Annotated in this window: 105 protein-coding genes and 10 pseudogenes (2 of these 115 only partly in view); 55 read left to right on the top strand and 60 right to left on the bottom strand. The window is 69.1% G+C overall.

Going from position 1 to position 112,639, the window contains the following annotated elements; all coding sequences use genetic code 11:
* The 5 genes from bpln_RS31090 to bpln_RS31110 form a co-directional block, all read left to right on the top strand.
* Positions 1-555, top strand: partial view of a glycoside hydrolase family 3 C-terminal domain-containing protein gene (locus bpln_RS31090; protein ID WP_055140953.1) — the final stretch only. Its footprint begins 1,650 nt before the window's first position; the window shows 555 of its 2,205 coding nt (coding positions 1,651-2,205); its start codon lies beyond the left edge, outside the window; the stop codon is at positions 553-555.
* A gap of 229 nt (positions 556-784) precedes the next feature.
* Positions 785-1,114, top strand: a complete 330-nt coding sequence (locus bpln_RS31095) for an H-NS histone family protein (protein ID WP_042628923.1) — start codon at positions 785-787, stop codon at positions 1,112-1,114.
* A gap of 172 nt (positions 1,115-1,286) precedes the next feature.
* The gene (locus tag bpln_RS31100; RefSeq protein ID WP_055140954.1) at positions 1,287-2,783 is read left to right on the top strand and encodes a DUF1800 domain-containing protein; all 1,497 of its coding nucleotides are present in this window, start codon (positions 1,287-1,289) and stop codon (positions 2,781-2,783) included.
* A 4-nt stretch (positions 2,784-2,787) separates the two neighbouring features.
* A complete protein-coding gene (locus bpln_RS31105; RefSeq protein ID WP_055140955.1) occupies positions 2,788-3,936 on the top strand; it encodes a DUF1501 domain-containing protein in 1,149 nt (382 codons plus the stop codon).
* Positions 3,937-4,023: 87 nt separating this feature from the next.
* Positions 4,024-4,245: a YXWGXW repeat-containing protein gene (locus bpln_RS31110; protein WP_042628926.1), complete on the top strand. Its 222-nt coding sequence runs from the start codon at positions 4,024-4,026 to the stop codon at positions 4,243-4,245.
* Positions 4,246-4,557: 312 nt separating this feature from the next.
* Here bpln_RS31110 and bpln_RS31115 read toward each other — a convergent pair whose 3' ends face one another.
* Positions 4,558-5,259, bottom strand: coding sequence for an SDR family NAD(P)-dependent oxidoreductase (locus bpln_RS31115; protein ID WP_042628927.1), 702 nt, complete (start codon positions 5,257-5,259; stop codon positions 4,558-4,560).
* Between the two features lie 338 nt (positions 5,260-5,597).
* Here bpln_RS31115 and bpln_RS31120 point away from each other — a divergent pair, with 338 nt between their 5' ends.
* Positions 5,598-6,254, top strand: coding sequence for a glutathione S-transferase family protein (locus bpln_RS31120; RefSeq protein ID WP_055140956.1), 657 nt, complete (start codon positions 5,598-5,600; stop codon positions 6,252-6,254).
* 27 nt (positions 6,255-6,281) lie between these two features.
* Positions 6,282-6,956 carry a cupin domain-containing protein gene (locus bpln_RS31125; RefSeq protein WP_055140957.1) on the top strand — a complete coding sequence of 225 codons (675 nt, stop codon included), beginning with the start codon at positions 6,282-6,284 and terminating at the stop codon, positions 6,954-6,956.
* A gap of 91 nt (positions 6,957-7,047) precedes the next feature.
* Here the strand turns inward: bpln_RS31125 and bpln_RS31130 are convergent, their stop codons facing one another.
* The 5 genes and pseudogenes from bpln_RS31130 to bpln_RS31145 all read right to left on the bottom strand — a co-directional run bounded on the left by bpln_RS31130 (position 7,048) and on the right by bpln_RS31145 (position 12,098).
* Entirely contained in the window at positions 7,048-8,103 is a 1,056-nt protein-coding gene (locus bpln_RS31130; RefSeq protein ID WP_042628929.1) for an Ldh family oxidoreductase, read from the bottom strand.
* Positions 8,104-8,133: 30 nt separating this feature from the next.
* The gene (locus bpln_RS31135; protein WP_042628930.1) at positions 8,134-9,624 is read right to left on the bottom strand and encodes a DASS family sodium-coupled anion symporter; all 1,491 of its coding nucleotides are present in this window, start codon (positions 9,622-9,624) and stop codon (positions 8,134-8,136) included.
* Between the two features lie 402 nt (positions 9,625-10,026).
* Positions 10,027-10,932, bottom strand: coding sequence for a LysR family transcriptional regulator (locus bpln_RS31140; RefSeq protein ID WP_042628931.1), 906 nt, complete (start codon positions 10,930-10,932; stop codon positions 10,027-10,029).
* A 79-nt stretch (positions 10,933-11,011) separates the two neighbouring features.
* Positions 11,012-11,194 (bottom strand): annotated as a pseudogene (locus bpln_RS37250) (IS3 family transposase); the annotation flags it as partial.
* 178 nt (positions 11,195-11,372) lie between these two features.
* Positions 11,373-12,098, bottom strand: coding sequence for an SDR family NAD(P)-dependent oxidoreductase (locus tag bpln_RS31145; RefSeq protein WP_055140958.1), 726 nt, complete (start codon positions 12,096-12,098; stop codon positions 11,373-11,375).
* 99 nt (positions 12,099-12,197) lie between these two features.
* Here bpln_RS31145 and bpln_RS31150 point away from each other — a divergent pair, with 99 nt between their 5' ends.
* Positions 12,198-12,569, top strand: coding sequence for a winged helix-turn-helix transcriptional regulator (locus tag bpln_RS31150; RefSeq protein WP_055140959.1), 372 nt, complete (start codon positions 12,198-12,200; stop codon positions 12,567-12,569).
* A gap of 396 nt (positions 12,570-12,965) precedes the next feature.
* Here the strand turns inward: bpln_RS31150 and bpln_RS34740 are convergent.
* Positions 12,966-13,223, bottom strand: a pseudogene (locus bpln_RS34740) (formaldehyde-activating enzyme); the annotation flags it as partial.
* A gap of 97 nt (positions 13,224-13,320) precedes the next feature.
* On the opposite strand from bpln_RS34740, the gene lepB reads away from it, so the two are divergent.
* The 5 genes from lepB to bpln_RS31175 all read left to right on the top strand — a co-directional run bounded on the left by lepB (position 13,321) and on the right by bpln_RS31175 (position 17,480).
* Entirely contained in the window at positions 13,321-14,007 is a 687-nt protein-coding gene (gene lepB, locus bpln_RS31155; protein WP_042629639.1) for a signal peptidase I, read from the top strand.
* Positions 14,008-14,050: 43 nt separating this feature from the next.
* A complete protein-coding gene (locus bpln_RS31160; protein ID WP_055140960.1) occupies positions 14,051-14,686 on the top strand; it encodes a hypothetical protein in 636 nt (211 codons plus the stop codon).
* Between the two features lie 85 nt (positions 14,687-14,771).
* Positions 14,772-15,464: a hypothetical protein gene (locus bpln_RS31165; RefSeq protein WP_148654243.1), complete on the top strand. Its 693-nt coding sequence runs from the start codon at positions 14,772-14,774 to the stop codon at positions 15,462-15,464.
* A 71-nt stretch (positions 15,465-15,535) separates the two neighbouring features.
* On the top strand, positions 15,536-16,003 hold the full coding sequence (locus bpln_RS31170) for a YaiI/YqxD family protein (RefSeq protein WP_055140962.1): 468 nt from the start codon (positions 15,536-15,538) through the stop codon (positions 16,001-16,003).
* A 211-nt stretch (positions 16,004-16,214) separates the two neighbouring features.
* The gene (locus bpln_RS31175) at positions 16,215-17,480 is read left to right on the top strand and encodes an MFS transporter (protein WP_042628937.1); all 1,266 of its coding nucleotides are present in this window, start codon (positions 16,215-16,217) and stop codon (positions 17,478-17,480) included.
* 177 nt (positions 17,481-17,657) lie between these two features.
* Here bpln_RS31175 and bpln_RS31180 read toward each other — a convergent pair whose 3' ends face one another.
* The 4 genes from bpln_RS31180 to bpln_RS31195 all read right to left on the bottom strand — a co-directional run bounded on the left by bpln_RS31180 (position 17,658) and on the right by bpln_RS31195 (position 21,047).
* Complete coding sequence (locus bpln_RS31180) at positions 17,658-19,016, bottom strand: MFS transporter (RefSeq protein WP_042628938.1); 1,359 nt, start codon at positions 19,014-19,016, stop codon at positions 17,658-17,660.
* 252 nt (positions 19,017-19,268) lie between these two features.
* Positions 19,269-19,898: a VC0807 family protein gene (locus tag bpln_RS31185; protein WP_042628939.1), complete on the bottom strand. Its 630-nt coding sequence runs from the start codon at positions 19,896-19,898 to the stop codon at positions 19,269-19,271.
* A 182-nt stretch (positions 19,899-20,080) separates the two neighbouring features.
* The gene (locus bpln_RS31190; protein ID WP_055140963.1) at positions 20,081-20,824 is read right to left on the bottom strand and encodes a CbtA family protein; all 744 of its coding nucleotides are present in this window, start codon (positions 20,822-20,824) and stop codon (positions 20,081-20,083) included.
* 13 nt (positions 20,825-20,837) lie between these two features.
* A complete protein-coding gene (locus bpln_RS31195) occupies positions 20,838-21,047 on the bottom strand; it encodes a CbtB domain-containing protein (protein WP_042628941.1) in 210 nt (69 codons plus the stop codon).
* Positions 21,048-21,439: 392 nt separating this feature from the next.
* On the opposite strand from bpln_RS31195, the gene bpln_RS38520 reads away from it, so the two are divergent.
* On the top strand, positions 21,440-21,643 hold the full coding sequence (locus tag bpln_RS38520; RefSeq protein ID WP_420807373.1) for a methyl-accepting chemotaxis domain-containing protein: 204 nt from the start codon (positions 21,440-21,442) through the stop codon (positions 21,641-21,643).
* Between the two features lie 71 nt (positions 21,644-21,714).
* Here bpln_RS38520 and bpln_RS31205 read toward each other — a convergent pair whose 3' ends face one another.
* On the bottom strand, positions 21,715-22,134 hold the full coding sequence (locus bpln_RS31205) for a hypothetical protein (protein ID WP_055140965.1): 420 nt from the start codon (positions 22,132-22,134) through the stop codon (positions 21,715-21,717).
* A 227-nt stretch (positions 22,135-22,361) separates the two neighbouring features.
* Here bpln_RS31205 and bpln_RS31210 point away from each other — a divergent pair, with 227 nt between their 5' ends.
* On the top strand, positions 22,362-23,213 hold the full coding sequence (locus bpln_RS31210) for an AraC family transcriptional regulator (RefSeq protein ID WP_055140966.1): 852 nt from the start codon (positions 22,362-22,364) through the stop codon (positions 23,211-23,213).
* Positions 23,214-23,327: 114 nt separating this feature from the next.
* On the opposite strand, the gene bpln_RS34745 is transcribed toward bpln_RS31210, so the two are convergent.
* The 4 genes from bpln_RS34745 to bpln_RS31230 form a co-directional block, all read right to left on the bottom strand.
* The gene (locus bpln_RS34745; protein ID WP_082465549.1) at positions 23,328-23,900 is read right to left on the bottom strand and encodes a Fur family transcriptional regulator; all 573 of its coding nucleotides are present in this window, start codon (positions 23,898-23,900) and stop codon (positions 23,328-23,330) included.
* Between the two features lie 124 nt (positions 23,901-24,024).
* Positions 24,025-25,494, bottom strand: a complete 1,470-nt coding sequence (locus bpln_RS31220; protein ID WP_244131979.1) for an efflux transporter outer membrane subunit — start codon at positions 25,492-25,494, stop codon at positions 24,025-24,027.
* Complete coding sequence (locus bpln_RS31225; protein WP_420807389.1) at positions 25,481-28,615, bottom strand: efflux RND transporter permease subunit; 3,135 nt, start codon at positions 28,613-28,615, stop codon at positions 25,481-25,483. Before bpln_RS31225 ends, bpln_RS31220 begins: the two co-directional genes overlap by 14 nt.
* Positions 28,587-29,735, bottom strand: a complete 1,149-nt coding sequence (locus bpln_RS31230) for an efflux RND transporter periplasmic adaptor subunit (RefSeq protein ID WP_055140969.1) — start codon at positions 29,733-29,735, stop codon at positions 28,587-28,589. The genes bpln_RS31225 and bpln_RS31230 overlap by 29 nt, the downstream gene beginning before the upstream one ends.
* A 589-nt stretch (positions 29,736-30,324) precedes the next feature.
* On the opposite strand from bpln_RS31230, the pseudogene bpln_RS36425 reads away from it, so the two are divergent.
* Positions 30,325-30,435: pseudogene (locus bpln_RS36425) on the top strand (transposase); the annotation flags it as partial.
* A 34-nt stretch (positions 30,436-30,469) separates the two neighbouring features.
* Here the strand turns inward: bpln_RS36425 and bpln_RS31235 are convergent.
* The 3 genes and pseudogenes from bpln_RS31235 to bpln_RS36430 all read right to left on the bottom strand — a co-directional run bounded on the left by bpln_RS31235 (position 30,470) and on the right by bpln_RS36430 (position 32,659).
* Complete coding sequence (locus tag bpln_RS31235; protein WP_055140970.1) at positions 30,470-31,042, bottom strand: cupin domain-containing protein; 573 nt, start codon at positions 31,040-31,042, stop codon at positions 30,470-30,472.
* Between the two features lie 318 nt (positions 31,043-31,360).
* Positions 31,361-32,097: pseudogene (locus tag bpln_RS31240) on the bottom strand (DDE-type integrase/transposase/recombinase); the annotation flags it as partial.
* 124 nt (positions 32,098-32,221) lie between these two features.
* Positions 32,222-32,659 carry a hypothetical protein gene (locus tag bpln_RS36430; protein WP_148654245.1) on the bottom strand — a complete coding sequence of 146 codons (438 nt, stop codon included), beginning with the start codon at positions 32,657-32,659 and terminating at the stop codon, positions 32,222-32,224.
* Between the two features lie 247 nt (positions 32,660-32,906).
* On the opposite strand from bpln_RS36430, the gene bpln_RS31245 reads away from it, so the two are divergent.
* From bpln_RS31245 to bpln_RS31265, 6 genes are all read left to right on the top strand, one after another.
* The gene (locus bpln_RS31245) at positions 32,907-34,205 is read left to right on the top strand and encodes a tetratricopeptide repeat protein (RefSeq protein WP_208459463.1); all 1,299 of its coding nucleotides are present in this window, start codon (positions 32,907-32,909) and stop codon (positions 34,203-34,205) included.
* A gap of 14 nt (positions 34,206-34,219) precedes the next feature.
* Positions 34,220-36,490 (top strand): TonB-dependent receptor, encoded by a 2,271-nt coding sequence (locus tag bpln_RS31250; RefSeq protein ID WP_055140972.1) that lies wholly within the window; start codon positions 34,220-34,222, stop codon positions 36,488-36,490.
* Positions 36,491-36,496: 6 nt separating this feature from the next.
* Complete coding sequence (locus bpln_RS31255; protein WP_055140973.1) at positions 36,497-37,180, top strand: Fe2+-dependent dioxygenase; 684 nt, start codon at positions 36,497-36,499, stop codon at positions 37,178-37,180.
* 281 nt (positions 37,181-37,461) lie between these two features.
* On the top strand, positions 37,462-37,626 hold the full coding sequence (locus bpln_RS36925) for a hypothetical protein (RefSeq protein ID WP_158512097.1): 165 nt from the start codon (positions 37,462-37,464) through the stop codon (positions 37,624-37,626).
* Positions 37,627-37,872: 246 nt separating this feature from the next.
* Positions 37,873-38,313 (top strand): hypothetical protein, encoded by a 441-nt coding sequence (locus tag bpln_RS31260; protein ID WP_055140974.1) that lies wholly within the window; start codon positions 37,873-37,875, stop codon positions 38,311-38,313.
* A 63-nt stretch (positions 38,314-38,376) separates the two neighbouring features.
* Entirely contained in the window at positions 38,377-38,973 is a 597-nt protein-coding gene (locus tag bpln_RS31265; protein WP_055140975.1) for a histidine phosphatase family protein, read from the top strand.
* 92 nt (positions 38,974-39,065) lie between these two features.
* Here bpln_RS31265 and bpln_RS31270 read toward each other — a convergent pair whose 3' ends face one another.
* Complete coding sequence (locus bpln_RS31270; RefSeq protein ID WP_042628945.1) at positions 39,066-39,548, bottom strand: Lrp/AsnC family transcriptional regulator; 483 nt, start codon at positions 39,546-39,548, stop codon at positions 39,066-39,068.
* A 176-nt stretch (positions 39,549-39,724) separates the two neighbouring features.
* Between bpln_RS31270 and bpln_RS31275 the strand changes: the two genes are divergently transcribed.
* A complete protein-coding gene (locus bpln_RS31275; protein ID WP_055140976.1) occupies positions 39,725-41,017 on the top strand; it encodes a cystathionine gamma-synthase family protein in 1,293 nt (430 codons plus the stop codon).
* 136 nt (positions 41,018-41,153) lie between these two features.
* Here bpln_RS31275 and bpln_RS31280 read toward each other — a convergent pair whose 3' ends face one another.
* The 3 genes from bpln_RS31280 to phnX are packed head-to-tail and all read right to left on the bottom strand — an operon-like array spanning position 41,154 to position 44,624.
* The gene (locus bpln_RS31280; protein ID WP_055140977.1) at positions 41,154-42,608 is read right to left on the bottom strand and encodes an MFS transporter; all 1,455 of its coding nucleotides are present in this window, start codon (positions 42,606-42,608) and stop codon (positions 41,154-41,156) included.
* A 16-nt stretch (positions 42,609-42,624) separates the two neighbouring features.
* Positions 42,625-43,764: an iron-containing alcohol dehydrogenase PsrA gene (gene psrA, locus bpln_RS31285; protein ID WP_055140978.1), complete on the bottom strand. Its 1,140-nt coding sequence runs from the start codon at positions 43,762-43,764 to the stop codon at positions 42,625-42,627.
* The gene (phnX, locus tag bpln_RS31290) at positions 43,761-44,624 is read right to left on the bottom strand and encodes a phosphonoacetaldehyde hydrolase (protein WP_055140979.1); all 864 of its coding nucleotides are present in this window, start codon (positions 44,622-44,624) and stop codon (positions 43,761-43,763) included. Before phnX ends, psrA begins: the two co-directional genes overlap by 4 nt.
* A 121-nt stretch (positions 44,625-44,745) precedes the next feature.
* Between phnX and bpln_RS31295 the strand changes: the two genes are divergently transcribed.
* A complete protein-coding gene (locus bpln_RS31295; protein WP_042628950.1) occupies positions 44,746-45,642 on the top strand; it encodes a LysR substrate-binding domain-containing protein in 897 nt (298 codons plus the stop codon).
* A gap of 23 nt (positions 45,643-45,665) precedes the next feature.
* Here the strand turns inward: bpln_RS31295 and bpln_RS38060 are convergent, their stop codons facing one another.
* Together bpln_RS38060 and bpln_RS31300 are read right to left on the bottom strand one after the other, a co-directional pair.
* Positions 45,666-45,908: a hypothetical protein gene (locus bpln_RS38060; protein WP_052498516.1), complete on the bottom strand. Its 243-nt coding sequence runs from the start codon at positions 45,906-45,908 to the stop codon at positions 45,666-45,668.
* Between the two features lie 251 nt (positions 45,909-46,159).
* The gene (locus tag bpln_RS31300; RefSeq protein ID WP_055140980.1) at positions 46,160-47,059 is read right to left on the bottom strand and encodes a DMT family transporter; all 900 of its coding nucleotides are present in this window, start codon (positions 47,057-47,059) and stop codon (positions 46,160-46,162) included.
* Between the two features lie 156 nt (positions 47,060-47,215).
* Here bpln_RS31300 and bpln_RS31305 point away from each other — a divergent pair, with 156 nt between their 5' ends.
* Together bpln_RS31305 and bpln_RS31310 are read left to right on the top strand one after the other, a co-directional pair.
* A complete protein-coding gene (locus bpln_RS31305; RefSeq protein WP_042629641.1) occupies positions 47,216-48,172 on the top strand; it encodes a helix-turn-helix domain-containing protein in 957 nt (318 codons plus the stop codon).
* Positions 48,173-48,463: 291 nt separating this feature from the next.
* On the top strand, positions 48,464-49,096 hold the full coding sequence (locus tag bpln_RS31310) for a trimeric intracellular cation channel family protein (protein WP_042628952.1): 633 nt from the start codon (positions 48,464-48,466) through the stop codon (positions 49,094-49,096).
* A gap of 52 nt (positions 49,097-49,148) precedes the next feature.
* On the opposite strand, the gene bpln_RS31315 is transcribed toward bpln_RS31310, so the two are convergent.
* Both bpln_RS31315 and pdxR read right to left on the bottom strand, forming a co-directional pair.
* A complete protein-coding gene (locus bpln_RS31315) occupies positions 49,149-50,255 on the bottom strand; it encodes a DNA alkylation repair protein (RefSeq protein ID WP_042628953.1) in 1,107 nt (368 codons plus the stop codon).
* Positions 50,256-50,461: 206 nt separating this feature from the next.
* Complete coding sequence (gene pdxR, locus bpln_RS31320; protein WP_055140981.1) at positions 50,462-52,273, bottom strand: MocR-like pyridoxine biosynthesis transcription factor PdxR; 1,812 nt, start codon at positions 52,271-52,273, stop codon at positions 50,462-50,464.
* Between the two features lie 113 nt (positions 52,274-52,386).
* On the opposite strand from pdxR, the gene bpln_RS31325 reads away from it, so the two are divergent.
* Positions 52,387-53,115, top strand: a complete 729-nt coding sequence (locus bpln_RS31325; RefSeq protein ID WP_055140982.1) for an FMN-binding negative transcriptional regulator — start codon at positions 52,387-52,389, stop codon at positions 53,113-53,115.
* Positions 53,116-53,324: 209 nt separating this feature from the next.
* The gene (gene fabV, locus bpln_RS31330; RefSeq protein WP_055140983.1) at positions 53,325-54,527 is read left to right on the top strand and encodes an enoyl-ACP reductase FabV; all 1,203 of its coding nucleotides are present in this window, start codon (positions 53,325-53,327) and stop codon (positions 54,525-54,527) included.
* Positions 54,528-54,633: 106 nt separating this feature from the next.
* On the opposite strand, the gene bpln_RS31335 is transcribed toward fabV, so the two are convergent.
* Together bpln_RS31335 and bpln_RS31340 are read right to left on the bottom strand one after the other, a co-directional pair.
* Positions 54,634-56,730, bottom strand: a complete 2,097-nt coding sequence (locus bpln_RS31335; RefSeq protein WP_042628957.1) for a catalase — start codon at positions 56,728-56,730, stop codon at positions 54,634-54,636.
* A gap of 634 nt (positions 56,731-57,364) precedes the next feature.
* Complete coding sequence (locus tag bpln_RS31340; RefSeq protein ID WP_055140984.1) at positions 57,365-57,973, bottom strand: alpha/beta fold hydrolase; 609 nt, start codon at positions 57,971-57,973, stop codon at positions 57,365-57,367.
* Positions 57,974-58,213: 240 nt separating this feature from the next.
* Between bpln_RS31340 and bpln_RS31345 the strand changes: the two genes are divergently transcribed.
* From bpln_RS31345 to map, 8 genes are all read left to right on the top strand, one after another.
* Entirely contained in the window at positions 58,214-59,008 is a 795-nt protein-coding gene (locus bpln_RS31345) for a hypothetical protein (protein ID WP_055140985.1), read from the top strand.
* Between the two features lie 317 nt (positions 59,009-59,325).
* The gene (locus bpln_RS31350) at positions 59,326-60,378 is read left to right on the top strand and encodes a sugar ABC transporter substrate-binding protein (protein WP_042629642.1); all 1,053 of its coding nucleotides are present in this window, start codon (positions 59,326-59,328) and stop codon (positions 60,376-60,378) included.
* The gene (locus bpln_RS31355; RefSeq protein WP_055140986.1) at positions 60,375-62,006 is read left to right on the top strand and encodes a sugar ABC transporter ATP-binding protein; all 1,632 of its coding nucleotides are present in this window, start codon (positions 60,375-60,377) and stop codon (positions 62,004-62,006) included. Before bpln_RS31350 ends, bpln_RS31355 begins: the two co-directional genes overlap by 4 nt.
* Positions 62,003-63,037, top strand: coding sequence for an ABC transporter permease (locus tag bpln_RS31360; RefSeq protein ID WP_055140987.1), 1,035 nt, complete (start codon positions 62,003-62,005; stop codon positions 63,035-63,037). Before bpln_RS31355 ends, bpln_RS31360 begins: the two co-directional genes overlap by 4 nt.
* Positions 63,030-64,037: an ABC transporter permease gene (locus bpln_RS31365; RefSeq protein ID WP_082465502.1), complete on the top strand. Its 1,008-nt coding sequence runs from the start codon at positions 63,030-63,032 to the stop codon at positions 64,035-64,037. The genes bpln_RS31360 and bpln_RS31365 overlap by 8 nt, the downstream gene beginning before the upstream one ends.
* Positions 64,038-64,132: 95 nt before the next feature.
* Positions 64,133-65,371 (top strand): acyl-CoA dehydrogenase family protein, encoded by a 1,239-nt coding sequence (locus bpln_RS31370; protein WP_055140988.1) that lies wholly within the window; start codon positions 64,133-64,135, stop codon positions 65,369-65,371.
* Between the two features lie 87 nt (positions 65,372-65,458).
* The gene (locus bpln_RS31375; RefSeq protein WP_042628977.1) at positions 65,459-65,683 is read left to right on the top strand and encodes a ParD-like family protein; all 225 of its coding nucleotides are present in this window, start codon (positions 65,459-65,461) and stop codon (positions 65,681-65,683) included.
* On the top strand, positions 65,683-66,492 hold the full coding sequence (gene map, locus bpln_RS31380; protein WP_042628978.1) for a type I methionyl aminopeptidase: 810 nt from the start codon (positions 65,683-65,685) through the stop codon (positions 66,490-66,492). The genes bpln_RS31375 and map overlap by 1 nt, the downstream gene beginning before the upstream one ends.
* Before the next feature lie 154 nt (positions 66,493-66,646).
* Here map and bpln_RS31385 read toward each other — a convergent pair whose 3' ends face one another.
* From bpln_RS31385 to bpln_RS36435, 12 genes are all read right to left on the bottom strand, one after another.
* Positions 66,647-67,132 carry a GNAT family N-acetyltransferase gene (locus bpln_RS31385; protein WP_055140989.1) on the bottom strand — a complete coding sequence of 162 codons (486 nt, stop codon included), beginning with the start codon at positions 67,130-67,132 and terminating at the stop codon, positions 66,647-66,649.
* Between the two features lie 153 nt (positions 67,133-67,285).
* Complete coding sequence (locus tag bpln_RS31390; RefSeq protein ID WP_244131978.1) at positions 67,286-69,757, bottom strand: penicillin acylase family protein; 2,472 nt, start codon at positions 69,755-69,757, stop codon at positions 67,286-67,288.
* A gap of 64 nt (positions 69,758-69,821) precedes the next feature.
* Positions 69,822-71,210, bottom strand: a complete 1,389-nt coding sequence (locus tag bpln_RS31395) for a diaminobutyrate--2-oxoglutarate transaminase family protein (RefSeq protein WP_162492389.1) — start codon at positions 71,208-71,210, stop codon at positions 69,822-69,824.
* Between the two features lie 64 nt (positions 71,211-71,274).
* Positions 71,275-73,656, bottom strand: a complete 2,382-nt coding sequence (gene hypF / locus bpln_RS31400; RefSeq protein ID WP_055140992.1) for a carbamoyltransferase HypF — start codon at positions 73,654-73,656, stop codon at positions 71,275-71,277.
* Positions 73,650-74,675, bottom strand: coding sequence for a hydrogenase expression/formation protein HypE (gene hypE / locus bpln_RS31405; protein ID WP_042628985.1), 1,026 nt, complete (start codon positions 74,673-74,675; stop codon positions 73,650-73,652). Before hypE ends, hypF begins: the two co-directional genes overlap by 7 nt.
* Before the next feature lie 81 nt (positions 74,676-74,756).
* Positions 74,757-75,344 (bottom strand): cysteine hydrolase family protein, encoded by a 588-nt coding sequence (locus bpln_RS31410; RefSeq protein ID WP_042628986.1) that lies wholly within the window; start codon positions 75,342-75,344, stop codon positions 74,757-74,759.
* Between the two features lie 2 nt (positions 75,345-75,346).
* Positions 75,347-75,820 carry a hypothetical protein gene (locus bpln_RS31415; protein WP_042628987.1) on the bottom strand — a complete coding sequence of 158 codons (474 nt, stop codon included), beginning with the start codon at positions 75,818-75,820 and terminating at the stop codon, positions 75,347-75,349.
* Positions 75,817-76,437 carry a GNAT family N-acetyltransferase gene (locus bpln_RS31420; RefSeq protein WP_042628988.1) on the bottom strand — a complete coding sequence of 207 codons (621 nt, stop codon included), beginning with the start codon at positions 76,435-76,437 and terminating at the stop codon, positions 75,817-75,819. The genes bpln_RS31415 and bpln_RS31420 overlap by 4 nt, the downstream gene beginning before the upstream one ends.
* A 79-nt stretch (positions 76,438-76,516) precedes the next feature.
* Complete coding sequence (locus bpln_RS31425; RefSeq protein ID WP_042628989.1) at positions 76,517-77,314, bottom strand: heme oxygenase-like domain-containing protein; 798 nt, start codon at positions 77,312-77,314, stop codon at positions 76,517-76,519.
* 43 nt (positions 77,315-77,357) lie between these two features.
* Positions 77,358-77,744 carry a GFA family protein gene (locus tag bpln_RS31430; RefSeq protein ID WP_042628990.1) on the bottom strand — a complete coding sequence of 129 codons (387 nt, stop codon included), beginning with the start codon at positions 77,742-77,744 and terminating at the stop codon, positions 77,358-77,360.
* 7 nt (positions 77,745-77,751) lie between these two features.
* The gene (locus bpln_RS31435; RefSeq protein ID WP_055140993.1) at positions 77,752-78,651 is read right to left on the bottom strand and encodes an EamA family transporter; all 900 of its coding nucleotides are present in this window, start codon (positions 78,649-78,651) and stop codon (positions 77,752-77,754) included.
* 363 nt (positions 78,652-79,014) lie between these two features.
* Positions 79,015-79,257 (bottom strand): hypothetical protein, encoded by a 243-nt coding sequence (locus bpln_RS36435; RefSeq protein WP_148654246.1) that lies wholly within the window; start codon positions 79,255-79,257, stop codon positions 79,015-79,017.
* 99 nt (positions 79,258-79,356) lie between these two features.
* Here bpln_RS36435 and bpln_RS31440 point away from each other — a divergent pair, with 99 nt between their 5' ends.
* The 4 genes and pseudogenes from bpln_RS31440 (at position 79,357) to bpln_RS38075 (ending at position 81,330) form a co-directional block, all read left to right on the top strand.
* Positions 79,357-80,298, top strand: a complete 942-nt coding sequence (locus bpln_RS31440) for a LysR family transcriptional regulator (protein ID WP_055140994.1) — start codon at positions 79,357-79,359, stop codon at positions 80,296-80,298.
* 249 nt (positions 80,299-80,547) lie between these two features.
* Complete coding sequence (locus bpln_RS38065; protein WP_244486992.1) at positions 80,548-80,832, top strand: LysR family transcriptional regulator; 285 nt, start codon at positions 80,548-80,550, stop codon at positions 80,830-80,832.
* Positions 80,833-80,969: 137 nt separating this feature from the next.
* Positions 80,970-81,134 (top strand): annotated as a pseudogene (locus tag bpln_RS38070) (LysR family transcriptional regulator); the annotation flags it as partial.
* Between the two features lie 37 nt (positions 81,135-81,171).
* A complete protein-coding gene (locus bpln_RS38075) occupies positions 81,172-81,330 on the top strand; it encodes a hypothetical protein (protein ID WP_244131992.1) in 159 nt (52 codons plus the stop codon).
* 46 nt (positions 81,331-81,376) lie between these two features.
* Here the strand turns inward: bpln_RS38075 and bpln_RS31450 are convergent, their stop codons facing one another.
* The 4 genes from bpln_RS31450 to bpln_RS31465 form a co-directional block, all read right to left on the bottom strand.
* Positions 81,377-82,564: a M20 aminoacylase family protein gene (locus bpln_RS31450; RefSeq protein WP_055140996.1), complete on the bottom strand. Its 1,188-nt coding sequence runs from the start codon at positions 82,562-82,564 to the stop codon at positions 81,377-81,379.
* Between the two features lie 80 nt (positions 82,565-82,644).
* Complete coding sequence (locus tag bpln_RS31455) at positions 82,645-84,045, bottom strand: hypothetical protein (protein ID WP_055140997.1); 1,401 nt, start codon at positions 84,043-84,045, stop codon at positions 82,645-82,647.
* Between the two features lie 35 nt (positions 84,046-84,080).
* Positions 84,081-84,539, bottom strand: coding sequence for a hypothetical protein (locus bpln_RS31460; RefSeq protein ID WP_042628995.1), 459 nt, complete (start codon positions 84,537-84,539; stop codon positions 84,081-84,083).
* A gap of 70 nt (positions 84,540-84,609) precedes the next feature.
* On the bottom strand, positions 84,610-85,527 hold the full coding sequence (locus tag bpln_RS31465; RefSeq protein WP_042628996.1) for a LysR family transcriptional regulator: 918 nt from the start codon (positions 85,525-85,527) through the stop codon (positions 84,610-84,612).
* A 166-nt stretch (positions 85,528-85,693) separates the two neighbouring features.
* Between bpln_RS31465 and bpln_RS31470 the strand changes: the two genes are divergently transcribed.
* The 5 genes from bpln_RS31470 to bpln_RS31490 all read left to right on the top strand — a co-directional run bounded on the left by bpln_RS31470 (position 85,694) and on the right by bpln_RS31490 (position 89,714).
* Positions 85,694-86,458, top strand: a complete 765-nt coding sequence (locus bpln_RS31470) for an SDR family NAD(P)-dependent oxidoreductase (protein ID WP_042628997.1) — start codon at positions 85,694-85,696, stop codon at positions 86,456-86,458.
* Between the two features lie 69 nt (positions 86,459-86,527).
* A complete protein-coding gene (locus tag bpln_RS31475; protein WP_055140998.1) occupies positions 86,528-87,247 on the top strand; it encodes a pirin family protein in 720 nt (239 codons plus the stop codon).
* 203 nt (positions 87,248-87,450) lie between these two features.
* Positions 87,451-88,197, top strand: a complete 747-nt coding sequence (locus bpln_RS31480; protein WP_055141290.1) for an SDR family oxidoreductase — start codon at positions 87,451-87,453, stop codon at positions 88,195-88,197.
* 145 nt (positions 88,198-88,342) lie between these two features.
* A complete protein-coding gene (locus bpln_RS31485; RefSeq protein WP_055140999.1) occupies positions 88,343-89,197 on the top strand; it encodes a DJ-1/PfpI family protein in 855 nt (284 codons plus the stop codon).
* A 46-nt stretch (positions 89,198-89,243) separates the two neighbouring features.
* The gene (locus bpln_RS31490) at positions 89,244-89,714 is read left to right on the top strand and encodes a YybH family protein (protein ID WP_055141000.1); all 471 of its coding nucleotides are present in this window, start codon (positions 89,244-89,246) and stop codon (positions 89,712-89,714) included.
* A gap of 83 nt (positions 89,715-89,797) precedes the next feature.
* Here bpln_RS31490 and bpln_RS31495 read toward each other — a convergent pair whose 3' ends face one another.
* A complete protein-coding gene (locus bpln_RS31495; protein ID WP_042629001.1) occupies positions 89,798-90,745 on the bottom strand; it encodes a GlxA family transcriptional regulator in 948 nt (315 codons plus the stop codon).
* 440 nt (positions 90,746-91,185) lie between these two features.
* Positions 91,186-92,070: a LysR family transcriptional regulator gene (locus bpln_RS31500; protein ID WP_055141001.1), complete on the bottom strand. Its 885-nt coding sequence runs from the start codon at positions 92,068-92,070 to the stop codon at positions 91,186-91,188.
* A 78-nt stretch (positions 92,071-92,148) separates the two neighbouring features.
* Between bpln_RS31500 and bpln_RS31505 the strand changes: the two genes are divergently transcribed.
* Positions 92,149-92,859, top strand: a complete 711-nt coding sequence (locus bpln_RS31505; protein ID WP_055141002.1) for an SDR family NAD(P)-dependent oxidoreductase — start codon at positions 92,149-92,151, stop codon at positions 92,857-92,859.
* Between the two features lie 49 nt (positions 92,860-92,908).
* Positions 92,909-93,163: a tautomerase family protein gene (locus tag bpln_RS31510; protein WP_055141003.1), complete on the top strand. Its 255-nt coding sequence runs from the start codon at positions 92,909-92,911 to the stop codon at positions 93,161-93,163.
* Between the two features lie 405 nt (positions 93,164-93,568).
* On the opposite strand, the gene bpln_RS31515 is transcribed toward bpln_RS31510, so the two are convergent.
* Positions 93,569-94,705, bottom strand: a complete 1,137-nt coding sequence (locus bpln_RS31515; RefSeq protein WP_042629005.1) for a porin — start codon at positions 94,703-94,705, stop codon at positions 93,569-93,571.
* Positions 94,706-95,238: 533 nt separating this feature from the next.
* Here bpln_RS31515 and bpln_RS31520 point away from each other — a divergent pair.
* From bpln_RS31520 to bpln_RS31540, 6 genes and pseudogenes are all read left to right on the top strand, one after another.
* Entirely contained in the window at positions 95,239-96,786 is a 1,548-nt protein-coding gene (locus bpln_RS31520; protein ID WP_042629006.1) for a Rieske 2Fe-2S domain-containing protein, read from the top strand.
* 108 nt (positions 96,787-96,894) lie between these two features.
* Positions 96,895-97,911, top strand: coding sequence for a PDR/VanB family oxidoreductase (locus tag bpln_RS31525; RefSeq protein ID WP_055141004.1), 1,017 nt, complete (start codon positions 96,895-96,897; stop codon positions 97,909-97,911).
* Positions 97,912-97,984: 73 nt separating this feature from the next.
* Positions 97,985-98,170 (top strand): annotated as a pseudogene (locus bpln_RS38525) (ketol-acid reductoisomerase); the annotation flags it as partial.
* Between the two features lie 12 nt (positions 98,171-98,182).
* Positions 98,183-98,341, top strand: a pseudogene (locus bpln_RS38530) (ketol-acid reductoisomerase); the annotation flags it as partial.
* A gap of 139 nt (positions 98,342-98,480) precedes the next feature.
* A complete protein-coding gene (locus tag bpln_RS31535; protein WP_055141006.1) occupies positions 98,481-99,326 on the top strand; it encodes a class II aldolase/adducin family protein in 846 nt (281 codons plus the stop codon).
* 174 nt (positions 99,327-99,500) lie between these two features.
* Positions 99,501-100,814 carry an MFS transporter gene (locus bpln_RS31540; protein WP_055141007.1) on the top strand — a complete coding sequence of 438 codons (1,314 nt, stop codon included), beginning with the start codon at positions 99,501-99,503 and terminating at the stop codon, positions 100,812-100,814.
* 88 nt (positions 100,815-100,902) lie between these two features.
* Here bpln_RS31540 and bpln_RS31545 read toward each other — a convergent pair whose 3' ends face one another.
* The 9 genes and pseudogenes from bpln_RS31545 to bpln_RS34760 form a co-directional block, all read right to left on the bottom strand.
* Entirely contained in the window at positions 100,903-101,595 is a 693-nt protein-coding gene (locus bpln_RS31545; protein WP_055141008.1) for a GntR family transcriptional regulator, read from the bottom strand.
* A 109-nt stretch (positions 101,596-101,704) separates the two neighbouring features.
* Entirely contained in the window at positions 101,705-102,292 is a 588-nt protein-coding gene (locus tag bpln_RS31550; protein ID WP_055141009.1) for a hypothetical protein, read from the bottom strand.
* A 336-nt stretch (positions 102,293-102,628) separates the two neighbouring features.
* On the bottom strand, positions 102,629-103,870 hold the full coding sequence (locus tag bpln_RS31555; protein ID WP_042629013.1) for an MFS transporter: 1,242 nt from the start codon (positions 103,868-103,870) through the stop codon (positions 102,629-102,631).
* A 1-nt stretch (position 103,871) separates the two neighbouring features.
* On the bottom strand, positions 103,872-104,426 hold the full coding sequence (locus bpln_RS31560) for a hypothetical protein (RefSeq protein WP_042629648.1): 555 nt from the start codon (positions 104,424-104,426) through the stop codon (positions 103,872-103,874).
* 60 nt (positions 104,427-104,486) lie between these two features.
* Entirely contained in the window at positions 104,487-105,338 is an 852-nt protein-coding gene (locus bpln_RS31565; protein WP_420807390.1) for a hypothetical protein, read from the bottom strand.
* A 55-nt stretch (positions 105,339-105,393) separates the two neighbouring features.
* The gene (locus tag bpln_RS31570; RefSeq protein ID WP_055141011.1) at positions 105,394-106,797 is read right to left on the bottom strand and encodes a sigma-54-dependent transcriptional regulator; all 1,404 of its coding nucleotides are present in this window, start codon (positions 106,795-106,797) and stop codon (positions 105,394-105,396) included.
* Positions 106,782-108,266, bottom strand: coding sequence for a sensor histidine kinase (locus bpln_RS31575; RefSeq protein ID WP_055141012.1), 1,485 nt, complete (start codon positions 108,264-108,266; stop codon positions 106,782-106,784). The genes bpln_RS31570 and bpln_RS31575 overlap by 16 nt, the downstream gene beginning before the upstream one ends.
* A gap of 115 nt (positions 108,267-108,381) precedes the next feature.
* Positions 108,382-108,592: pseudogene (locus tag bpln_RS38535) on the bottom strand (IS6 family transposase); the annotation flags it as partial.
* 23 nt (positions 108,593-108,615) lie between these two features.
* Positions 108,616-109,225, bottom strand: a pseudogene (locus bpln_RS34760) (DDE-type integrase/transposase/recombinase); the annotation flags it as partial.
* 198 nt (positions 109,226-109,423) lie between these two features.
* On the opposite strand from bpln_RS34760, the gene bpln_RS31580 reads away from it, so the two are divergent.
* The gene (locus tag bpln_RS31580) at positions 109,424-110,941 is read left to right on the top strand and encodes a sensor domain-containing diguanylate cyclase (protein WP_055141013.1); all 1,518 of its coding nucleotides are present in this window, start codon (positions 109,424-109,426) and stop codon (positions 110,939-110,941) included.
* A gap of 35 nt (positions 110,942-110,976) precedes the next feature.
* Here bpln_RS31580 and bpln_RS31585 read toward each other — a convergent pair whose 3' ends face one another.
* From bpln_RS31585 to bpln_RS36930, 3 genes and pseudogenes are all read right to left on the bottom strand, one after another.
* Positions 110,977-111,378 carry a hypothetical protein gene (locus bpln_RS31585; RefSeq protein ID WP_055141014.1) on the bottom strand — a complete coding sequence of 134 codons (402 nt, stop codon included), beginning with the start codon at positions 111,376-111,378 and terminating at the stop codon, positions 110,977-110,979.
* Positions 111,379-111,703: 325 nt separating this feature from the next.
* Positions 111,704-111,966, bottom strand: a pseudogene (locus bpln_RS31590) (DUF1427 family protein).
* Positions 111,963-112,115, bottom strand: a complete 153-nt coding sequence (locus bpln_RS36930; RefSeq protein WP_158512098.1) for a hypothetical protein — start codon at positions 112,113-112,115, stop codon at positions 111,963-111,965. The pseudogene bpln_RS31590 and the gene bpln_RS36930 overlap by 4 nt, the downstream one beginning before the upstream one ends.
* A 103-nt stretch (positions 112,116-112,218) precedes the next feature.
* Between bpln_RS36930 and bpln_RS31595 the strand changes: the two genes are divergently transcribed.
* Positions 112,219-112,639, top strand: the 5' portion of a protein-coding gene (locus tag bpln_RS31595) for a hydrolase (protein WP_055141015.1). Its footprint extends 266 nt past the window's final position; only the first 421 of its 687 coding nucleotides appear in the window; it begins with the start codon at positions 112,219-112,221; its stop codon lies beyond the right edge, outside the window.

Genomic DNA, 112,639 nt, shown 5'->3' on the forward strand with positions numbered 1-112,639 from the left:
GAAGGCGGCGGCAAGGCGATCGCGAACCTGCTGTTCGGCAAGGTCACCCCGTCCGGCAAGCTGCCCGTCACGTTCCCGGCGCGCGATCAGGACACGCCGACCTGGGGCACCGACGGCACGTTCGCGAACGATCCGGTCTACGCCGAGAAGCTCGACATGGGCTACCGCTGGTACGACGCGAAGAACATCAAGCCGCTGTTCGAATTCGGCTACGGGCTGTCGTACACGCACTTCGCGTACTCGGGGCTGACCGTGCTGCGCCTGCCCGGCAACCTGCTCGACGTGAGCTTCACGGTGCGCAACGACGGCCGCGTGGCCGGCGCCGAGATCCCGCAGGTCTACCTCGGCGTGCCGTACAAGGACGAGCCGCCGCGCCGGCTGGTGGGCTGGGACAAGATCGGCCTGAACCCGGGCGAGTCGCGGCGCGTGCGCGTGCTGGTCTCGCCGCGCGAGCAGAGCGTGTGGGACGACACCCAGGGCAAGTGGCGCTATGTGCCGGGCAGCAGCGTTTACGTGGGCGCCTCGTCGCGCGATATTCGGCTGCAGCAGCACTGAGCGCGGCGCCGGCGAGACGGCGGCAGACCGAAAGCCGGCCCGGGCGAGGCGGCGCGAATCGTGACGACCCCGCGCCGGGCCGGCCGGATCGGCCCGGTTCAGCGCCGCCGACGAACGCCCGCGAGCGCCCCCGCGGGCGTGTCTAAATCTCGCCAATCATGGCCGGTATTCGTGAAATTGTGTACGGAGCCTAGTAAGATGGCGCCCTATCGACACTCGCCGACCCACAATGAGCAATAACCTCAACGTTCTCGAAGAGCAACTGCGCGAACTCGACCAGCAAATCGCGCACGCCAAGTCCGAAGGCAAGCAGGCACTGCTCGCGAACCTGCAGGAGCAGGTGCAGCAGTACGGCATCACCGAGGACGAATTGCTGCGTGCCGCCGGGTTCCGTCAGGCACAAAAGGTGCGCAAGGCCGCGCCGGCTAAATATTATGATCCGTCGTCGGGCCATTCGTGGTCCGGCCGCGGCCCGCGCCCGAAGTGGCTGCAGGGCAAGGAACTGGACGACTACCTGATCGACCGCGCGCCGAAGCCCTGGTGGCCCGGCGAGGACTGACCCGGCGGCGCCGCGCGCGGCGCCCGTGTTACGCGATACCCCGGCCGCCCATGACGCGCGCCGGCCGCGCGACGGCCTACCCGGCCCGCGCCTGATTCTTTTTTCGCCCGACGCGACGGATTTCCCGGCGTGCTCCGTTTAACGGAGAACTTCCACGCCGGCAGGACTCCGTATGAACGCTCCGCCCAACCCGCATGCCGCGGCGATCGCCGTGAACCGCTTCGGCCTCGGCGCCCGCCCCGACGAGCCGGCCCCGGCCGATCCGGCCGGCTGGCTGCTCGACCAGTTCTCCCGCTACGAACCGCGCCCCGCCGCCTGGGCCGACGCCCCCGGCGCGGTCGCGCTCGCCACGCGCTTCGGCGACGAGCGCGGCCGGCTGCGCGCCGGGGCCGCCGCCTCGACTCCCGCCTCGACTCCCGCCTCGACTCCTGCCTCGACTCCGCCGACGGCGACGCTGGCAGCCGCCGCGTCGGGCCCGGCCGCCGCCTCGGCGCAAGCGATTCGTCAGACCGTCAACCAGACGATCCGCCGCGAAAGCGTGGAGGTCTACCGCGACGCGGTGGACGCGCGCGTCGAGAGCGCGCTCGTCACGCCCGCGCCGTTCGTCGAGCGGCTCGTGCATTTCTGGGCCAACCATTTCGCGGTGTCGGTCGACAAAGGCCAGGTGGCCGGGCTGGCCGGCGCGTTCGAAATGGAAGCGATCCGCCCGCACGTGCTCGGCCGCTTCGAGGATCTGCTGGTGGCGGCCGAGCGCCATCCGGCGATGCAGCTGTTCCTCGACCAGACCCGCTCGGTCGGCCCCGACAGCCGCGCCGCGCTGCGCGCCGACGCGCGCGACCCGGCCCGCAGGCGCGGCCTCAACGAAAACCTCGCGCGCGAGATCATGGAGCTGCACACGCTCGGCGCGCGCAGCGGCTACACCCAGGCCGACGTCACCGAGTTCGCGCGCGCGCTCACCGGCTGGAGCGTGGCGGGACCGCGCGGCCCGCAGCCCGGCAATGCGCCGCCCGGCGCGTTCGTGTTCCGCCCGGCGCTGCACGAGCCCGGCACGCGCACCGTGCTGGGCCGCCGCTACGATCAGGCAGGCGAAGCACAGGCGCTGGCGATCCTGCAGGATCTCGTGCGCGCGCCCGCCACCGCCCGCCACCTGGCGTTCCAGCTCGGCCGTCATTTCGTTGCCGACGATCCCCCCGCCGCGCTGACCGAGCGCCTCGCGCGCGCCTTCGAGCAGAGCGGCGGCGACCTGCCCGCCGTCTATCGCGCGCTGGTCGGGTCGCCCGAGGCGTGGGCGCCGTCCGCGACCAAGTTCAAGACGCCGTGGGACTGGGCCGTGTCGTCGCTGCGCGGGCTCGGCTGGACCACGCTCGGCAACCTGCGCGCCGCGCCGCTGCTGACCCAGCTCGGCCAGCCGGTCTGGCGGCCGGGCTCGCCCGCCGGCTACGACGACGTGGCCGCCAGCTGGGCCGCGCCCGACGCGCTGGTGAGGCGCGTCGAGATCGCCCAGCGGCTCGCCGCACGCACCGGCGAGCGCGCCGATCCGCGCACGCTCGGCACCGCGCTGTTCGCGGGCACGCTGAGCGAGTCCACCGCCACCGCCGTGTCGCGCGCCGAAAGCACCACCACCGCGCTCGCGCTGCTGCTCGTCTCGCCCGACTTCCAACGGAGATAACGCCATGGAGCCCACCCGCCGCCGATTCCTCGGCACCGCCGCCGCGGCCGGCGCGCTGCTCGTCGCGCCGCGCCTCGTGTTCGCCAACGTCGCGAGCGATCGCCGCTTCGTGTTCGTGATCCAGCGCGGCGCCGCCGACGGCCTGAACATCGTCGTGCCGTATGCCGACCCCGCCTACGCGAGCCTGCGCGGCGAACTCGCGATCGACGCCGCGAAGGCGACGCGGCTCGACGGCACGTTCGCGCTGCACCCCTCGCTCACGCAGACGGCCGCGATGTACGCCGGCGGCCAGGCGCTGTTCGTCCACGCGATCGCCTCGCCGTATCGCGACCGCTCGCATTTCGACGGCCAGAACGTGCTCGAGACCGGCGGCCTCGCGCCGTACCAGGTGAAGGACGGCTGGCTGAACCGGCTCGCGGCGATGCTGCCGGCCACGCGCGAGAACGCGATCGCGCTCGCGCCCACGGTCCCGGCCGCGCTGCGCGGCGCCGCGCGCGTCACCTCGTATGCGCCGTCGGGGCTGCCCGACGCGCCCGACGATCTGCTCACGCGCGTCGGCGCGCTCTACGAACGCGACGCGCAGCTCGCGCCGCTATGGGCCTCGGCGATGGCCGCGCGCGGGCTGGCCGGCGACGCGCACGCGCGCCAGGACCCGGCCGGCGTCGGCAAGCTGGCGGCCGGCTTCCTCGCGCGCGACGACGGCCCGCGCATCGCGATGATCGAGACCGGCGGCTGGGACACGCACAGCGCGCAGAACCCGCGCCTCGCGAACGTGCTGAAGGGGCTCGACGCGATGCTCGCCGCGCTGCGCGACGGGCTCGGCCCGGTCTGGCGCGACACCACCGTGGTGGTGGCCACCGAGTTCGGGCGCACCGCCGCCGCGAACGGCACCGGCGGCACCGATCACGGCCAGGGGTCGGTAGCGATGCTGCTCGGCGGCGCGGTGGCGGGCGGGCGCGTGATCGCCGACTGGCCGGGCCTGGGCGGCGCCGATCTCTACGAAGGGCGCGACCTCAAGCCGACCGCCTCGCTCGACGCGCTGATCGCCGGGGCGGCGGCCGAGACGCTGCGGCTCGATCCGCAGCGCACGGCCGCGACGCTGTTCGGGCAGGCCGGCGCGCGGCGCGCGACGACGGGCCTCGTGCATGCCTGAGCCTCGGGGCGCGGGTTCGCGGGTTCGCAAATCCACGAAGCACTTCATTCATTTCCGACGACGACAGTCCCGGGAGGACGACCCATCATGACGATTCGATCGCGATCCGCCGCCGCGTTCGCCGCCTGCGCCTGCGCGGCCCTGCTTTGCGCCTGCGTCGTGGAGCCGGCGCGCCCGCCGCAGCCCGCGCCGCGCGTCGAGGTGATGCCCGCGCCGCCCGCGCCAGGCTATCGCTGGGTGAAGGGCCACTATCGATGGGAAGGCAATCACTGGGCCTGGGTGCCGGGCCATTGGGTGGCAGCGTATTGAGGATTTCCCGAGGTTCGCGGCGGGATCCGGATCGTTCGGGATACTGAACATGATCGAGGAGGAGATCGCCGGGTGCCGCGTCGTGCCGCTGTCGGCGGTGGGGCGGCCGGGCCGTTCGGCTGCCGGCCCGCCGTCGCGCCCGAACGGCGCGGCAGCGACCACGTGGCCGCCCTCATCGCCTGGCCGCGCGAACAGGCGGCCCGGCGCGGCTGAGCCGGGCGGTTCAATCACGGCCCGAGCCGCGTCCTCATCGGCAACCCATGCCGCGGCGGCCGGCGCGACGGCCCGCCGCCGCTTGCCGCGCCCGCCGCGTCAGAACTTCTCGACCCAGGGGCGCACCTCCAGCTCCCACGACCAGGCGCTGCGATGCTGGCGCAGCAGATCGAGGCAGGCCTGCGCGATCGCGTCGGGATCGAGCGTGCTATCGGGCGCGTCGGCCGGATCGATGCGGCTCGCCGAGCGCACCGCGCCGTCCACCACGAGATGGGCGACATGGATGCCCTGCGGCGCGAGTTCGCGCGCGGCGCTCTGCGCGAGCCCGCGCAACGCGAACTTGCCCATCGCGAACGGCGCCGACAGCGCGAAGCCCTTCACGCCGGCCGTCGCGCCGGTCAGCAGAATCGCGCCGCGGCCGGCCGGCAGCATGCGCCGCGCGGCCTGCTGCACCGCATGGAACGCGCCGAACGCCGTCACCGCCACCGCCTGCTCGACCGCCGCCGCGTCGAGTTCGGCGATCGGCCCGCGCAGCCGCCCGCTCGCGTTGTAGACCACGATTTCCGGCGCGCCGATGCGCGCCTCGGTCTCGGCAAACAGCCGCTCGACCTGGGCCGCGTCGGCGGCGTCGACGGGCAGCGCGATCGCGCCGGTCTGCTCGACGAGCGGCGCGAGCTTGGCCGTGTCGCGCGCGGCGATCACGACCGGCAGCCCGGCCGCGCGCAGCTGCCGCGTGAGCGATGCGCTGATGCCGGGGCCGCCCCCGATGATGAGGGCGTTGCGGTACGGAATGTCGTTCATGGTGTCTCCGGAAGAAGAAAGCGGCGGGATCGCGCGCCGGCACGGGCGCTCGCGATCGGGCCATGGCGCGGGGCGGCATGCGCGCCGCGCGCCGGCCCGCTCCGCAGAGCATAGGCCAACGCCGCGGTGCCTGCAGGCGGGCGCCGCCGGGGCCGGCGAGCGGCCGACGCACGGCGCATTGCATGCGCCGCGCCGGCTTGTCCGGCCCCCGGGCGCGCATTGTTCGCGATTCGCGGATTGTGAGTCACCGCGGCCGGACTTCCGCGCGGCGGCGCGCTTGCGCAGAATCGCGGCAGCCCTGTCCGGCGCCGCTCGCGCCCGTTCCCGCAAGGACGTCCATGCAACTCCACTGCTTCCGGCTTTCCGGCCATTCGCACCGGGTCCGCCTGTTCCTGTCGATCCTCGGCCTCGCGCACCAGACGATCGAGGTGGACCTCCCGTCCCGTGCGCACAAAACGCCGGCCCATCTGCGCCTCAATCCGTTCGGTCAGGTGCCGGTGCTGGTCGACGGCGAGACCGTGATCGCCGATTCCACGGCGATCCTCGTCTATCTCGCCAAGCGCTACGCGCCGCCGGGCTGGCTGCCCGACGATCCGGCCGGCGCGGCGCGCGTGCAGCGCTGGCTGTCGGTGGCGTCGGGCGAGGTCGCGCACGGGCTCGCGGCGGCGCGCCAGATCGTGCTGTTCGGGCTGCCGCGCGAGCCCGACGAGGCGATCGCCCGCGCGCACGCGACGCTCGCCGTGCTCGACGCGGAGCTGGCGCGGCAAGACTGGCTCGCCGGCGAGGCGCCGAGCATCGCCGACCTCGCGCTGTACGCCTACGTGGAGCGGGCGCCGGAGGGCAACGTCGAGCGCTCGGCCCACGCCAACGTGAGCCGCTGGCTGCGCCGCGTGGAGGCGCTGCCCGGCTTCGTGCCATTCCCGCGCTCGCCGGTCGGGCTCGACGCGCCGGAACGCGCCGCGCGCGAGGCGCACGGGCTCGCGGCCGGACGCTGACGCCAGCCTGCTTCCTGGAGAGATTCCATGGAACACGCATCGATTGAACACGGCTGGGCCGATCTCGTCGCGCCGTCGCGGCGCGCGGATGATGTCATCGATTTGAGCGGCCCGCGCGACGCGCGCCGGACCGGCATCGTTGGGATCGCGCCTCGGCATGCCTGGCCGCTCGGCGCGGGCGGGCGACACGACCCGCACCTGCTGGCCGGCGACTTCGCGATCCGGTTCGCGCCGGCCGTGTTTCGGGCCGGCGCGCGGGGCGCGCGGCCGCGGGTCCAGCGTGAACCGGCCGATGCGGGCGACGCGGCGGACCACGCGAGTCCGCGCCACGGCCTGCCCTGCATGCCGCGCGCCGCGTCGCGCGTCTGGCGCCCCGGTCGCAATCCGCTGTCGCGGGTGGCCACGCTCGCGAGCGGCAGCCACCACGCGAGCCGGGTCGCGTGGCAGCCCGGCGCGCGAACGTTCGACCACGCGCATGCGGCCGGCGAGGAGTTGCGCGTGCCGAGCGGCGAGTTGCGCGACGGCGACGCGCGACACCGGGCCGGCAGCTGGCTGCGCCTGCACCAGGGCGCGAGGCACGCGCCGTTCGCCCACGCGCCTGCCGTCATCCTGCCGCGTCACGGGCATCCGCGGGCCACGGCCGAACCGCGCGCCAACCCGCGCGCGACGGCCGATTCCGGGCCGCCGATCGCGCGGCATTGAGCGCGCCCGACCGGCCGCGAGCCGCCGCCGGTCCCATGCAAAAAAGCCGGCCTTCGCAGGCCGGCATCGACGCACGCCACGCTCGTCGCGACTACCCGCGCGCCGTCGGCGGCACCACCCCGAGTTCGTCGGCCATCTGCGTCAGCGACGCCCAGATCGGCGGGCTCAGCGCGATGTGATCGTGATACTTCAGGCGGTTGCGCGCCTCGTACTCGCCCGGATACTGCACGGGATCGGCGCCGGGCTGCGACGGGCAGGACAGCAGGTATTCGATGAACGCCTCCACCTCCTGCGAGCGCCAGGTGGCCGAGAAATCCACCTGCGGGTTCAGCACGATCGCGAACATGTTGTTGGTCACGGCGCCCTGCCGCGGGTTGCCGGGCTGGATCGTGCCGCCGCCCGACAGCACACCGGCCAGCAGCTCGGCCACCACGCCGAGCGCGTAGCCCTTGTGGGCGCCGAACGGCAGCAGCGAGCCGGGCGGATCGGCCTGCAGCACGTTCGGATCGTCGCTCGGGTAGCCCTGGCCGTCGATCAGCGAGCCCGGCGGCGCCGTCATGCCGTTGGCCGCCAGCACGCGCGCCTTGTTCACGGCGATCGCGCTGGTGGCCATGTCCACCACCAGCGGCGGCCGGTTGTTCGGCAGCGGCCCGGCGAAGCAGAGCGGATTGGTGGTCAGGCGCGCCTGCGCGCCGCCGAACGGCGCCACCATCGGCGCGCGATTGGTGACGTTGGTGAACGCCATGAACACGAGCCCGGCATGCGCGCACATCTCGCCGTACTGGCCCATCCGCCCGAGGTGATGGCTGTTGCGCAGCGTCAGGATGCAGACGCCGCGCTCGAACGCACGCGTCATCGCCTGCTCCACCACCACCTTGCCGACGTGCTGGCCGAGCCCGCGGTTGCCCTCGAACAGCAGCAGGCTGCCGTGGTCGGTCAGCACGCTCGGGCGGCCGGCCGGATCGATCCGCCCGTCCTCGAGCACCTTGCGGTAGGTCGGCAGGATCGACACGCCGTGGCTGGTGTAGCCGACGCGGTCCGATTCGACCAGATGGCGGGCGACGTCGTCGGCGATGTCGTCGGGCACCTTCAGCGCGCCCAGCACCTGCTTGCCGAACGTAATCGCATCGTTGAGGGATATCTGCATGTTGTTAACCTCCTTTTCTGGTTCCATGCGTTACAGCCAGCCGAGCCAGCGCCAGTAGGTTGCGCCGAACACCAGCAGCAGCGCGTAGCCGATCACGCTGACCACGATCCCGACCTTCGCGAACTGTTTGGCCGTGAACGTGTCGGTGCCGAGGCAGACCATGTTCTGCGGCGCGTTGATCGGCAGCACGAAGCCGAAGCTGACCGTGAAGCCGAGCAGCATCGTCATGCCGAGCCGGTTGAAATCGCCGGGCAGCGTCTGCAGCACCGCGATCAGGATCGGCAGCATCGCCGAGGTCAGCGCCGTGGCGCTCGCGAAGCCGAGGTGGATCACGATCAGGAACGCCGCGAGCACGGCGAACACGCCGAGCGGCGAAAGCGAATCGAGGCCGGTGGCGGCCACCACGTGATGGCCGAGCCACTGGCCGGCCTGCGTCGTGAGCAGCGCCGTGCCGAGGCTGATGCCCACCCCGAACACGATCACGGTGCCCCACGGAATGCGCGACTGCACGTCCTTCCAGGTCATCACGCCGAAGCGCGGCAGCATCAGCACGACGAGGCCCGCGTAGGTGACCGAGGTGGTGTCGAAATGGTGCAGCTTGCCCTCGGTGGCCCAGCACAGCAGCAGCGCCACGGACACGCCGAGCAGCCGCTTCTGCGCGCCCGTCATCGGCCCCATCTCGCGCAGCTGCGCCTCCACGGCCTCCTTGCCGCCCGCGATCGCGTCCGCCTCGGGCGGCATCATCTTCAGCACCAGCACCACCAGCACCGCCGACATCACGAGCGCCCACGGCGCGCCGGCCACGAACCACGAGGCCCAGGTCACGTGCGAGCCGAGCATCTTCTCCATGAAGCCGGCCGTCAGCAGGTTCTGCGCGGCCGAGGTCTGGATGCCGATGTTCCAGATGCTGGTGGCCTGCGCCACGATGATCATGATGCCGGCCGCCACGTTCGAGCGCTTGTCGACGCCGAACGCCGAGACCACGCCCATCATGATCGGCACCACGCAGGCGCTGCGCGCCGTGGCGCTCGGCACCACCAGCGAGAGCAGGATCGTCACGGCGATCGCGCCGATCATCACGCGCCGCGTGCTGGTGCCGATTCGCGAGAGCGTGACGAGCGCGATGCGGCGGTCGAGCCCGGTCAGCGTCATGGCCGCCGCGATGAACAGCGCCGCGGCCACCAGCGCGAGCGCCGAGTTCGAGAAGCCGGCCAGCGCCATGCTGATCGCGCGCGAGGTGCCGTAGGCCACGCCCGGGTCCTGCACGGTGGGCGCGGTGCCCACCAGAAACGCCATCAGCGAGGTAACGATGATCGCGCTGGCCTCGTAGGACACGGCCTCGGTGATCCACACCACCACCGCGAACGCGAGGATCGCCAGCATGCGGTGCCCGGCGACGGGCAGGTCGGCCGGGGTGGGCAGCAGCAGCACGGCGATCAGGACCACCACGCCGGCCACCAGGCTGAGCGGAAACGGCTTTTTCGGGATAGGAGCTGCCGGGGAATGTTCAGACGTGCTCATCGTTAGGGCTCCTGTCAGAGATGTCATGCCGACGATCGGCATCTTCCCGGGAAATGGCCTTCCGCTATCCGCAAGGGCAATCCTAGCCGGATTGCACTCGCTCGGGCAATGGGGACGGACGATTGCGCGGCGCGGGAGGCGGCTGCCGTGGCGAGACGGGCTGCAGTGGCGAGCAAGCCGGATCGCGACGCCCGCCCGCGGCCCGGGTGGGGATTCGGATCAGGTCCGGGTCCGGTTCCGGGCCGTGCCTGCGGGATGAAGGGTGGCCGGGAGCCGATGAAAAACCGATGAAATCTTACCTTTGGACTTCGGTGCGCATCGGGATCTGGCGCAAGACTCGCGCGATCGAAATGTGCTGTTTTTCAGGGGCGGATCGCTCGCGCCGGCGGGTGGCGGCGCGGCTCAGACGGCGCCGAGATGGGCCTGGAGCCGCTCGATCAGCGCGCGGACCTTCGGCGCCATATGGCGGCCTGGCGGCAGCAGCGCGTGCATGGGCATGGCGGCGGTGGCCCAGGCCGGGTAGACGCGCACCAGCCGCCGCGCGGCGATGTCGGCCCGCACCGCGAAATCGGGCAGCAGCGCGAGCCCGGCGCCCTCGGCGACGGCCGCGCGGCACGCGTAGACGGTATCGGCGACGAGCCCCGCATCGAACTCGAGTTCGCAGGTCTGGCCATTCGTATGACGAAGCCGGCAGCGCGACGGATGCGCCAGCACCGACACCCCGACGAACGGCAGCGCCACCGCCGCGCCGATCTCGGCCGGCGGCGCGTGGCGAGCCAGCAGCGCGGGGCTCGCCACCAGCCACTTCTCGTACTGGCCGACGCGCACCGCGCGATGGCTCGAATCGGCCAGTTGGCCGAGCCGGATCGCCACGTCAACGCCTTCCGCGATCAGGTCGATCAGGCGGTCGTTGGACACCATCTCGATGCGCAGCCCCGGGTGCGCGTCGCGCAGCCGGGCCAGCACCGGCGCCAGCACGATCGCGCTGAACTCCACCGAGGCGGCCACCCGCAGCGTGCCGTGCAGCGCGTCCGGGGATGGGCTCGCGGTGGTCACCGCCTCGTCGGCGAGCTGCGCGATGCGGCGCGCCGCGTCGAAGAACGCGGCGCCCGCCTCGGTCACGCCGATGCGCCGCGTGGTGCGCGCCAGCAGCGTCGCGCCCAATTCGAGTTCGAGCCGCTGGATGCTCTTGCTGACCGCCGTCTTGCCGATGCCGAGCCGCTCGGCCGCGCGCGTGAGCGAGCCGGTCTCGATCACCGCGATGTAGATCAGCAGATGCTCGAAGGTCAGGTTGCGAAGGTCGGGCATGGCGCGGGAACCGGCGGTCGGGCGGACGGGAGATGCGGGGATTATATCGACGGCGATCGCGGCGCGGGACGGCGCGCCTGACGGCAGCCGGTTCGACGGATTCCCTCGTTTTCCACGGGGCGTGTCGATGAATCCGTTCCGTCCCGTGGAGACCGTCGATCGTTTCGGCCAGCGCGTCGTCGTAGCTGTCGCCACGGCTGCTGACCGACGGCTCGATACCCGCCTTGGAAAAAGTTTCGCTGTACTGAATGCCGGCGTGTTGCCCAGGTTCAAGAAGTCGTCGCGACGATCCCACCGTCGTCGTCAAGGGCGCGAAGGACCAGCCTCGACGGGCGCCGCTGCGCCGTGCCTCCCGTCGATGATCGGCCGGCCCCCGCCGGCGGCGCGTCCTCGGGCACTGGCAGCGGTATCGTGGAGCCGCCGCGCTTCCATTGGAGAGGTCAAACCTGCGCCATGCCGCCATCCACCGGCAGATCGATCCCGGTGATGAAGCTCGCCTCCTCGCTGGCGAGGAACAGCGCGGCAGATGCCACTTCGTCGGCCCGGCCCATGCGGCCCAGCGGGATCAGTCTCGTCAGTGTCTCGCGCACTTCGTCGGACGCCGCCGCCATCATGGCGGTGTCCGTCGGTCCCGGCGCGACGACGTTGACGCGGATGTTGCGGGGTGCAAGCTCGTTGGCCCAGGTTCGCGCGAACGAGCGTACCGCCGCCTTGGTCGCCCCGTAGACGCCATAGCCCTTGGTGCCGATCCCGTCGGCGATCGAGCCGATCAGCACCACCGAGCCACCGTCGGGCATGATCGCGGTCGCGGCCTTGGCGGCGAACAGGAGCGCGCGCACGTTAAGGCCGAAGTGCCGGTCGAAATGATCCTCGACGACTTCATCGAGGGTTGCGAATTCCGAAATCCCGGCGTTGACGACGAGCACGTCCACGCGACCCGCCTCGATGCGTACCGCCTCGAAGAAGGCGGCGAGCGCCGTCGTGTCGGACGCGTCAACGCGACGGGCGCGCAGCGCGCCGGCGCCATGGCCTGCGTCGCCCTCTTCGGCACGGCGGCCGGTCGCGTAGACCGTGGCGCCTTCCACGGCGAAGCGTCGCGCGATGGCGCCGCCGATGCCTTCATGACCACCCACGACAACCGCGATCTTTCCTGAAAGCCTGCTCATATCCTTCCCGACATCGTCGATAAAGACTTGAAGCTATCATTCGACATGCTTGGCATCAATAACGCACCCGGTGGTGCCTAGATATCAAGGTATATACCCATGACCACAGACGTGCTTGAATTACCGCTCGACGTGACCGCGACGCGACCCATTCTCGAACAACTCGCCAACAAATGGACCGTGCTGATCCTCAGCGTCCTGTGCACGCAGCCAGCGCGATTCAACGACCTCAAACGGCGCCTCGACGGCATTACCCACAAGGCGCTGTCGGATGCGTTGAAGCGGTTGGAGCGCGACGGCCTTCTCGACCGAAAAATACTTCCGACGCAGCCGGTCGGCGTCGAGTACACGATCACGGCGCTCGGGGCGTCGCTGCGTGAACCTTTTGCGGCGCTCTACAACTGGTCTCTCGCCAACGGAAGGAAACTGACGGAAGCGCAAATCGCCTACGATGATTCGAGAATGCACTGAGCGTCCGGGGGAACGATGGCCCCGCATTGCTCCTCCTGACGCCTGACACTCCCTGGAAATCAGCGCCATCCCGGTGACCCGGATTGGCCGGAAACCGCACCAGGCAGGGCGTGGTAATCGGTCCGTCAAGGATCGACTCCATTGAAGGACCGAGTCGGTTACGCATCGCCTCTCTGCAAACGGCATGTCATGCGCGAGCCGCGAACATGACGTCCGCCCCCGAAGGTGCGCTTGCCCATCCGAGTTGCACATCCTCTCCGGATTCACCAAGACCGGGATCCGAATCGGCACGGCATGCGGCGCCCGGGATCCGGCCGACCCGTTCCTCGCCCACGCCGGTCGCGCGGAAATCGCGAGGTCGATGAAGTCGACGCCGGCTTCCAGCGCGCGGCGCAGGAACTCGCCGTCGATCCGCGCCTGGCTCGCGTAGCGCGTGAGCGGCGTGGTCGGCACGCCCGGCCGCGCGATCACGACGAACGGCACATGGCCGGCCGGGCGCGTGGCCGGCGCGGCCGCGAACGCCGGCCCGGCCGGGCCTTCGCGCGGGCCGATCAGCACATCGATGTGCGCCAGCTTCGCGCCGGGGCCTTCGAAGCCCTCGCCGATGCAGAGCGACTTGCGGGGAGACCTGGTCGTATCCGGGCGATTCCGCATGCGGTGCCCGCGGCGGCGCGGGTCGACGCGGCGCGGCGCGCGCTTCGGGTATAGTCCGCTTACCCGAAACACCGGCCGCGACGCGGCCCACCACACCATGCGCATGATCGTCAGGCTCTGGAAAGCCAACAAGGGCTTCCTCGCGTTTCTGTTTCTGATGGTGATCTTCCGCAGCGCGGTGGCCGACTGGAACGTCGTGCCGAGCGGCTCGATGCTGCCGACCATCCGCATCGGCGACCGGATCCTCGTCGACAAGATGGCCTACGACCTGCGCGTGCCGTTCACGCACATCCGCCTGGCGCGGCTGCACGAGCCGCAGCGCGGCGACATCGTCACAATCGATTCGGCCGCCGCGCACGAACTGCTGGTGAAGCGGCTGATCGGCCTGCCCGGCGACACCGTGGAGCTGCGCAACAACGTGCTGCTGATCAACGGCGTGCGTGCCGCCTACCGGCCGGTGGGCACCAACCTGCTGCGCAGCGACGCCGACTCGCCCGGCGAATACCTGGCCGAACGCATCGACGGCAGCGCGCGCATCGTGCGGCTCTCGCCCGACGCGCCGAGCCCGCGCGACTCGTTCGGTCCGATCGTGGTGCCGAAGGGGCAATACCTGATGCTTGGCGACAATCGCGACAACAGCGCCGACTCGCGCTACTTCGGCTTCTTCCCGCGCGACGAGATCATGGGCCGCGCGCGCCGCGTGGCGTTCTCGCTCGATCCCTCGCACGACTACCTGCCGCGCCTGGACCGCTTCGGGCGCCGGCTCGACGCGCCGCTCGGCTGAGCGACGCGGCCGGCTCCGCCTCCCTTCCCCCGACGCCCGCCCCATGACACGGATGTCACGCGCCGCCGTGGCGGCGCTCGCCCTCGGCGCCGGCGGCGGCGCGTTCGCCGCCTGCGATTCGGCGCCGTCGCGCTGCCCCGGCAACCCGGCCCTGCCCGCCGCGATCGTGCGGCTGCTGCCGGCCGGCTACACCGTGCTCGACCAGCTGGCCGGCTCGCTGACCGACGCCGGGCGCACCGACTACCTCGTCGTCGTGCATCACGCGACCGACACCGCGGCAACGCCGTCGCCGCGCCCGCTGCTCGTCTTCACGCAGCGCGCCGACGGCGGCTACGCGCTCGCCGCGCGCAACGACCACGTGGTGATGCGCGCCGACGAAGGCGGCGTGTCGGGCGACCCGTACCTCGATCTCGACAGCGACGGGCTCGCGATCCGGAATCGCTATTTTTCCGTGCAGAACGGCGTGGCGGCCGGCCCGAACCACTGGAGCGACAACGTCACGTTCCACTACGATCCGGCGCGGCGCACCTGGCTGTTCCATCAGGAAATCGTCCACGACAGCGAGATGAATCCCGATCCGAGCCCGGACGCCGAGGCGCTGCTGCCCGATCGCGCGACGGTCGAGCGCGCGGACCGGAGCCGGCCGGTGACGTTCGAGGCGTGGCGGCCGAAACGATGACACGCGCGCGGCGTGATGGAGCCGTGTGACACCGCCGGCACCGCCGCGCGATGCACCCACGGCATCACGATGCCGCCCCCCAACCATGCCCCCCACACCCATGACGTTCCGGTTTCCGCCGCGCCACGCCTCGCTGCTGCTGGCCGCCATCGCGCTGAGCGCCTGCACCGCGCCCGGGTTCGACGAGCCCTGCGGCATCCACTGCGCGCCGCCCGTGCTGCCCGCGGTCGCGCCGTACCACCATCTGCGCCACGGCGTGGTGACCTCGAGCGGCTGGTTCGGCATCTCGACCGACGACGTCGTCGATTTCGACACCGGCACGCTGTCGGTCATCGACTGGGAGCCGCAGGCGAGCGCCAGCGGGCTGCGCCCCGTGCTCGAGCGGCGCCGCGACATCGCGCTGGCCGCGGACGACCTGGCGCTGCTGCGCACCACCGCCGCCGCGATCTGGCGTGCCGGGGAACCCCTGCCGCCCGGACGCGCCTCGCTCGAAAACGGCTGGTCGATCCGCGTGATCGACGGCGACACCGCCCGCACGGAGCAAGGCATCGGCGAACCGGGCGGCGATGGGCGATACCTCTACGCGTTGCTGCGCCGCATCGTGAGCCAGCGGTTCCACTACGTCGTGCCGGTGGATCCGCTTTGGTATTCGTCCTGGTTCTGCTTTCCGTATCCGTCGGGGCGGCCGGCCGGCGTGCCGGTGCTGCACGCCCGCCAGCCTGGCCATGCGGGCTTCCGCTTTTCCGCGCCCGGCGCCGGGCAAACCTGCTTCCGTTGAAGCACGGCAGGCCCGCACCACCGCACGGGCGCGGTAACATGCGTGCTTTCCCTCTCTCTCGGATCGACGCGATGCAAGTGCTGGTTGACGCGGACGCCTGCCCGGTGGTGGTCAAGGACATGCTGTTCCGGGCCGCGCGGCGGGTCGGGATCGTCGTCACGCTGGTGGCGAACCAGTACCTGCGCACGCCGCCGTCGCCGTTCATCAAGGCGCTGCAGGTGCCGGCCGGGTTCGACGCGGCCGACCGGCGCATCGTCGAGCTGGCCAATGCCGGCGACCTCGTGATCACGGCCGACATCCCGCTGGCCGCCGCCGCGCTCGACAAGGGCGCGCACGTGCTGGACCCGCGCGGCAACTGGTTCAGCCGCGAGAACATCCAGGAACGGCTGACGATGCGCGAGGTGATGGACCAGCTGCGCAGCTCGGGCGTGGAAACCGGCGGTCCGGCGCCGTATGGCGCGCACGACAGCAAGGCGTTCGCCTCGCAGTTCGACCGCTTCCTCGCGCGTCACGCGCCGAAGCCGGCAGCGGACGCCTGATGCGAGCGGCGCGAGTGTCGGCGGCGCCAGAGGCGTCGAGGCCGGCGCGTGACCCTCGTGGCACCGGCTCGCCTCGGCCCCTGACGTCGTGCGAGACGAGGCGCGGCAATCGCACCAAGCCGACGCCACGATGCCCCGAGCCGCCTCGCCCCGTGCCTCCTCCAGCCGCCGTGACGACTCGCGCGCGGCACGCGTCGACAGCAAGCGCCCGATGAGCGTGGCGCGCCTGTTCCGTCATCGTCCCGTGACACTGCTGTGGAGCGGGCTGGCGGTATCCGCGATCGGCGACGAGCTGTTCGCCGTGGCGGTGGCCTGGGTCGCGGTCAGCCTCGCCGGCTCGCAGGCGAGCTGGCTCGGCGCGCTGCGCGGGGCGGCGGCGCTGGCCGGCGCGCTGCTCGGCGGGATCTGGGCGGAGCGCTGGGACCATCGGCGCACCATGCTCGGCGCCGACCTGGCGCGTGCCGCGCTCGCGCTGCTGCCGGTGGCCGCGCTTGCGCTCGGCCTGCGCAGCCTCTGGCTGCTGGCCGTGCCCGTCGCGCTGATCATGGTGATGAACTCGCTGTTCGATCCGGCCTTGCGGGCCAGCCTGCCGCGCCTGCTGCCGGCGCCGGACCAGCTGCAGACCGCCAACGCGCTGTTCGATTCGATCGTCCGCATCGCGCGCGTGGCCGGCCCGACGCTCGCCGCCACCCTCACGCTGCTGATTCCGATCCGGCATCTGTTCACGCTCGACGCGCTGACGTTCCTGATCTCGGCATGGGCCATCGCGCAGCTCGGCACCGCGCTGCCGCGCCTCGCGCATCCGCCCGTCGGCCGGCGTGCCGCGCTGACCGCGGGCTGGCGCCTGCTGGCCGGGCAGCGCCGGCTGCAGGCGCTCTACGTCTGCGCGATGCTCGGCAACGTGGCGTGGAGCGTCGGCATCTCGAACGGGCTCGCGCTGGCCATCTCGCGCCATGGCGTGACCGGTTTCGGCGCGCACGGGCTGTCGGCCTACGGCCTCGCGCTGGGCGCTTACGGCGTGGGCAACGTGATCGCGGTGCTGGTGATCGCGCACGTCCGGATCGGCAACCATCATGGCGGCTTCGCGCTCGGCTCGGCGATCAACGGCCTCGGCATCTCGCTGGCCGGCCTCGCGTTCGCCTGCCTGCCGCCGCACGGCGTGCTCGTCGGCGTGATGGCCAGCACCGCGCTGGCCGCGCTCGGCGGGCCGCTGATCGACATCGCCTTCATCCTGCTGCTGCAAAGCCGCTTCAGCCCGCAGCAAGTGGCCTCCCTGGCGCGGCTGCGCTTCGCGGCGCTCGGCGCGTCGATCCTGATCGGCGGCGCGAGCGGCGCGTTCCTCTACGCCCGCTTCGAAACGGCCGAGGTGATCCTGTGTGCCGGCCTGCTGGAGATCGTGGCCGGCCTCGCGGTGCTGTGCGTGCCCGAGTTCGCCGCGCGCGGCGCGGCCGAAGCCAGGGCAGAAACGGGCGATTGAGCGGCGCCCGCGCTCGCGCGAGCGGCCGGCCCAGGGCGACGGCGTCCGGCGCAAGGCTGGCGGGCGATACGCGCCCCGCGGCGCCGGTGGTGGTCGTCCGCCGAATGCCGCGCGCCGGCAGCGGTACGCGATGCCGTTGCGCACGCAACAACCCCGTATGCCGCCCGCGCCTCTCGCTCAGTGCCCGAGCGACTCCACCTGCTCGCCGCTCGCCGCCGCCTCCTGCGGCCGCACGCTCTGCTTGACCAGCAGCGCCACGCACGACACCAGCCCCGCCACCGCGACGGTGGCGAACACGCCCGAGAACGAGACGTGCCGCGCCGTCAGTTCGGCCACCAGGAACGAGCCGGCGATCCCGCCGAAGCGGCCGATGCCGAGCATCCAGGCCACGCCGGTGCCGCGCCCCGAGGTCGGATAGAACGCGGCGGCCAGCGCCGGCAGCGACGACTGCGCCGTATTCATCAGCACGCCGGCCAGGAACACCACCACCACCAGCGCGCCGACGTTGCCGGCCGCCTGCCCGATCGCGTAGACGCTCACCGCCGTCAGCGCGTAGCAGACGGCCACCACGCGGTTCGCGTTGAAGCGGTCCATCAGCACGCCGCTGAGCACCGCGCCCACGCCGCCGAGCGGAAACAGTGCCGAGATCAGCGTGGCCGCCTTCGGCGCGAGCCCGGCGTCCTTGAGCAGGATCGGCATCCAGTTGATCGACGCGTAGAAGATCACCAGCCCCATGAAATAGGCGATCCACAGCATCACCGAGCCCACCCGGTACTGGCGCGACAGCACCACCGCGGCGCCCTTGCCCTCGGTGCGCGGCGCCGTCTCCGTCAGCACGAACGAACCGGCCTCCAGCGCGCGCGCCGACACGCGCGCCAGCGTCGCGCGAATCCGCTCGACGGGCCGGCGCGTGGCCACCATGAAGCGCACCGATTCCGGCATCCGCGCGACCAGCGCCACGGCCAGCACGAGCGGCGCGATGCCGCCCGCCAGCAGCACGCTGCGCCAGCCGAACTGCGGAATCATCCAGGCCGCCAGGAAGCCGCCCAACGCGGCGCCGAGCGGGAAGCCGCAGAACATCAGGTTGATCACCGTGGCGCGGCGCCGGTCCGGGCAGAACTCGCCCATCATCGTGACCGCGTTCGGCATCGCGGCGCCGAGGCCCACGCCCGTCACGAAGCGCAGCGCCGTCAGCGCGCCGATGCTCGACGAGAACGCCGAGCCCAGGCACGCCACGCCGAACAACAGCACCGCGCCGATCAGCAGCGAGCGGCGCCCGAGCCGGTCCGACAGCGGGCCGGAGACGAGCGCGCCGCAGGCGAGCCCGAACAGCGCCGCGCTCAGCACCGGCGCGAGATCGGGCTTGGCCAGGTGCCATTCGGACAGCAGCGACGGCGCGATGAAGCCGATCGCCGCCGTGTCGAAGCCGTCGAGCAGCACGATCACGAAACACATCAGGAAGATCAGCCATTGGAACGCGCCGAACGGCTGTTCGTTGATGAACGTCTGCACGTTCACGACGGGGCTGCGATTCATCGCGGGTCTCCTGCGGCGAGCGGGTGGATCGCGCCGCGTCTTCGATTCGGGATTCGGCGGAAAGAAATTCGTATGTCGAACTTCAGTTCCGGATTAGAACACTTTAGTGTTGCGCCGCAAGATCGGTCAATGCCGGATTACTACCAATGGCAATCGTCGCCGGGCCGAAAGGTGGCCGCGAGGCGGCGCGGCGGGGCGGGAGGAAAGAGGAAGGACAAAAGGAAAGCGGCCCGCATGGGGCCGCCGGAGCGCTCAGAGCGTGGCCTCGCCCACGGCCACGCGGCCGCGCATGCGCTTGCGGAACCAGAACGTCCAGCACAGCAGCCCGCCGAAGATCACGTAGCTGAGGATCGGCGTGATCACGAGCGTGCGCTCGATCGGCCAGGCCCACGCGCACCAGCTGCGCAGCGCGCATTCGATCACGAGGCCAAGCCCCCAGGCGAGCGTGATGAGCCGTAGCGCGGCGCGCACCGAGGCGCTCTCGTCCCACAGCGTCTCGAAGCGTTCGACGCCGCCCTCGCCTTCGCGCGCCATGGTGGCGCGCGTGAGGTAGTAGGTGATCGGTCGCGCGAACAGCAGCGACACGAGGAACACGATGCCGATCGCGCCCGACACGAACGATTCGCGGATCAGCAGCAGGCGCGGGCTGCCGCCCATCGCCATCATCGCGATCGACAGCGTGATGCCGAGCAGCGCGATCGCGGAGAGCGCGTCGACGCGCCGCGTCTTCGCGAACTCGACGATGCCCCACGCGAGCGGCGGCACCGCCGAGGCGTACAACGCGCCCGTCTCCCCCCAGTACGGCAGCGAGAGACGATAGACGACCCACGGCAGCACGAAATTGACGGCAAGCTCGGCAACGAAGGCGGCGCGGATTTTCACGGGCAGGGAACCTCGCGGAGAAACAGGGCGGATTCAGTATATAGGCGAACGGCCACCGAAGTGGCCGTCATGCCGTCGCCTGCCGCGCACGCCGGCGGGCCGCGCCGGTTCATGTCGACCCATGGCGGCGCGTAGCAGCGATGCGGCGGCGCGACCGCCGCCGTATCGCGTGCGCCGGACGCTCAGCGGGCCACGGCCGGGCCGCCGCGACGCGGGGCGGGCATCAGGCCGCTGCGTTCGACCAGCGCGCCGAACAGCAGCCCGATCGTGGTCCAGAGGATCGCCTGCATGCCGAGCGCCGCGACGCGGAACTTCCAGAGCACCACGGCCGGGAACGCGGCCGGCACCTCGTTGATGGCGGGCAGCGCGAGCTGCACGGCCGCGATGATCGCGAGAAAGACCAACCCCGCGACGATCGACGCGTTCCACTGGCCCATCCGCGCGGCCAGCGAGCGCCGCAGGTTCAGCGAGAACACCGAGACCGCGATCGAGATCGCGATCATCAGGAAGAACAGCCCGGTGCGATAGCCGATCGTCTCCGGATCGCCGACCGAGGGCGGGTTCGCCGGGTACTTGAGGTTCGGCACGATCACCAGCGCGACGTAGGCGGCCAGCGCGAGGCAGGCCGACAGCGTGCGCGGCCGCGTGCTGCCGATGCGGCCGTAGGCGAACGCGAAGGTCAGCGCGAACAGCCCGCCGAGCGCGGCGCCGTACACCACCACGCCGGTGCCGAGGCCGACGCCGGCCTGCGTCGGGCGGCTGACGAGTTCGGGCTCGGGCGCCTCGCCCCTGGCCGCGTCGAGTTTCTCCTCGAACGAAATGGCCTGATCGACCTGCGGCTCGCCGGCGATGCGGGCGAAGCCGAACGTGAGCAGACCGGCGGCGATGCCCGCGAGCATCCCGCGCACCAGCAGTTTTCCGACCATCGGGCGCTCCCGGTCAGTGGCAGGGGAAGCCGAGCAGATGGCGCGCGTCGTGGACGAACTCGTGGACGTACATGCCCGGCACGATCGAGGTCGCGCCTTCCTCGGCACCCACGAAGTAGACCGCCAGCAGCATCAGCAGGCCGCCGAAGACGATCCACGGCATCAGTTCGCGGACGGGGATGGGCGCCGGCGCGGCAGCCGGCTTCAGGATGGCTTCGGACATGTTCGGTTCTCCAGGGGGATTCGCGCCCCGCTCGACGATGAGCGTCAATGGAATGAAAGGATCGCGCGCGTGCGGGTCTGGCTCGCGGGCACGGGAATGCCCCGCTGACAGTGGCGCGACCGCGCCGGATTCACACCGGCTTCCGCACGACGCAACGGCTGGATTCTACGCGGGATGGAGGGTGGGTGGAATTGAATACGGTTCGGGGGCCGCGCCGCAGTTGCACCATGCCCCGTCGGATCTTGAACGCGTCACGGTCTTTCCCGCCGGCGCCGTCACGTTGGCGGAGCACGTTCACAAGGAGCGCGAGCGCGAGGCGGCCGAAAGCACGAAGAACGCCAATCAGATCGCCTCGGGCGCGGTGGAGAACGGCGCGCCGCGGCGACGCCGCCGTGTCCGACGCGGTCAGGACGATGGAGGCGGCCGTCGACGAATCGGAGCACGTCGTCGGCATCATCGAAGGCATCGCGTTCCAGACCAACATCCTCGCGCCGAACGCGGCCGCCTCGCATCCGACAAGGATCGGACACGCGTTTGATCGAGTTGCGGAGCGCGTCCCGAGGATCATGGGGTTGGGAGCGTATCGGCTGGATTGACGCGTGATGCCGTCAGCCTGGCACGCAGGGAGTCGCCCCCTCGGATGGAAACCGTGCGCCTCCTGTCGGAACTAGTACGACCGTGCATTCGCTTGCTCGCCTGGCAACAACTTCCGCGCCAGGGCCAGTGCCTCGTCTCTCGTCGCAACCGTCAGCATGGGAAAGCCCCAAAATTTCTCATACACCAGCGCAAATGCCTTGGTCGCCAGCCGCTTGGCGGCATTCGGTTCGATGTAAATCCCTGCCCTGACGAAGGCCCGCAATTCGCTCTTGTGGCGTTTCATCCACAGCGAGGTTTGCTTCATTTCTTCCTGCGGATGTTCGTGCTCTCCTTGCTCTCCTTTATCAAGCCCCTCGTCGTTGAGCAAAACGAAAACCTCCTTCCGCGCGAGTAATCCCTCGAACTCGGCAAAAGGCGAGGCTGTGGGGTCGGTGCCCGGCGCGTTCAGTCGCATCCAGACCATGGGGAACTTCGAGGCGTCAATCAACATGCCGAATACTCCTTCTCAACATAAGGGGAAACAGCTGGCAGACCCACTTCGTCAAGACAACGGGATACCTCTGCAGGTCGGAAGCGCAATGGCCCGGGTAAGCAGAACGGCCAGCATGGTCAATCACACGATACCGACGGAATAGCTCGACGTCACTGCACAATTTGGCCATAATATTTCTCGATTAGGCCAACACCCAATCTTCGACCCAAGGCCAGATACGCATCATGTCAAGCATTGCCATCACCGATTTGAACGTGTCCAAGGATGTGGACAACTTCCCCCGGCCCGTTGTCGCGCTGAGCGCCATGCCGCTGACGAAAGACTGGGAACATGCGAGGCATCAACATCGGCGGGCGCAATTGCTTTACTCCGTGCGCGGCATCCTCAACTGCGAAATCGAAGACGGCGTCTGGATCGTGCCGCCGCAATGCGCGGTATGGATACCGGGAGACTTGCCCCACGCGGCACGCGGATCGGGCGAAACGGAATGTCATTGCCTATTCGTGGAGCCTGACGCCGCACCGGATCTTCCGAAATCCTGCTGCACGATTTCCGTCTCGCCATTGCTGCGCGAGCTGCTTCTGAAGGTGGCCGGCTTCCCCGAGTTGTACCCGCTGGGAAGTCGGGAAGACCGGCTGATTGCCGTGTTGCTGGATGAGTTGGCGATGGCACCGGTGGAAGACCTGCATTTGCCGATGCCGCGCGATCCGCGATTGCGCCGACTCGCGGAAATGCTGTTGACCGATCCTACAGACAAAACCTCGAAGGGCGATTGGGCTACCCGCATTGGCATGAGCGAACGAAGCATGAGCCGGCTTCTGATGCACGAAATCGGCATGAGCTTCGGACGCTGGCGCCGGCAACTGCATGTGATCCTTGCACTCCAACGCCTGACCAAAGGCGAAAGCGTGCAAACGGTGGCGCTGGAACTGGGCTACGAAAATGCCAGCGGGTTCGTCACCATGTTCCGCAAGGCGGTTGGCAAGCCGCCGGCACGATACCTTGCCGATCGAACCGCAAACGCACAGTCTGCTGCCATACGCGGCATCGTGCTTGCCGATCCGGTCTCGCCTTGACTGCAGCATGCGGTCGTTCCCCGAGCATGGAAAGCCTGGCAGACAATCCGAAGATGGCTCCTGGACATCGGCACTGAGCCGCTGTGGAATTTGGCGAGCTCGGTTCGAGCTCGCCTATCCCCTTCTGCCTGGGAACATCCGGCATTCCGCACACGTCACGGTGATGGTAAAAGCCGACTCCTTGTCGAGATCGAAGCCTTCCTGGCTCGCCAGCGATCGGAGATGCTCGAGTAAGACCCGGTCCTCGATAAAAACCAACCGCGCGCCACAGTGGCAGCGCAGGGTGTCGTTCTGAAGATCCTTCCTGTCCGGCTTGAGCGCGTAGAGAGCACGGCCGTGCGCGCCTTCCGTACGGACCAGCAACCCCGAGGCCCATAAATCGTTCAGCGCACGGTAGATCGAGGCCGGTTTGAGACTGCCTGGTTGCGCGCAGAGGATACGATACAGTTGACTCGCATCGAGACAGCGCGGCGCCGCCTGTTCCAGCACGGACAAGACACTGGTACGAGCGATCGTCGGGCGCAGTCGGCTCGCCGCCAATCGTTGCTCATGAGACGACATCGGCGATCTGGTCGCCGGACGGGCTGCAGCGGTGTGCTGCATCGTCTGGTTGCCTGACGGCAGGCTCTTGCTGCCGAATGATGTAATCAGGTCGATGATCCGAGGCGGGTCGTCGTGCGGGTCCATATCCATATTCCTTCGCTATGCCGGACCTCCCGTCGTTCGTGACAACGCGGAGCCGCGTGGCTAATGGTCGGTATCGGACATCGGCGCGACGGTGAGGTCGCCAACGCGCCGATGCCCTCGAGCATTACCGCGTACTGGCCTGCTCCCAGCCCCCACCAAGCGCCTTGAATACGCTGACTCGCGCAGAGCCGACGCGCTGGTCGGCAGCGGCCACCTGGGCTTTCGCATCGATCAGGCTGGTCTGTGCCACGATCACGTCGAGGTAGCTGATCGAGCCCGCCCGGTAACGCCGGTCAGCCAGCTGGAAAGCGTTCTTCGCGCGCTCGCGCGCGTCGATCAAGGCACCGCGTTGCTGCATCGCAGCGTCATAGGCACTCAACGATTGCTCGGACTCCTTGAGGGCATTCAGCACGGTGCCATCGAAGCTGGCCAGCGACGCTGCGCTTTGTGCTTTCGCCTGTGCGATGCGACTGCGAGCCACCATCATGTTGGGGAATGTCCAGGAGATGAGCGGCCCAAAAGAGAAGGACAAGGTGCGATTGCCTTTCAGGTAGTCGTTGCGCAGGTAGTTGCCCGAGGCGCCCAGCGTGACGCGCGGATAGAGATCCGCCACGGCCACGCCGATGCGGGCGGTATCCGCCGCCAGCTGGCGCTCGGCCTGACGCACGTCTGGCCGACGGCGCAGCAGCGCAGTGCCATCGCCGACCGGCATCGCGCCGGCAATCTCGGGAGCCTTGGTGCAGGCACGCGCCGCTTCCGGCACTTGCGAGGGCGTGCGCCCCATCAACGCGGCCAGCTCGAACAGTGCGGCCTCGCGCTGGCCTTGCAACGGCGGCAAGGCGGCCTGGGCCTGGGCCAGCGTGACGCCAGCCCGTTCCACGTCCAGATGCGACGCCGAGCCCGCATGCTCCTGGCTGTCGATGAGATCCAGGCTGCGCCGTGCCAGATCGACGGACGAGCGCGCCACGTCGATGGACTCACCGTAGCTGCAGGCGTCCACATAGGCCCGCGTCGTCTCCGCAACAACAACGACCCTGGCGGCATCGTAGGCGGCGGCGATTGCATCGGTGTCGTCGCGAGCAGCCTCGATATCGCGCCTGACCCGACCGAACAGATCGAGTTCATAGGAGACGTCGAGGCCGGCGCTGTCACTCCATTGCGCGGGGGCCTGGCCGGTGCCAGTCCACGTGGTCTGATCGCGCCCGTATCCCACGCCTCCCGACAGACTGGTCGAAGGGAATTGTCCGCTGCGTGCTTCCTTGTAGATGGCCCGCGCGCGATCGAGGTTGGCCATCGCCACGCGCAGGTTGGTATTGGCCGACAAGGCTTCCTGCACCAGATCGTCGAGCGCGGGGTCGTCATAGAGCTTCCACCAGTTCGCAGGCAGTGCTTCGGCGACATCCGTATTGGACGGGTGACTGACGAAGGGGCCTGCTGCGGTTTTCGGCAAGGCCGGCGCGTGGTAATCGGGGCCGCTGGCGCAGCCTGCGGTGATCATGGCAAGGGCCATCGCCATGAACGCGGCGCGCGCAGAGGCAAGCTTCGCCGGACGCGACACGACAGGCATCGCGGGAACCGGTTTAGAGCGCGACATCGGGAGCCTCCGCAGTAGCGAGTTCGCGGGCACGAGGGCTTTCCGCCGTTGCCCGGTGATCCTTGGCGATGAAGCTGTAGATGGTAGGTAGTACGAACAGCGTGAAGAACGTGCCGACCATCATGCCCATCACCACCACGATGCCGATGGAGAACCGGCTGGCCGAGCCTGCGCCGTCTGCGAACAACAGCGGCACGAGGCCGGCGACCATTGCCGCGGTGGTCATCAGCACCGGACGCATCCGCACCGCCGCCGCCTTCTCGATAGCCTCGATGCGGCTCAGGTTTTCGTGGTGCTGGATATGGTTGGCGAAAGTGACCATCAGGATGCCGTGCTTGGAGATCAGGCCGATCAAGGTGACCAACCCGATCTGGGTGTAGATATTGAGCGTGGCGAAGCCGAGCCACAGCGGCACCAGTGCGCCGCAGACCGCCAGCGGCACCGTCACCAGGATCACCAGCGGATCGCGCAGGCTCTCGAATTGCGCCGCCAGCACCAGGAAGATCACCACCAATGCGAAGCAGAAGGAGACCAGCAGGCGGTTGCCCTCCTGCACGAACTGGCGGCTGTCGCTGAGCCAGTCCACACTGGTGCCGGGCGGCAGCGGCTGCGATTGCAGGAACTTCACGGCCTCGCCCATGCTCACGCCCGGCGCCGGCAGCATTTCGAGCGTGGTCGAGTTCATCTGGCCGAACTGGGTGAGCTGGTTCGCCTGCGGGCGCATCTCGACATGCGTCACGGTGGACAATGGCACCAGTGCGCCGGAGGTCGTCTTGACATAGAAGCGCCCGAGGTCTTCCGGGGTCATGCGCTCGGCGCCGCGCACTTGCGGGATCACGTCATAGGAGCGGTCGTGGAAGTTGAAGCGATTGACGTAGTTTTCGCCGACCAGCACGGCCAGGGTATCGGCGACGGACTGCATGGTCACGCCCATTTCGCTGGCCTTCGCATTGTCGATCGTGATGTGCGCCTGCGGGCTGTCGTAGGACAGGTCGTTCTGCACGTAGAGGAACAGACCGCTGGCATAAGCCGCTGCCTTGATCTTCTCGCCGGTCTCGTACAGCGTCTTGAAGTCGTCGGGCGAGCGCAGCACCATCTGCACCGGCAGGCCGCCGCTGGAACCCGGTAGCGGGGGCAACTGCACGGCGGTCAAGGTCTCGCCGTCGATGGCGCCGCCGGCGGCTTGAATCTGCCCCTGGATCTCGGTGGCCGACCGCTGGCGTTTCGACCAGTCCTTGAGGATCGCGCCACCGAGCATCATGTTCTGACCACCGGCGGCGTCGCCGATATTCATGAAGCTGCTGTCGAACTCGGGAATCCGCTCGAACAGCTTTTCGATCTGCTGGGCATAGCGGGCGGAGTAACCCACGCCAGCATATTGCGGGGCCTTGGTGACGACGATGACGGCGCCCTGATCCTCAGTCGGTGCCAGTTCGCGGCGAGTGCCGGTGAACAGCACCGCGATGGCGGCCAGCACGGCCACACCGACCAGCAGCACCGCGCCGCGAGCGGCTAGCGTGCGCGCCAGCAGGCGCCCATAGAACGCCGTCAGCCCCTCCATATAGTGCTCGATTCGCTTCGCCAGCCGTCCCTCGCTCTGCCTGGCACTGAGCAGCATCGAGCTCATCACCGGCGAGAGCGTCAGCGCGACCACTCCCGAGACGATGACCGAGCCGGCCAACGTGAAGGCGAATTCCTTGAACAGCGCGCCGGTCAGCCCCCCCATCATGCCGATTGGCGCATAGACCGCCGCCAGCGTGATCGTCATGGCGATCACCGGCCCGACGATTTCGCGTGCGCCGAGCAGTGCCGCGCGCACCGGTGTCAGCCCCTCCTCGATGTGTCGATGGATGTTCTCCACCACGACGATGGCATCGTCCACCACCAGACCGATCGCCAGCACCATCGCCAGCAGTGTCAACAGGTTGATCGAAAAACCGCAGACCAGCATCAGCGCAGCGGTGCCGACCAGCGACAGCGGAATGGTGACGACCGGAATGATCACCGCGCGGAACGTGCCGAGGAACAGGAAGATCACCGCGATCACGATCACGATGGCTTCCACCAGCGTGTGTTTTACTTCCTCGATGGAGGCATTGACGAAGCGCGCTACATTGTAGTTAGGCGCTACCGTCAGCCCCGGGGGCGCCATTGCACGAATCCTGGTCAGCAGTTCGTTGGCATGCTTGACGATCTCCAGCGGGTTTCCATCGGGCGTGGGCTGGAGGGCGACGAAGATCGCGGGTATGCCGGTGGCGAACGACAGGCTATTGTAGTTTTGGCCACCGATTTCCACCGTGGCGACATCCGACAGCCGCACTACGCCTCCGCCGGGGCTGGACTTCACGACCATCTGGCGGAAGTCCTCGACGCTGCGCAAATCGGTGGCGGCGCTGATGTTGGTGACGGTCAGCGCACTCTTGAGCTGGCCCGGCGCGGCCTGCACGTTGTTGGCGCGCAATGCGGCCGCGATCTCGCCCGCCGACAGCCCGCGCGCGGCCAACCTCACCGGGTCGATCCAGATGCGCATGGCCAGCGTCTGGCCGCCATAGACGTCCGCCGAGGCCACGCCCGGAATGCTGGTGAGCAGAGGCTGCGCGACCCGCGATGCGAAGTCCGTCACTTGCGGGATCGACAGCGTCTTGCTGTAGAACGCGATGTATTGCACGGCCGTGCCGCCCTCGGTGGACTTGCTGATGACCGGATCGGTGATGCCCGCCGGCAACTGGTACTTGACCTGCTGCACCTTGGCGAGGATTTCGGTCATCGCACGATCGGCGTTCGCGTTCAGCACCAATCGCGCCTTGATCTCGCTCTTGCCTTGCGTGGTGGTCGAACTCAGGTATTCAATACCGCTGGCCGTGGCGATGGACTGCGCGATCGGCGTGGTCACGAAACCCTGCATCACGTCCTGGGTCGCCCCTGGAAGCGTGGTACTGACGGTAATGGTGGCGTTTTCGAGATATGGGTACTGCCGCACCGGCAACAGGAAAATCGAGGTGGCGCCCATCAGCAGAATGAGCAGGCTGACGACCAGCGCCAGGATGGGTCGACGGATGAAGATGTCTGTCAAGCGCATGGCGTGGTTTCCTTTACCGCGCGCTGGCGCTGGAGGACGCAACGGCCGGGGCATCAGGCGTCGCCGTTGCCGAAGGGGGCGTGCCGTTGATCGTTACGGTTGCACCGGGCGGCAGACGGTTCTGGCCAGCCATCACCACGACGTCGCCGGGCTTGACGCCTCGGGATACGAGAACCTCCTCCCCGAGCCGGCGGCCGGTGACGACCGGCACGGCAACCGCCTTGCCGACTCCCTGCGCGTCGGCCCCTTTCACGACCACCACGCTGTCGCCCGAGGCCGAAGTCTGGATCGCCGTGAGCGGCAATACGATATTGTCGGTCGTGGCGGGCAATACCAGCCGCGCCGTCACATACATGCCGGGTTTCAGCAACCGGTCGGTATTGGGCAACAGCGCCTGGACGGTCACATTGCGGGTTTCTCCATCGATACGCGGTTCGATGGCGCTGATCCTGGCGGTGAATACCCTCCCCGGCACCGCATCCACGGTTACCTGAACCGGTGCGCCCGACGTCAGCCTGGGCAAGTCCTGCTGCGGCAACGTGAAGTTGACATAGAGCGGGCTGAGTTGGGTCAGCGTGGCGATCGCATCCCCGGCATTGAGATACTGCCCCAGGTCGATCCGTCGGATACCTAACTGACCGGAGAACGGCGCGCGAATCGTCTTTTGTTGAATCCGCGCGTCCAGCTGCCGGACTGCCGCGGCAGCCTGGGCGGCGTCCGCCTCATGTTGTTCGAGCAATTCGCGAGACTCGGCGCCGGTAGGTGCCAATGCTCGCGAACGCCTGAGTTGCAGCTGCGCGAAATCGGCTTTGGCCACGGCGGCGGCACGATCCGCCAGTTCGGGCGCGTCGTAGAGCTGAATCAGCACCGTCCCTTCCTTCACGGACTGGCCGGCGTCGAAATTGACGGCAGTCACCCGCCCCGAGGTATCGGGAGCCAACAGCACTTCCTGCACGGCTTGCAAGCTGCCAACGGCCTGCCACTCCTCGGCCACACTGCGAGGCTCTGCGCGGATCGTCGAGACCGGTATCGGCGGCATGGCCTGCTGTTCCGCGCCGCCGCTTCGAGCAGCGCGCCAGGCATACAGCAGGCCGAAGACCACGACCAGCCCGACAACGCTTATGACAATGGGTTTGGTACGGGAGATAGCGGCGGGGCTCATGCGCGCCCCGCTTGAACAAAGGAAATCGAGATGGCGCTTGAACGGCCATACATGACCGATCTGCCGATGATGTGTGAATGCACGGGTGTTCCTCAGGAGAGACGAAGTACTCGGCCGGCCAGACAGACGCTTCGACAACAGGCATGGCAGGCCACGATGAGTCGCAGCCTACCGGTGCGGCCACACTTCTACATTGCGAAATCTAGTCAACATATTTCGCATTACGGCCATCTCGACAGGAAATCACTCGTTTGGCCTGATTGGATAAGGACTTGGCCAAATTTCGCTACGGAGACATCTCGGTGGATTGGTAAATTGACGACCCCGACAATGCAAAGGAGGCTCGTTTAATACCTGGCACGCCTCATATTGAAGGGCAATGCGCGGTACACCGCCCTCCCTTGCATCGATCCCTTCGCAGGAGTCCAGGCTCGATCGATGCGGTGCGCGAAGGGCTCCCCGCATGTGGCTCACGTGTGGTCCGTACCGCCCGACATACATGGCGCAACGCAACGATTGCCGCAGCCATCGCCATCGCCGCGCCGGACGTGTTGGCTACCGAGGGAAAGCAAGCGCAAGGTGGTTTGCCATGACACGCAAGCGCTTTTCGATCGAACAGATTGTGGCGGCACTGAAGCAGGCGGAGCTGGAGATGCCGGTGGCGGATCTGATCCGTCAGATCGGTATTTCGGAGCAGACGCAAAAGTCGCCGAGTATCCATGCGCGCGCGCCTGTTAAAACAGCCGCGGCGTGCCGACCCATACCAGTACAGCTTCGTCGGCGCGCGTGTTTGTCCAGCTATGCGACACCATCGCTTCGTAATGCGCGCTATCGCCCACGCCGAGCACGAAAGATTTGCCTTCGAGCGTGATCGTCACTTCCCCGCTGAGCACATGCACGAACTCCTCGCCCGCGTGCGTGGTGACTTCGCTCGGTCGCTCGCCCGGCGGCATGCGTACCAGAATCGCTTCGAGCTGGCGGTCGCTCGACGGATTAGACAAGCGCGCGAACAGATCGGTGGAATCGGCGAAGGCGAAATACTGCAGATCCTTACGACGACGCACGCAGCCTTCCTCGATCGGTGTATCGACGAAATAGCTGACGGGCACGCCCAACGCCTTCGCGATGCTCACAAGCGAAGTGAGGGATGGGCTGGCCCGGTCGCGCTCGACTTGCGAGAGAAAGGATTGGGAAAGCTGCGCGGCGGTCGCGATGTCGCCCAGCGTTCGGCCCTGGCGTCGGCGAAGTGAGCGGATCTTGCTGCCGACGGAGACAACGCTCTTTGTTTTGACGGTTTCCGAAGCCATTTTGGGGGCGAGTTGTTGGAATGGGTTACGAGAATCGGGCTTCGCCGACGGGCGCGCAATCGGCAATGACTTGCCGAATGGATATAAATGCCAGAACAATTGACGTGGATTATTTATCGGAGCATTGAAAATTCAAGGCATTCAGATTAAATTTTCCTGCTACAAATCGGCTGGCGCCCCTGTCGACTTGTTCCAATAAATGCGCGCGAAAAGCCGTCGCTTCAGCAAAGGGAGGTGTCGCGACTCAAAATCCGGATAACCAACTGTTGGCAGGTGGGTAATCCCCCACTTTTGACGCGATTCAGAAGCAGAGGCCATGAGCCATTCATCACGTACCGTGCGGTTGAAGCGTTCCACACAGGCGTTCTGCTGCGGCTTGCCCGGCTGGATATCGCGCAATGCGATACCGCTCCGCGAGGCCCGTTGCGTGACCGCCTCACTCAGGTACTCCGGGCTGTTCTCGCAACGTATCGCCAACGGCTTTCCCCGCCGCCCGGTGATCGGCTCCAAGGCTCGCATGACACGGGCAGAGGGTAGCGAGACGTCGATCTCGATGCCCAATGCTTCCCGGTTGAAGTCATCGGTCACGTTGAGAAGCCGAATGCCGCGACCGTCCTTCAACTGGTCGTGCATGAAGTCCATCGACCATACCGCATTCACCGACGCCGGCACGATCAGCGGCTCCGGCGCCTGCCGTGCAAGCCACTTGCGAGGCTTGATGCGCGGGTTCAGTTCCAGTTCTCGGTAAATCCGGTACACGCGCCTATGGTTCCAGCCGAAGCCTTTCACGTTGCGCGGGTCCAGGAAACACAGCCCAAAGCCCCAATTGCGATGATTGTCGATCAGCCGTAGCAGCCAGTCGGCAATCCGTTCGTTCTCCGCATTGCGCTGCCGCTCGTAGCGGTAGCTCGTCTGACTTACACCCAATGCCTCGCATGCGAGGCGGATCGACATGCCCCGGCTCGCTACTGCTTCTCGGGTCATCTCGCGGCGGGTAGATGGCCTCAGTCTTTTTTGCCAGCGCCTGCGCAAACGATCTCCGCCTTGATCGCTTCGACGTACACCCCGCGCGCGCTCCGCTTCCCGTTCCTTCATCGGCGCCATCTTCCCCTGAAGATGTTCGGGTTGATCCCCACACCAACCGCCACCATTGATCACGAATATTAATTATTCGTCAATTCAATCGACATCATCTCCAGTCGATACGCAGAATCCCCAACTACCCCTGATTGCCAGGGCACCGGGAATCGTTACCGCAACGATTGCCACAAAAGCAAGGTAGCCGGTGCCCTCGTGTATGCCGTGATAGAGACCAACAGCGGTATAAATGGCCACCAGCACACCACCCACCAGTCCGCCAAGGGCGGCAGACCACCTGCCCTTGCGCAATGACAGGAGCCCAGGTACGACAAACAGAGCGAAAAAGATGCTGAAGCCCCACATTGCGGCTGCATCGGGAACTTCGACACTGGAAAGGGATGAATGGCGTTCCTCGCGGATCGCATCATTCATGTAGGAAAAAAGATGCACCAGATTGTATGTCAGCAATCCCACGGCCACCAAACTCCATCGAAGGGCGACTTGAAGCTGCCTGTTTTTAGCAGGGATTGAAATCATCGGGAGCCTTCAATAAGCAAACCTAAAGACATTGACGATACCGATTGCGAGCCTGAACGTCATTACACAATCCAGCCGCAATGTTTTTCATTTCAGCCACCGGGGATCGGGGTGCGCAGTCGGTGAAATCTCGCAGCACCAACGGATCGTGATGCCGCCCTTGCGGATGAGGGTGTCGACAGCTCTCCACGTCCTGTCATGACGCCTGGATGCCGCCAACATTCGGCGCGACTGGGAGCATGCCGGCATGGGCAGCGTCGACACATCCATGGCCTGCCGCATACGGAGCATGCACGGCATCTCCTCTCTGGCCGGAATGAATAATGGATTGTCCGCCGGGCGAAATGCGCGTGGTCTGGTTCAGGCCGTACATTACGAACACTTCCAATTGAGAATAATTTTCATTCGTATGATGCTTGAGCTGCACCTGTTCCGGGGAACGATCTGTAAAGTGCGTCGTCGCGCCACCCTTGCGGTTACCCGCCTGCGCGCAAAGCCGGGATGGCAGGCGCGTCCAGCAACGTTGGACAGTGCTGCAGCACCAGCATCACGGCATCCGACGATGGCTTTGGTGATCGAACGCCAAAGGGTCACCGGCGAGAAGCTGCGCCACATGCTGGCGTCCAATCCGGCTCACGCCACACGCTGGATCGAGCGCGCTGCCAGATTGGGACTCGTCCCGGCCCAGATCGTGTGGGGCCAGCTTCTCTTGAAAGGATACCGGGGCGTAAAACCCGATCCATCTGCTGCATTCCAGATGTTCAACGCAGCCAGCACCAGCGGAGACGCCGAGGCGTTGAATATGGTCGGGCGCTGCTATGAACAGGGCTGGGGAGTCGACGTCGATACCCGGCAGGCGATCGCTTTTTTCGAGGCAGCCGCCGCCGGCCACACGTGGGGCAAGGTCAACCTGGCACAGATGCTCATGCGTGCGGGAGACCCCGCCGACAGGCCGCGCTGCTTCGCGCTTTTCAAGGCCGCGGCCGAAAGCGGCACGGACAAGGGAAACATCAAGGCGATGAACTCGCTCGCCCGCTTCCTCGAAGAAGGCTGGGTGGGCCAGCCCGACCCTGCCGGTGCCGTGTACTGGTACGGCAAGGCCGCCAATCTTGGCGATCACTGGGCGCAATTCAACCTCGCCACCATCCTGCTTCGCCACGGGGACGCTCAGGCCGCAGACAAATGGCTGCAACACGCCATTGCCATCAGTGATAACGGCTTTCGTAGACGGATCGCCGCGCTGCTTCTTCCAAGACCAGAACCGATGCTGCGCCAGCGCGGCGTCGATGCGCTTGCTCGCTGCGCGGCCGGGGGCGAACCCGAAGACCTGTATGCGTATGCGCGAGTTCTCGACGAGGGCGTCACCGGTCACCGTGATGCCGACACAGCCGCCGCCTTGTTCAAGATCGCAGCAAGCAAAGGTCACCCACTCGCTGTTACGCACCTGCGCAAAAGCGGCAAAAGGCGGCGGTGGCTTCCAACGGTCCTTCGTGCCAGGGCAGGACAGGAGTGCAACGTGAAATTTTCGAACCAGACGGCAATTTAGAGCAAGGAAACAGCATGAGAACAATTGAAACCCTGAGGCCGGTCATCTCGGGAATCGCGGCATCGACGAGTCTCGCAGGCGGCCTGTTCTTTGTGGCATCACCCGCGGACGCCCAGGAGGCAGGGCAAGCACCACAGCCTGCAGTCGAACCAGAAAAGCCGACTGAGCAGCTACCGACCATCAAGATCGAAGGTCGGGCGACGACCAATGCCCTGCAGAAGGGCACCGGGCTGAATCGTCTTCCCGATGATCTGCAGAGTACCCCCCAGACCGTCACCGTCATACCTCACGTGGTGATCGAGCAGCAGCAGGCGGCAACGGTCGACCAGGTCCTCAAGTACGTACCAGGCGTTACCGTTTCCACGGGTGAAGGTGGCGGTGGGATTACCGGGGACCAGTTCCGAATCCGTGGCTTCGACGCCTCCGGCGACATTTTTGTCGACGGACTGCGCGATTTCGGCTCCTATGTGCGGGATAGCTTCGATATCGAAAACGTCCAGGTACTGAAAGGTTCGTCCTCGGAGAGTTTCGGCAACGGCACCACGGGCGGTGCGATCGAACTCGACACCAAAAAGGCTCATCTCGGTAATGCCGGTTCAGTCGAGGCCACGGGCGGCTCGGGCCCCTATGGCCGAGCAGTCCTGGACGTCAACCGGCAACTCAACGATACGACGGCCGTTCGCGTCGTCGGCATGGGCAGCAGCCAGGACATCGTGGACCGCGACCATGTGTTTTCGAGCCGGGCCGGGGTACTGGCATCCGTCGGCTTCGGTCTCGGTACAAGCCAGACGGTGACCGTCAACTACTTCCACCAAAGCAGTAACCAGCGGCCCGATTTCGGTGTGCCCATGCTGAACGCCCCTTCAGGCATCGGTGAACCCGTGACGGAATATGGCGTTCCTCGCTCGAACTACTTCGGCCGCCAGAGTGACCACGACCGTCAGGATGCCGACGTGGTGTCCGTAATGTACAAGGGAAAATTCGGCGACTGGCTCACCCTCACCAACGATACCCGCTTCGGATACTACACTCGCGACGTCAAGTTCACGCCGACATTCTGCAATTACACGCTCAACGGTTGCGCGGCCGACGTGCTTGCAGGAAACCTCAATGCGCCGTATTACATCTGGGCGGTGGGCGGTACGCGGCAGCGCAGCTACGGTGGCGAAAACCTCACGACGGCCCGTATGCGCTTTGAAACCGCAGGCTTCGAACACGAACTTGTAGCCGGGCTCGACGTCTATTCGCAGCGCGCCAAAACCGCCTTCTATCTGCCTGTCGGGCCGGAGCCCGCCGGCACGCTGCTCAATCCCATTTTCCAGAACTCGCCCGGTTTTTCCGACGTCCTGTCGCCCACCAACCAGACCGCGGCGACGAGCTGGGATTTTGGCCCGTTCATCAGCGATAGGATGTGGCTGACACCCCAGGTATCCATTCTGGGCGGTGTCCGTTGGGATCACTACGACGTCTCCGGCACAACCTCCGGAACGCCGTTCAAAACGACGACGAATTTCGCAAGTCCCAAAGCGGCACTGATCTGGGAGCCGACCGACCATCAGACGTACTACTTCAGCTTTTCGCGCTCCTTCACGCCACCAGGCAACAACATCACATCGCTCAGTTCATCCCTGGGATTGTCGCAGTATGGAACGCTCAGCGGGCTGAAGCCCGAGGGCGATACCACGCTCGAGATTGGTGGCAAATGGAGCGTGCTTGACGACCGTCTTGGCCTGACGGCTGCCCTCTTTCGCACACGCAAGAGCAACGCTTCCTATACCGATCCGACGCTGGGCATCCAGACGACCACGGACGACACGGTTCGTGTGCAGGGCGTCGAACTGGGCGTGACGGGCCAAATTACCCGCGACTGGGACGTACAGGCATCCTATGCGTACATGGACAGCAAGATCCTTCAATCTTCGATCAGCGCGTTCAACCCCACTTCCGCGGCAGGCAATCGCGTACCTTACGTGTCCAAACAGGCTGCATCGTTGTGGACAACGTATGACGTGGCTTCGCTGCTGCACGATCTGCCCGGACATCTTCGTGTAGGCGGCGGCGTCAACTGGCGATCCGACTACTACGTGAATGACGCGATGACATTGCGCATTCCGGCGGCAACCACCATCGATGCCATGGTGTCCTATGACGTCAGCGACTATCACTTTGCACTGAACGTGACCAACCTCACCAATGCGCTGGCCTATAGCTCCGCGTTCGCCAACGGCTATGCCACACCGGTTGCAGGACGAACGGTTACGCTCACTGCCGGCCTCAAGTTCTGAACCCCAATGCTCGTCGAGATCCCGCAACTTCTGTCGCCAACCGAGCTTTCATCTGTCCGTGATTTGATCCGCCCGGCCGCAACCGTCGACGGCAAGGTGACGGCAGGCGAACTTGCCGCCCGCGCCAAACACAACCTTCAGCTTGCCGAAGATTCGGCGGCGGCACGACAGGCAGGGGAAATCATTCTACGAGCGCTCGGTCGCAACGCGATCTTCAACAGCGCTGCCCTGCCGTTGCGCGTATTGCCGCCGCTCTTCAACCGCTACGACGTGGGCATGCGCTTCGATACTCACGTTGATGGTGCCGTGCGCGCGATTCCGGGTGTTGGAATCAGGATGCGCGCCGACCTTTCCTCGACGTTGTTTATAAGTTCTCCGGATGAATACGACGGCGGAGAACTGGTGATCGAGGACAGTTATGGTTCACATACGGTCAAACTGCCTGCGGGCCACATGGTCCTGTATCCCGCAGGCAGTCTGCACCGGGTGAACCCGGTCACCCGCGGGGTACGGTGGGCATCGTTCTTCTGGACCCAGTCCATGATCAAGGATGACGGAATGCGCAGCCTGCTCCATGACCTCGACCTTGGGATCATGGATTTGCGCACGTCCCTGGGCAGCGATACCAAAGGGATAGTGTCCCTCACCAGCGTCTACCACAACCTGCTTCGCCGGTGGGCCGAACTTTAGATAACGGGAAGAGATGTCGGGCACATCCGGTGTGTGCTCGCGCCAGCAGGCAGTGCGTCGGATACCTCGACATCTTGCCAGCCCGGCAGACTCCTTCACGGTGAATGCCGGCACCGCATTTTTCCGGTTGCTTGCGATCCCTTATCGATGAGACGCCGGGACACGGCCGACGGGTTCGAACTCGGCGATGGTGGCAGCGTGGAGGCCTCGCCGAGAGTCCGGGGGCCGGGAGTGACGCCATCGGCGATTTCCGGCTGGCCTCGACGGTCTGGAGACGACACGTGGCAACCAGCATCGTGCTGCCGTCGTGGCAGGCGACACGTGACCCGGCGATTTACGCCGTTGGCGCCCGGTTGCCGCTCACGCCAGGCGGGCAGGCGCAGCATCCGATCCTTCATTTTTCAACTGCGGCTCTGCGTGGGCATGGCGGATCAATTGTGCGCTGATTCGAACGACGCTGCGCCGTCCGACGGCATCGAGCAAGGCGGCCTCGGGTGCGAAGCACCGCGCCTCGCCATGGATGAGTTCACTGAAGTCAAATACCTCTGCCGGGACGAGTTCGCGGTCGTCTGGGCACCGCGCCGAATTTCGAAGCGTGCGACGTCCCCCCCGTTTTCAGTAGCATCCGGGCCGAGTTCGATTTTCCACGTCCGGACGATCACGAAGAACTACGTCGAATCCTGGCGTGCCCGGTGGTGTTCGATGCGCCGTCCACCTCGCTGTCGATTTTCAGGCAGCATCCCGACCTCGAACTCCCGTCTCACCGCGAGATCGCGTTCGACATCGCTCGTGGCGAGTACGCACGCCAGGAACACACCACAGCGGAGTGGCAGCCGGATCAGGGTGTCACGAGGGCGCTCCAGACGCTCCATCGTCTCGACGGCCGGCTCGACGCCCACGGTCTCGCGGCCGGGTCGAACATGCCGCTCGGATCGACGCAGCGGGAATTCGGCAGGGCCGGCCTGGGCTTTCGATCGTTGCTCGATCAGGTACGCCTTGCCCGTGCGCTCGATCCCTTGCCGCAAGCCGGGAAATACGGAGCCGCGCGGCTGACGCAAATGTTCGGCTACTCGATGAAATTCACGTTCGAGCGCGCAAAGGACAGATGGACGGCGAAAACGCGGGGGAAATGAAACGGTGGCCCAGCCGCGCAGCCGGATACAGCTGAACACGCGCGCGCGCTTTACAATCCCCCCATGCCCCTCATCCTCCACCTGATCGCCCACGCCGCCACCGCCGAACTGCGCGCCGGCACGTTCCCCGCCGACGAAGCGCTCGACGCGCGCGGCCTCGCCGACGCCACCCGCGCCGCCGCGCACTGGCGCTGGCCGCGCAACGCCGTCGCGCTGACCTCGCCCGCCCTGCGCGCGCGGCAGACGGCCGAGGCGCTCGGCCTGCACGCAACGGCGATCGAGCCCGCGCTCGCCGATCTCGACGCCGGTCGCTGGCGCGGCCAGCGAATCGTCGCGATCGCGCAGGACGCCCCCGAACAGCTGGAAACCTGGATCAACGACCCCGCCGCGGCACCGCATGGCGGCGAATCGTTCGTGGACGTGTTGCAGCGCGTGGGCGCATGGCTCGATGCGCTGCCGCCGGACGGGGCCGGGACCGTCGCCGTCACGCATGCGGCGGTGCTGCGCGCCGCGCTCGCGCATGCGCTCGGCACGGCGCCCGAGGCGATGCTGCGGATCGACATCGCACCGCTCACGCGCATCGTGCTGACGCGTTCGCCGCACGGCTGGACGCTGCGCCTGGACGACGCCCTCGCCCCTCCGACCTCGCAACCGGGCTGAACGACGAGGCAAGGCAAAGCGCCCACGGCACCAAACCCGCCTCCGTCATGGCATCAGCTTCGCAGCAACGGCAGAAACGACAACGCGCCACCCTACCGCAGCGCCAGCTTGCTCGACGATTTCAATTCGCGCATCGACACCGTGCTCAGCATCTCCTTCACGCCCGGCAGCGTGCGCAGGCGGTCCAACACGAATTCGGAGTAGGTATCGAAATCCTCGACGAGGATCTGCAGCAGGTAGTCGTGCGCGCCGGTGGTGTTGTGGCAGGCCACCACCTCGGGCATCGCCATCACGCCGGCCTCGAAGGCGCGGCACACTTTCTGCGTGTGATTGTCGAGCGAGATGCTGACGAACGCGACGACGTTGAAGCCGAGCATGTGCCGGTCGAGTTCGGCCCGGTAGCCGCGGATGATGCCGCTCGATTCGAGCCGCCGCAGGCGCTTCCAGCATGGCGAGGGAGACAGGGAAACCTGCTCGGCCAGCTCGGCGTTGCTGAGCCTGCCGTTGTCCTGCACGATCTGCAGGATCTTCATATCGGTCGCGTCGATCTCGACGCGACGACTGGCTTTCTTCATCGACGGGCCTGGCGGGAAAGATCGTTCCAAATTATAGGATTTGCGGGAACGAAAAGGAACGAATATTCTGGCCGGGCAACTCTACACTGACTGGCAATGCCGCCGTCGCACGAGGCCGCCGCGCAGCCGCGCGCCCTCCGCCGGCGCTCCCATCATTCAAGGTCGAGGAGAGAAACATGGCGTATTCCAACTATCACAAGAAGGACCTGAACGGTCGCCCGCTGCATCCCGAAACGCAGATGATGTCCTACGGCTACGACCCGTTCCTCTCCGAGGGCGCGGTCAAGCCGCCGGTGTTCCTCACCTCCACCTTCGCGTTCAAGTCGGCCGAGGACGGCGCCGAGTTCTTCGACATCGTCTCGGGTCGCAAGCCGCTGCCCGAGGGCGAGGCGGCCGGCCTCGTCTACAGCCGCTTCAATCACCCGAACCTGGAAATCGTCGAGGACCGGCTCGCGCTGCTCGACGGCTCGGAAGCGGCCGTCGTCACCTCGAGCGGGATGTCGGCGATCTCCACGGTGTTCCTCGCGTTCCTGCGGCCCGGCGACCAGCTCGTGCAGTCGGTGCCGCTCTACGGCGGCACCGAGACGCTGATCTCGAAGATCTTCCCCGACTGGGGGATCGGCTCGCACGCGATCCAGAACGGCCTCGCGCCGGCCTCGATCCGCGACGCGCTCGAGGCGGCCGCGCAAAAAGGCCCGGTGCGTCTCGTCTACGTCGAGACGCCGGCGAACCCCACCAATTCGCTGATCGATCTCGAAGGCATGGTCGCCGAGATCGACGCGTTCGAGCAGCGCCACGGCTATCGTCCGATCTCGGTCTGCGACAACACGCTGCTCGGCCCGATCTTCCAGAAGCCGGCCGCGCACGGCGTCGATCTGTCGATCTATTCGCTGACGAAGTACGTGGGCGGCCACAGCGATCTCGTGGCGGGCGGCGTGACGGGCAGGCGCGCGCTGATGATGAAGGTGCGCTCGATCCGCAGCGCGTTCGGCTCGCAGCTCGATCCGCATTCGTCGTGGATGCTGCTGCGCTCGATGGAAACGGTGGTGCTGCGCATGACGCAGGCCACGCGCACGGCGAGCCAGGTGGCGCGCTGGCTCGCCGGCAATCCGCACCAGGAGGTGCAGGTGTTCCATCCGGAATACCTCACCGACGACGCCTATCAGGACGTCTACCGCCGCCATTGCACGGGAGCCGGCTCGACCTTCGCGTTCGTGCTGAACGGCGGGCGCGCGCAGGCGTTCCGCTTCATCAACGCGCTGCACTTGTTCAAGTCGGCGGTCAGCCTCGGCGGCTCGGAATCGCTGATCTGCCATCCGGCCTCGACCACGCACTCGGGCGTGTCGGCCGCGCAGCGCGAGCGGGACGGCGTGTCCGAGGGGCTGATCCGCATCTCGATCGGCCTCGAACACGGCGACGACCTGATCGCCGATCTCGACCACGCGTTCCAGGCGTGCGCGAAGGGCTGAAACCGGCGCGGCGCCCACCACCCTCATCGACAAAAAAAGCACGGCGCGAGATATCGCGTCGTGCCGTCAAGCCCGCCATCGGGCAGCACACGCTCATCGATACGGGGCACGCCGCGTCACGGCCGCCCCGCCTGCCTCACCGCATCGCGGCCGGGCGCGGCGTCCAGCCGGCGGCGTCGGCCAGGCCGGTGTCGGCGCTGCCGGCCTCGAGCGAGACGTTGCGCGTCTCGCGGCCGTTCAGCAGCCAGAGCAGCGCGGCGAGCGGCCCCGGCAGCGCGAGCAGCAGCAGTCCGATCAGCGCGGCCGAGGGCGTGCCGGTGGCGGCGTACACGTTGGTCAGCATCAGCGGCGCGACCATCGCACCGACCCGGCCCACCGCCACCGAGACGCCGAGGCCGGTGGCGCGAATCCGCGTGGGCAGCACCTCCGACGACACCACGTAGCCCGAGATGTAGGCCCAGGTCACGCCGAACTGGATCAGGCAGTAGCCGGCCACCATGCCGGGCAGCGTGTGCATCAGGTAGATCAGCACGATCGCGGCCACCGTGAACGTGTAGCTGACGAAAAGCGAGGCGCGCCGCCCCCAGGCCTCGACCAGCACCGAGGCGGTCAGGCCGCCGGCCAGCGCGGCCGCGTTGCCGTACACGTAGTAGAGCGGCATGTCGCCGGCCGGCACCTTCATGTACGGCAGGATCACGAGCGCCATCAGCGACAGCACGCCGTACACCACGGCCGCCTGCGAGAAGTTCAGCGCGCTGGCCAGGCCGCAGCGCAGCCGGTATGCGCCGAACAGCTCGCGCACGTTGCGCCAGAACGCCGGCCGCCGCGGCGTGTAGGCCACCGGCTCGTGGCGCTGGCGCGCCTGCGCGCGATCGGCCTCGCTCAGGCGCGGCGACTCGGCGCTGGCCACGATCAGCGCGACGATTGCCTCGGCCTCGGCCACGCGCCCCTGCTGCAGCAGCCAGCGCGGCGATTCCGGGATCACGCGGCGAATCCAGAAGAACAGCAGCGCCATCGTGGTGCCGAGGCCGAAGCCGACGCGCCAGGCCACGTCGCCGGGCAGGTTGTTGAGCACGAAGTACGAGATCGCGGCCGACAGCAGCGCGCCCACCGGGAAGCCCGACAGGATCAGCGAATCGGTCTTGCCGCGATGGCGGCGCGGGATGAACTCGCCCATCGTCGCGGTGACGGCCGAGTATTCGCCGCCCACCGCGAGCGCGGTCATGGCGCGGAAGAACAGGAACGACTCGAAGTTCCAGGAGACGATCGTCAGCACGCTGAAGCAGGCGTACCAGAGCAGCGTGGCGAGGAACAGCCGCTTGCGGCCGAACCGGTCGGCCAGGTAGCCGAACGCGATCGCGCCCACCAGCATCCCGAACACCCAGATCGTCACGGCGAGCGAACCCTGCGCGGAGCCGAGGTGCCACTGGGTCTTCAGCACGCCGAACACGCTGCCGATGATGTTGGTCTCGAACGAATCGAGCGCCCAGCCGACGCCGAGCGCGGCGACCAGCAAGGTGTGGAACGGGGTCCACGGCATGTTGTCGAGACGCGACAGCGCGTCGGTCCTGACGGTAACGGGCGTAGTCATGAAGTTCTCCTGACGATCAGGCCGGCGGCGCGGCGTGCGCCGCTTCGGCGAAATCGAATTGCGGAAAGCGCGCTCGCGCGCCGATGAAGTTGCGGCCGCGCGCGCCGTCGAACGCGCCCGCGACGATGTCGTGCCATTCCCGCGCGCCGATCCCGTAGGCGGCCGGCTCGCAGGCGATGCCGAGCGCGCCGAGGAACGCCTCGAGCCGCGCCGGCCCGGCCTCGGCGCTGCCGAACACCTCGGCCAGCGCGCGGTCGCAGTCCGGATCGGCGCCGAGCGCGGCGCGCATCACGGCCGGCAGGCAGAACGAGCAGGCGATGCCGTGCGCCACGCCATGGCGCAGCGTGATCGCATACGAGAGGTTGTGCGCGAGCGCGGTGCGCGTGTTCGAGAACGCGAGGCCGGCGCGCAGCGCGCCGAGCGCCATCGCGGCACGCGCCGCGAGATCGTCGGGCGCGGCCATCACGCGCGGCAGCGCGTCCAGGATCTCGCGCGCCGCGCTCACCGCGAGGCCGCGCGTGACCGGATTCGCGTGTACGTTCCAGAGGCTTTCGAGTGCGTGCGACAGCGCGTCGAGCCCGCTGGCGAGCGTCGGCGCCGGCGGCAGGCCGACCACCAGGCGCGGATCGACCAGCACCGTCTCCGGATAGAGGTCGTCGCGCGCGAGCGAGAGCTTGCGGTCGCGCGCGGGATCCCAGACCGTCGCCCACGAGGTCACCTCGCTGCCGGTGCCCGAGGTGGTGGGGATCGCCACGATCGGCAGCGCGCGTTCGGCCACGCGCGTCGTGCCGTCGGCGATCCAGGCCAGCACCGGTTCGAGCCGGCCGTGCTCGGCCGCCAGCACCTTGGCCGAATCCATCACCGAGCCGCCGCCGAGCGCCACCAGCACCTCGGGCAGCGCCGGCAGCGCGGCCAGCGTCTGGCAGGCGCGGGCCAGCATCGTCACCGACGGGTTCGCCTCCACCGAGTCGATGCGCGCGAGCGCGGGGCCGGCGCTGGCCTCGATGCGCGCGGCCAGCGCGGCGAACGCCGGGTCGGGATAGGTGACGAGCGCGTAGCGGCGGCCCGCGAGCACCTCGCCGACCGCGTCGAGCGTGTCGATGCCGAAACGCACCCGCACCGGGTTGTGGAACTGCCAGCCGGCCGCGGTGCTCACGCCGGCTCTCCGGCGGCGAGGCGCTCGTCGATCGCGGCGATCACGTCCGGCAGGTCGGCGATGCTGTCGATCACGTAGTGCGCGCCCGTCCGCGCGAGGCGCTCGCGCGCCGGGCCGACGCGCGCGTCGCGGCCGGCGGCGTCGAGCGCGTGCCAGTCGGCCAGCGAGAGCCCCACCTCGTTGCCGCTCGCGGCCACGCCCACCGTCCACATGCCGGCCGCGAGGCCCGATTCGAGGCCGGTCGGGCTGTCGTCCACCACCACGCAGCCGCGCACGTCGGGCGCGCCGAGCGCGAGCGCGTTGGCGAGGCACATGTCCGGGAACGGCCGGCCGCGCGCGACGTCGCTGACCGTGCAGCAGTGGTCGGGGCGATAGCCGAGGCGCGCCGCCAGCGGCGCGAGATGGTTCATCACCTCGCGCGGGTAGCCCGTGGTGCTGCCGATCCGGATGCCGTGCGAGCGCAGCGTCGCGATGGTGTCGAGCGTGCCCGGGATCAGGTCGCTGTAGCGTTCGACGTTGCGCTCGTCGGCAATCAGGAACGCGGCGTAGAGCGCGTCGACGTCGGCGTCGGTCGAGGCCGCGGCGCGCGCGGCGCGCCAGCGTGCCTGCACGGCGGCGTCCTCGAGGATCAGCTCGATGTGCTCGCGCTTGGCGGCGCCCATCGGCGCGCGCGCCTCGGCCTCGCTGATCGGCACGCCGGCCGCCTCGAACACCTCGCGAAACGCGTGGACCGGCGCGAGGCAGCCGAAATCGAGCACCGTGCCGGCCCAGTCGAAGATCGCGGTGGTCACCGGGCCGCGATAGGCGCGGTTCGGGTGGGCGGCGGGGCACACGTCGAGGGATGCGGATCGTTGCGGCATGCTCGGCTCCGAAGAAAAGTGGATCACGGAGCCAGCATAAATTTGCAACATGACCGGTCCATGATCGAAATACCCGGTGCAAGCCGATCTATCCAACGAAAAATCCGATCGATCCGTTTCGATGACCCTGACCCAGATTCGCGCCTTCCTCGCCGTGGTCCAGCACGGCGGCTTCACGGCCGCGGCCCGCGCGCTCGCCACTAGCCAGACCACCGTCACCTCGCAGATTCAGGGGCTCGAACAGGAACATGGCGTGCAGCTGTTCCACCGGCGCGGCCGGCGCGTGGAGCTGTCGGCCGTCGGGCTCGACTTCCTGCCGCTCGCGCGACAGATCAACGGCCTCGAGAACGACGCGCGCTCGCTGCTGCACGACAGCGGCGAGCTCACGCGCGGCGTGCTGCGGATCGGCGCCGTGAGCCCGTTCCACGTAACCGAGATCATCGAGGCGTTCCATGCCGCGCATCCGCGCATGCAACTGGCCGTCACGCTCGGCAACTCGGAGAGCGTGCTGAACGACCTCGACGACTACGCCTGCGACGTCGGCGTGATCGCGCGCTCGTTCAGCGACGCGCGCTACGAGATGGCGCCCTACGCGAGCTATCCGGTGATCGCGTTCGTCGGCGTCGCGCATCCGTTCGCGGCGCGCGGCACGATCACGCTCGCCGAACTCGCCGCCGCGCCGCTGCTGATGCGCGAGGCGGGCTCGACCACGCGCCGCGCGCTCGAGGACGCGCTCGCCGGACTCGGCGCGACGCCGCGCGTGGCGATGGAGATCGGCAGCCGCGAGGCGCTGCGCGAGGCGGTGGCGCGCGGGCTGGGGGTGGGGACCGTGTCGCTGTCGGAGTACGTGCCGGACGAGGCGCGGCTGCGGCCGGTGCGGATCGAGGGGGATCCGGTCAGCACGCATATTCATGTGTGCTGTTTGCGTGAGCGAAGGGATAGCCGGCTGGTGGCGGCGTTCTTCGAGGCGATGCGGCGCTGTCGGCCGCAGGGACCGATGAGCGTGGCGCCAGGCTGAAGCCGGCGGCCCGATCGGCACGTTTAGCCAGGTGCGATTTCCTGCACCTCGTCCTTGGCAACCGCGATCACCCGTTCCTGCGACGTGGCCAGCAAATCCTGCGGCCGCCTGCCTCCCAGGAAGCTGCTGGACGACAGGAACCAGAAGGCGATGCCCCAAGCGTCCTTGCGGTCGCTCAATTCCTTGATGACCTGGGCCCGGGCCTTCAGCGGTCGAAAATCGGCATTCCGATCCAGTTCATCGGCAGGGAAATAATCGACGCCCACCCGTTCTCGGCGAGGACCGAACGCAAATGACCGGCGACGTGCTCGAACGAGAGTACCAACACCTGGACGGCACTGGATTGTCGGAGGCGGTTCCGAACCTGTTTCGGGGTTCCAGCCAGGGTGGAGACCCCAGGATGGTCTTCCGCGACGCTCATGATCTCTCCAGGAGAATCGGCGGCGGCCGCCGGGCGGCGAGGCACCCGCGCCTGCCGCCTGTCCCGGCGCCCGCGCCAGGAAATCGAGCATCGGGCTCAAGCCACGCAGCGCCGCCGCGCAAACACGCGCCGCGTCAGATCGAACGCCACCAGGTTCCCCGCCACCACCAGCACGAGCCCCAGCACCGCCAGCGGCGACCAGCGGTAGCCTTCGAAGATCGTCGACACCGTCAGCGCCACGAACGGGAACAGCACCGTGCAGTAAGCGGCGCGCTCCGGCCCGATCCGCCCCACCAGCATCAGGTACGAGGTGAAGCCGATCACCGAGCCCGGTATCGCCAGATAAGCGAGCGCTCCAAGATAGCGCGGCGCCATCTCCGGCACGAGCGGCAGCCCGGCCGCGAGCGAGCCGAGCGTGAGCACCGAGGCGCCGATCAGCATCGCCCACGCGTTGGTGGTGAGCGGATGCAGCCCCATCGCCTGCATCCGGCTCGACAGCAGGCTGCCGGTGGAGAAGCACAGCGTGCCGCCCAGCGCGATCACGAGGCCGCGCCAGGTGGCGGCGTCGCCGAGATGGCCGGCCATCTGTTGATAGAACAGGCAGCCGATTCCCATCAGCCCCAGCAGCGCGCCGGCGATCGCGGTGGGCTGCAGCGGGCGGCCGAGGAAGATCCGGCCGTTGATCGCGTTCAACAGCGGCGCGATCGAGAACACCACGGCCACCAGCCCGCTCGGCACCACCTGCTCGGCGTAGTAGAAGCACAGAAAGTTCAGACAGAACAGCGCGAGACCCTGCGCGACGAGGAAGCGCCACGCCTCGCGGGGCGGCCGGATCGGCCGGCGCAGCAGGCGCAGGATCGCGAACAGCACGGCGGCGGCGATCCAGAAGCGCCAGGCGATCGACACGGACGGCGGCACGCCGTCGAGTTGCCATTTGATGGCGATCCACGTGGTGCCCCAGATCAGCACCGTGACGACATAAAGCAGAAGATTCATGAGTAGCGAGCGGCAGTAGCGGTGACGAGAACGGGAAGGCGCCGGGCGCTCCCCAGCCTCGACTGTGCCGTGCCGCGCGCCGCCGGGCTTGTCCGGAATTGCTGTCTTTATGAAATGGGCCGGGCCGGCGCGCGCGCGCGCCACTATACTGCGCCAATGAAGCCAGCCCGCGCCACGCCGCCGATCCTCCTCACGCCGCCCGCCACCGCCGCCGAACTCGCGAACGCCGCCGACCTGCCGTTCGGCATGCAGTCGGTGTGCCGCACGCTCGCCGAGACGGACGCGACGCTGCACCGCTTCGCGTGGCTCGGCGACCATCTCGCGGTCGCCGAATGGACGCGTGACACCGAGATCGCCGAAACGGCCTACGACCAGCCGGGCCATCACACGCTGTCGTGCTACCTCGCGGGCGGCTACCGTACCGAGCGGCATAAGCTGCCGGGCCGCTACGGCGCGCCGAGCCGGCTCTGCGCGCTGCCCGGCGACCACGAATCGCGCTGGTGGGTGCGCGGCAAGATGCACTTCATGCATCTGTACTTCCTGCCCGAGCACTTCTCGCGGCGCGCCGTGCGCGAACTCGACCGCGAGCCGCGCGAGCTGGGCCTGGCCGATCGCACCTATTTCGAGGACCCGCGCATGGCCGAGCTGTGCCGCTCGCTGCTGCTGGAATCGTGGGACGACGTGGACGGCCGGCTGCGCGCGAACGAAACCGCCCACGACGTGCTGAGCCTGCTGATGCGCGACCAGAGCGCCGTGCGCGCGGGCATGCCGCGCACCGGCGGCCTCTCGCCGGCGGTGCGACGGCGCCTGCGCGACTACATCGAGGCGCGGCTCGCGCAACCGATCACGCTCGGCGAACTCGCCGATCTCGCGGCGCTGTCCGAATACCACTTCTCGCGGATGTTCCGCGTCTCGTTCGGCAGCCCGCCGCACGCCTGGATCGCCGAGCAGCGGCTGGCGCGCGCCCGCTCGCTGCTGCGCGGCACGGCGCTGCCGCTCGCGCAGGTGGCCGCGCAATGCGGCTACGCGAACGCCGCGCACTTCAGCCACCGGTTCCGCGACGCGCACGGCGTCGCGCCCACCGCGTTCCGGCAGGCGATGCGGCGCGCGTGATGCGCTTGGGGCGGGTGGGTCGGTGGTTGCGCACGTTAGTTCGTCACCGCGTCGACCCGGCCGCGCATCGCCTCGTCGTCACGCCACCCCGCCGCCTGTCACCGCCTGCCCCATCGCATCGCGCGGCAAGGTTCCGGTTGCAGTTTTCGGACATCTGCCTATCATCGGTACCTCGCGCCTCCACCTGCTCACCGAGATGTTCCCGCCTGTCTTCCCGCCCCGCCCCCGCACGTCCGCCCGGCCAGCCTCCGCCCACGCGGAAACGGCCGCCGCCACGGCGGCCCCGCGCCCATGAACGGCCACGTCGCCTACACCGTGCTCGACCTGACGGGCACGTTCGCGTTCGCGATCAGCGGCGCGGTGGCCGCGCGCCAGCGCCGGCTCGACCTGTTCGGCGTGGTGTTCGTCACGTTCATCGTGGCGTGCGGCGGCGGCATCGTGCGCGACATCTGCATCGGCGCCGTGCCGCCGGCGGGCCTCGCGAACTGGAGCTATCTGGCGGTCTCGCTCGGCGCGGCCGCGCTGACCATCGCCGCCTACCAGAAGGTGCGCCGGCTGCGCTATCCGGTGCTGCTGTTCGACGCGATCGGGCTTGGGCTGTTCGCCGTGTCGGGCGCGCAGAAGGCGCTCGCCTACAGCGGCAGCGCCGAGGTGGCGATCCTGCTCGGCATGTTCAGCGCGGTGGGCGGTGGCGTGATCCGCGACGTGCTGCTCTCGCGCGTGCCGGCCATCCTGCAGCGCGAGATCTACGCGCTGGCCGCGCTGGTCGGCGCCACGGCGGAGGTGGTCTCGCTGCGCACCAACTGGCTGCCGGTGCTCGCGCCGTGGCTCGCGATCGGCGCATGCGTGGCGATCCGCCTGTCGTCGCTCTACTTCGGCTGGCGGCTGCCGGTGTTCGGCCGGCGCCGCCCGGCCGGCGAGTGAAGGGCCGCGGCCGGTCTTCCACCCCGGCCCGCGTCGCGCCTTACGCGCGCGCCTAACGCATCAGGTCGAAATACGCCTCGGCCACCACGGCGCCGTTCACGATCAGTTCGACGCCGTGGCGCCCCGCGTAATGCACGCGCGTGGTGAAATCGCGAATCGTCTGGCTGCGAACGAGCGTGACCCGCTGCCCGGGCGCGAGCGTCAGCGTCTTCAGCTTGAACACCTTGTGTACGATCGCGCCGCTCCTCTTCACGTAGCCCACCCGGTAGTCAACGACGAGCCGTTGGGCGGCCGGTGCGCGCGACCGCAGTTCGCCGGCCAACGTGAGCGTTTCGCCGAGCGCGAGCGCGGCCGGCGTGACCGTGAACGGCCCGACCTCGATCTCGGGCGCCGCCTGTGCGCCAAGCAGCGCGAGCGCCTGCGCATCGCCGCGCTTGACGAGCGTGCGCAGCGCATGGCCGACGATCCAGCGCGTGCCGGCATCGTCCATGCCCCAGGCCGCGGCACGCGCCATCACCCAGGCCGGGTGCTGCTTCGTCACGTCGTTCAGGTGATTCGCCACCGAGCGCCGCACGTAGGCGCTCGCGTCGGCGCGCAGATTATCGAGGATCGGCGCGGCCAGCGCCGGATCGGCCTCGATCTCGCGCAGCCGGAACGACCACGGCAGCCGCGGGCGGCTGCCCTCGCTGGCGAGCCGGCGCACCGCGTCGTCGTTGTCGCGGGACCACTCCGTCATGATCGCGAGCGCGCGGCGCGGGTCGTCGCGCAGGAATTCGCGCACCGCGAATTCCGCCGTGCCGTGGCGCGTGAGCTGCGCGAGCGCCGCCATCGAGCGTTCGAACGCGTGGCGGCCGAACTGCCCGACGTAATCGGGTGCGACCAGCGACAGGAAGCCGCCGCCAAGCCGCGGCGCGGCCTCGACGAGCAGCGCGAGCACGGCCTCGTGGCCGCCCGGCAACGCCCGCGCGCCGGCCTCGATCGCCATGCTCGCGCGGCGCACGCGCGCCATCAGCGAGAGAGCGTCGAGGCCGTCGAGCGCGACCGCCAGAAACGCGCGCGCGTCGAAGCCGCGCTCGATCGAGGTCAGGATGGACGATAGCGAGCGGAGCTGCCGCTCTCCCATCGAGAGCTTGAGCGGGACGGCGGACTGGGTGGTCATCGGCTTGAGGGCGGCACGACGGGTGGCGCTGAAGCGAGGGGGATGCCGAGTATGACCGAGGCTGCTGTCAGGTTTCGTCAGTAGACTTCGGTTCGCCGACGGGTCACCGGCGCGAGGCCGCCATGGCGGCTCGGTCGGAGCGGGCCGCCTGCCGTGCGGGTCCGTTCCCGGCCACCGCCGCCGCCCATCCCGGCATCGGCCGGATCTCAGCCGGCGCCAAGGCCGGCTTCCTGCGCCGCCAGCCTGACCACCGCCGCCAATCTCAGCGCCGCCTCGTCCATGCGCGCCTCGTCAAAACCGCCGAAGCCCAGCACGAGCCCCGGCCGCGCGGTGCCGGGCGCGTACATCGGCGACACGGGCCGCACCGCCACGCCGGCCTCGCGCGCGAGCGCCACCACGCGCCGGTCGTCGAAGCCGGACGCGAGCCACAGCACCAGATGCATGCCCTGATCGCTCGGCGCGCGCCATGCCAGCGCGGGCGGCAGCGCCGCGTCGAGCGTCGCGATCAATCGCGCGCGGCGCGCCGCGTAGACGCCGCGCACGCGCCGGATGTGGCGGTCGAGATGCCCCTCGGCAATGAACGCAGCCAGCACGTGCTGGTCGGCCTCGGGCGCGTGGCGGTCCATCAGCACGCGCGCGCCGCGAAACGCCGCCGCGAGCGCGCCGGGCACGATCGCGTAGCCGAGCCGCAGCGACGGAAACAGGATCTTGCTGAAGGTGCCGAGATAGACGACGCGCTGCGGGTCGAGCCCCTGCATGGCCGGGAACGGATGCCCGGCGTAGCGCAGCTCGCTGTCGTAATCGTCCTCGACGACCCACGCGCCGGCCGTCCGCGCCCAGTCGACGAGCGCGGCGCGGCGCGCCACGCTGAGCGGCATGCCGAGCGGATACTGGTGCGAGGGCGTGACGAAGGCCGCGCGCGCCTGGGGCGCGAGGCGCAGGCCGGCCTCGACGTCGAGCCCCTCGGCGTCCACCGGCACGCGCACGATCGCGTCGCGGCGGCCGGTACTCTCCAGGATCGCCGTGATGCCGCGATAGGCCGGATTCTCGACCCAGGCGGCATCGCCGGCGCCGAGCAGCACCTGGCTCGCGAGAAACAGCCCCTGCTGCGTGCCGCTCGTCACGATCACCTGATCGGCGTCGCAGCGCACCGAGCGCGAGCGGCGCACGTAGCCGGCGATCGCCTCGCGCAGCGCCGCCACCCCGCGTGGATCGCCATAACCGGACGGCACCGCGGCGCCGCGCGCGCGCAGGCGGTTGCCGAGCCGCCGCCAGGCGGCGTCGGGCAGCGTCGGGCCGCCCGGCACCGACACCGCGAACGGCACCGGCGGCAGCGGCTCGAAATCGGCGGCGATCGCCGCGAACGCGGCGGCCGGCCCGGGCAGGCGAGCGGGTGTCGCCGGCTCGCCCCTCGAGCGCGACGGAGGCGACGAAAGCGGCAAAGCCGGCGATGCGCCGCCGCCAGCCGCTGCCGGCCGCCCGGCGGCGTGAACCGACGGCGCGACGCATGCCGCCGTGTCGCCAAGCCGATCGCCGTCGGCGGCAGGCTCTCGCCCGACGGCGTGAACCGACCTCGAGATGTATGCCGCCGTGTCGAGCCGATCACCGTCGGCCATCGATTCTCCCCCGGAAGCGAAGTCCACCTGGCCGCCCGGCCGCCCGCGCCGGCCCGACCGCAGCGGCCCGCCATCGGCCGCGCGCGGCACTACCCAGGCGTCCACGCCCGAAGCACCGCCCGCCGTCGGCATCACGGCCGCCGCCACCCAGGTCCCGGTACGCCCGCGCGCCACCAGAAACCCCTCGGCGATCAGCTGCTCGAACGCCTCGGTCACGGTCCCGCGCGCCACGCCGAGCGCCTGCGCCAGCGGCCGCGTGGCCGGCAGCGGCTCGCCGGCGCGCAACTCGCCGCGCCCGATCGCGTCGCGCAGGCGCTGCGCGAGCTGGCGGCTCAACTGGCCCGCCGCGCGGTCGAGCGGGCCGAGCGACGGGATTTCGGGCGTCTTGGCGGTGCGTGCCATCGATTCTGGTCTATTGAAATATCAAAAAACTGGCCCTTCATCATAAGCCAGCAACGGCGCAGAATGCCGCCAACCCCAATCGGGCCACCGCCCCTTCCCCACCCGGAGCCGCCATGTACCTGCCCGCCCATTTCGCCGAAGCGCGCCCCGAGGCGCTGCACGCGCTGATCGCCGCGCATCCGTTCGGCGCGCTCGTCACGCACGGCCCGGACGGGCTCGACGCGAACCACCTGCCGTTCGAACTCGACGCGCAGGCCGGCCCGCACGGCGTGCTGCACGCGCACGTGGCGCGCGCCAATCCGGTCTGGCAGCAGTTGCACGACGGCGCCCCGGTGCTGGTGATCTTCCGCGCGATGGACGCCTACGTCTCGCCGAACTGGTATCCGGGCAAGCACGAGACGCACCGCCAGGTGCCGACCTGGAACTACGCGGTGGTCCACGCCCACGGCCGCCTCACGGTGCGCGACGACACGCGCTACGTGCGCGGCGTGGTGGCCCGCCTCACGCGCACGCACGAGGCCGCGCAGCCGGTGCCGTGGAAGATGGGCGACGCGCCAGCCGACTATCTGGAGCCGATGCTTGCGGCCATCGTCGGCATCGAGATCGAGATCACGCGGCTCGAAGGCAAGGCGAAGCTGAGCCAGAACAAGGACGCGCGCGACCGGGAAGGCGCCGCCGCGGGCCTGCACGCGCAGGGCCGGCACGAGATCGCCGCGGCGATGCGCGCGGGCGGCATCGGCACGGCACCCGGGAACCCGGCCGGCGACGCATCCGGGCACCTGTCCGATCCTCGATCCGATCGTGAACCGGATATCGGAGCGGGCACCGACATAACGAAATGAGCCAGCTGCGCGGCCCCGGGCGCCGCGCCGCGAAGCGGCCCTCGCGCACCGGCCGCGCCTAGCGGGCGGGCGACCCGCAGCCGGGCCCGGCCGGAGTCGGATGAGTCGGATGAATCGGCCGCAATCGTTCGCGGCGTCGCGGGGCATCCATTACAATGCACGGCGTTTCCGTTCTTCGAACTACGACTTCCCCGCATTCAGAGGCTTTCATGATCATCAAACCGCGCGTGCGTGGCTTCATCTGCGTGACCACTCATCCCGTCGGCTGCGAGGCCAACGTCAAAGAACAGATCGACTACGTGGTCAAGCAAGGCCCGATCGCCAACGGTCCGAAGAAGGTGCTGGTGATCGGCGCGTCGACGGGCTACGGCCTGGCCGCGCGCATCTCGGCGGCGTTCGCGTCGGGCGCGGACACGCTCGGCGTGTGCTTCGAGCGCGCCGGCAGCGACAGCAAGCCGGGCACGGCCGGCTGGTACAACACGGCCGCGTTCGAGAAGTTCGCGAAAGCCGAGGGCCGCTACGCGAAGACGATCAACGGCGACGCGTTCTCCGACGAAGTGAAGCGCGTGACGCTCGAGACCATCAAGGCCGACCTCGGCCAGGTGGATCTGGTGGTCTACAGCCTGGCCTCGCCGCGCCGCACGCATCCGAAGACGGGCGTGGTCCATCAGTCCACGCTGAAGCCGATCGGCAAGACGGTGCAGTTCCGCGGCCTCGACACCGACAAGGAAGTGATCCGCGAGGCGGTGCTGGAGCCGGCCACGCAGGAGGAAGTCGACAACACGGTGGCCGTGATGGGCGGCGAGGACTGGAAGATGTGGGTGGACGCGCTGCGCGAGGCCGGCCTGCTGGCCGAAGGCGCGAAGACCACGGCGTTCACCTATCTCGGCGAACAGATCACGCACGACATCTACTGGAACGGCTCGATCGGCGCGGCCAAGAAGGATCTCGACCGCACCGTGATCGGCCTGCGCGAATCGCTCGCGCCGCTCGGCGGCGATGCGCGCGTGTCGGTGCTGAAGGCGGTGGTCACGCAGGCCAGTTCGGCGATCCCGATGATGCCGCTGTACCTGTCGCTGCTGTTCAAGGTGATGAAGGAAACCGGCACGCACGAAGGCTGCATCGAGCAGGTGTACGGGCTGCTGCACGACACGATGTACGGCAACACCCCGCACCTGGACGAAGACGGCCGCCTGCGCGCCGACTACAAGGAACTCGACCCGCAGGTGCAGGCCAAGGTGGCGGCGCTGTGGGACCACGTCACCAACGAGAACCTCTACGAAATCACCGATTTCGCCGGCTACAAGCACGAGTTCCTGCGCCTGTTCGGCTTCGAGATCGCCGGCGTGGACTACGACGCCGAAGTCGATCCCGACGTGGAGATCCCCGGCGTGATCCAGGTCGGCATCTGAGGCTGCCGCGCGGCAAGCGCGACCTGAAGAAAACGTAGGAAAGCAGCGGAAAAAAGCGGCGCCGGCTTCCACCGGGCGCCGCTTTTTTGTTAGCGCGTGCCGCTCGTCACGCCAGATCGCGCACCTTCGGCTCGCGATCGTAGAAGCGCCGGGCCGCCGCCTTCACGAACGCGTCGCCGAGGTCGGTCACGCCCGCGTCGGGCTGGATGCCGGCCCGCTCCAGCAGCGGCTGCGCGCCCGGCGTATGGCCGATCGCCTTCAGGTGGGCGAACGCGTCGAGCACGAAGGAAACCGCCGCCGAATCCTGCGCGAGCTTGCGCGCGGCGTCCTCGGTCAGCACCAGCGCGACGGCATCGACCAGCACCGACGGCGAGCCGGCCAGTTGCCCGTCCGCCGTCAGCGTGCCGCCCTTCACCGGCACCCCGCCCACCTTCGGCGCGATCAGCATGGCGCGCCCGCCGGCCTTTTCGATCGACGCCACCAGCGCCTCGATCGCGGCCTTGTCCGAGCCCTCGTCGAACAGGATGCCGACCTTGCGGCCCTGCAGCGTGTGCTTCGCGTTGGCGACGATCGACAGCGCCGGCGACGGCTTCATGTCGATCGGCTCGCGCGCCGGCGGGGCGGCGTCGGGCAGCGGAATCGCGAGGCCGTCGGCCACGCGCTGCGCGAGCGATTCGTCGACGTTGCGCAGCCGCGAGACCATCCGCGAACGCACGTGTTCGAGCGACACCTTGGACAGTTCGAACACGAACGCCGAGGCCAGATGCGCCTGCTCGATCGGCTCCAGCGAGCGGAACAGCAGCCGCGCCTGGCTGTAGTGGTCGGCGAACAGCTCGGCCCGCACGCGCAGCTTCTCCGACGGATCGTTGCGCTCGGCGTTGGCCTCGAAGGTGGTGAAGCCCTCGGCCGGCGCCTCGCGCGGGCCGCCCGCCTCGCCCGCTTGCGCGAGCGAGTTCGGCTCGTAGTTGGCGCGGCCGGTGGGCACCTGGGTCTGCATCATCCCGTCACGCTGCATGTTGTGGAACGGGCAGCGCGGCGCGTTGATCGGGATCTGGTGGAAGTTGGTGGTGCCGAGCCGCGACTTCTGCGTGTCGAGGTAGCTGAACAGGCGCCCCTGCAGCAGCGGATCGTTGGTGAAGTCGATGCCGGGCACCACGTTGGACGGCAGGAACGCGGCCTGTTCGGTCTCGGCGAAGAAGTTCTTCACGTTGGCGTTCAGCGTGAGCCGGCCGATCGTCTCGACCGGAATCTCCTCCTCGGGGATCAGCTTGGTGGCGTCGAGCACGTCGTAGGGCTGCTTCGCGGCCCACGCCTCGTCGAACACCTGGATGCCGAGATCCCACTCGGGAAAGTCGCCCGCCTCGATCGCCTCGAACAGGTCGCGGCGATGATAGTCGGGATCGGCCCCGGCGATCTTCACGGCCTCGTCCCAGCAGGTGGACTGCACGCCGAGCACCGGCGTCCAGTGGAACTTTACGTAGCGGCCCTCGCCCTTCGCGTTGACGAAGCGGAACGTATGCACGCCGAAGCCCTGCATCATGCGCAGCGAACGCGGGATCGCGCGATCGGACATCGCCCACATCAGCATGTGGGTGCTTTCGGGCATCAGGCTCGCGAAATCCCAGAACGTGTCGTGCGCCGAGGCTGCCTGCGGATAGCCGCGATCGGCCTCCATCTTCACGCTGTGGATCAGGTCCGGGAACTTGATCGCGTCCTGGATGAAGAACACCGGGATGTTGTTGCCCACCAGGTCCCAGTTGCCCTCGCGCGTGTAGAACTTCACGGCGAAGCCGCGCACGTCGCGCGGCGTGTCCACCGAGCCCGCGCCGCCCGCCACCGTCGAGAAGCGCACGAACACCTCGGTCTCCTCGCCGACCGTCTGGAACAGGTTCGCGCGCGTGAGTTCGGGGATCGCGCGCGTACACTTGAACACGCCGTGCGCGCCGCTGCCGCGCGCATGCACGATGCGCTCGGGGATCCGCTCGTGGTCGAAGTGGAAAATCTTCTCGCGCAGCACGAAATCCTCGAGCAGCGTCGGGCCGCGCTCGCCCGCGCGCAGGCTGTTCTGGTTATCGGAGATCGGGACGCCGAAGTTGGTCGTCAACACGTCGGGATCCTGCTTGCCGCGGCCCGTGTGTTGCTGATGCAGTTCGCCACCGTGGCCGATGACATCGGCATCCTGGGTCGCTTTCGATTTGGCCATGCGTTTCCTCCACTTCCGGTTGTGGGGTCAAAATCCGGCCGATCGGCACGCGCGCCGCGCGTTTGCTCGCCATGCTGCGGGCGAGTGAACGCGGCGGCGTGCCGTCGGCGCTCGAATCGGTATCGATCGCGGCGGGTGGCGGTGATCAGGCGCCGGTCAGGCGCCGGTGCGGTGCCGATCTTCCGCAGGCGTGCCTCGGGCCTGCAAAAACTACAAAGCCGGCGATCGATATGACGTGCGGCGCGCGTCCAGGGGGGCGGGCGCGTGCCGGCCAGGGAATCGCGCAATATCCGGACCCGGGGAAACGGGGTGGTGGCGGGAGGCGGAAACGGTGGCTTGGCGAGGGGTCGCGGCGAAGGGCGCGGACGAAACGCATGCCCGGGAGCCCGCACGGCCGGCGAGGGGACGAGCGCGTCAGCTTGGGCGGCGCGGCCCGCCGAAAAACACGATGACCGCGCTCGCGAGCGCAAGCGTGGCAGGCGATGGCGAAACACGCGCATCGCACGGGCAGACGCGCCGGCGGAAACGAAATGATCCCGCTCGCGGATGCATGCCGGCGGGCACGACACGAACATGACGCCCGCATCGACGATCGACACGACGGCCGCAGCCGAAACGGCGATCCGCCGGCGCGTCAGCGGTGCAAATGCGCGTCGACGAGCGGCGCGAGCGCGGCCGCGTGCGCGTTCGCGAGATCATGGCGCCCGCCGCGCACCACATGCAGCCGCGCATCGGGCAGCGTGCCGAGCAGCCGCTCGCCGACCGCTGGCGGGCTGAACGGATCGTCGTCGCCCCAGATCAGCAAGGTCGGCTGCGTGACGCCGGGCAGCCGGTCGGTCAGGTCGCCGCGATAGGCGACGAACCAGTCGGGCAGCGACGCGCCGGCCGCCCGGAACGCGGTACGCCAGTCCTCGGCGCCGAGCCCCTCGACGTCGACGCCGCCCGAGGTCACGCACAGCACCAGATGCGTGACGAGTTCGGGGCGCGCCAGCGCGGCGCGTATCGCGAGCACGCCGCCCATCGATTGCGCGATCAGCGCGCTCGGCCGGTCCAGGTGCGCCAGCACCCGGTCGAGCAGATCGTCGAGGTCGCGCAGCGACGGATCGGGCGGCTCGGCGCCGAAGCCGGGATACGCGATGACCTCGCGCTCGGCGCCGTGTTCGAGACGTTGCGCGAGCGGCTGCCAGAACGCGGTATCGCCCGATGCGCCGGGCAGGAACAGCAGCCGGGACGGATGCGGCATGAAGAAGGCTCCTTGAAGAGGCGACGGCGGCACGGCGTGGCCCGGCGCGTCGGTCCGGGACAGCACTCTCAGGCCGCAATCATGACAGCAGATGGCGCATCGCGACAGCCCATACGACAGCTGACGCAGCAACCGGGGCCACGGCATGCCCGCCGCCAGATCGAGCGGCAGGCGCCACGCCAAACGCGGCGGCAACCCTCTCGCCGCCGGGTATCATCATGCTTTACCCGCCCCGCCCTCATGCTCGCGCTCAAGCTCACGCTGGTCCCGTTGTTCCTGCTCGTGGTCTCGATGTCGGGCTCGTGGTGGGGGCCGTCGATCGCGGGCTGGCTCGCCGGGCTGCCGGTGGTGGCCGGGCCGATCCTGTTCCTGCTGGTACTCGACCATGGCCCCGCGTTCGGCGCGCAGGCGGCCGTGCTGTCGCTGGCCGCGATCCTCGCCTCCGAAGCCTTCAATTTCGCCTACGCCTGGGCCTGCCGCACCCGCCGCTGGCCGGTGGCGCTCGCCGCCGCGCTGGCGACCTGGCTCGCGGCCGCGCTGCTGCTCGCGCGGCTGCCCGGCTCGCCGCTGCTGGCGGTGAGCGTGGCAATCGCGGCCGTGGCGTTCGGCCAGCGCTTCCTGCCGCGCGCGTCGCATGGCGCCGCCAGCCTGCCGCTCACGCGCCGCGACCTGGCCGGCCGGATGGTCGCCGGCGCGCTGCTGACACTGGCCGTGACCGCCCTCGCGGGCCGCGCCGGCCCCGCATGGAGCGGGCTGCTGGCCGTGTTCCCGCTGCTCGGCAGCGTGCTGGCGGTGTCCTCGCACCGCGCGCACGGCAGCGACTTCGCGATCGCGCTGCTGCGCGGCATGGTGCTCGGCCGCTTCTCGTTCCTCGGCTTCTGCCTCGTGCTCGCGTTCACGCTCGGCCACGTCTCGACGGCGCTCGCGTTCGCGCTGGCCGCCGCCGTCGCGATGACCGTGCAGTGGACCACGCGCCGCGTCGCGCGGGCGGCCGCGCGGCGCGTGGCGGCCGGTGCATCGATGCCGCCGCGATAACGCGGCACGCCCGGCCGGCACGGCGCCGCGCGAGCCGCGGATGCCGGCGCGGACCAACGGCCGGGCCGGCCCGCGCACGATTCACGAACCCATGCAGCGAAGCGAACGGAACCCTGTTCGCCTGCCTCGTCCCCTCCTTTGCTTCACGCCGATTCGAAAAAGCACCGCACGCCCCACGCGCAAAGCACATCACGCCCACGCTGATAATCAAAGCGCAAATCGATGGTTTCGCTGGCGCGGGCAGGCCGATTAGATTGCTGCTGATCCGGTCGGCCAGCCGCCGGCCCCGCCGTTTTTCCGATTCCTTCCGCGCCTCGATGATCACTCGCTTCCACGCCTTGCGCTCCCGCTTCGCACCGCTCGCAACGCTCGCGCCGGCCGCCATGCTCGCCGCCGCGCTCGCCCTGCCGCCCGCCATCGCCGCCGCGCAGGCCACGCACGCCGCCGACACGGCGCCCGTGCCGTCGCTGAAAGGCAAGCGGATCGGCATCACGGCGGCCGGCACCGATCACTACTGGGACCTGAAGGCCTACCAGGGTGCGATCGACGAGGTGAAGCGGCTCGGCGGCACGCCGATCGCGCTCGACGCGGGCCGCAACGACAACCGCCAGATCGCGCAGATCCAGACGCTGATCGCGCAGAAGCCCGACGCGATCGTCGAGCAGCTCGGCACGGCGTCGGTGCTGGAGCCGTGGCTGCAGAAGATCCGCCAGGCCGGCATCCCGCTGTTCACGATCGACACGGCCTCGCCCGCGAGCCTCAACGACACCACCTCCGACAACTTCTTCATCGGCGAACAGCTCGCGCTGAAGCTCGTCAACGACATCCACGGCGAGGGCAACATCCTGGTCTTCAACGGCTTCTACGGCGTGCCCGTCTGCGCGATCCGCTACGACCAGCTGAAGGCCGTGCTCAAGTACTACCCGAAGGTCCACGTCGTCGAGCCCGAACTGCGCGACGTGATCCCGAACACGGTGCAGAACGCCTACGCGCAGGTCAGCCAGCTGCTGACCAAATACCCGAAAGGCCAGATCGCGGCGATCTGGTCGGCCTGGGACGTGCCGCAGGTGGGCGCCACGCAGGCCGTGGACGCCGCGCACCGCGACGAGATCCGCACCTACGCGGTGGACGGCAGCCCCGACGTGGTGGCGCTCGTCAAGGATCCGAAGTCGAGCGCGGGCGCGGTGGTGGCGCAGCAGCCGGCGCTGATCGGCAAGACCGCCGTGGACAACGTCGCGCGCTACCTGGCCGGCGACCACACGCTGCCGCCCTACACCTACGTGCCGTCGCTGCTCGTCACCAAGGACAACGCGGGCTCGCTGCAACAGGCGCTCGGCCAGACCGGAACGGTTGCGCCCGCATCGAAATGATCGACCCGGCTTCCGCGCCCGCCGCCGCGCCCGCGCTCGAATTGCGCGACATCGTCAAGCGCTTCGACGGCACCGCCGCGCTGCGCGGCGCGTCGCTGGCGGTGCCGCGCGGCACCGTGCATGGCCTGATCGGCCAGAACGGCGCCGGCAAATCGACGCTGATCCGGATCCTCGCCGGGATCCACGCGGCCGACGCCGGCACGATCGCGATCGACGGCATCACGCAGCCGCGCAACGCGGCCGGCGCCACGCGCGTGACGCCCGGCGCCGCGCTCGGGTTCATCCACCAGGAACGCCTGCTGCCAGCCACGCTGACCGTGGCCGAGGCGCTCGCGCTGGGCCGCGAGCCCGCCTTCGGGCCGCGCGCGGCCGGCGCGCTGCGCCTGCTCGACGGGCGGCGCATGCGGCGCGCGGCGCGCGAGGCGCTGGACCGCCACTTCGGCATCACGCTGCCGCCGGACCGCCTGATCGGCGAGCTGAGCGTGGCCGAGCAGCAGCTCGTGCAGATCACACGCGCGCTCGCGGGCGAGCCGGCGATCCTCGTGTTCGACGAGCCCACCGCCGCGCTGGTGAGCCGCGAGGTGGACAGGCTGCTGCGCACCATCGAGCAGCTGCGCGCGCGCGGCCAGACGATCCTCTACGTCTCGCATTACCTGAACGAGATCGCGCAGGTCTGCGACGGCGTGACGGTGCTGCGCGACGGCGCCGACGTGGCCCATCTCGACGCGCGCGCGACGCCGGTGGACGCGCTGGTGGCCGCGATGCTCGGCGACGAGGTGCCGGCCGCCACGCGCCGGGCCGCCCCGGCCGGCGCGAGCGCGGACCTTGAATCCGGAACCTCCAATGCCTCCAGCGCCGCCGACGCGCCGGTGCTCGCGGTGCGCGGCCTGAGCGCGCCGGGCCGTTTCGAGGCGGTGTCGTTCGCGCTGCGGCGCGGCGAGATCGTCGGCGTGACGGGTCTGCTCGGCTCGGGCGGCAAGCCGCTGGTGCGCAGCCTGTTCGGGCTCGAGCGCGGCGTGACCGGCGCGATCGAGATCGACGGCCGCGCCGCGCCGTTGCGCACGCCGCGCGAAGCCGTGCGGCGCGGCCTGGGGTTCGTGCCCGAGGACCGGCGCACGCACGGCGTGGCGCCCGCGCTGTCGGTGCGCGAGAACATCTCGCTCGCGAGCCTCGCGCGCGTGAGCCGGCTGGGCTTCGTCGCGCGCGGTCGCGAGGCCGGCGTGGCGGGCCGGCTGATCGACGCGCTATCGATCCGCGCGCCTGGCGTGGACGCGCCGGTGCGCCAGCTGTCAGGCGGCAACCAGCAGAAGGTCGCGCTCGCGAAATGGCTGAGCCGCGCCTCGCGCGTCTATCTGCTCGACGAGCCGACGATCGGCGTGGACGTGGGCGCCAAGCACGAGATCTACCGGCTGCTCGACCGGCTCGCGCGCGACGGCGCGGCGGTGCTGCTGTTCTCGAGCGACCTGATCGAGCTGCTCGGCGTGACCGACCGCATCCTGGTGATGGCGCGCGGCCGGCTGGTGCGCGAGGTGGCCACGCGCGACACGGATCGTCACGAGCTGCTGGCCTGGACCACCGGCGCGCGTGCCGACGGCGCGGCGCCGGTGCATCGTGAGGCCGCCGCATGAGCCGGGTCCTCGACACGCCGCGCGCGGCCGGCACGCGCTTCGCGCGTCTGCGCGGCCTGCGCCCGGGGCCGCAGGCCTGGCTGCGCGGCGGCGCGCTGCTCGCGTTCGCGGCCGTGTTCGTCGGTTTCGCGTTCGGCTCGCCGTTGTTCCTCACGCTCGCCAATCTCGCCAACGTGCTGCAGCAGTCGGCCGTGGTCGGGCTGCTCGGCTTCGGCCTCACGGTGGTGCTGATCGGCGGCGGCGCGGACCCGATCCGCGGCGGCCTCGATCTCTCGGTGGCCGCCAATCTCGGCTTCTGCGCGGCCGTCTACGCGGTCGCGCTGCGCGCCGGCGGCACGCCCGGCGCGGCGCTCGCGCTGACGCTCGCGGCCGGCGCCGCGATCGGCGCGCTCAACGCGTTCGCGGTACTCGTGCTGCGCATCTATCCGCTGCTCGCCACGCTGACCACCATGAACCTCTGCGCCGGCTTCGAGCTGGTGCTGACGCAGAACACCTCGGTGCCGGCCGCCACGCCGCTGCTCGCGTTCCTGCTCGGCGACGGCGCGGCCGGCGTGCCGACCCTCGCGCTCGCACTGCTGGCCGCGGCCGCCGGCTTCACGCTGCTGATCCATCGCACGCCGTTCGGGCTGCGCCTGCACGCGGCGGGCGCGCACCCGGAAGCGGCGCGCGCAGCCGGGGTGCGCGTCGTGCTCGTGATCGCCGCCAGCTACGTGCTGAGCGGGGTGGCCGCGGCGCTCGCCGCGCTCGCCAACCTCGCGCTGCTGAGCGGCAGCTCGCCCGGCGCCGGCGACAACCTGCTGACCGTGATCGCGGCCGCGCTGCTCGGCGTGGTGTTCTCGCGGCGCCTCACGCCGACCATTCCCGGCACGCTGCTGGCGGTGCTGTTCATCGGCGTGATCGGCAACGGCTTCCAGCTCGACAACGTGTCGAGCTACTGGGTAAACGGCGTGGAAGGGCTCCTGATCCTGTTCGTGGTGACCACCACCGCCATCGTGCGGCGCCGACACGCGGGGAGCCATGCCCATGACTGAACGCGCCGGCCGCCGGCCCCGCTTCCTCTCCGGTTTCGTCGCCGATTGCGTCTCCGGCCTCAATGCTCGCTTCGCGCTGGTGGGCGCGCTCGCCGTGGTGATCGCGTTCTTCGTCGTGTTCGCGCCCGGCTTCGCGCGCGCCGGCAACCTCGCCGACGTGCTGCGCGACAACTTCGCCCTGCTCGCGATCGCCTCGCTCGGCATGACGCTCGCGCTGTCGCTCGGCGCGGTCGATCTCTCGCTCGGCACCGCGATCGACGTGGCGAGCCTCGTGTTCGTGCTGCTCAGCGCGCATCGGGTAGCCACGCCCGTCGCCGCGCTGGCCGGACTCGCGGCAGCGGCGGCGGTGGGCGCGTTCAACGGCGTGCTGATCGCGCGGATCGGCATCGCGCCGTTCCTCGCCACGCTCGGCACGCTGTTCATCGGCCAGACCGTCCAGCAGCTCGCCACCGACGGCGGCCAGCCCGTGTACCTGCTCAACCTCGCGCTGCCGCCGCTGTTCGGCACGCTCGCGCACGGCACGCTGCTCGGGCTGCCGGTGCCGCTGTGGATCGTGGCCGCGCTGGCGCTGGCCGTCCACGCGGCTCTGGCGTGGTCCGGCTTCGGCCGCGCCGCCGCCGCGCTCGGCGCGCAACCCGGCGTCGCGCGCTACTCGGGCCTGCCGGTGGCGGCCGTGACGTTCGCGGGCTTCGTGGCGAGCGCGCTGATCTACGGCGTGGTGGGCCTGCTGCTGTCGTCGACGGTCAAGGCCTACGTGCCGCTGTCCGGCAACGGCTACCTGCTCAACGCGATCGGCGCGACCTTCATCGGCACCACGCTGTCGCCGGCGCGGCGGCCCAGCGTGCCGGGCACGCTGCTCGGCGTGCTGCTGCTGAGCCTGGTCGCCAACGGCCTGCTGCTGACCGGCTGGAACTTCTACTGGCAGCAGGTGGCGACCGGCGTGCTGATCTTCGCCGTCCTCGCGCTCGGCTTCGCCGGGCGGCGCGACGCCCACGCATGACATCCCCACGTTTGACGCGCGGCCCACGCCCCGGCGCATGACGCGCCGGCGGCCCGCCGCGCGCCGTTCCCCAATCGCAACCACGAGTTCATCGCATGTCCCAGGATCGCAACACCGCCCTGCCGCCCGACGTCGTGACGAGTGCCGCGTGGGGCGAGCCGCCCCGCGATGCCTACGCGGGCCTGGTGGCCCCGTTCCGGCCGCTGTTCGCGCGGATTCGCGAGCAGGCCGTCGCGCGCGAGATCGAACGGCGGCTGCCGTTCGACGCGCTCGGCTGGCTGCGCGACGCCGGCCTCACCGCCGCGCGCGTGCCGCGCGAACACGGCGGCCTCGGTCTCGCGCTGCCCGATCTGTTCGAATTGCTGATCGAGCTGTCCGAGGCCGATTCGAACCTGACGCAGGCGCTGCGCGCGCATTTCGGCTTCGTCGAACACGTGCTCGGCAGCGAGGCCGAGCACCGCGCACGCTGGCTGCCGCGACTCGCGAAGGGCGATATCGTGGGCGGCGCATGGTCGGAGCCGGGCGACGCCAGGCAGGCGCAGTTCGCCACGCGCCTCACGCGCGCGGCCGACGGCTGGCGCCTGGACGGCACCAAGTTCTACACGACCGGCTCGCTGTTCGCGGACTGGATCCACGTCGGCGCGACCGACCCCGACGACGCCTACGTCAGCGTCACGATCGATCGCCATGCGGCGGGCGTGGAAGTCGACGACGACTGGGACGGCATGGGCCAGCGGCTGACCGCCAGCGGCACCAGCCGTTTCGCCGGCGTGGCCGTGGACGCGCGCGAGATCGTCACGAGCGCGCCGTTCGCGTATTCGGAGGCGTTCTACCAGCTGGTCCACCTGGCGACGCTGGCCGGCATCGGCCGCGCGGCGGCGAGCGACGCGGCCGCGCAGGTGGCCGCGCGCCGGCGCAGCTACAGCCACGCCGCGGCCGCGCGTCCCGCCGACGATCCGCAGCTGCTGCAGGTGATCGGCCGCGCCCGGGCGCAGGCCTGGGCGGCCGGCGCGGCCGTGGCGCAGGCCGCGCGCGCGCTCGAACGCACGACGCACAGTGCGGGCGCGGCGGGCGCCTCCGCGATCGCCGAGGCCGAGGTCGAGATCTGGCAGGCGCAGACGGTAGTCGCGCAGCTCGTCCTCGATGCAACAGCCGGCGTGTTCGACGCGCTCGGCGCCTCGGCCACGCTGCGCGCCAACGGGCTCGACCGCTACTGGCGCAACGCGCGCACCATCGTCTCGCACAATCCGCGCGTCTACCGCGAGCGCATCGTTGGCGATTTCGCCGTGAACGGGACGCTGCCGCAGGGGCAGTGGCGGATCGGCGTCGTTTGAGGGCACGGCGCGCCCGCGATCCCCACCGCGTCCCCATCGTTTCCTGCTATTATGCGAAACAGCTACATTTCGTATATATAGGGCATCATGGGAATCATCAAAATCTCCGAGTCGATGCACGACTCGCTGCGTCGCACGAGCGGCGCGCTGAGCCGCTCGATCAACGCGCAGGCCGAGCACTGGCTGCGCGTGGGCATGCTGGCCGAACTGAACCCGACGCTGGCCTACGGCGACATCTGCCAGCTGCTGCTGCGCGCCGAGGCCGGCGCGCCGGCCGAACACGACGACGCTGCGCTGTCGAAGGTCGCATGATGGCGCGCTCCCAGAAAGTCACGCTGCGCTCGCAGGCGGAGATCGCGCAGGCGCGCGAGGCGGGCAAGCTCGCGGCCGACGTGCTGCGCATGATCGGCGAACACGTCAAGCCCGGCGTCACCACCGACGAACTCGACACGCTGTGCCGCGAGTTCATCGTCGGCGTGCAGCAGGCCACGCCTGCGAACATCGGCTACCACGGCTTCCCGAAGACGATCTGCGCGTCGGTGAACCACGTGGTCTGCCACGGCATCCCGTCCGCGCACGTGCTGGAGCACGGCGACATCATCAACATCGACGTGGCGGTGATCAAGGACGGCTGGTTCGGCGACACCAGCCGCATGTACTTCGTGGGCGAGCCCGACGCGCAAGCGAAGCGCCTGGTGGACACCACCTACGACGCGATGCGCGCCGGCATCCTCGCGGTGCGGCCGGGCGCGACGCTCGGCGACGTCGGCTACGCGATCCAGAGCGTCGCGCATCAGGCCGGCTACAGCGTGGTGCGCGAATACTGCGGGCACGGCATCGGCACCGTCTACCACGACGAGCCGCAGGTGCTGCACTACGGACGCCCCGGCATCGGCATGAAGCTGGTGCCCGGCATGATCTTCACGATCGAGCCGATGCTCAACGCGGGCAAGGCCGAGACGAAGCAGCTCGCCGACGGCTGGACGGTGGTCACGAAGGACCGCTCGCTGTCCGCGCAATGGGAGCACATGGTGGTGGTGACCGACGACGGCTTCGAGGTGCTGACGCCGTGGCCCGAAGGCACCGGCACCTATGCGCCGATCGGGGCATCGGCGGCCTGAGCCCCGGCATGCGGGCCTGCTGCCGATGGCGCATGAAGGCGGCCGGCCTCGATGACAGGTGGCGGTAACGACCGCACTCACGGCGCGGCGGATCGATCGGTCCGCCGCGCCGTGCCGCGTCGTGCCTCGTGGGCAACCGGCTTCGCCGCCGCGTTCAGGCGGCGGGGGCCTCGCCAAGCCAGCGATACATCACGAAGCAGTCGACATAGCCAAGCGTGCGGTGGCGATAGGCGCGCGGCAGCGTACCCACCACGTCGAAACCCATCTTCTTCCACAGCGCCACGGCCGCCACGTTGGTGGACACCACCGAGTTGAACTGCATCGCGAGGAAACCCGCCTCGCGCGCCACCTGCAGAGAGTGCTCGCACATGCGCCGCGCCACGCCCTTGCCGCGCGCGGCCGGCGCCACCATGTAGCCGCAATTGCAGACATGCGCGCCGGGGCCGGCCGCGTTCGGCTTCAGGTAGTAGGAGCCCAGCAGCTCGCCGTCCTCCTCGGCGAGGAACGTGTAGGCCGGCAGATCGATCCAGAGCGCGCGGGCCGCCTCCTTCGTCAGCGCGGGATCGTAGGCGTAGGTTTCCCGCGCGGCGGCGACCACCTGGAAGGTCGGCCAGAAGCGGTCGAAATCGTCGTCGGGCATCGGTGGGGAGCGGTGAAGCCGACGATTCTAGCCCGAGGTGGCGGAAAGACGGCGGTCGGCACCATCGATGCGCGTGCAACCATTGCCGCCTGCCTGCCGCCCACCCCTTCCGTTCACCGCCGGCCCGACAGTTTTCCCGGTCGACCGCTCCGCTCACTCGCGCACCGGCACCAGCGCCAGCCGCTTGCAATCGCAGGCGTCGATGCTGCGCGCGTCGGTGGGAATCGTCACGTAGCGGCCGGTCGCCCACAACGGCATCAGGTCCGCGTACCACGACGAAAAGCGGTTGCCCGATTCGCCCGCCGGCATCGCGAAGCGCGCGGCGCCGGGGTCGGCCATGTCCACCACCATGCGCATCGCGGCGGCCATGCGGGTCTGGTACGGCGCGGCCTCGTCGCTGAAATCGTTGCCCCCCACGTCGATCGTCATCATGTCGCCGCCCACCGGCACGCGCAGATCGAACCAGCGCGCGAGCCACGACACCTGATGGAACGGCCGGTGCGGCGCGACCGCCGCGTGCGCCTCGCCCCAGCGCCACGCCTGCATGTCGTTGCCGTAGCGCTGCCGCAGGTCGAGCAACGCGGCCCGCAGCGCCGCGCTCACCTGCGCCGCGCACGGCGGCGCGGGCCGCGGCCCCGGCGCGGCGCCGGTGCTGCACCAGGCGGCGCCGACGGCCGGATCGCTCAGCGCGTTCAGCAGCGCCTGATGCAGGTTCCGCTGCGCCCAATACTCCTTGAACAGCTCGCGCCCCGAACGCGGCTCGAAGATCGCCCGCGTGACCGCGCGTTCCCAGGCGCTCGCGATCAGCGGCTCAGGCCGGTCCGCGCGCGCGTCGCGATTCCACGCGGTGAGCCAGGCAACCGCCCGCGCCGCGTCGGCGTCGCTTTGCGGGCCGACCTGCGCGAGCAGCAGCGGCAGCAGCGCGTCCTGCGCCGCCGAGTGGACGTCGGTCTGGATCGTCTCGAAGCTGTCCAGCGTATGCCGCGCGCGCGCGTCGAGCAGCGCGGTGATCCGGTGATACCGGTACGGCATCACCCACTCGCCGGTAAGGAAGACGGGCGAGTCTCGCGGCACGATCCGGTTGTTGGCAGTGACGATGCGCCCGTCGGGCGGATTGAACGCCCGCGGCAGCTGCGCGAACGGCACGAAGCCGTTCCAGTCGTAGCGCGCCTGCCAGCCGGGCGCCGGCACTTCCGTCATCAGGTCGTTGTCGGGCGAGCGCAGCGGCACGCGTCCGGGCGCGATGAAGCCGATATTGCCGTCGCGGTCCGCGTACACCACGTTCTGCTGCGGCACGCCGAACTTCGCGGCGGCGGCGAGAAACTCGCTCCAGTTGCTCGCGTGATCGAAGCCGAAGCCGGCCTCCAGCGTCGTGTCGTCGGGCATCAGCGCGGTCCACTGCAAGGCCAGCACGTAGCGGTTGGACTGGCCGAGTGCATCGCGCGCCTTCGGCGAGACGTCGCTGACCACCGGCCCGTGACGCGTCTCGCGCACGTTCAGGACGACGCTCGCCTGGCCCTTCACGCGGATCGTCTCGGTGCGCGTGGCGAACCGTGCCCAGCCGTCCGGCGTGCGGTACTCGCCGGGCCGGGCCGGGTCGAGCTGTTCGAGGAACAGGTCTTCCACGCTGGTGCCGGTGTTGGTGAGCCCCCACGCGATGTGCGCGTTGTGGCCGATCAGCACCAACGGCAGGCCGGGCACCGTGCCGCCCACCACGTCGAGGCGATCCGATTTCAGATGCGCCAGGTAGAACAGGCCGGGCGTGGAGAGCCCCAGATGCGGGTCGTTCGCGAGCATCGGCTTGCCGCTGGCCGAACGGCTGCCGGCCACCACCCAGTTGTTCGAGCCGACGCCCTCGACGTGCCGCGACGGCGCCGCGGCCAGCGCGCCGACGCCGGCCTCGGCCAGCGCCGACAGGTCGCGGTAGCCCGGCACGTAGTCGATGGTGGCCATCCGCGTCAGGTCCTCGGGCGCGGTGGTGATCAGCTGATGAATCTGTTCGAGCGGCAGCCGGTGCGTGAGGCGCATCCGTTCGATCTGCATCGCCATGTTGCCGCTCAAATCCCAGGCGAGCACCGACAGCCACGCCACCGAGTCGGCCGGCGTCCACGGCGCTGGCGCCGGCGCGCGGGTCAGCAGATACTCGATCGGCAGCGGCCCGCGGCGCGAGCCCAGATAGAAATTGACGCCGGCCGCATAGCGCTCCAGCACGTGGCGCGCCTCGGGCGACAGATGGGCATAGATGCGCTCGGCGTTGCGCCGCACGCCGAGCGTGCGCATGAAGGTGTCCACCGGCAGCGCCGCCGGGCCGAGCACCTCGGCCAGCGTGCCGCTGGCGATGCGCCGGTCGATGTCGAGCTGCCAGAGCCGGTCCTGCGCGTGGACATAGCCGAGCGCGAAATAGGCGTCGTCGTCGGATGCCGCCACGATATGCGGAATGCCGTGCGGATCGCGCGCGATCTCCACGCGCGCGCCGACCCCATCCGCGCCGCCGGCCACCACCGTGCCGGCGAGCACCGGCAGCGACGCGCGGCCATAGATGACCACCCCTCCCGTCACGCACACGGCCAGCACGGCCACCCCCAGCAACAACCCGCGCAACAGACGCCACATGCGATAAGGCAAGATGTTCGGCTCCATGAAGAAAAGGCACGCGCGGGCGGCCCGGCACCGGCCGCCCGCGGCGGGGTCACTGCGTCTCGGCGAGCAGCGCAGGCGCGGCGCTGGCGACGGCCGGCGCCGCCCCGGCTGCCTCGCTCTCCCCGGTCGGCCAGACGTCCGCGCAGGCGGCGCCGAGCTTGGCGAGCAGTTCGCCGATCTCGTCGGCCGTGATCGTCAGCGGCGGCAGCATTCGCAGCACGGCGCCGAAGCGGCCGCCCGACTCGACGATCAAGCCGCGCGCGAGGCACGCGCGCTTGAGCCGGCGCGTGGCGTCGCCGTCGGCCGGCCGGCGTCCGGCGCGGTCCGCGGCGCCGGCCGGGTCGACGATCTCCACGCCCCACATCAGGCCGCGCCCGCGCACGTCGCCGAACGCGGGGAAGCGCGCCGCCAGCTCGCGCAGGCCAGCCTCGAGCTCGGCGCCGCGCTCGCGCACGCGCTCCACGATGCGCTCGTCGCGCATCACTTCGAGCAGCGCGGTGCCGGCGGCCATCGCGATCTGGTTGCCGCGGAACGTGCCGGCGTGCGCGCCGGCCTTCCAGCGGTCGTAGCGCTCGTGATACAGCACCGCCGACATCGGGAAGCCGCCGCCGATCGCCTTCGAGATCAGCACCGCGTCGGGCACGATGCCGGCGTGCTCGAACGCGAACATGGTGCCGGTGCGGCCGAAGCCGGTCTGGATCTCGTCGATCACGAGCGGGATGCCGAAGCGCTCGGTCAGCTCGCGCAGCCCGCGCAGCCACTCGGCCGGCGCCGGAATCACGCCGCCCTCGCCCTGCACGGCCTCGACGATGATCGCGGCCGGCGCGACGATGCCGCTCTCGGGATCGCTCAGCACGCGCTCGATGTAGGCGAGCGAGAGCGCCGTGGTGTCGGTGCCGTCGGTGCCGAACGGGCAGCGATAGGCATGCGGATAGGGCAGGAAATGCACGTCCGGCATCAGCGAGGCCACCTCGGTCTTGGCCGTCAGGTTGCCGGTCAGCGCGAGCGCGCCGGCGGTCATGCCGTGGTAGCCGCCATGGAACGCCAGCACCGAGCGCCGGCCGGTGGCGGTCTTCATCAGCTTGATCACGGCCTCGGTCGCGTCGGCGCCGGACGGCCCGCAGAACTGGATCCGCGCGTGCTCCGCGAACGCCTCGGGCAGCACGCCGAACAGCGCCTCGATGAAGCGGCTCTTGGCCGGCGTGGTGATGTCGAGCGCCTGCAGCAACTGGTCCGACAGCAGGAACTCGATCACGCGGTCGCGCACGCGCGGATGGTTGTGGCCGAGCGCCAGCGTGCCGGCGCACGACAGGCAGTCCAGGTACTCCTGGCCGTCGCTGTCGGCCACGTGCGCGCCGCGGCCCCTCACGAACACGCGGCCCAGCGCGTTCGCATAGGTGCGCGCGCTCGACTCGCGGCGCCGGACGAATTCGAACATGTCGGCCGATTCGGGTAGTTCAACGTGCGGTGTGTTCATTGGCATCATCCCGGAAGAAAGTCGTTCATTCGGCGGCCTGGCGCTCCGCCGCGATCCTCGCACTCGCCACCACTACCTGCCCGAGCGCGATGCCGCCGTCGTTGGTCGGCACGTCACGATGCGCATGGACCTGGAAGCCCCGCTGCCGGAGCTCGACCAGCGCATTCACCAGCAAGAATTCGTTCAGGAACACGCCGCCGCTCAGCACCACCGTGTCGAGCCCGTGCCGGCCGCGCAGCCGCTCGCAGAGCGCCGCGATCGCCAGCACCAGGGTGGAGTGGAAGCGCCGGCTGATGACGGCCGGCTCGACGCCGTCGGCCACGTCGGCGAACACCTGCCGCACGATCGGCCGGTAGTCGAGTTCGATCGGCGCGTCGGGCGGCGACTCCAGCAGCCAGGCATACGGCTCCCCCATCGCGGTGTCGCGCCCCAGCAGCCCCTCGAACTCGATCGGGCCGTGCGCCTCGTATTCGGCCCGCGAGCACACGCCCGCCAGCGCCGCGACGCCGTCGAACAGCCGCCCCATGCTGGAGGCGCGCGTCACGTTGATGCCCTTGCGCCACATGGTGCCGTAGACGTGCCGGACCTCGTCGCCGAGCGCCGCGAGCGCCGGCACGCGGGCCAGCACGCTCGCATCGCCGTCGAACGATTCGAGCGCCAGCGCGAGCGCCGTGCGCACCGGCTCATGCACGGCCTTGTCGCCGCCGAGCAGCGACAGGTAGCGCAGGTGGCCGGCGCGCTGCACCTCGCGCGCGTCGCCGACGAAGAACTCGCCGCCCCAGATCGTGCCGTCAAGGCCGTAGCCGGCGCCGTCGAGGATCACGCCGATCGCCGGCCCGTCGATGCCGTTGTCGGCGAGGCAGGCGGCCATGTGCGCATGGTGATGCTGGACCTGCCGGCGCGCGGTATGCGTGTCCGACGCCGCACGCGTGGAGCGGAACGACGGATGCAGGTCGCAGGCCGCCACGGCGGGCTTGACGCGGTACAGCTCGGCCAGATGCGAGGCGATCGCCTGGTGCGAGCGGAACGTGTCGTCGTTGCCGAGATCGCCGATGTGCTGGCTCACGTAGATGCGCTCGCGATCGGCCAGCGCGACGGTGGTCTTCAGCTCCGCGCCGTAGGCCACCACCGGCGCCAGGGTCCGGCCGGCCTCGATCGCGTAGGGCGCGAAGCCGCGCGCGCGGCGCAGGAAGCTGACCTGCGGCTCGGCGAGCCGCGCGTCGTCCGAGCAGCGGATCACCGAGTCGTCGATGCGGATCGCGATGTCGCGATCGTTGAGCAGCACGCGGTCGCACACCTCGAACAGGCTCGCGAGCGCGTCCTCGTTGCGATAGACGATCGGCGAGCCCGACACGTTGCCGCTCGTCATCACGAGCGCCGGCAGGTCGGGCTCGGACAGCAGCAGGTAATGCAGCGGCGCGGACGGCAGCATCACGCCGAGGTTCGGATTGCGCGGCGCGACGTTGGCGGCGATATCGCCGCCGTCGTGCTTGCGCAGCAGCACGATCGGCCGGCCCGGCGCGCGCAGCCACTGCGCCTCCAGCTCGCTGCAGGCGGCTCGCTCGCGGATCGCCTCGATCGACGCCAGCATCAGCGCGAACGGCTTCGAGTTGCGCCGCTTGCGCTCGCGTAGCCGCGCCACCGCCGCCGCGTTGCGCGCGTCCACCACCAGATGGAAGCCGCCGACGCTCTTCACCGCCACGCACAGCCCCGCGCGCAGCGCATCGAGCGTCGCGCGCAGCGCCGTGTCGCCGCCCGCCACCCGGCCGTCGGCGTCGTGCAGCGCGAGCTGCGGCCCGCACACCGGGCACGCGTTCGGCTGCGCGTGATAGCGGCGGTCCGCCGGATCGCGGTACTCGGTCTCGCAGGCCGGGCACATCGCGAACGCGCGCATCGTGGTGTTGTCGCGATCGTAGGGGATCGCCTCGATCAGCGAGAAGCGCGGCCCGCAGTTGGTGCAGTTGATGAACGGATAGCGGTAGCGCCGGTCGGCCGGATCCGTCAGCTCGGCCAGGCACGCCTCGCAGACGTGCGAATCGGCCGGCAGCTGCGCGAGATGGCTGCCGCTGCGCTCGCTGTCGCGGATCGCGAAGCCCTCGGCCGCGTCATGCAGCGGCTCGACGCCCTGCGAGCGCAGTGCGCCGATGCGCGCGAGCGGCGGCAGCTCCTCGCGCAGCGCGGCGGAGAAATCGGCCAGCGCGGTGGCGCTGCCCTCCACCTCGATCAGCACGCCGTCGGCATCGTTGAGCACCCAGCCGCGCAGCGCGCGCGCCAGCGCGATGCGATAGACGAACGGCCGGAAGCCGACGCCCTGCACCACGCCGGTGACGCGGATGCGCCGGCGCAGCGGCGCACCCGCCTCGGCGCGCCCGTCCGGCGCGACGGTCCCCGCCTCGGCGCTCAGCATAGACGCGGCAGCTCGGCGCCGACCAGTTCCTCGATCTCGCGCGCCTGCCCGTTGCGGCCCACCATCACCACCGCGCGGCCGCCCGATTCGCGCACCTGGCCGATCTCCACCGCCTGCTTGCCGTAGGGGTGCTCGCGCAGCACGCTCAACACCTGCCCGGCGTGCTCGGGCGCCACGAACAGGCACAGGCAGCCTTCGTTGGCCATGTTGATCGGATCGATGCCGAGCATGTCGGCGGCCATCGCCGTCTCCGCCTGGATCGGCAGGTCGGCTTCGCGGATCTCGAGCGTCGCGCCGAGCGCGGACGCGTATTCGTGCATCACCGCCGACAGGCCGCCGCGCGTGACGTCGCGCACCGAGCGCACCGCGCCTTCGGGCAGCGCGTCGAACAGCTGCTGCAGCATGCCGTTGAGCGGCGCGCAGTCGCTCAGCACGCGGGTCTCGAAGCCGAGCCCCTCGCGGATCGACAGCAGGTGGATGGTGTGATTGCCGATCCAGCCGCTCAGGATCACGCGGTCGCCGGGCCGCACCTGCTTCATGCGCAGCGGCGCGCGCTTGACGATGCCGATGCCCGCCGTGTTGATGAAGATCTGGTCCGCCTCGCCCTTGCCCACCACCTTCGTGTCGCCGGCGACGATCTTCACGTTCGCCTCGCGCGCGGTGTCGCGGATCGATTCCAGCACCCGCACCAGCGTGCTGAACGGCAGCCCCGCCTCCAGGATCAGCGCGAGCGAGAGGAACTTCGGCGTGGCCCCGACCACCGCCAGATCGTTGACGGTGCCGCACACCGCGATCTTGCCGATGTCGCCGTTGCCGAACAGCGGCGGGTTGACGACGAACGAATCGGTCGTCATCGCGAGGCGTCCGCCCTCGATGTCGAGCAGCGCGCTGTCCTCCATTTCGCCGAGATAGGTATCGCCCAGCACCGAGACGATCATTTCCACCAGCTCGCGGCTCAGTTTTGCGCCCGTGCCATGGTCCAGCACGACTTCCGAACGCGACAGATCATTGATGTTCATAGAGTCTTCGACCGAGTTTCTTGGGGGTTGCCAGGGTTGAACCGCCGGCCGCGCGCGGAATGCCCGCGGCCGGCGCGCGCCTCACGGCGTCTTGATCGCCTTGCGCGGCAGATGGCCGAGTTCGTCAATGGTGCGCAGCACCTCGGACGAGTCGGTCACGGTCGCGCAATAGCCGTCGAGCCATTCGAGCGCGCGCTTCTTGTCGGCCTCCTGGGCCGACACCACGCAGTCGGACGGCACCCAGATGTTGTAGCCGCGGAAGAACGCGTCGGCGGCCGTGGTCTGCACGCAGATCTGCGTCTGCATGCCGGTCACCACCACCGTGTCGACGCCGCGCGACTGCAGGATGTCGTGCAGGTCCGTCTCGTAGAAGCCGCTGTCCTTGTTCTTCTCGACCACCAGGTCCGAATCGGCGAGGAATTCGGCGATGATCTGCGCGCCTTCGCTGCCCTTCGTCACCGGCAGGTAGCCGTTGTAGCGCTCGGCGTTCGCGTCGTCCTCGCGGTTGATCAGCTGCAGGTGGACGATTTCGCAGCCGCGCTCGCGCATGCCGTCGAGGAACTGGCGAAAGCCCGGTGTCGCGTCGGCCACCGCGCGAATCCGCTCGGGATTCTTGTTGACCAGTTCGTACTGCAAATCGTTAGTCAGGACCGCGATCTTGGTTGCCATGTTCATACCTTCCTGTCGGAGAGTGGAGTGACGGCCGCGGCGTTGCGCAGCGCGGCGTCGTCGGTGGTGGGTGAGCCCGGGTGTTGCCTGATCGGGCCGCGATCGAGCTTCACGCGGCCGATCGTATAAACGATGCAGTAGACCGTGCCGAGCGAGGCGGCCGGCGCGATGGTGGCGGCGATGTGCGGGGTGCCGGCCAGCCAGTGCGCGAGCACCTGCACGCCGAGCATCCAGCCGATCGCGAGCAGCGCCGTGCGGGCGATGCGCGAGACGGGCGGCCCGGAGCGAAAGCGCGGCACCAGCCATTCGATCAGCCGCGTCACGCAGTAGGTCATGCCGAAGCTGCACAGCCCCTGCACCACGGCCGAGCGCCCGGCGATCCACGGGCCGGCCGTATGGTTCGCATACGCGGCCCACGCGCCCTGCACGCACATCGCCGCTAGCGACGCGAGCAGGCTGCGGCGCGCCGCGCTCACGCGTCGCTCCGCTCGCCGGACACGGCATCGAGTTCGAGCTCGCCGCGCGCGGACGGGCCGGGGCGATGCCAGAACGTGCCGGCGCGCTGCTGGTGCGCGATCACCTCGTCCACGTAGGCACGCAGGAAGTAGCCGGTGATCACGCGGCCGTTCACGCGCGCGTAGTCGTCGAGCCGGCCGTACTCGACGAAGCCGAGCCGGCGCCACAGCTGCTCGGCCTTGCCGTCGCTGCGCACGTCGATCACGATGATGTCGCAACCCATCTGCTTGACGCGTTCGAGCGCGAGCCGCCAGCCGTCGAGCACGAAGCGGCCGCGATAGGCCGGCTCGATCACGCAGCGCTTCATCTCGACGATGTGGCGCCGCGCCGGCAGCGACTGGCGCGCCAGGATCAGCATCCCGACGATCCTGCCGTCGGGCTCCTCGCGCGCGATCAGCAGCTGGGCGGCGTTCGCGCGCAGGTCGGCGTCGAGCGCCTCCATCATCGCGAGGCCGGCCGCCGTGGAGATCGGCTCGAAGAAGCCGAGCGTCGTCTCGCGCGTCGACACCGTGTTCATCAGGTCCACCAGCTCGGTCATGTCCTGTCGCGACAGCGACGCCGGCCATTCGAATTTCATCGCAGCCTCACGCAATGCATCTCGGGATAGGGAATCGTGCCGCGCGCCCGCGCGTGCGGCACGGCGAGCCGCGTCACGCTCAAGCAAGCGCCTTGCTGGTCTCGGCCGCCACGGTCAGCGCCGCGACCGGAGCGGTCATCGCCGCCTCCAGCGGGTTCGGTGCCGGCACGCGCACGCTGCGCGCCACTTCGACGAAGTAGGACACGAACAGCGCGTTGATCTTGACCAGGTGCTCGATGAAGCGCGCTTCGTCGGCCGGGCCCTTGATGGTGCGCATGATCATGTTCCAGACCATGTTGACGTGATCGTCCTCGAGATCCTGCGCCAGATGGCGGCGCGCGCCCTTGGTCAGTTCCTTGCCGAGATGCACTTCCATGCTGTCGAGCCAGTCCGGCTGCGTGCGGCCGGCGACGTACTCGAGATAGAAGCCGCTGACCATCGACGCGAGCGGGCCTTCGGTGGCCATCGTGTAGTAGAAATAGCCGTTCAGCAGCTCGGTGGCGAAGGTCGGCCGCGTGGCGTAGATCTCCTCGTCGGTCATCCCCACTTCGTGCAGGTCGCGCGCGAACATCCGGTCGTGGCGGCCTTCCTCCGCGCCGTACAGGCCCCACTCCTTGCACAGCTGCGGATCGCGCGAGGCCCAGTAGTTGGCGATCAGCGGATCGACCGCGCGCTTCAGCGAGATGCGCAGGATCGTCTCGACGTTGTGCCGCTTGTACATGCCCATGTCGAAGGAGTCGGACTTCAGCATGTCCTCGGCCTTTTCGATCTTTTCGTAGAACGCGGCCTCGAACTGCCCGAGCATCGCATCGATCTTCGCGCGGAATTCCGGGTTCAGCAGATTGCTGTAGGTATTGAACGACGAGCTGGACGGCATCTGAATCTCTCCTGTGGGTAGTGGGCTGCTGGGTCGGAAAACATCAAGGCATCGCCGCGTGACGCGGCAGGTCGTCCTTCACGTCGAACCACGGGATGCGCGCCGCATCGAAGCCGTGGAACGTGGGGACCACGTCCGCCGCGTCGTCGAGCGTGCCGAGCAGGATCTCGATCTGGTCGGCGCGCGTGTCGAACGCGAAGAACAGGCTCGATCCGCAGGTGCCGCAGAACTGGCGGATGCCGTGCCGCGACGAGCGGTACTCACGCGGCTCGCCTTCCACCACGAGCGTCTCGCGCGCCACCAGCGCGGCGGCGAACACCGGCGCGCCAGTGAAGCGGCGGCATTGCGAGCAATGGCAGTAGCTGACGCGCGACGGGGTTCCCGTGAAGCGGTAGCGCACCGCGCCGCACAAACATCCTCCGGTGAGCATGGCGGCCTCAGCGCGGCGTGGTCTGCGGCGCGGCGGCCGCCGCGCGCCGGCCGAACGGCAGGCCGAACAGGTTGATCAGCAGGCCCGCGATCACGAACACCACGGCCACCACCTTGATGAGCGTGAGCTCCTCGTGGAAGATCACCATCGAGCTGAGCATGCCGAAGATCGGCACCAGCAGCGTGAGCGGCGCGACCAGCGAGGTCTTGTACTTGCGCAGCAGGATGTTCCAGATCGAATAGCCGAACAGCGTGGTCGGATAGACCAGATAGGCCACGGCGCCGGCGCCGCTCCAGCCGATGTTGCGCAGGTCGGCGGCCACGTGCGCGGAGCCGTTCACGGCCAGCGCGACCGCGAACAGCGGCAGCGGCGGCACCAGGCTCGACCACACCATGAAGCCGAGCATGTCGGTGGCGCCCGACTTCTTGACGATGATGTTGGCGACGCCCCACGACGCGGCGGCACCCACCACCAGCAGCACCGCGAGCAGGTTGCTCGCGCCGCCGCCCACCTTGGCGATGGCGACCACGCCGATGAACGCGAGCACCATGCCGGCCAGCTGCCGGACCTTGACGCGCTCGCGCAGCGCGATCGCGCCGAAGCAGATCGTGAAGAACACCTGCAGCTGCAGCACCACCGACGCGAGGCCCGCCGTCAGTCCCTCGCGGATCCCGAGGAACAGCAGGCCGAACTGCAGCGCGCCGAGGATCAGGCCGTACCAGAACACGTACTTGAACGGCACGGTGGGACGCTTGAACACCAGCACCCAGGGTAGCGCGCAGAACACGAAGCGCAGCGCGGCGAGCAGGAACGGATCGAACGAGCCGAGGCCGATCTTGATCACCGAAAAATTGATGCCCCACAGCGCGGTTACCAGCAGCGCAAGCGCCAGGTCCCTGATCTTCATACCGCCTCCCAGTTATCAAATAATTTAATGCGGCCGTCAGCAGCCGCGTTGTTATCCCGGTGGCGCCGCCCGCCCTCACGGGCGGCGTCCCGTTTCACTCGCGGATCGACACGAATCGTGGCGCCACGATCCGCAGTCATCGCGCTTGGCCGGCACGATCGAGGCATCGAGGCGCCCCGTGTTGAACGCGATCCCGTCGTACCCGTCCGGCGGCGCCGGATCGGCGATCACGCGCATCGCGGCGCCGCCGCGACTACCGGAAAATTCAGCGCCGCGGATCCGGCGCGGCATCGCCTTCGCACCCCGCGCCACCTGCTCGGATTGCCTTCGGCGTCGTGCTCGTGCTCGCGGCACGGCCCGCCGTCATGCTCGGGGCGCCGCGAATTCGCGAGAGCCGTCCTCCCGCATGCCGATGCCGAGCGGGCGCGCCGAGCCGTTCGAAGTGTTCTCGCCCGCCGTAAAACCCAGGCGGGACGTGCGATACGGATTATCGAATGCGAAATCGGAATGGGGCAGATCGAAGATATTGGCAATCGTTTTCGCCAGCCTGCTTTTGCGCTGTTGGTTGGCGGATCGCTTTGCAACCGCTCCTACAATATCGCTCATCACTTTTCCATTTTTTTGATCACTGCCATGGCCCGTTTCAAGTATGGAGCATGTCTAAAAATGCGATAATCCTCACCTGCGGAACAAAATCTATTCCCCATGCGAACAAATGAAACGATTGGGCGCCTGCCTTTTCTGGCCACCTTCGTGCGGGTAGTCGAATTGCGCAGCTTTTCTGCCGCCGCGCATTCGCTCGGCCAGACGCCGTCGGCCATCAGCCGGCAAATCTCGCGTCTGGAATCGGAATTGGGCGTGCGGCTGCTGGTCAGGACCACCCGCAAACTGCAGTTGAGCGAGATCGGCGAGCGCGTCTACCGGGCCTGCGAGGACATGATGTCGGCGGCGGAATCGGTCAGCGACATCACTGGCCGGTTCATCGAGAAGCCGCATGGGCTGGTGCGCGCCAGCGCGCCGCTGAGCTATGGCAAAGCCGTGGTCAGCCCGCACGTCACCGCGTTCCTGCGGGAACACCCGGAGGTGAACGTGCAGCTGCGACTGACGGACCAGGAGATCGATTTGATCGACGACGCGGTCGATTTCGTGATCCGCATCGGCGAGGAACCGCCGCCGAACCTGGTCGCCAAGCCGCTGTCGCCGGTGCGCTACGTGCTGTGCGCCTCGGAGGCCTATCTGGCCGGGCGCGGCCGGCCCGCCACGCCGCGCGAGCTGGCCGCGCACGACACCCTGTTCTTCGGCGACCATCATGCGGACCACCGCTGGTGCTTTCGCCGCGATGGCGAGGAACAGCAGGTGACGGTGCGCGGCCGGTTCGTCGTCAATCACAGCGAGGCGATGCTCGACGCGGTGCGGGCCGGCGCCGGCGTGGGTTTTCTGCCGGATTTCACCGCCCGCGCGGCGTTGAAACAAAATGAAGTGGTGCGATTATTTCCCGACTGGCAGTTGATCACGCCATACAGCGGAATAGCGTGGTTGCTCTATCAGCCGAATCGGCATCTTCCTCCGAAAGTCAGGGTTTTTATTGATCACCTGCTTCACGCGATTCCGGAAGCATTTTCCAAATCGCGAATTGACGACATGTAATGCAAACGTAATAACAAAATGCAATTACATTGGATCGACTGATTTTCAGGTGCCGGATATTCGGCGGCGGCCATATTGTCCATAGGTATTTGAATCGAGCCGCCGCCGGTTATGCCGCTCAATGCCTGCCGTGATGCGGCGGCAATTCGTCGTTAACCGACGGCGCCGGGGGAGGCGGCCAGCATGCCGAGCGTGGCGATCTCGCGGCCGGGCCAGTCGAGGTTGTCGCGCTCGGCGCCGAGCCATGCGATGCGGGCGCTGGAAACGCGCCTCGGGATGCGCCTGCCGACCCGCACCACGCGCAGCGTCTCGCCGACCGAAGCCGGCCAGCGGCTCCTGAACGCGATCGGCCCGCGCCTGGACGAGGTCGAACTGGAGCAGGGCACGCTCGGCGACACGCGCGACGAGCCCGCCGCAACGGTGCGCATCACCACCCACGATCACGCCATCAACACCGTGCCGTGGCCTCGGCTGCTGCCCTTGCCGAAGCGCCATCCCGACGTCCACATCGAGTCCAGCGTGGCTACGGGCTGACCGACATCGCCGCGCAGCGCTTCGACGCCGGCGTGCGCCTCGGCGATCAGGTGGCGCAGGACATGATCGCCGTGCGCGTCGCGTCCGATTTGCGGATGGCGGTGGCGGGCTCGCCCGACTAACTGGCGGGGCGCCCCATGCCGGCCACGCCCCACGACCTGGCCGGGCATCGCTGCATCAACCTGCGCCTGCCGACCCACGGCGGCCTGTATGCGCGGGAATTCGAGCGCGGCGGCCAGAAGCTCGGCGTGCGCGTGGAGGGCCAGGTGAGCTTCAACCATGCCGCGCAGATGCCGTGGGCGGCGAACGACGGGCTCGGGCTGACCCATTTGCCGCTCGATGTCCTGCAGCCCGGGGGGCGACGCCGGGCGCCTCGTGCCCGTGCCCGAGCGCTGGTGGCCCGTGTTCCCCGGCTATCGCCTGCCCCCCCCGAGCCATCGGCAGATCGCGCCGGCGCTGGCGCTCGTGATCGAGGCGCCGCGCCGGCGCATGGCCTGACGCCGCAGCCGCGCGTGGGCACGAGATGCCCCCACGCGATGCGCCGTCAGCGCGACAGGTAGCGCTCCACCAGCCGCGTCCAGAACGCGGCGCCGATCGGCAGGTTGCGGTCGTTGAAATCGTAGTGCGGGTTGTGGACCATGCAGCCGTCCTCGCCCACGCCGTTGCCGATCCGCAGGAACGAGCCCGGGCGCTGCTGCAGCATGTAGGCGAAATCCTCGCTGCCCATCAGCGGATCGATCTGCTCGGCCACGTTCTGCTCGCCCACCAGTTCCTTCGCCACCTGCGCGGCGAAATCGGTTTCCGCGTCCGAGTTGATCACCACCGGGTAGCCGTCGGTGTACTCGACGTGCGCCTTCGCGCCGTAGCTGGCCGCCTGCCCTTGCGCGATCTCGATGATGCGGCGCTTCAGCTGCGCGCGTACCGTCTCGCTGAACGAGCGCACGCTCAGCGCGAGCTGCGCGCGCTCCGGGATCACGTTGTTCGCGCTGCCCGCGTGGATCGCGCCGATCGTCACCACCGCCTGCTGCGCCGGATCGAGGTTGCGCGAGACGATGGTCTGCAGCGCCATCACGATGCTGGCCGCCACCACCACCACGTCCACCGTCAGGTGCGGGCGCGCCGCGTGGCCGCCCACGCCCTCGATCTCGATCCAGACGCGGTCGCCCGCCGCCATGAACGGGCCGCGCCGGAACATCAGCCTGCCCGGTTCCGCGCCCGGGTGGTTGTGCATGCCGAACACCGCGTCGCACGGGAAACGCTCGAACAGGCCGTCGGCGATCATGCGCTGCGCGCCGCTGTCCACGCCCTTTTCCTCGGCCGGCTGGAAATAGAGGTGGACCGTGCCCGAGAAGCGCCGCGTGCGCGCGAGCTGGCGCGCCGCGCCGAGCAGCATGGTGGTGTGGCCGTCGTGGCCGCACGCATGCATCTTGCCGGGCGTCGCGCTCGCGTAGGGCAGGCCGGTTTCCTCGGCGATCGGCAACGCGTCCATGTCGGCGCGGATGCCGATCCGGCGCGTGCCGTCGCCCACCGTCAGCGTGCCGACCACGCCCGTCACGCCGACCCCGCGCGTGACCTGCCAGCCCCAGCTCTCGAGCCGCTCGGCGACCAGCGCGGCCGTGGCCACTTCCTCGAACGCGAGTTCGGGATGGCGGTGGATGTGGTGGCGGATGTCGAGCAGGTCGGGGGTGTCGTCGGCGAGGTCGGCGAGTTCGGTGTGGCGGGTGTCGGTCATCGGGGGCTCCTGGGGGCTTGAATGCGGGGAAGCGCGCCACTATAGCCAGACAGATCGCGCTTCATAAGATGCGGGATTTTTCACCGTGATAAGCGGGGTTTATCACCCGCTGCTGCATCGGTATCGCATGCATCGGGGGGCGTGGGGGCCGAGCAGGGTGGCTGCACCAGCTTGTGAAGATCGTGGTGCCGGGCCAGCACGGCTTCCACGCGGGCGGTGCGCATCCTGATCCTGACCTTGGAGTCCTCGACGAACCCGACGGCAAGCTTCGATCGCTCGGTATCGATGATTTCCGTGACGAACGCCCGGAAGTCGTCGGATCGAATCAAATCCCAGATCTTCAGGTCCTGCTTCATGAGGGGGACCACGGCGTTCAGAACGACCTGCCCATTCAACGGCCAGGAAAACCGGCTCATCATGTACGTGTCGTCTCGAAACTTGATCGCCACATACAGGACCAGCAACTCGCGCATCTTTCGAAAATCGTCGCGCCCGGTGCCGTTGCTCAGCAACTTGTAGAAGCCGTCGCCGACGGCGACCTCTCCCGGATGCCGGAAGCAGTAATCGGCTAGCGCCCCGGCGGCCAGCACCGCGATGCGCGCCTCGAGGTATCGCAGGTCATCCCATGCACCCGCCACGCTATCGAGATGAATCGTGCAGTGCCCGTCAGGCTCCGTTTTCGCGTCCCATCGGCACGACCAGGCGAGTTCGATCGCACTGGTCCTGATGCCGAGCTTGCAGGCGGCAATCCAATGCCCCAGCTCGTGAGCAAACAGGCACTTCACGTCGTCGTCGCCCTTGCCCCCAAGCACGTCCTCCCCCGACGCCACCTCGCTGTCATCCACGCGCACCGGCACGCTCTTCACGTCGTCAAACCGCACTTCGTTGACGCCCGGCTGATATCCGGCCGCCACGCCATCATCGAAGTCGACGCGTCCATTCGGGAGACGGCCATCCGGATCGAGCCGCGTGTGGCAAAAATCGTCCAGAAAACGCAGGAATGCGTCCTCGGTGATCAGCGCCGAGAGCGGTTTGAGACCGAATTCCAGTATCACCTTGTTGACCTTGTCCGCAAACGCCTCATCGGAACAGGCCTCGGCGCCCTGGCAGCCGGCGATCCGATTTCGCGTCAAATGAACGATGGCCACCTCATGGGCAATCGAGTCGTCGCTCCCGTGCCCCAGACACTGCCAGAACTGGTCCGGCGACGGCGTCCGCCCCTGGGCCACCGCATCCCGCTGGACAACGAGCGCTTCCGCCCAAGCCCGGGCACAGAGCACGAGAAGCCGCTTGCGCAGGTACGCGTCCGGATCACGCTGCCGGATCAACCCGACCCAATCCATGAAATCCGGATTCTCGAGTTTCAGCGAGTGGTCGTAGGGATCGATCGTCACGACGATTTTCTCGCAACCCACCCCGGCGTGGCGCGCGGCAATGACCGTCCCCAGCACGCCCGCCAGAAATTGCTTCCCGCTCTTCACGATTCGCCGCCCTCGCCAATGTTCATGAAACGAACCTACATGCGCCGACGCCGCCGTTCCTCCTCCGCCTCGCGCGATCGCTCGGCCAGCCGCGCCACGTCCTCATCCAGCTGCGCGTACTCGCCATCGCAGAACAGCCGGCACAGCCGATCGACATCGCCACGCGCCTGAACCTCGAAGGTCACGACCTCGCGGTCCGCTTTTGGCTTGCCCATGCCGAACCAGCCTTTCTTCTCGCGCATCGACACCGCGTTGAGCTGGAAGCTGTCACCGAGCGTGGTGCCGAGCGCGCTGATCCACAGCTCGCGGCGCGCTTCGGCATCCTGCAACACCAGCGCCGGCAGCGGCCCGCTCTGCTCGTCGTTCCATTGCGCCAGTTGCCCGGCCCACGGAAAACGCTCCAGCGCGTGAATGAAGCCGTCGTAATCGACACTGCCCTGCGGATCGAGTTGCTCGTAGTCGTAGCCGGTCTTTTGAATGGCATAGGTCAACATGGCGGGATCCCGACGAAGAGGAAGCGAGGGAGCACCAATATACGCCGTGATACGCCAGGGCGGACCGCCGTCATGTCGGCCGGCGCCAGACCGGCTCGCTCAGGTGCTCGGCGAAATAGTCGGACAGCGCGCTGACCTTCGCGGGTCGCGCGCGCGCCGACGGCGTGACGAAGTAGAGGCCGCCGCGCGTCAGCGACCAATCGGTGAGGATCGCCTCGAGCCGGCCGTCGGCCAGATATTCGCCGGCGATGAACTCCGGCAGCTCGGCGATCGCGAGCCCGTCGAGCAGCATCGGCAGCAACGCGTCCGCGTTCGTCACGCGCAGCGGGCCGATGGGCATCACCGGCTCTTCGTCGCCGGCGTCGTTGGTGAAGCGCCAGACGTCGCTGCGCGCGCGATAGGCATAGGACAGGCAGGCGCGCCCGGCCAGCTCGCGCGGATGCGCGGGGCGCCCCTCGCGGGCGAGATAGCCGGGCGAGGCGACCAGGTACTGCGTGACCGCGCACAGGCGCCGCGCGACCAGCGACGAGTCGGGAAGCGCGGCGATGCGCAGCGCCGCGTCGAACCCGTCCGCCACCAGATCGACGGTGGCATCGGCCAGGTGCAGATCGACCGACACGTCCGGATACCGGCGAAAGAAACCCGGCATCAGCGGCGCGACCCAGCGCAGCCCGAACGACATCGGCACCGCGAGCCGCACCAGCCCGCGCGGCTGCACCGACAGCTCGCGCGCCGCGCCCTCGGCCGCCTCGGCCTGCCGGTAGATCTCGCCGGCCTTCTCGCAGAGCGTCCTGCCGAACTCGGTCAGCGCGAGCTGGCGCGAGGTGCGATTGAACAGGCGCGCGCCGAGCCGGTCTTCCAGACGCGCCACGCCGCGCGAAACGGTGGCCACCGACACGCCCATCTCGCGCGCCGCCGCGGCGAACGAGCCCTCCTCCGCCACCTTGGCGAACATCGCGAGTCCCTCGAAATCAGGCAGCTTCGACATCGGCGTTCATCATTTCAAAAATGCAACGTTGGTTTGCGATGCATTCTATTTCGAAAAGATCAGCGCGTCGATATTCTCCTCACATCGCAGCACACACGACACGCCGCGATCGCCGCCAACCCGGCGGCATCCACCCAACCGAACGGATCGAAACAGGAGCATCACCATGGCACGCAAGCTCGACAACAAGATCGCACTCGTCACCGGCGCCACCACCGGCATCGGCCTTGCCACCGCGCAGCGCTTCGCCGCCGAAGGCGCGCACGTCTACCTGACCGGCCGCCGCCAGGCCGAACTCGACGCGGCCGTCGCCTCGATCCGCGCGGCCGGCGGCGCGGCCACCGGCCTGCGCGTGGACTCGACCCGGCTCGACCAGCTCGATGCGCTGTATGCGCAGATCCGCGAGGAACAAGGCCGCCTCGACGTGCTGTTCGCCAACGCCGGCGGCGGCTCGATGCTGCCGCTCGGCGAGATCACCGAGGCTCACTTCGACGACACCTTCGACCGCAACGTGAAGGCCGTGCTGTTCACGGTGCAAAAGGCGCTGCCGCTGCTGGCCGACGGCGCGTCGGTGATCCTGACCGGCTCGACGGCCGGCAGCGCGGGCACCGCCGCGTTCAGCGTCTACTCGGCCTCGAAGGCGGCGGTGCGCGCGTTCGCCCGCAGCTGGATTCTCGACCTGAAGCCGCGCCGCATCCGCGTGAACACCCTCAGCCCGGGCGCGACGCGCACGCCCGGCCTGCTCGACCTGGCCGGCCAGGACGAAGCGCAGCGGCAGGGGCTGGCCGACTACCTGGCCGCGCAGATCCCGCTGGAGCGCCTCGGCGAGCCGGAGGAAATCGCGAGCGCCGCGCTGTTCCTGGCCTCGGACGACGCGAGCTTCGTGAACGGCGCGGAACTGTTCGTCGATGGCGGCCAGCAGCAGATCTGAGCGCGGGACCGGGCGGCCCGGTGCGCGAGTCCTGCGTGCCCCGCCCGGCCCTTTCGAGAGCCAAGCGTCATGATCGAACCTCGCTGCTTCGCGTCGCTGGGCTGCCTCTCGCGAGACTGGCTGAACACGCGGCTGCATTTCCGCCACGGCGATCTCGGCGGCGCCGGGCATCATCCGCTCGGCCCGCTGATCGTCTGGAACGACGACGAAATCGCGCCGCGTTCGGGCTTCGGCCTGCATCCGCATCGCGACGTCGAGATCGTGACCTGGGTACGCTCGGGCGCGATCACGCACGAGGACGACGCGGGCAATCGCGCGCGCATCGTCGCCGGCTGCACGCAGACGATGAGCGCGGGCAGCGGCGTCCATCATGCCGAGCGCAACGCGGAAAGCGTGCCGGCGCGGCTGTTCCAGATCTGGCTGCGGCCACGCCGGCCCGGCGGCTCGGCGCGCTGGGCGACCTGCTGGTGCTCGCACGAGCGGCGCGAAGGCCGCTTCGTGACGGTGGCGAGCGGCGACCCGGCGGACCAGCGGGCGGGCGCGCTGCCGATCGACGCCGACGCGCGCGTGCGCGTCGCGACGCTGCGCGAAGGAGCCCTCCTGCGTTGCGTGCTGGCCGCGCCGCGCATCGCCTATGTCGTGGCCGACCAGGGCGGCATCGAGCTCGGACCGGTGCGGCTCGGGCCGCGCGACGGCGCGGTGGTGACGGACGAGCCGGAGATCACCTTGATCGCGCGCGAGGACACCGACGTGGTGATGGTGGAGTTGCTGAGCCCGGGCGAGTGCTGAATCTGATTGCGCACGCAACTATTTTATCCACTGTCGCTTCGCCTGACCGTCTTGCGGCGTGGCGACCTTTTTTAAGGGCAATACGTCCTTTAAGCCATCTGCCTCGCGTTCCATAATTTGCCCGTCAATCAGGTCGAGCCAGGCGTCGTTTCGCCCGTCGCTCGTGACCTGATCCACCACGAGGCAGGGAACGGAACATGAACATGAGGCTCAGCAACAAGACGGCATTGATCACGGGCGGCACGAGCGGCATCGGGCTCGCGACCGCGCGGCTGTTCATCGCCGAAGGCGCGCGCGTGGCGGTGACCGGCCGCGACGAGGCCGCGTTTGAACGCGTGCGGGCCGAGCTTGGCGGAAACGCGCTCGTGCTGAAGGGCGACGTGCGTTCGATCGAGGACATGCGGGCCGTCGCCGCCACGATCAAGGCGCGCTTCGGCGGCCTGGACGTGGTGTTCGCCAACGCGGGCTGGGCGTTCCCGTCCGCGCTCGGCGACATCGACGACACGCTTTACGACGCGATCATGGACGTCAACGTCAAGGGCGTGGTGCTCACGCTGCAGGCGGTGCTGCCCGACCTGCGCGACGGCGCCTCGTTCATCCTCAACACCTCGTTCGTCGCGCAGACCGGCCAGCACGGCATCTCGCTGACGGCGGCGGCCAAGGCCGCCGTGCGCTCGCTCGCCCGCAGCTGGTCCCACGAGTTTCTCGACCGCAGGATCCGCTTCAACGCGATCGCGCCCGGCGCGATCGATACGCCGCTGATCGGCAAGTGGGGCATGCCCGATGCGTGGGTGCGCGACACCAAGGCCGGACTCGCCAAGGCCATTCCGGTAGGCCATCTGGGCAAGGCCGACGACATCGCCCACGCGGCGCTCTATCTCGCCAGCGACGAATCCTCCTACGTGGTCGGCACCGAACTCGTCGTCGACGGCGGCGCCTCGCAGCTTTAGGCCGCCCGTGCCGATCCGCCGGATCGGCTTCCTCCATCGCGATCCCTGGCTCACCACGCCTGCCGTCGTGGTGGCGGGCCCGCCTCTGCCCAAACCGACCACGCGCGCCGCCTGGCCGGCGCGACAACCGTAAGGAGACCTCATCATGACGGACCGCAGCAAACCCGCTTCTTCTCCGGCCCCGCTCAGCGGCACCGGCCATGCCCGCCGCGACCTGCTCAAGTTCGGTGGCGCCGCCACGCTCGGCGCCGTCCTCGGCGGCGCGGCATGGCTTGGCCACGCCACGCCCGCTCAGGCCGCGACCGGCGGCGGCGCCGAACTCGCGCCGGGCGATCCCCTCGACATCCTGATCGTCAATTACGACGGCGGCACGCTGCTCGATTTTGCCGGCCCCAGCGAAATCTTCCACCGGCTGCCGAACACGAACGTCCGCTACGCGAGCCTCGACGGCGGCAGCGTCACGCTCGAATTCGGTGTCGTGTACGGCAAGACCGAACGGCTGGCCGATATCGAGCGCACCGGCCTGCTGCTGGTGCCGGGCGGCTCCGATCTGTCGGCGCCGATGCGCCCCGCGTACCAGGCGCAGATCCGGCGCCTCGCCGACAGCGCGAAATACGTGACGTCGGTCTGCAACGGCTCGCTCGTGCTCGCGGCCACCGGCGTGCTCAACGGCAAGCGCAGCGCCTGCCATTGGGCCTTCGTCAACAAGCTGGCCGAATACGGCGCGATCCCCGTTCCGGACCGCTTCGTGGAAGACGACCACGGCCGCTTCATGAGCGGCGGCGGCGTGACGGCCGGCATCGATTTCGCGCTGCGCGTCGCGGCGAGGCTGCGGGGCCGGCAAGCCGCCGAATTCACGCAGCTCGCGATCGAATACGACCCCGCGCCGCCATTCCATTCCGGCCATCCGCGAGACGCGCGGCCGGAAGTGATCGCGATGGTCGACAAGGAACTGCCCGGCGCCTCGAAGGGGCTCGCCCGCATCCCCGGCGTGCGCTGATCGCCCGAAACCCACCCTGAACCAAACCCCGACCGGACATCATCGAATGAAACGAATTCATCTCCATGCCGCGGCGCTGGCCGCCTGCCTGCCCCTTTTCGCGTTGGCGGCCCCGGCCGTCGCCGGCGCGCCGGGACCGCAAACCGAAGCGGCCATCAAGGCCGAGAACGCCCGCTGGTCGGACGCGTTCGCGCGCGGCGACTACGCCGCGATCGGGCGCCTCTATACGCGCGACGGCGCGCTCCTGCCGCCCGGGGGCGAGCGCATCGTCGGCGGCGCGGCCATCGCCGAGCATTTCGCCACGAGTTACGCCGGCTCGAAGCCCGACACCGTCTCGTTCAGCCACTACGAGTTCTACGGCAACGACCAAACCGTGGCGGAAGTGTCGGACGCGGACGTCCGCGACCCGGCCGGCGAACTCAAGTATCGCGGCAAGCAGATCCTCGTGTTCGTGAAGCAGGACGGCGCCTGGAAACTGCATCGCGACATCTGGAACGACTACCCGCCCAGGAAGTAGCACGCGCGTTCATCGCGGCGGCAGGTCGGGCCGCGCGACCCACCGGTCGGGCGATCGTCCCGGCCGCATGACGATCGCGATGGTCAGCGGCTGCCGGCCAGCCGGCTCTCGCGTCGAATCGATTGCGGCGGATGCCCGAGCAGCTTGACGAAGGCGCGCCGCATCCGCTCCGGATCGATGAACCCCACCGCCAGCGCAATCTGTTCGATGGGCTCGCTGCCGTCCTGCAGGCGCAGCCGCGCCGCTTCCACGCGCAGGCGCTCGACCGCGCGCGCGGGCGTCTCCCCCGTTTCGCGGCGGAACGCGCGCCCGAACTGGCGCGGGCTCAGGCGGGCGGCGTCGGCGAGCCGCTCGACCGGCAGCGCCTCGGCCAGATGCTCGCGGGCGAAGTTCAGCGCGATGCGGATGCGATCCGATTCCGGGTCCATCTGCGACATGGCCGAGAACTGCGACTGGCCGCCCGGCCGCCGATACGGCACGACCACCAGCCTCGACACGTTGCGCGCGATCTCCACGCCCATGTCGCGCTCGATCATGGCCAGCGCCAGATCGATGCCCGAGGCGATGCCCGCCGAGGTCCAGATGCGGCCGTCCGCGATGTAGATGCTGTCGCCCTCGACCCGCGTGCGCGGAAAGCGCGACTGCAGTTGCGCCGCGTAGCGCCAGTGCGTGGTCGCCCGCAGCTCGTTGAGCAGGCCGGCTTCGGCGAGCAGGAACGCGCCCGTGCAGACGCTCGCCACCCGCGATGCCCTGGCGCTCAGCTTCCTCGCGGCGGCGACGTTGCCCGCCTCCTGCATCGGCTCGATGTCGCCGCCCACGAAGATGACCGTGTCGAACCGGCGCCGGCCGGCCGGCTTCGTCTCGATCGGCAAGCCCGTGTTGCCCGGCATCAGCCCGCCCGTCTGCGAGATCACGTGCAGTTCATACGGCATGTGACCGGCGGCGGTGGCGACCTGATTGAAGGTCGAGAGCGGGCCGCCGAGATCGAGCACGTCGTAGCCGCGACAGACGAAGAATCCGATTCGATGCATGAGGATGGGTGATTAACTCAAGACTCCGAAGCGTCTTATTTTAAGGAAAATATCGGGTTTGGGACGAATGTCCTCAATCGAGGGGAAAACGTCCTTTGCGCCATGTTCGAGCGGGCGTATGAGGGCCGCGTCACGGCTTCAGGACGACGATGCCTGGCGTGGCCGTTCCGGTTCGTCGGCCCGCCTTGTTTCGCGACGCTTGGCGAGGGCTTTCCGAGGCGTCGGCACGTCTGCCCACGCTCGAACGATCGAAAGCATTGCGCAAGCAATCCGCCTGTCTCCCCGCCGCGGCATGTCGAGGATGCCGGGGAGATTCGGGTGGCGGCGGTGGGGAGGGTGTCGGGTTGAGCGCGGAAACGCCGCCGCCGGGAAGCAGCGGATGCCTTACCCACCGCTGCGCGCCACCGTCGAGCCGGAAACGGCGACACCGGGACTGACGTTCACAGAAACAGGTCGCGGTCCTGCTCGAACATGTCGGCCACCTCCTCGGCGACGAGCCGAATGGCCGCGTCTTTCCGGTCGCGGCGCCGCGTGACCAGATACACATCCCGATTCGGCGGGCTGGATCCCAGATCGCACATTCGCAATGCCGGATCGCTGCGTCCAATGTAATGGGGAATCAGCGCGAGCCCGATACCCGAACGCGCGGCGATCGACTGGAGAAACTGGTCCTTGGCGCGAAACGCCACGCGCGCAAGGGGGAAATGTTCGGACATCCATCTTGATGCGGACAGGTAGGCGTCCGCTTCGTTGAATCCGATGAAGACCAGATCGTCATTTGCCTCCGCGGCTCGACAGGCCTCCTCCGTTCCATAAAACCCGTAACCGACCGTGGTCAGCTGGCGTGCGATGACATCGCCGTCCTGGGGCTTGTCGAACCGGATGGCGATGTCAGCCTCATGCCGCTCGAGGCTGACGGACCGGAGCGCAGGCGAAAGGTCGATGTCCAGCTTGGGGTAGCGGATCGTCAGATTCACGAGGCGCGACGTGAGGAAGCCAGCCGACAGGCCCGGCGACGAGCTGATCCGCACCAGGCCGGCGGGCGCGCCATCGGCCGTGCCGCGCCTGAGGAGCTCGGCCGAGTGTTCCATGCCGCTTGCCGCTTCGAGCGCATGCGTTCCGGCACGCGTCAATACATAGCCTTCGGGGCGCCGCTCGACGAGCTTGTCACCGAGGCTTTGTTCAAGAGAACGAAGCCGACGGGCGACCGTCGCATGGTTGACCGCGAGCATCCGGGCGGCCGCTGACAGGCTTCCGTGCCGCGCCAGTGCCACGAAGGTCCGGACGTCCTCCCAGTCGAAGTCTGTGCGTTTTTGCTCAGCCATTGATAGAAGATGGTGTCTTTTGCAAACCCGAACAATGCCTTAGATTTTGGCCATCGTGCAAGGGTAAAGGAGCCCAAAATGTCAGCAATCAAGAAAGTCGCCATCGTCACCGGCGCGTCCCAGGGGATGGGCGAAGGCATCGTCAACGGATTCCGCGCGCGCGGCTACGGCGTCGTCGCCACCTCGCGCTCGATCCAGCCTTCGAACGATCCGGACCTGATCACCGTCGCTGGCGACATCGGCGATCCGGAGACGGGCAAGCGTCTGGTCGCGGCGGCCCTTGACCGGTTCGGCCGCATCGATACGCTGGTGAACAACGCCGGTATCTTCATCGGCAAGCCGTTTACCGAATATACCGAGGAGGACTATCGGCTGAAGCTGAAGACCAACCTCGACGGCTTCTTCTTCACCACGCAGCAGGTCATCCCGGTGATGCTGAAGCAGGGCAGCGGCCACGTCGTCCAGATCACGGCCTCGACGGCGGAATTCGCCAGCTCGCGTTCGCCAGCCTTCATCGCCATGCTGACGAAGGGAGGGATGAACTCCGCGACCAAGAGCATGGCGATCGAGTACGCCACGCGCGGCATCCGCGTGAACGCCGTGGCGCCGGGCGTGATCCGCACGCCCATGCACGATCCCGAGATCGTCGAAAAACTGGCCGCCTTCCATCCCATGAACAAGCTGGGCGAGATCGAGGACATCGTTCGCGCGGTGCTCTACCTCGAGGACGCGGCCTTCTCGACCGGTGAGATCCTCCACGTCGACGGCGGCCTCATCGCCGGTCGCTGATCCATCGGGGGCGCGCGACGCGCGCCCCGGCTTTCTGCTGGAGAATCGTATGCCGATCGTGAACATCCTGGTGACCCGCGAGGGCACCAGCCCGGGTGCGGAACGCACCACCAGGGAGCAAAAAGCCGCGATCTACAAAGGGATCGCCGACCTGCTCTTCAATGTCATGGGCAAGCCGCACGTGGAGACAACCGTCGTCTTTCACGAGCATGAGATTGACGACTTCGGACAGGGCGGCCTGCCGCTGTCCGAATATCGCAAGCAGCGCGCGCGGGATCCCCTGGCCAGGGAACCCGGAGACTAGCGCCGGCTTCGCGTTGTCGCGTCGGGGCCGGCAAGCCCTCGACCCCCAAGGTGAAGCATCCGCAGCGGCATCCGCATCGACGCATGTGCCCGGTCGAGAACCCCGGATGACCGCTGCGGGCCGGACGGCGCCCTCCCCGGAAGGCCACCGAAGACAAAGAAAGCCGGTCCACCAGGACGGGCAAAGATGGATTCACCCGAATCGACGAGCGAGGGATGCTGCGTGGGACCGCCACCACACGAGCCCGCGCCTGAACGCTGCCCGCCGCGACGGCGATTCGCGACCTGCCCCGTGCCGGCATCCGGAACACGCGGTGAGTCCGCCCGGAAACGCGACGAACCTGGCCCGCGGCGACACTCGCGGCCGCCGCCGCCGCGTGACCACCTCATCGAAACAAACTGTCTCTCAGAAGCGCGTGAGCATCCCCACCGCCCCCATCACCTGGTTCCCCGTCGACGACACCCCGCCCGCGTTATACAGCGTCGCCACGTTCCTGTTGCCGGCGGCATGCTGGTACATCGCCTCGGCATACAGCTCGGTACGCCTGGACAGCGCGTAGCGCGCGATTGCATTCACCTGGCTCCACTTCGGATCGGCGCCGTAGGCGGTGGCGCCGCTCAGGTGCGCATCGGTATAGGCATACGACAGGCCGGCCTTCAGCGCCGGCGTGAGGTTCATCATGCCGTTGAGTTCGTAGTTGTCGAAGCGCGCCGAGCCGTTGTTCAGACCGAGCGCGCTGGTGCCCTGGTACTGGCTGTGCGAATACACGAAGCCGAGCACGGCCGGCCCGAACGCGTAGCTCAGGCCGGCGGCGGCGGTGCGCTGCACGTCGGACGTGAGGTTGCCCTTCACCTCGGCCTGATCGACGGCGCCGCCGGTGTTGGCGAACGCGCTGCCGACCCTGGCCGCCGTGCCGTTGGTCTGCAGGTAGCCGGCGGCGGCCGTCAGCGGCCCGGACGTGTAGCTCGCGCCCGCGCTATAGGCGCGGCTCACGGCGAATCCGGTGCTGTTGCTGAGCGCGTACATGCCGCCGAACTTGAAGCCGGCGTAGTTCAGGCTGGTGAACTTCACGGCGTTGTTGAAGCGCACGCTGTGCTGGAGATTGTCGTTGTCATACGGGTGCGCGAAGCCCGAGTCGCCGAACGTGCCGGCGGTGGCGGACAGCGGCGCGACGAAGTCGACCACGTCGTCATACTGGCGGCCCACCGTGAGCGTGCCGACCGTGCCGCTGCTCAGGCCCACATACGCCTGACGGCCGAACACGCGGCTGTTCTGGCCCAGCTGCCCGTTGTTCACGCCGAAGCCGTTTTCGAGCACGAACACGGCCTTGAGGCCGCCGCCGAGATCCTCGGCGCCGCGCAGGCCGAAGCGGCTGCCGCTGAGGTTGCCGCTTGCCAGCGCAACGCGGCCGCTACCGCCGACGTTGTTGGTATAGGCAATGCCGGCATCGACCAGCCCGTACAAGGTGACCGAGCTTTGCGCGTGGGCGGAAGCTGCCGCGAATGCGGTAAGGCAGGCGGCGGCCATCGAGATTTTTTTCACCGGGAGACTCCAGTTCTTTGGAAACGCTGGTTCGAGACGCCGCCGAGTATAAAAAAGCCGACCGCGAAAAATGCCCGCCGGATCCCGCACGCACCCTTCCGGGAAATGGAGGAATCGATCAAAAAAATGAAACATCCGCCGGCATGAGCAGGCGGCCGCCCGGCAACGCGCACCTACCCGGATTGATGCGCAGGATCGGAAACGCCTGTTCGGATCGCCCCCGGCAAGCCCCCGGCCAGCGCCGACCCCTCACCGCGCGACCTGCCCCGCGCGCCACGCGTTGCTGCACCATGGCGCCCGCCCGGCATGGCTTCCCGCACCCCGGCGCGGCGCCGCGGCATCGCACGTCGGCCCGCCATGCACAGCCCGCCTCGTTCCCCGTTCGGCGTTAACCCTATCAAGACACTCCTTCCCGATCCGCCTATGCTTCACCCATCACTCTGTATACAGAGTTCAGAGCACAAAACTCAGAGTACGGCGTTCTGCGGTGAACCGCCTGACCGAGCGTCCCTATCAATCACTGGAGGAAAGACATGAGCGTCAAGTCGGAAAAAATGGACGATCAGAAGCGCACGGCCGGCGGCGCCGCGCCGGTGGCGAAGAAGCTGATCCCGTTCGGCGGCTACTACACGAACAAGGTGCCGGAGCACGACCCCGAGCTGACGGAAACCGGCCCCGGCACGCCGATGGGCGAATTCATGCGCCGCTTCTGGCATCCGGTCTGCATGTCGGTGGAACTGACCGACACGCCGCGCTTCATCAAGATCCTCAACGAAGAGCTGGTGGCGTTCCGCGACAAGAGCGGCGCGGTGGGCGTGCTGCACGCGCACTGCGTGCATCGCGGCGCCTCGCTCGAATACGGCGCGATCCAGGAGCACGGCATCATGTGCTGCTATCACGGCATGGTGTTCGACGTGGACGGCAGCTGCCTGCACGTACCGTTCCCGAAGGGCGAGGAGAAGGAAGCCGAGCGCTTCGCCTGCTCGATCCGCCAGGGCGCCTACAAGGCGTTCGAGCGCAACGGCCTGGTGTTCGCCTACATGGGGCCGCCCGACGAGGCGCCGCCGTTCCCCGAGTGGGAAGGCGACTTCACGGTGATGGAAGGCGACGAGCTGGTGCCCTACAGCAACTTCCAGCACTGCAACTGGCTGCAGGTGCAGGACAACGCGGCCGACAACTATCACCCCACCGCGCTGCACGCGGGCAAGAACGTGGTGGACGGCCACTATCAGGGCACCACGTTCGACGAGGTCGGCGCGGCGTCGATGGAAGTCGCGCCGGACATGAACTTCGTGCCGGTGCAGAACGGCCGCAGCCTCGCCTGCGCGGGCGCGCGCCGTGTCGACAGGGACAAGCTGTTCGTGCGGGTCCAGCATCAGGTGCTGCCGAACCTGAGCCTGCACGCCTACACCTCCGAGGACGGCTCGAAGAAGAAACTGTTCAGCCGCTTCCACATCATCCGCTGGACGGTGCCGGTGGACGACGAGAACAGCAAGATGATCGGCTGGCGCGTGATGGGGCCGGGCATCGACACGCGCGGCATCGGCCGCAAGGAGCTGGTGGGCTACGAGTCGATCGACTTCCTGGAAGGCCAGGTGGCAATGCGCCGCCCCGAGCGCTTCGGCCGGTACAAGCTGGAAGATCTGCCGCCGATCCCGCCGAACCACCGCGAGCGCCCCAACTACAAGGACGCGCAGTACGCGCCGGGCGACTACGAGGCGATCATCAGCCAGCGTCCGATCGCGGTCCACGCGCTCGAACATCCGACCCGCTTCGACGCGGGCCTCTACCAGTTCCGCAAGATGCTGCGCGACGCCGTGCGCGGCACCCACGCGCCGGCCTCGGCGGCGGGCTTCGTGCAGTGGCTCCGCGATCTCGACGGCATGCCGAACAGCTTCTGCTCGGGCAACGTGTTCGAGATCGCCGAGGGCGAGACGGTGGAGGAAGAAGTCGCGCGCCGCCGCAAGGTGCTGAAGGCGGTGGTCGAGATCCTCGCGCAAAGCGAGCCGATGAAACCGGGCGAGCGCGGCGAGTTCGTGCGCGAGCAGTTCGAGGAACTCGAACGTTCGCTGAAGCGCTGACGCGCACCGCGCGAACCACGCCGCCGGCCGCCGCAGCGCGCGGCCGCCGGCGAACGCATCCGGCAGGCAGTCGGGAAGGCAAGGAGGAACGACACGATGGCGATGGCAATGGATACCGCAACGGAAACGGCGGAGGCGGTTCGGGACACGGCGGCGCCCACGCTCGAGATGCGCGTGCGACAGGTGCGATACGAGGGCCAGGGGATCAACTCCTACGAGCTGACGAGCCCCGCGGGCGAGGCGCTGCCGCCGTTCGAGGCGGGCGCGCATATCGACGTCCACCTGCGCGACGGCCTGATCCGCCAGTACTCGCTCTGCAACGCGCCGGCCGAGCGGCACCGCTACGTGATCGCCGTGCTGCGCGACGAAGCCGGCCGCGGCGGCTCGCGCGCGATGCACGAGCACGTGCGGGCCGGCGACCTCGTCACCATCAGCCGGCCGCGCAATCACTTCGCGCTGGCCGGCGATGCGAGCCGCGTGCTGCTGATCGCGGGCGGGATCGGCGTGACGCCGCTGAAAGCGATGGCGCACGAACTCGACGCACACGGCGTGGAGTTCGAGATGCACTACTGCGCGCGTGGCCGCGAGGCGGCGGCGTTCGGCGAGGAGCTGGCGGCGCTGCATCGCGCGGGCCGCCTGCACTACCACTTCGACGGCGGCGCGGCGGGCCGGCAGCTCGACCTGCGGGCCCTGCTGGCGCGGCCGGTACCGGGCACGCACGTCTACTACTGCGGCCCGGCCGGCTTCATGAAGGCCTGCGCCGAGGCGGCCGGACACTGGCCGAAGGGTACCGTCCACTTCGAGCACTTCAAGGCGCCCGAGCCACCGGCGCGCGCGCCGTCCGACCTGCCGGCGCAGGCCGCCGACGGTTGCGACGTGACGCTCGCCAGCAGCGGCCGGGTGATACATGTGGCCCCCGGCCAGAACCTCGCCGAGGCGCTCAACGAGGCCGGCGTGGCCGTGCCCACCTCGTGCTGCGCCGGCCTCTGCGCGACCTGCAAGGTGCGCTACCGCGACGGCGAAGTCGAGCACAACGATTTCATCCTCACCGACGAGGAAAAGCAGGAATACCTGACCACCTGCGTATCGCGGCCGCTCGGCAGGACGCTGGTGCTGGAGCTGTGAGCCCCGGCACACCGATACATCGACATCCCGTTGCACCCCGACCGCGCCGCCGGCGCGTCACTCCGGAAACCGCATGAAAGTGTATTACGACAGGGACGCCGATCTCGCGCTGCTGAAGCAGCGGCGCGTGGCCGTGCTCGGCTACGGCTCGCGGGGCCACGCCCACGCGCTGAACCTGAAGGACGGCGGCATCGAGGTCGGGCGCGGGCCGTCGTGGGCCGGGGCCGGACAGGCCGGCCGTCCGGTCAGGACGATTGCCGGCGCTGTCGATGCGAAGCGCTTCATCCCGGAGAGCCGCGCGGGCGCGCCGACGCTGCAGTCGCACCGGCCGCCGACGGCGAACCACCCGATCGAGATCGTCGGCGCGAAGCTGCGCGCGATGACGCCGTGGATCGGCAGGGACGCGCTCGTCGAGCGTTCGAGGAACTGACCGCGGCAGGCGAACGCGCGGCGGGCGTCGGCATCGCCCCGCCCGCCGCGCATTCGATTCGCAGTACGAATTCATCATCCGGCGGCGCAACCCTGCCGCCGGCGCCTTTTCCCCACCCGATACGCAGGAGGAATGCCCCATGTCCACCGCCATTGCCGAACCCCGTGCCGAATCGATCGTGAAGCCCGGCAAGGTTTCGATCTACCAGCCCGAGCAGGAAGGGCTGATCTTCCCCGAACTGCCCGAGTTCACGAGCGCCGCCGAACAGCGCCGGCACCTGAAGGAGCACCTGGTGGCGGCCTGCCGCGCGTTCGCGATCCACGGCTTCGACTACGGCTTCGCGGGCCACCTGACGGTGCGCGATCCCGAGAACCCGGGGCTCTACTGGACCAACCCGATGGCCGTGCATTTCGCGCAGGTGAAGGTGTCGAACCTGATCTGCGCCGATCACCGGGGCACCGTGGTGGAAGGCTCGCATGCCATCAACCGCGCCGGCTTCGTGCTGCACGCGGCGGTCCACGAGCAGCACCCCGACATCGTCGCGATGTGCCACGCGCACACCGTGTACGGCACCGCGTTCGCGGCGCTCGGCAAGCCGCTCGCGCCGATCTCGCAGGACGCCGCGGCGTTCTTCGAGGACCACGTGGTGATCGGCGACGAAGCCGGCAAGGTGGCCGTCGAGGTGAAGGGCGGCAACAAGGTCGCCAACGCGTTCGCCGGCGTGAAGGCGGCGATCCACCAGAACCACGGCCTGCTCACGGCCAGCCGCCACAGCATCGATTCGGCCGCGTTCTGGTTCATCGCGCTCGAACGCTGCTGCCAGCAACAGCTGATGATCGAGGCGGCCGGCATCACGCCGAAGGAAGTCACGCCGGAGCGCGCGCGCTACAGCCGCGAGCACGTGGGCAGCGACTACATCGGCTGGCTGCACTTCCAGACCATCTGGAACGACCTGGCGGCCAGCCAGCCCGACATGTTCGACTGACCGGCGGCACGGCGGCCAAAAAAACGGCAGGCAGCTACCCGAGCAATACCCGGCGGTACGCGGCAACACCCCGACGCCCGCGGCGCGCTTCGCATCGAAGCCGCCACGGGCTGCCGACGGTGGACATGACAACACGCACCGCCACCGATCATCGCAGGCCCTCAGGAGACAACCATGAGTACCCACAGTCCGGCCGCCTTTCTGGAATCGAGCGAATCGTCCGCGTTTGCCAAGGCCGCGTGGCGGCTGATTCCGTTCCTGTTCCTCTGTTATCTGTCCGCCTATCTCGACCGCATCAACGTCGCCTTCGCCAAGCTGCAGATGCTGGGCGACCTCGGCTTCAGCGAGGCCGTCTACGGCTTCGGCGCGAGCGTGTTCTTCGTCGGCTACCTGATCTTCGAGATCCCGAGCAACCTGATCCTGCTGCGCGTCGGTCCGCGCCGCTGGATCGCCCGCATCATGGTGACCTGGGGCATCGTCTCGGTCGGCATGATGTTCGTGCGTTCACCCGCCGCGTTCTACGTGATGCGTTTCCTGCTCGGCCTGGCCGAGGCCGGTTTCTTCCCCGCCATCGTGCTGTATCTGACCTACTGGTTCCCGTCGTCGCGGCGCTCGAAGGTGACCGCGCTGTTCATGACGGGCATCCCGATGTCGGGCGTGATCGGCGGCCCGCTGTCGGGCTGGCTGATGACCCGGCTCGCGGGCGCGCACGGCATGGCCGGCTGGCAGTGGCTGTTCCTGCTCGAAGGGCTGCCGACCGTGGTGCTCGGCGTGCTGGCCTACTTCTATCTCGACGACAAGGTGCAGGACGCGAAGTGGCTCAGCGAGGCGCAGAAGGCCGTGATCGCGCGCAAGCTCGAGGAGGAGCGGCCCGCCGACCTGCTGCACTCGGTGAAGGACGGCCTGCTCAATCCGAAGATCCTGCTGGTCAGCGCGATCTACTTTTTCTACACGATGGGGCTGTATGGCGTGAGCTTCTGGCTGCCCACGCTGATCAAGTCGAGCGGCGTGGCGGACCCGCTCCACGTCGGCCTGCTCACCGCGATTCCGTATGCGGTGGGCGCCGTGGCGATGGTGCTCGTGAGCCGCAGCTCGGACCACCACGGCGAGCGGCGCTGGCACCTGATCGTGCCGGGGCTGGCCGGCGCGTTCGGGCTCGCGGCGAGCGTCTGGTGCGCCGATTCGACAGTGCTGGCGATGATCGCGCTGACCGTCGGCACGATGGGCGTGATGACCACCATCTCGCAGTTCTGGGTGTTGCCGCCGGCCTTCCTCGGCGGCGGCGCGGCGGCGGCCGGCCTCGCGTTCGCGAACTCGGTGGGCAGCATCTCGGGCGTGGTGAGCCCCTCGCTGATCGGCCTCGTCAAGAACGCGAGCGGCTCGGCCGGCGCGGGCGTGCTGACGATGTCGGTGAGCCTCGTGATCGCCGGGCTGCTGGTGCTGCGCGTGCCGCCGGCGCTCGTCAATCACCGCGGCCAGGCCCGCTGAGCCCGCCAGCCGCTTCGGCCGGCGCAATGAAAATCGCCGCCGTGGCGCGAGCCGCGGCGGCGATGTCGTGTCCGGCACGCCGGCGCGATCAGCGCGCCTTGCGCTCGTCGGCGTTGATCTCGGGCAGCGCGCGGCCCATGTTCGTCACCAGGTTCTCGCGCGCGAACTCGGTGTGCTGCAGGCTCAGCTTGCCGGCCAGTTCCTCGTCGCCGCGCGCGATCGCCTCGGCGATCGCGGCGTGCTCGTCCCACACGGTCTTGCGCTGGCCCGCCACCTGATGCACGGCGCCCATCACGCGGCGCAGATGCATCCAGTGCAGGCGCGCCGACTCGGCGATCAGCGGGTTGCCCGAGGCCGTATAGATGGCGGTATGGAACGCCATGTCGGCCTCGATCATGGCGCGGATGTCGTTGCCCTTCGAGAGCTTGCGGCCGGCCGCGACGAGCGCCTTGTCGATGATCACCTTCTTGCGCGCGGCCAGGCGCGCCGCGAGGCTGTCGAGCGCGCCGCGAAATTCGTAGAGATGGCCGATGCGCGCGGCGTCGAGCGGCGTGACCTGCAGGCCGCGCCCCGGCGCGTCCTCGACGAGGCCGTCCTTCTTCAGCAGGCGGAACGCCTGCAGCACCGGCGAGCGCGAGACCGACAGCTGCTCGGCGATCTCTTCCTGCACGATGCGCGTGCCCGGCGCGATGGAGCCTTCGCTGATGGCGTCGAGCAGAACCCGGTAGACCTCGTCGACGTAATCGGTGCGGGCCTGGATCTTCAGGAGTTTGGCTGGCATGGCGGCGAATGCTGTGGATACTGAATACCGTCAGCTTACCAGCATTGATACGGGCCGTTGAGCCCGGCGGGGCGGGCGCGGCGCCGCGGCCCGTCGTGCCGCGCGGGCGTCAATCCGCGGCGGTGAGGCTCGCGAACCACACCGGCACGTCGGCAACGGCATCGGCGGACACATCGCGGCCGGCGACATCGACGACGCGGGCGGCATGGAGCCAGTCCGGCTCGACGGCGCCGGCGCAGCCGAACGCCTCGCGTAACGCGGCGCAGCCCGTGGCGGCATCGCGCGCGTTGCCCGCCTGCAGCAGCACCAGCGCGAACGCCGCGCGGTACTGCCGCGCGGCGGCCAGCGCCAGTCGCGTGTCCGCCCGCACCTGCTCGCGCCGGCTGCCGCGCGCGTCGCGCACGACGATCGACACCAGTCCCGAGGCGGCCCGCGCCAGCAGCCATTCGGCGGCGGGATCATGGCTGGCGTCCGACTCGGTGGCCACGCCGATCAGCGCGGCCATGCCGGCGAACTCGGCGCGCTCGCCGAGCACACGCGCCGCGCGAGCCGGGATACCGCGCCCGCCCATCCACGCGGCCAGCGGATTGGCCGGGCGCTGCCCGCCGCTGAACGAAAAGCCGGTTTCGCCGATCGCGAACCGCCCCGGCTCGTCGTGGGCAGCCGGGCGGGCAATGAGGAAGTCCGGCGCTTTCATGTCGTCTCCTGGGTACCGCGGGAAGGGGCCGTGCGGCGCGGGCGCGCCGGCAATCGTCGTTTTTATTGGATCGGGATTCCGAACTCTGTATACAGTTAGCGTAAGGGCTGGCTCCGGGCGGGCCTATCGGGACAAATACCGAGCCATGTCCGCCGCCGGTCCGCCGCCGGTCCGCGTTCCGTTGCCGGCGGGAAACCGTGCCTCTGGCGCCGGCATGCACGCGCGCGGCGACGCGATCACATCGGCCCGCGCACCGGCATCGTGTCGGGCGGCGACGGGGCGATATCGGCGCGTCCACGGCCGCCCCGTGGCGCGCGGCATCGCCTGCCGGCGGCGTCACGCGGCCGGCGACGCGTCACCGGCCGCGGAACCCCGAGGATCGCAGGCCCGCCGCAGCGTGGCACCGCAACCGAGCCACAGTGCGAGCGAGCCGGTGGACACCGCGCCGAGCGTGACGAACGCGGCGGCGTAGCCGAAGTGTTGCGCGACGATGCCGCCCAGCGCCGGGCTCAGCGCCGCGCCCACCCCCTGGACCGTCATGACCATGCCCTGCCCCGCATTGATGCGTCCGGTGCCGCGCAACAACCGCACGACGAGCGCCGGCACCGCCACGCCCTGCAATCCGGCGCCGATGCCGTCGAGCACCTGCACCGGCCAGACGCCCCAGGCCGTGATGAACGTCGCGGCGATCGCGCCGCGCAGCGGCAGCGCGAGAAACGCGAGCAGCATCACCTGCCAGTAGCCGAGGCGCCGGATCAGCGGCGCCGCGATGCAGGCCGTGGCCAGCATCACCAGTTGCGCGACGACGATGGTCTGCGCGGCCAGCGCGCTCGGGTTGCCCTCGCGCGCGGCCACCACCGCGAGGCCGTACAGCGGCAGCATCGCGGCGTTGCCGAGATGGAACAGCGCGAGCGCCGCCGCGAGCAGCAGCAGCGACCGGTTGCCGAACAGCATGCGAAAGCCGCCGGTAGGGGCATGCTCCGCGCCGAGTCCCCTCGCGCTGTCATGATCGATCGCCGCGCGCGGCACGAGCAGCGTGGCGCACACCGTCAGCGCGCCGAACACGGCCGCCAGCAGGAACACCGCGCCGAAGCCGAAACGCCAGCCGAGCCAGCCCGACAGCGCCGCGCCGACGACGTTGCCCGCGTGATTGGCCACCTGGTTGCGCCCGAACTGCCGGTCGAAACCGCCTTCGCGCACCATGCCGAGCGTCACGCCCATCACGGCCGGGCCGAGCACCGCGCCGGCCAGCGCGGTGAGCACCTGCGAGGCGGCCACCACCCAGCCGCGCTGCGAGAGCCAAAGCACGAGCGAGGCGAGCGTCGTGAGGACGGCCGCCACGACGATGATGCCGCGCTTGCGGCGGCTGGCGTCGACCAGCGCGCCGGCCGGCGACGTCGCCAGCATGCCGGCGATGCCGCCGAGCGTCATGACCGTGCCGATCGCGTCGGGCCGCCAGCCCTGCGCCTGGAGGAACACGCCGAGGAACGGGCCGAGCCCCGCCTGCACGTCGGCCATGAAGAAGTTCAGCCCTTCGAGCGCGTACCGGGCGCGCCCGGGCGGTTGCGCGGTGGACATGTCAGTCGTGCGCGTCGACCAGTTCGGCGATCTCGTCCACGTCGATCGTCCGGCCGTGCCGGGTGCTGACGCCGCGCCCCCAGGCCTGCACGTGAACCCCCGGTGCGAGATACGACGCCAGCTCGGCGGCGGCATGCGGCGGCATGCGCAACGACGTGCCGTCGTCGAGCAGCGCGCCCCGCAGCTCGCCCTTCGGGCCGTGCAGCGGCAGCACCACCGCGCCGCTCGCCTCCATCGGCTTCGGCGCCGCGCGCGGCTTGTCATGCGCGTCGGCGCCGTGGCCCGGCCCCTCGTCGACGATCACCGTGCCGCGCCGCGTCGTCAGCGCGACCGCCGCGAGCATCTCCACGCCGCGCGGCTTCACCGCGCGCACGCGCACCTCGTCGCCCACGGCGACATGGCGCGCGATCAGCGCCGACAGATGAGGCGGTACGTGAACCTGGCGCGGCTGGCGCGTGCCGAGCACGAAGCCGTCGAGCTCGCCGTGCGGATTCAGCAGGAAACGCGCGACCGTGCCGCGCGATTCGGGAAGGCTTTCGGGGTCGATCCAGTGCATGTCGATCATCCTTGCGTGAAGTTGGACAAGTTGGGAAAAGGTGGGCACCGGGCCGCGCGATCAGGGGGCCGGCGGCACGTCGTCGTAGAGCCGGGTCAGATTGTCCGGCGCGCCGAACGCGGTGGCCTGCAGCGCCGTGCCGTACCGGTTGCGCGTCCCGTAGCCTTGCGCCGCCACGTCCGCGCCGGGCTGCAACAGCGCGGCGAACCGCTGGGCGACGGGTGGCGTGAGCTTGATGACGGCGCCGTCGGCCAGTACCACGCCATCGGGTTCGCCGCGCGGCGCGGTGGTGACGTGCGCCACCCGGCCCTGCACGCTCAGGCGCGACAGCGCGATACCACGCGCTTCGCGCGGCGGGGGCGGCGGCGCGTCGGCCGGCGGCGGATCAACGAACTGCCGTCCGCTACCGGCGGCGACGATGCGCTGCGCCATGAGATTGCCGGCGCCATCGCGCGTCCCGCTCACCCGCACGCGATCGCCGGCCCGCACCTCGGCGGCCAGACGCGCGCCCAGGCGCGGGGAGAAGCGCACGAGCAGGCCGCCGTCGCTGACCAGGCCGTCGACGTCGCCATCCGGATTGGTGACGAAGCGCGTCACGGTCGCGTCCACGGTGACGTCCAGCGGCGCTGCCGGCGCGACGCCCGGCGGCGGCGGCGGCACCGCCGCGGCGGGCGGCATCGCGGGCCCGGGCGGCGCGGCGCCGGGGGCCGGCTGCGCGGCGCATGCGCCGCTGGCCGCGAACAGCGCGGCGAGGCTCGCCGCGGCGAGAAGGTGGGCGGCGGTGCGCCGGCCCGAGGTTGTCGATGAGTTCCGCATGTTGCGCTCCCTGAGGTGACGCCAGGGGAAACGCAAGTGCCATGCCACCGGCGCGAGCCCCGCCGGCCGGGGATGGCGCGCCGCGCGCGCGGGCACGAGTGTCAAGCAAACCGGACACCTGCGTCCGGATGCTTGACACCCGCGCGCCGCGTCAGGCGTCCGGATCGGCGTCGGGCTGCGTGATGCCGAGGCTCGCCAGCCGCGTGTAGAGCGATTGGCGGCTGATGCCGAGCCGGCGTGCCGCTTCGGCGCGGTTGCCGTTGCTGGCCGCCAGCGCGCGGACGATCAGCGCGCGTTCGAGTTGTGCCAGCGCCTCGTTGAGCGGCAGTTCGGCGAACCGGCCCGGCACCGTCGCGTCGGCGGCGTCGGCCGCGTCGGCGGCGGAATCGAGGAGGAACGCGAAATCGTCGCGCGTGAGCAGCGCGCCCGGCGCGAGCGCGCCGGCGCGTTCGATCGCATTGGCCAGCTCGCGCACGTTGCCCGGCCACGTGAAGTTGACGAGCAGGCGCTGGGCCTCGACGGACAGCCGCTTGCGCGATGCCGCCGGCGCCAGCGCGGCGAGGAAATGCTCCGCGAGCGGCAGGATGTCCGCCACGCGCTCGCGCAGCGGCGGGATATGCAGCGGGATCACGTCGAGCCGATACAGCAGGTCCTGGCGGAACGCGCCGGCCGCGACGCGCTCCTGCAGGTCGCGGTGCGTGGCCGCCACCACGCGCACGTCCACCGCCACCGGGCGGGCCGCGCCGAGCGGCGTGACCTGGCGCTCCTGCAGCACGCGCAGCAGCTTGGCCTGCATCGCCACCGGCATGTCGCCGATCTCGTCGAGGAACAGCGTGCCGCCGTGCGCCTGCGCGATGCGGCCCTGCCGTGGCGCGTGGGCGCCCGTGAAGGCTCCCTTGTCGTGGCCGAACAGCTCGCTTTCAAGCAGCGCGTCGGGAATCGCCGCGCAGTTGACGGCCACGAACGGGCCGCCGGCGCGCGCCGACGCCCGATGCAGCACGCGGGCCGCGACCTCCTTGCCGGTGCCCGTCTCGCCGGTGATGAGCACGGTCGAATCGGCCGCCGCCGCGCGGCCGAGGCGCTTTTGCACGCCCCGCATGGCCTCGCTGATGCCGAGCAGCTGCGGCTCGTCCGACGTCGCCTCGTCGAGGAAGGCCGGCGGCGCCTCGGCGGGGGCCGCCTCGCGCTGCCCGGCGAGCACGCGGCCGAGCAGCGCGGCGATCTCGGCGCGACCGACGGGCTTGGTCAGGTGCTCGAAGGCGCCCAGCCGCATGGCGCCGATGGTGTTCGCGCTCGTCGCATGCGCGGTCAGCATCACCACCGGCACGCCGTCGGCCTCCTTCATGGCGCGCAGCGCCTCGAGCACCGCCAGGCCGTCCGCGCCGGGCAGCCGGAAGTCGAGGAACACGCAGGCGGGCGCGGCCCCGGCCCGCAACATCGCGAACGCCTCGTCGCCCGAACCGGCCTCGAGCGGAACGTGGCCGAGGTCCTCGACGGTTTCGGCGAGGCCTTCGCGAAACGCATCGTCGTCGTCGATGATCAGTATGGTCGCCATGGCAGCTCGATCACGAAGCAGGTAGGGTTCGCGTCGCCGGCGAGCCAGGCGCGGCCGCCGTGCGCCGCCGCGATTTCCCGCACCACGGCAAGCCCGAGGCCCGCCCCGTCCGGGCGACCCGTCACGAACGGCTCGAAGATCCGTTCGCGCTCGGCCGCGCTCACGCCCGGCCCGTCGTCGGTCACCTCGAGCCGGAGCCGCTCGCCTTCGGGCGAGCGGACGGCGAGCGCGCGCACCGATACGTGGCCGCCGGGCGGCGCGTGGCGCAGCGCGTTGAGGATCAGGTTGTCGAGCGCGCGCGCCAGCTGGGCGGGATCGAACACCGGCCGCGACGCAGCGGGCGAAGCCTCGACGCTCAGCGTCAGGCCGCGATGCTCGGCGCGCGATTCGTGCGTCTGCACGATCTCGGCGAGCCACGCCGGCAGATCGACCTCGCATGCCTGGACCGTGACCGGCCGCGTCAGGGCGAGCAGGCTGGCAACCTGCGTCTCGATGCGCCCGAGCTGCACGATGATGGTCCGCAGCGCCGCCTCGCGGCGCGCCTCGTCGCCCGCGAGCGCGTTCTCCGCCTTCAGGCGCATGGCGCCGGCCGGATTCCGGATCTCGTGCGCGATCTGCGCGGCCAGCTTGCCCAGGGTGCTGAACCGCTGCGCCTGCGCGAGCTGCTCGCTCAGGGCCTGCGTCTCGCGCTGCAGCGTCGCGGCGCGCTCGACGTAGCGGTTCAGCGCGTCGACGATCGGATCGAGATCGCGCTCCCCGAGCGGCGCCAGCCGCTCGCCGCGCTCGAACGCGCCGGCCGGGGCGAGCGACCGCTCCAGCCGCGCCAGGTTGCGCCTCCAGCGCCGCAGCGCCAGCGCCAGAAACACGGCCAGCACGAGAATGATCGCGAGCATCGCCGCCAGCACCTGCGCGGCACTCTCGCCGCGAGGGCCGAGCGGCGGATGCGCGCGCGTCAGCGTCCAGGCGAACAGCGCGTCGTGATGCGGCACCGGGCAGCCCACGGCGATCACCGCGTCCGCGCCGCTCGATACGACGAGGGACCGCGCCTGGCCCGCGCCGGCCGTATCCGCCAGCGTGCGCAGGATGAGCGGGGTCTCGGCTTCGGGAATGTCGCGCTTCACGCCGCTGCCCTCGTAGGTCGGAAACGCATAGGCCTGGAAGCCCGCGGGCGCGCCGGACGCGGACGCGCGGCGCCAGAAGCCGCCTTCGATGCCGTCGCTGCGGGTCAGCACGAGATCGAGCACGGCGTGCATGAGTTCCACGTTCGCTTCGTTCTCGCGCCGGATCGACAGGTCGTATCGCGAGGCGATCGTCGCGCAGGCCGCCGACGCCTGCTGCGTGCCGAACGCCACGCGCTCGCCAAGCGCCGACGACAGCATCAGCCACACCGCTGCCGTGAGCAGGCTGCAGAGGACCGCGACCAGGATCCAGAGCGCGACGATCTGAGTGGAGAACGGCAGTCTCGGCATGAACGGCCCGTGAAAAGAAATCGGTTGACGAGGCCTCGCGGCGGCGGCCGGCGGCCGGACCAGCCGGGCGCCGCCAGCCACGATCGTACACGGGCGCCGGCCCGGTATGGTCAGGTTACCCGGTAGACGGGCGAGGCAGGGCAGCGCGAGCACGCAAGCCTTTCACTTGCGCTGCCACGCGTTCATGTTTCACATCTCGATGATAGCGGCAGCCCATGACATGGTTGGACACCCCGACATGCACCGAGGCGAATCGCTGCAGTTGAACCTCCGATTTGAACCTCCGATTTGAACCGTCGCATCGCCTTCTCGCGCACGCGAGCCGGCCGGTGCGAATGCTCGGCGCGGCTGCGGATCGGCCCGAAACTCGTGAGGAAAGCCCGAGCGCGCTTCGGGTCGCGAAATCCCCGCATGCGTCGCTCGCGTTTGCGGATCCGCTGATGGCTGTTCTCTGCGCGGTCGTTCACGCGGGCAGCGGCCTTCACGAACACCTGCCTGACGGTGGCGAGCGCCGGGATGCCAGCCTTGGCGGCCGGGTAGCTGCGTAACGGGCCGGTGACGATCTCGCGCGGTGCCGGAAAGGAACACAGCACACGCTGGAAAAAGCGCTTCGCTGCGGCCTTGTCGGGCCGTTTCCGCGGCAGGACATCCGGCTCGGCACCGTGTTCGCCGACCGCCCGCCACAGCAGCCAGGGCTCGCCACGCAGATTCACCGACATCGGGGCCGGATGCGCGGTGCGGCCCCGCTGTCGTTGCGCAGCCTTGACCCGCCCGGCGAGGGCCGCACCGAATTTGTCGTACCACCGGAGGGTCGTTTCGTAGCTGGCGATCACGCCGCGCTCGAATCGCGGCTCCTCGATGACGCGCGGGCTCGGCGGGAAGCGGAAATGCCAGCGGAGCGCCTGGCTGATGATCGCAGCGGGGAATCGATAGCCGTGGTGGAGCGCCTTCGGTTTCATCGCCGCATCTTCCGCGACCACACCCGCCGACGTGACAGCGCCGATTCGGGCACGCCCGCCCTGGCCCGGCGCTTGACATCGACCGCCCCCCCTGGGCAGACACGATCGCGTATATTAATTTCATGGTTTATCGGCCGTTAACACCGACTGCCGTGGCAATGCCGCGCGTTGATTCGTTGGCTTTCATCTGAAGAGAGTATGGCCGTCTCGACCTCACTAGGTAAAATCGCCGACTGGGCAGGAAGGAATTTTCTCGTCATCGGCGCGCTGGGCACGTTGATGTCGGTCGCGACATCGGCAATCAGCGTCATCACGCTCTGGGCCGGGCACGACGAAGTCATCACGCATGCTCACGAGAACTCGCGCAACGTGACGGCAGTGCTGGCCAGCGAAATTGCAAGGACGGTGGAAACCTCGAACATGGCGCTGATGAGTCTGGCCACGAACATCAGCAACCCCGCGTTCCGCAACATGGACCCCCGCCTGCGGCATGACCTTCTGTTCGACAGGACCGCCGCACAACACATCACCGGGATGGGCGTGACCGATGCCGAAGGCCGGGTGATCGACGGTTGCTGCAGTCCCACGCATCGGTGGGACCTGAGCGACCGTGATTACTTCAAGGCGCCGCGCGACACGCCCGGCATCGGGCTTTACGTGTCGGAACCCTATGAGGCGCGTTCGCGCGGCGGAACGCGCTCGATCGCCCTGTCGCGTCGAATCGACGGCGCCGACCATGCGTTCGCAGGCATCGCAGTGGTCGCCATCGATCTGGCCTACTTCAGCCAACTCCTGGAGCGCCTGGACGTGGGCGCCCATGGCATCAGCGCCATCGTGCGCACCGATGGCACCATGCTGGCGAGGAATCCCCCCATCAGCGCCCACCAGATGGCCAACTTGCGCCGTTCCGACACGTTCGCGAGGATGACCCGCCACGATTCGGGTTTCTACGTCGCGCGTTCGAGCATAGACGGCACGGTGCGGCTCTATACCTACCAGCGCGTACCCGGCACCCCGCTGATCGCCGTCGTCGCGCCCGCCGAAAGCGACGTCCTGGCCGGATTCACCGGCATGGCCTGGAAAGTCGGTGTTTCCGCCGCGACCATCAGCACGCTATTCTGCGCGGCGGTCTGGCTGCTTGCCTTCGTGCTGCGCGACAACCTGAACAAACAGCGCAAGCTGGCCGAACTCAGCCGTACCGACGCGCTGACAGGCCTGCTGAACCGCCGGGCCCTGGACGCCGTGCTGACCGACGAATGGCAGCGGGTCCTGCGCGGCGATAACTGCCTGTCGGTGCTGTTCATCGACGCCGATCATTTCAAGCAGTACAACGACCTGCATGGCCATGCCAAGGGCGATACCGCCCTGCGCTTCGTGGCGGCATGCATCGGCAAGCACGTCCGGCGCCATGGCGACACCGCCGCGCGCTACGGCGGGGAGGAATTCGTCGCCGTGCTGGCCAACACCGATGCGCATGGCGCATGGGCCGTGGCCGAAGCCATTCGAGAGGAGATCGAAGCAAACAAGCTCGCCGATTTTCCCGAGCCGATTCCCGCCGTGACCGTGAGCATCGGCTGCGCCACGGGCCGCAAGGGACGGCCGTCGTCCGTCGAGACGCTCTGCCGTCAGGCCGACCTGGCGCTCTACCAGGCCAAGCGAAGCGGACGAAACCGGGTCGGCGTCGCGCCGATGGAGGATGGCGAGGCAGCCACCTGAGCGGATATCGCGGCGATCTCGACTTGAAGGGTGGATTACTTGAAGTTCGGGCAGAGCCGATAGGTTTCGACACCTTGGGAACGCTGTCTGGAAAACCTTTCGGGCGACAGGATACGGATTTTTTCCGTGAACGTCTCCGGCTTGACCGGCGTGCCGTCTCCCAGCGCGGAGCAGGTGGTACTCAGGTCGTACTCGTTGCCAGTCCGCTTCAGGATCGTCGAAACACAGTGCGACGAATGTGCTCCCCCGAGGCCATGGCCGTCGTACGTCACGATGCCCGCGTTCGGCACGTTCTCGCATTCCGCTATTTGCGTATCGCCATAGGTGCCCACGCGTAATGGCAGCGCGGCATACGCGGCGGCCGCGAGCGACATGCCCGCGAAAAATAAAGCCGTCTTGCGACAGCAAGCCCGTGGAGGACGGTGAGTAAGGAGCATGTTCCCTTTCAAGAATGTTCAAGCGCTTATGGGCGGTGTAGACCGGCAGGAGACAGGGTACTTCAAGCCAAAAAAATGGCCGCTACAGGGTCTTGCTGGAAATCGCGGCGCGGGCGGGCGGCTCACACCGGCCGACGCGCCGACGCGTCCCGGCCGAGGCCACCCGAACCGCGGCTGCCCGCGGGCGGCCGCCGGCGCGGCAGGCCCCGGATGGCCCGTCGTTGGCGCCGCGCCGCCGGCCCCGGCGGCGGCACGGCACGCAGTTCACGCTCGGGCCGCGCGATGCGCCTCGTGCCTCGCCTCGTGCCCCCTCGCCTCACGACGCTCACCGCCGCGTGCCGCCCTCGCCCGGGCTCGCGCCCGGCAGCGCGCCGAACACGTGCCGGGAACACGTCGCCTCGCGCCATGCCGAGCCGAGCCGGTGCCCGGCCAGCGGCCGGCGCGCGAGCGGCAGGACCTGCTCGCCCGCCAGCATCCCGGGCAGGCCGGCGAGCGCGATCGCGGGCGGCGACGCCACGCCACGCCAATCGCGGCGTACACCACGCCGGCCAGCACGCCGGCCGCCGGCGACAACAGATAAGCCTTCACGGGTGTTCCTCCTCGCTGCCGCCGGCCGCGGAAATCGCACCGGCGAAGCGCTGCCAAGCCTGGCCGGCTTGCCGGCGGAAAAAAGCGCGGAGGCCGCTTTTATAGGGCGGTTTTCGGAATCGGATCGATTCCGTTTCTTGGATTTCCAAGCGCCGCGATTGCGTATCAAATGAATGGAGCTGGATGCCTCATCCTCGCGGCCCGCGCACGCGGCGCGCCGCGCTCCTCCTCCGTTACCAGGACCGACACGCCATGAGCGATGCGAAGCTTGAAGTACTCACCCCGCAGAACAGCCAGTTGATCATCATCGACCAGCAGCCGCAGATGGCCTTCGGCGTGCAGTCGATCGACCGCCAGACGCTGAAGAACAACGTCGTGGCGCTGGCCAAGGCGGCCCGCGTGTTCGAGGTGCCCACCATCATCACCAGCGTGGAATCGGAAAGCTTCTCGGGCTACACCTACCCCGAGGTGCTCGACGTGTTCCCGGGCCAGAAGGTGCTGGAGCGCAGCTCGATGAATTCGTGGGACGACCAGAAGGTGCGCGACGCGCTGGCCGCGAGCGGCCGCAGGAAGGTGGTGGTGGCGGGCCTCTGGACCGAGGTCTGCAATACCACCTTCGCGCTCTGCGCGATGCGCGAAGGCGGCTACGAGATCTACATGGTGGCCGACGCGT

Origin of the sequence: Burkholderia plantarii (genome assembly GCF_001411805.1) — a bacterium.
Classification (GTDB): Bacteria; Pseudomonadota; Gammaproteobacteria; order Burkholderiales; family Burkholderiaceae; genus Burkholderia; species Burkholderia plantarii.

Bases quoted from the DNA above. Each gene is read 5' to 3' on its own strand.
- bpln_RS31095 (WP_042628923.1), top strand. From the start codon at position 785: ATGAGCAATAACCTCAACGTTCTCGAAGAGCAACTGCGCGAACTCGAC.
- bpln_RS31100 (WP_055140954.1), top strand. From the start codon at position 1,287: ATGAACGCTCCGCCCAACCCGCATGCCGCGGCGATCGCCGTGAACCGC.
- bpln_RS31105 (WP_055140955.1), top strand. From the start codon at position 2,788: ATGGAGCCCACCCGCCGCCGATTCCTCGGCACCGCCGCCGCGGCCGGC.
- bpln_RS31110 (WP_042628926.1), top strand. From the start codon at position 4,024: ATGACGATTCGATCGCGATCCGCCGCCGCGTTCGCCGCCTGCGCCTGC.
- bpln_RS31115 (WP_042628927.1), bottom strand. From the start codon at position 5,259: ATGAACGACATTCCGTACCGCAACGCCCTCATCATCGGGGGCGGCCCC.
- bpln_RS31120 (WP_055140956.1), top strand. From the start codon at position 5,598: ATGCAACTCCACTGCTTCCGGCTTTCCGGCCATTCGCACCGGGTCCGC.
- bpln_RS31125 (WP_055140957.1), top strand. From the start codon at position 6,282: ATGGAACACGCATCGATTGAACACGGCTGGGCCGATCTCGTCGCGCCG.
- bpln_RS31130 (WP_042628929.1), bottom strand. From the start codon at position 8,103: ATGCAGATATCCCTCAACGATGCGATTACGTTCGGCAAGCAGGTGCTG.
- bpln_RS31135 (WP_042628930.1), bottom strand. From the start codon at position 9,624: ATGAGCACGTCTGAACATTCCCCGGCAGCTCCTATCCCGAAAAAGCCG.
- bpln_RS31140 (WP_042628931.1), bottom strand. From the start codon at position 10,932: ATGCCCGACCTTCGCAACCTGACCTTCGAGCATCTGCTGATCTACATC.
- bpln_RS31145 (WP_055140958.1), bottom strand. From the start codon at position 12,098: ATGAGCAGGCTTTCAGGAAAGATCGCGGTTGTCGTGGGTGGTCATGAA.
- bpln_RS31150 (WP_055140959.1), top strand. From the start codon at position 12,198: ATGACCACAGACGTGCTTGAATTACCGCTCGACGTGACCGCGACGCGA.
- lepB (WP_042629639.1), top strand. From the start codon at position 13,321: ATGCGCATGATCGTCAGGCTCTGGAAAGCCAACAAGGGCTTCCTCGCG.
- bpln_RS31160 (WP_055140960.1), top strand. From the start codon at position 14,051: ATGACACGGATGTCACGCGCCGCCGTGGCGGCGCTCGCCCTCGGCGCC.
- bpln_RS31165 (WP_148654243.1), top strand. From the start codon at position 14,772: ATGCCCCCCACACCCATGACGTTCCGGTTTCCGCCGCGCCACGCCTCG.
- bpln_RS31170 (WP_055140962.1), top strand. From the start codon at position 15,536: ATGCAAGTGCTGGTTGACGCGGACGCCTGCCCGGTGGTGGTCAAGGAC.
- bpln_RS31175 (WP_042628937.1), top strand. From the start codon at position 16,215: ATGAGCGTGGCGCGCCTGTTCCGTCATCGTCCCGTGACACTGCTGTGG.
- bpln_RS31180 (WP_042628938.1), bottom strand. From the start codon at position 19,016: ATGAATCGCAGCCCCGTCGTGAACGTGCAGACGTTCATCAACGAACAG.
- bpln_RS31190 (WP_055140963.1), bottom strand. From the start codon at position 20,824: ATGGTCGGAAAACTGCTGGTGCGCGGGATGCTCGCGGGCATCGCCGCC.
- bpln_RS31195 (WP_042628941.1), bottom strand. From the start codon at position 21,047: ATGTCCGAAGCCATCCTGAAGCCGGCTGCCGCGCCGGCGCCCATCCCC.
- bpln_RS31205 (WP_055140965.1), bottom strand. From the start codon at position 22,134: ATGTTGATTGACGCCTCGAAGTTCCCCATGGTCTGGATGCGACTGAAC.
- bpln_RS31210 (WP_055140966.1), top strand. From the start codon at position 22,362: ATGTCAAGCATTGCCATCACCGATTTGAACGTGTCCAAGGATGTGGAC.
- bpln_RS34745 (WP_082465549.1), bottom strand. From the start codon at position 23,900: ATGGACCCGCACGACGACCCGCCTCGGATCATCGACCTGATTACATCA.
- bpln_RS31220 (WP_244131979.1), bottom strand. From the start codon at position 25,494: ATGTCGCGCTCTAAACCGGTTCCCGCGATGCCTGTCGTGTCGCGTCCG.
- bpln_RS31230 (WP_055140969.1), bottom strand. From the start codon at position 29,735: ATGAGCCCCGCCGCTATCTCCCGTACCAAACCCATTGTCATAAGCGTT.
- bpln_RS31235 (WP_055140970.1), bottom strand. From the start codon at position 31,042: ATGGCTTCGGAAACCGTCAAAACAAAGAGCGTTGTCTCCGTCGGCAGC.
- bpln_RS36430 (WP_148654245.1), bottom strand. From the start codon at position 32,659: ATGATTTCAATCCCTGCTAAAAACAGGCAGCTTCAAGTCGCCCTTCGA.
- bpln_RS31245 (WP_208459463.1), top strand. From the start codon at position 32,907: ATGGGCAGCGTCGACACATCCATGGCCTGCCGCATACGGAGCATGCAC.
- bpln_RS31250 (WP_055140972.1), top strand. From the start codon at position 34,220: ATGAGAACAATTGAAACCCTGAGGCCGGTCATCTCGGGAATCGCGGCA.
- bpln_RS31255 (WP_055140973.1), top strand. From the start codon at position 36,497: ATGCTCGTCGAGATCCCGCAACTTCTGTCGCCAACCGAGCTTTCATCT.
- bpln_RS31265 (WP_055140975.1), top strand. From the start codon at position 38,377: ATGCCCCTCATCCTCCACCTGATCGCCCACGCCGCCACCGCCGAACTG.
- bpln_RS31270 (WP_042628945.1), bottom strand. From the start codon at position 39,548: ATGAAGAAAGCCAGTCGTCGCGTCGAGATCGACGCGACCGATATGAAG.
- bpln_RS31275 (WP_055140976.1), top strand. From the start codon at position 39,725: ATGGCGTATTCCAACTATCACAAGAAGGACCTGAACGGTCGCCCGCTG.
- bpln_RS31280 (WP_055140977.1), bottom strand. From the start codon at position 42,608: ATGACTACGCCCGTTACCGTCAGGACCGACGCGCTGTCGCGTCTCGAC.
- phnX (WP_055140979.1), bottom strand. From the start codon at position 44,624: ATGCCGCAACGATCCGCATCCCTCGACGTGTGCCCCGCCGCCCACCCG.
- bpln_RS31295 (WP_042628950.1), top strand. From the start codon at position 44,746: ATGACCCTGACCCAGATTCGCGCCTTCCTCGCCGTGGTCCAGCACGGC.
- bpln_RS31300 (WP_055140980.1), bottom strand. From the start codon at position 47,059: ATGAATCTTCTGCTTTATGTCGTCACGGTGCTGATCTGGGGCACCACG.
- bpln_RS31305 (WP_042629641.1), top strand. From the start codon at position 47,216: ATGAAGCCAGCCCGCGCCACGCCGCCGATCCTCCTCACGCCGCCCGCC.
- bpln_RS31310 (WP_042628952.1), top strand. From the start codon at position 48,464: ATGAACGGCCACGTCGCCTACACCGTGCTCGACCTGACGGGCACGTTC.
- bpln_RS31315 (WP_042628953.1), bottom strand. From the start codon at position 50,255: ATGACCACCCAGTCCGCCGTCCCGCTCAAGCTCTCGATGGGAGAGCGG.
- pdxR (WP_055140981.1), bottom strand. From the start codon at position 52,273: ATGGCACGCACCGCCAAGACGCCCGAAATCCCGTCGCTCGGCCCGCTC.
- bpln_RS31325 (WP_055140982.1), top strand. From the start codon at position 52,387: ATGTACCTGCCCGCCCATTTCGCCGAAGCGCGCCCCGAGGCGCTGCAC.
- fabV (WP_055140983.1), top strand. From the start codon at position 53,325: ATGATCATCAAACCGCGCGTGCGTGGCTTCATCTGCGTGACCACTCAT.
- bpln_RS31335 (WP_042628957.1), bottom strand. From the start codon at position 56,730: ATGGCCAAATCGAAAGCGACCCAGGATGCCGATGTCATCGGCCACGGT.
- bpln_RS31340 (WP_055140984.1), bottom strand. From the start codon at position 57,973: ATGCCGCATCCGTCCCGGCTGCTGTTCCTGCCCGGCGCATCGGGCGAT.
- bpln_RS31345 (WP_055140985.1), top strand. From the start codon at position 58,214: ATGCTCGCGCTCAAGCTCACGCTGGTCCCGTTGTTCCTGCTCGTGGTC.
- bpln_RS31350 (WP_042629642.1), top strand. From the start codon at position 59,326: ATGATCACTCGCTTCCACGCCTTGCGCTCCCGCTTCGCACCGCTCGCA.
- bpln_RS31355 (WP_055140986.1), top strand. From the start codon at position 60,375: ATGATCGACCCGGCTTCCGCGCCCGCCGCCGCGCCCGCGCTCGAATTG.
- bpln_RS31360 (WP_055140987.1), top strand. From the start codon at position 62,003: ATGAGCCGGGTCCTCGACACGCCGCGCGCGGCCGGCACGCGCTTCGCG.
- bpln_RS31365 (WP_082465502.1), top strand. From the start codon at position 63,030: ATGACTGAACGCGCCGGCCGCCGGCCCCGCTTCCTCTCCGGTTTCGTC.
- bpln_RS31370 (WP_055140988.1), top strand. From the start codon at position 64,133: ATGTCCCAGGATCGCAACACCGCCCTGCCGCCCGACGTCGTGACGAGT.
- bpln_RS31375 (WP_042628977.1), top strand. From the start codon at position 65,459: ATGGGAATCATCAAAATCTCCGAGTCGATGCACGACTCGCTGCGTCGC.
- map (WP_042628978.1), top strand. From the start codon at position 65,683: ATGGCGCGCTCCCAGAAAGTCACGCTGCGCTCGCAGGCGGAGATCGCG.
- bpln_RS31385 (WP_055140989.1), bottom strand. From the start codon at position 67,132: ATGCCCGACGACGATTTCGACCGCTTCTGGCCGACCTTCCAGGTGGTC.
- bpln_RS31395 (WP_162492389.1), bottom strand. From the start codon at position 71,210: ATGTTCGAATTCGTCCGGCGCCGCGAGTCGAGCGCGCGCACCTATGCG.
- hypF (WP_055140992.1), bottom strand. From the start codon at position 73,656: ATGCTGAGCGCCGAGGCGGGGACCGTCGCGCCGGACGGGCGCGCCGAG.
- hypE (WP_042628985.1), bottom strand. From the start codon at position 74,675: ATGAACATCAATGATCTGTCGCGTTCGGAAGTCGTGCTGGACCATGGC.
- bpln_RS31410 (WP_042628986.1), bottom strand. From the start codon at position 75,344: ATGGCAACCAAGATCGCGGTCCTGACTAACGATTTGCAGTACGAACTG.
- bpln_RS31420 (WP_042628988.1), bottom strand. From the start codon at position 76,437: ATGAAATTCGAATGGCCGGCGTCGCTGTCGCGACAGGACATGACCGAG.
- bpln_RS31425 (WP_042628989.1), bottom strand. From the start codon at position 77,314: ATGCCGTCCAGCTCGTCGTTCAATACCTACAGCAATCTGCTGAACCCG.
- bpln_RS31430 (WP_042628990.1), bottom strand. From the start codon at position 77,744: ATGCTCACCGGAGGATGTTTGTGCGGCGCGGTGCGCTACCGCTTCACG.
- bpln_RS31435 (WP_055140993.1), bottom strand. From the start codon at position 78,651: ATGAAGATCAGGGACCTGGCGCTTGCGCTGCTGGTAACCGCGCTGTGG.
- bpln_RS36435 (WP_148654246.1), bottom strand. From the start codon at position 79,257: ATGAGCGATATTGTAGGAGCGGTTGCAAAGCGATCCGCCAACCAACAG.
- bpln_RS31440 (WP_055140994.1), top strand. From the start codon at position 79,357: ATGCGAACAAATGAAACGATTGGGCGCCTGCCTTTTCTGGCCACCTTC.
- bpln_RS38065 (WP_244486992.1), top strand. From the start codon at position 80,548: ATGCGGGCGCTGGAAACGCGCCTCGGGATGCGCCTGCCGACCCGCACC.
- bpln_RS38075 (WP_244131992.1), top strand. From the start codon at position 81,172: ATGTCCTGCAGCCCGGGGGGCGACGCCGGGCGCCTCGTGCCCGTGCCC.
- bpln_RS31450 (WP_055140996.1), bottom strand. From the start codon at position 82,564: ATGACCGACACCCGCCACACCGAACTCGCCGACCTCGCCGACGACACC.
- bpln_RS31460 (WP_042628995.1), bottom strand. From the start codon at position 84,539: ATGTTGACCTATGCCATTCAAAAGACCGGCTACGACTACGAGCAACTC.
- bpln_RS31465 (WP_042628996.1), bottom strand. From the start codon at position 85,527: ATGTCGAAGCTGCCTGATTTCGAGGGACTCGCGATGTTCGCCAAGGTG.
- bpln_RS31470 (WP_042628997.1), top strand. From the start codon at position 85,694: ATGGCACGCAAGCTCGACAACAAGATCGCACTCGTCACCGGCGCCACC.
- bpln_RS31475 (WP_055140998.1), top strand. From the start codon at position 86,528: ATGATCGAACCTCGCTGCTTCGCGTCGCTGGGCTGCCTCTCGCGAGAC.
- bpln_RS31480 (WP_055141290.1), top strand. From the start codon at position 87,451: ATGAGGCTCAGCAACAAGACGGCATTGATCACGGGCGGCACGAGCGGC.
- bpln_RS31485 (WP_055140999.1), top strand. From the start codon at position 88,343: ATGACGGACCGCAGCAAACCCGCTTCTTCTCCGGCCCCGCTCAGCGGC.
- bpln_RS31490 (WP_055141000.1), top strand. From the start codon at position 89,244: ATGAAACGAATTCATCTCCATGCCGCGGCGCTGGCCGCCTGCCTGCCC.
- bpln_RS31495 (WP_042629001.1), bottom strand. From the start codon at position 90,745: ATGCATCGAATCGGATTCTTCGTCTGTCGCGGCTACGACGTGCTCGAT.
- bpln_RS31500 (WP_055141001.1), bottom strand. From the start codon at position 92,070: ATGGCTGAGCAAAAACGCACAGACTTCGACTGGGAGGACGTCCGGACC.
- bpln_RS31505 (WP_055141002.1), top strand. From the start codon at position 92,149: ATGTCAGCAATCAAGAAAGTCGCCATCGTCACCGGCGCGTCCCAGGGG.
- bpln_RS31510 (WP_055141003.1), top strand. From the start codon at position 92,909: ATGCCGATCGTGAACATCCTGGTGACCCGCGAGGGCACCAGCCCGGGT.
- bpln_RS31520 (WP_042629006.1), top strand. From the start codon at position 95,239: ATGAGCGTCAAGTCGGAAAAAATGGACGATCAGAAGCGCACGGCCGGC.
- bpln_RS31525 (WP_055141004.1), top strand. From the start codon at position 96,895: ATGGATACCGCAACGGAAACGGCGGAGGCGGTTCGGGACACGGCGGCG.
- bpln_RS31535 (WP_055141006.1), top strand. From the start codon at position 98,481: ATGTCCACCGCCATTGCCGAACCCCGTGCCGAATCGATCGTGAAGCCC.
- bpln_RS31540 (WP_055141007.1), top strand. From the start codon at position 99,501: ATGAGTACCCACAGTCCGGCCGCCTTTCTGGAATCGAGCGAATCGTCC.
- bpln_RS31545 (WP_055141008.1), bottom strand. From the start codon at position 101,595: ATGCCAGCCAAACTCCTGAAGATCCAGGCCCGCACCGATTACGTCGAC.
- bpln_RS31550 (WP_055141009.1), bottom strand. From the start codon at position 102,292: ATGAAAGCGCCGGACTTCCTCATTGCCCGCCCGGCTGCCCACGACGAG.
- bpln_RS31555 (WP_042629013.1), bottom strand. From the start codon at position 103,870: ATGTCCACCGCGCAACCGCCCGGGCGCGCCCGGTACGCGCTCGAAGGG.
- bpln_RS31560 (WP_042629648.1), bottom strand. From the start codon at position 104,426: ATGCACTGGATCGACCCCGAAAGCCTTCCCGAATCGCGCGGCACGGTC.
- bpln_RS31570 (WP_055141011.1), bottom strand. From the start codon at position 106,797: ATGGCGACCATACTGATCATCGACGACGACGATGCGTTTCGCGAAGGC.
- bpln_RS31575 (WP_055141012.1), bottom strand. From the start codon at position 108,266: ATGCCGAGACTGCCGTTCTCCACTCAGATCGTCGCGCTCTGGATCCTG.
- bpln_RS31580 (WP_055141013.1), top strand. From the start codon at position 109,424: ATGGCCGTCTCGACCTCACTAGGTAAAATCGCCGACTGGGCAGGAAGG.
- bpln_RS31585 (WP_055141014.1), bottom strand. From the start codon at position 111,378: ATGCTCCTTACTCACCGTCCTCCACGGGCTTGCTGTCGCAAGACGGCT.